Consider the following 115,343-nt stretch of genomic DNA (forward strand, 5'->3'; position numbering starts at 1 on the left):
CGTGGGACACGAAGGCCTCCTGGTGGTGAAGCGGTGAACTAGACAGCTCCACTTCACACCCGGGGGCCTTCTTCCGTCAGCCCGACTCACCGCCGCGAGGCGGGACAACCTCCCTGGACATCACATCTAGACCTTCACGCTCCCCTGGTCCATCGAGAAGGTGGACGCGGTGATGGTGCGCGCGTCGTCGCTGCACAGGTACATCACGAGCGAGGTCACCTCGTCGCGGGTGGAGAAGAACGGTTCGTTGAGGATCGGCGCGAAATGCGGCTGGTACTTCTCGATGGTGAAGGCGTGCTGGGCGGAGGTGTCCTCGAACGCCATCGGGGTGTCGACCGCGTAGGGGTGGATGGTGTTGACCCGGATCTTGTACTCCCCCACCTCTTTCGCCACCGTCTGCGCCATACCGGTGAGCGCGAACTTCGAGGCGGTGTACGAGGCCTGCAGCGGCATGGCCTTGAGGCCCGCCGACGAACTGACCACCACGATCGAGCCACCGTTGCCCGCGGCGATCATCGTCGGCAGGGTCGCCCGGAGGGTCTTCCACGTACCGCCGACGTTCACGTCCATCACGTCGGCGAACTGCGCCTCGGTGAGCTCCCACGACTGGCCCCAGGTGAGGATGCCGGCGTTCGCGATGACGAGATCGATGGACCCGAACTGCTCGACCCCGTCGGCCACCAGTTGCTCCTGGAAGGCGAGGTCGCGTGTGTCGCCCTGGCGCGCAAGGATCTTGCCGCCCACGCCCTCGACCGCGGCGATGGTCTCGGCGAGGTCGGAGGCGGTCGCGTGCGGGTAGGTCGTGTGATCGGCCACCGGCCCGGCGATGTCGAGGCCGATGACCGCGGCACCCTGCTCGGCGAAACGGATCGCATGGTTCCGACCCTGCCCACGGGCGATACCGGTGATGTAGACGACCTTGCCGTCGAAACGTCCCATCGCGTCAGACTACCCCAAACTGAAACGTGTTCTAGTTTCTTTCCGCGGAGACGTCGGCGGTCTCCCGGTCGGTGGTGTCACCGAAACGACGTTCGAATCCCTCGGGGATGATGATGTCGCCGCGGGTCAGCTCGTGGATGCTCTTGCGACCCAGCCCCATCAGGGCGGAGTCGATGCCGCCGCGCAGGATGTCGAGGACGTTCTCGACGCCGGTCTGACCGTTGGCGGCCAGACCCCACAGATAGGCCCGGCCGATCATCACCGCGTCGGCGCCCAGGGCGAGGGCCTTGACGACATCGCTGCCGCGACGGATGCCGCCGTCGAGCAGGACCTGCATGTCGCCGCCGACCGCGTCGGCGATGGGTCCCAGCATCCGGATGGTGGCCGGCGTGCCGTCGAGGTTGTTGCCACCGTGATTCGACACCGACAACGCCGTGGCACCGATGTCGCGCGCACGTTTCGCGTCGTCGAGACGGGTGATGCCCTTGACCATGAACGGCCCACCCCACTGCTCACGCAGCCACGCGAGGTCCTCCCACGACGGTGGCGCGGTCGCCATCCACTGTCCGTAGGCACCGAAAAACGTGGGGCCGGTCTGCCCCTTGTCGACAACGTTGGGAGCGGTGAGGTCCGGGATGATCGGCTTGCCCCTGTTGAACCAGTCCCACGCGTAGCGCGGACGCATCGCGATCTCGGGCGCCAACTTCAGCAGCGCCTTGAGGTCGACCTTCTCGGGGATCTCCGGCGAACCCCAGTCGCGGCCCATCGAGAACGACCAGTCTGTCGTCACGATCAGCCCCTTCGCGCCCGCCGCGCGAGCGCGTTCGGCGCGTTTGAGGATGTCCTCACGCGAGTTCAGCCAATAGGCCTGGAAGAAGATCTTGTCGTTGACCGCGGTCACGTCCTCGATGGGCTTGCTGGCGAAGCTCGACAGCCCCATCGCGGTGCCCCGGGCCGCCGCAGCACGGGCGACGGCCACCTCCCCCTCCTTGTCGACGGCCTGCACTCCCGTCGGCGAGATGAGGACGGGCATCGAGATCTCCTGGCCCATGATCGATGTCGCCTGCTCACGCTCGGCGTGCGCGCCGACGACGTGCGGGGCGAAACCGATCTCGCCGAACGCCTCGACGTTGTCGTGCAGCGTGATGCCCTTCTCGCTGCCGGCCACCAGCGATGAGTACACCGACTTCGGCAGCCGCTTCTTCGCGCGGCGCTGCGCCTCGAGGACGGTCTCGAACCAGGGATTGACCATGTGGATCAACTACTTTCGTGTACGGCGGAGTCAGACGGGCGCGAAACCGGCGAGCGGATTCTCGTCGCAGTCGCGGCTCGGGGGCCGAGTCATCCCGGCGCCGGGAACGGAGTGAGCGGGCCGAGTCATCAGCGTCAGGGGCACACCGCGGGAGTGGTCCTTGTTCGCCGTCGGGGCCGTGCGGTCGCCGGCGAGCAACTGCTCACCGAACCCCTGCACGCATTCCGGGTCCGGACCGGCGAGCGGCAGGCCGGTGAAGAACTTCGCCGCCATGCAGCCACCGCGGCAGGCATCGAAGTGCGCACACTTCGTGCACGCACCGGCGTTCTGCGGTTCGCGGAGCTCCAAGAACAGATCCGACTGCTGCCAGATGGTCCGGAAACCGCCGTCGGACAGGATGTTCCCCGCGAGGAAGTTCTCGTGGATCGCGAACGGGCAGGCGTAGACGTCGCCGATCGGGTCGATCAGACACACCACGCGACCGGCGCCGCACAGATTCAGACCGGGAAGTCCGCCCTGTCCCGGCTCGGCGAACGCCGCGAGGTGGAAGAACGAATCGCCGGTCAGCACACCATCGCCGTGCGCCACGAGCCAGGCGTAGAGCTCACGCTGCTGAGACGGCAACGGGTGCAGGTCATCCCACACATCGGCGCCACGACCCGACGGCCGCAGGCGCGTGATCCGCAGCGTTGCACCGAACTTGTCGGCCATCGCCTTGAACTCATCGAGCTGGGAGACGTTGTGGCGGGTGACGACCACACTGATCTTCGCGTCGGAGAAGCCGGCCTCGGCGAGGTTCTCCAACGCGCGGATGGCCATGTCGAACGACCCCGGCCCGCGCACGGCGTCGTTGACCTCGGCGGTCGCACCGTCGAGCGAGATCTGCACATCGACGTAGTCCGACGCCGCGAGCCGCGCGGCGACGGCCTTGTCGATCTTGAGACCGTTGGTGGAGAACTTCACCCCCACCTGGTGCGACGTCGCGTAGTCGACGAGCTCCCAGAAATCCGAACGGACCGTCGGCTCACCGCCGCCGATGTTCACGTAGAACACCTGCATCCGCTGTAACTCGTCGATGATCGCCTTGCACTGTTCGGTGCTCAGTTCGCGCGGATCACGCTTTCCCGACGACGACAGACAATGCACACACGACAGGTTGCAGGCGTAGGTGAGCTCCCACGTCAGGCAGATCGGGGCATCGAGCCCCTTCTCGAACTGATCGACGAGGCGGCCCACCGGTGCCGGTGCGGGGCGGTCGAGCGTGGCGGTCATGCGGACTCCCGGGAAAGGTCGGCGGGCACGATCGTCGCGGACGCCGCGAGCGAGGTGAGCGCCTGGAGGTAGAGGGGGCGATCGGCGTCGGCGATCGGCGCCGCGGCGAGCGCCGACTCGGCACTCGCGTGGTCGGCGAGCGACCGCACGAGGTCGACGACCGTCAGGTTCTTCAGGAACGACAGCTTGCGCGTCCCGAAGTGGTACAGCAACGCCCCGAACGGCTCCGGTCGCAGCGCCACACTGGGATTCAGCATCCAGGGGGCACTCAGATCGAACTTCTCGGTCGTGACGGCGGCCGTCATGTCAGTAGACGCCGCACATGCCGTCGATCGAGACCTCTTCGACAAGACTCTCGGTCACGAGTTCTGCGTCGTCGGTGACAGGCGCGGTGACGTCGGCGGACGGGACGGTGGTGTTCTCGCTCATGATGTCCTCTCGATGGTGACGTAGGTCACGTCGGACTATAATGGCACCGAGTGCAGAAAAGCTAGACCCGAGCGATCACTCGCACGGATTCGGACGCGGCGAAAGGTGTGGGCGTGGTGTCTCCGCAGCTCGGACGCCGTCCGAGTACCACGCGTGCGGTGATCAGCGAGGTCGCGATCGACCTCTTCACCCGCCGGGGATTCGACGAGACGAGCGTCGACGATGTCGCCGAGGCCGCGGGGATCGCCCGCCGTACCCTGTTCCGCTACTACCCGTCGAAGAACGCGATCCCCTGGGGTGACTTCGACGTGCACCTCGAGGCGATGCGCACCCACCTCGACGCGCTCGGCGACGACCTGCCCGTCGCCGTCGCCCTGCAGACGGCGCTGGTCGAGTTCAACCGCGTCGACGCAGATCATCTGGACAGCCATCGGCGTCGCATGCGGCTCCTGTTGGAGGTACCTGCGCTGCAGGCACATTCGATGCTGATGTACACCGGGTGGCGCGACGTGATCGCCGACTTCGTGGCGCGGCGCACCGGGGCGTCGCGCGACGACCACCTCCCGCAGACCGCCGGGTGGCTGATGCTGGGCGTGGCACTCGCTGCCTACGAGCAGTGGTTGACCGACCCCGCGGCCGACCTCGCAGCCCTGCTGACCGACGGCAGCCGTATTCTCGGTCGGGGTCTGCGGGCGCTGTAGTCGACGGCGCCGGCGGTGGTCGTCGGCGCTCGGGTCGATCGGGCCCGCGAACCGCCGGTGGCGGATGCCACCGCACGGTGGGTACCCTCAAAACTAGAACGTGTTCTCATTTTGCGAGAAAGGTGGCCGATGACGGCGATCACGCCCCACAGCACCAGGAGCGTCGTCCTCACGATCGCCGAGGTGATCGAGGAGACCGCCGACGCCCGGTCGCTCGTCTTCGACGTGCCCGCCGAGCACACCGACCGCTTCGGCTACAAGCCCGGCCAGTTCCTCACGCTGCGGATCCCCAGCGACCGGACCGGATCGGTGGCGCGGTGCTACTCGCTGGCGTCGTCGCCGACGACCGACGCCAAGCCGAAGGTGACCGTCAAACGCACCGCCGACGGATACGGGTCGAACTGGCTGTGCGACAACGCCTCCCCCGGCGACGAGGTCGAGGTGCTCCCACCGTCGGGTGTCTTCACCCCCGCCGACCTCGACACACCTCTGCTCCTGCTCGCCGCGGGCAGCGGCATCACGCCGATCGTGTCGATTCTCAAGGCCGCGCTCGCGACCGGATCGGGACCGGTGGTGCTGTTCTACGCCAACCGCAGCCAGGACGACGTGATCTTCGCCGAGGAGATCCGGACCCTGCACGCCGCGCACCCGGAGCGCCTCACCGTCATCCACTGGCTCGAGACCGTCCAGGGTCTGCCGGGAGTCGCCGCGCTGACCGCGCTGCTGCGTCCCTACGCCGCCCACCACGCGTACATGTGCGGACCCGGACCGTTCATGGACGCCGTGCACACCGCGCTGGCCGACGCCGGGTTCGGCCACAAGCAGGTCCACGCCGAGGTCTTCACCTCGCTGTCCGGAGACCCGTTCGACGATCCCGACGTCGCCGTCGTCAGTGCCGAGGAGACCGCTGACGCCGCGTCGGTGTCGGTCGCGCTCGACGGCACCGTCCACGAACTCTCGTGGCCCCGCAGCCAGACACTCGTCGACATCATGATGGCCGCAGGACTCGACGTGCCGTATTCGTGCCGTGAGGGCGAATGTGGTTCCTGCGCATGCACCGTCGTCGACGGCACCGTCGAGATGGCCCATGTCGGCGCCCTCGATCAGGAGGACATCGACGACGGCTACATCCTGGGCTGCCAGGCCCGCCCCACCTCAGACCACCTCACGATTGAATTCTGAGCCGGCCCGCCGGCGCGAATTCTGAGCCGGCCCGCCGGCGCGAATTCCGAGCCGACAGCTCAGCGGGTGGTGAGCCAGGTCAGCACGGACTGCGCGGCCTTCGGGTCGCCGTACTGCGTGCCGATCGCGCCGGCCACGGTCGCGCCGATCGCGGCACCGGCGGCGGCCGCGGGGATGATCAGGAGACAGGCACCGAGGACAGAACAGCCCACGACGAGCCCCACCGCGGCACCCACGACCGTGCCGACACCCGCTCCGGCGGCGGCCGACACGGTGCCCGCACGGTTGAGTCCGTTCGCGACGTGGAACAGCATGGCGTAGTAGGCGCGGTCCTTGCGCGCCGAGACCGGGTGGGCGCCCCGCTTGATCGCGGCGGTCACCGTCGGTGTGAGGTCCGGTGCGATCGTCGCGCTACGACCGTCCGCGGCGACCGTCGTCCGCATCGGGACATCGACCCCGTCGAGCGGGATCGACGCGGGGACGCGGTCGATGGCGCGACCGCGGCCGTCGGTGACGACGAGGCCATCGGGCGTGCGCGTGAACGCGGCGCCGGACAGCGTCGACGTCATCGCACCGCCCTGTCCGACCGTCACCCGGTAGCTCGGAACCGGGTCGGCGTTCGCCACCGCCGTCGCGCCACCGGACACCGCCACGACCGCGGTGACCACGAGCGCGGCGATCGAACCCGCCCGCCCGGTCACATGCACGAGTCCACCCCGCATGATTCCCCCTCAGACATACCCTCGGATCGGATGTTATCCGACGCGACGAGCGCCGGTGGGGACGCGGCGCGAACTATCGCATCGCCCGCAGCGCGGCACGGTGATCGGCATCGAGGTGCTCGGTCGCGTACGACAGTGCGGTGCGACCCATCGCGGCAGCATGGGTCTCGAGAAAACGCACCAGTTCGTCTCGATCGCACCGTTTCCCGGCCTCCCGCAGCATCCAGCCGAACGCCTTCTGGATGAGATCGCGGCGATCGGCGACGACCAGCGGCCCGATCTCGTACAGCGCCGAGGGGTCACCCCGCCGGATGAACGCGAACGTGGCGACGATGCCGACGCGTCGACACCACAGGTCGTCGTCGGAGGCGAACCGCCCCAGCAGGTCCCGCGGACGGTCGAGGAGCCACACGCCGAGGATCGGATCGGCGGAACTGTCCACGAGATCCCAGTTGTTCACCCGGCCGCGTGTGACGGCGTCGAGATAGAGCTCGACCCAGTCCCGCCGCGCGGCCTCGGTGTCGCTGCGCTCGAAGCCGTCGCGCAGCAGGAACAGGCCCATCAGTCGGTGTTCGTGCATCGGACTGTCGAGCAGGTCGACGACTCCGCGCGCATCGAGGCCGCGGAACGACGCCACCAGGGAGCGCAACCGTGGCACCGGTACCCCGACGAATCGGTCCCCCTCGCCGTACTGCCCGGGACCGGACTTGAAGAACCGCGCCGACCCGGCGGCCCGCTCGGGGTCGGCGAGGGCATCGACCGCGGCCATCACCGATGGCGCGTCCACCCGATCGGCGACCACCGCGCTGCGGTCCTAGGAGATGAGGTCGGCGATCGGGGTGTCGGCGGCGACGGTGGCGCGCATCTTCATGACCGCGCCCGCGCGGCCCGCACCCAGGACGCCGGTGAGCACGCCGTCGCGACTGAAATAGGCGAGGAACTTGTCGCCGTCGGAGTCGATCATGTGCACGTCGTCGTCGGCGGCGGGGGTACCGAGGCACTGGATCTTGATGTCGAACTGGTCGGTCCAGAAGTAGTGCACCACCGGGGTCGTCGAGGCCCGGTCGCCCCCGACGAGCGTGTCGGCGAGCACCTTCGCCTGCTCCACCACGTGATTCCAGTGCTCGACCCGGTGGCCGAACACGCCCGACTCGTCGGACCAGATGGCGACGTCGCCGAGCGCGTAGATCCCGTCGACCGACGTCGCCCCCCGTGCGTCGCAGGCGATCCCACCACCGTGCGCGCGATCGGCGAGATCGAGACCGATCGACTCCGCGAGTCCCGTCATCGGGGTGGACCCGATGCCCAGGACCACGATGTCGGTCTCGATCCGGGTGCCGTCGTCGAGCGCGACCGCGGTCACGCGACCGGACTCGGCGACGATCTCGTCGACACCGACCCCGGTGCGCACGGTGACGCCGCGGTCGGTGTGCAGCTTCTCCACCCGCTTGCCGATCACCGGTCCGAGCGCCGCGTTCAGCGCGGTCTCGGCGGGTTCGACGATGGTCACCGTCGCGCCGGCGGTCGACAGGCTCGCGGCGACCTCGCACCCGATGAAGCCGGCCCCGACGACCACCACGCGCGCGCCCTCGGTCGCCGCGGCGCGCAGGGCGACGGCGTCGTCGTAGGTGCGCAGCACGTGCACGCCGGTCAGATCCGCGGTCCCCGGGAGCATGCGCGGGTCGAGACCTGTTGCCAACACCAGGGAGTCGTAGTCGACGGTGACGCCGCCGCCGACCGACACCGTGCGGGCCTCGGGGTCCACGTCGGTCACCTCGACGCCCAGGGTGAGGGTGACGTGGTTGTCGGCGTACCACTGCTCGGGCTTGAGTTCCACGAGGTCACGGTCGCCGCGCAGCACGGCCTTCGACAGCGGCGGACGGTCGTACGGGATGTGCTCCTCGCGACCGATCAGCGTGATGGCGTCGGAGAATCCCGCCTGCCGAAGGTTTTCCGCGAGACGGGCACCCGCGAGTCCCGCACCGACAACGACCACTCCACCGCTCATGCGCGTCTCCTCGAATCGGGGGCGTGCGCACGGCTCACCCGACCATCGGCTCATCCATCGACACCGACGGGGTACAGATCGGCCATGCGCCACCCGTCTCCGACTCTACGCATCACGACCCACCGCGCGATCGGCACCGTGGCGCGTGACGGTGAGGCCGTGGGGATGTCGATCGTCTGGGTGGCGAACACCAACAGCCGCATGGTCTGGCCTCCGGTGGTGGCGGCCGGGGCGACCCCGACCCCGGTCACGGCGATCGACGACGAGGCGCCGGTCTCGACAGCCGAGGCCAGCGCGACATTCGGTCCCTGGCTGCGGTAGTCGGCGAGCAACCGGCCCGTCAGCAGCGGCGTGATCCGTGCGGCGCGGCGGGTGGCGGGGTCGGCGGCGAAATCGGCCGGGCCGAAGTCGAACAGCGCGGTCATCGTCGACCGCGCCGCTCCGAGCAGGGTCGGATCGGGTCCGGCGTCGTCGCGGGTGGGGCGCAACGACGCGCCCGCGAGGGTGGTCGCCAGAGCCACCAGCGCGACGGCCGCGACCACCGCATCGCGTCGGTGGACGGGGACCCGATCAATGGGGCCCTGATCTGACGGGTGCCGCCGCACGACACCGGTCCACAGGTGCGCGAGCACCCCGAGCGCGACGGCGACCGCGGGCGGCCACACCCAGGTCGGCGCACCGAGGACGACCAGCGCGGAGACGATGCCCGCGACCGCGGCCAGGCAGATCACGCCCCGGGCGGCGCGGGTCGGGGTCGACGCCGATGTGGCGGCGGTCATCGCAGCTGCGCCCGGTCGATGGTCCACCCGCGCGCGCCGTGGATCATGCGGACGTCGAGCACGAGTCGTCCGTCGGTCGCCGATCCACCGAGCAGCGCGGGGTTGGTGGCCTCGGCGACGACGAGCAGGTCGACCGGGGATCGAGCCGCATCGCCGACGACGCCGGCCGCGACGACCTGTCCGGTACCCGGTAGCCGTTGTGCCGCAACCGCTGCGGTGATCTCGGCGGCCGAACCGTCGATCCTGCGGAGGAAATCCCCGCTGCTCACCCGGCGGACCGACGCGAGATACCGCTCGGGGTCGGCGGGGTCGGCGGTGAGCACCGTGGCCACGGCCGCGCGCGTCGCGACGACCACGGCCTCGGCCCGGCCGCGTTCGTCGTCGGCCCGGACCGAGAAGACGCAGACGACGATCCCCGCGACGGTCGCGGCGACCACCACGACGATCGCGATCAGGACCGCGACGCGGCGTGTGCGCCGAGTGCCACCATCGTCGCTCGATCGCCCCGGCCCCGTGTCGACCTCCGTCGCCGCCACCGCGGCCTCGGCTCGTTCCAGGCGTTCGCGCGCGGCGGTGACCCGGGCCGATTCGGATGCGCTCACCGCAGCACCTCCAGCGTCGCGACCCGCCAGCGATCGTCCACGCGGCGCAGGTGCGCGGCGAGAACCCTTCCCACCGTGGACGTGTCGGTCCCCTGCCGCTCGGTGACGTTCACCGCGACCACCACATCCGCACCCTCGCCGGACACGGCGGTGACTCCGGTCTCGACGGGTACGCACCCGGCGGTGACGTCGGCACCGGACGGCTGCGGGCCGTCGAGGGCGCCCGCGCCCGACCGCAGTCGGTCGGCCAGATCGGCGGTGGCGGCATCGAGGGCCGCGGCACGGGCGGCATCGGTTCCGCGGTCGACGACCCGGCACACCAGCGGCCCGGCGTCGCGCGACGCGGTGTCGGCCGCGCGATCGACCGCACGTCGGTCGACAAGGTGCGTCGCGCTCACCGCGACCACCGCTGCGAGGGTCACCGCGAGCACGAGAGTCGTTGTCGCGAGCAGGTTCCGACGTCGGCGGGACACCGAACCGATGCCGACGACGACGGCCGCGACAGCGACGACCGTCACGACCGACGACACCCACCACGGGGCCCACCCGACCAACGCCCCGAGCCACACCGCAGCCGCACCCGCCGCGATCACCGCGCCGGGCAGCGACAGCCGGGACCCGACGGCGGTCACGGGGGTCACGGGGGTCACGGGAGGAACTCCACGCGCGACAGTTTCAGCTCGCCCGCGTTCGGTGTGCTCGAGTCGGGTTCGATGCGCACCATGAGTCGGAAGCGATTCGGCGCCGTCGCCGTGTCCGCCTCTCCTGGGGTGGATTCGCCTGTCCCGGAACGGGTGAGGACCACGGCGGTGACCAGGACCTCGGCGGTGTCGCCGTCACGACCGGCCAGCGCGACTCCGTCGACACTGCCGGTCGCAACGGTGCCGAGACGGGTCACGAGGGTGCGGTAGGCGCCGGTCGACTGCGCGAACTCGTCGCGGAACGACCCGGTCGAGGCGTCCAGGATCTGCCGCGCGCGATCGGGGTCCCGCGCGTCGGGCAGCAGGAGCGCCGACACGGTGGTCTGCGCGGCGGTGGTGAAGTCGGTGTCGCGGTACACGGTCTGTGTCCCCCGCACCACGAGGACGACGAACGTGGCGATCACGAGCGAGACCACGAGGACACCCGCGGCGAGAAACCATCGGGGGGTGCGGGCGTGCGGATCGCCGGTGCCGAGGAGTCGGTCGAGGTCCCGACGTGCCGCCGACAACTCGTGTCGAGCCTGTCGGCGGGCAGAACGAGACGAACGCGCCACGATCACCTCCACGCCCACCTGCGGTACCGACCCCGCGCCAAGAGTAGCGGCGCGGGGCGCACCCACTGTCGCATCCACACCGCGCCGACGTCCCCGCGATGCTTTGATGGTCTCTCGACCGTCGTCGAGCTTCCCGTCGGAGGAGTCGCAGTGGCCACACGATCACCCCACCCCGCACCCCTCACGCGCGCGACGTTGCTGCGCCGCAAACCGATCCCCACCGGATGGAAGGCCGAGGCCGACACCGGCCTCAAGCGGAACATCACCACCGTGCAGCTCGCGAGCTTCGGCATCGGCTCGACCATCGGCACCGGCATCTTCTTCGTCATGGCCGAGGCCGTGCCCGAGGCCGGACCGTCGGTCATCATCTCGTTCGTGTTCGCGGGTATCGCCGCCGGGCTCGCCGCGCTCTGCTACGCCGAGATGGCGTCGTCGGTGCCGGTCTCGGGGTCGACCTACTCCTACGCCTACGCGACCCTCGGCGAGTTCGCCGGCATGGCCGTCGCCGGCTGCCTCCTCCTCGAGTACGGGGTGTCGACGGCAGCGGTGTCGGTCGGCTGGAGTGGCTATCTCAACGAACTCCTCGGCGACCTGCACATACCGCAGATCCCGCACGCCCTCACCGCGGCACCCTTCGACGACGATCCCGGCGCGATCAACCTCCCGGCGATGATCCTCGTGGGGATGTGCGCGATCCTGCTGATCCGCGGGGCCAGCGAATCGGCCCGCGCCAACGCGATCATGGTGTTCATCAAGATCGGTGTCCTCGCGATGTTCGCGGTCATCGCCTTCACCGCGTTCAACGACGACAACCTGACGCCGTTCTTCGCCGACGGGGCGCACGGGGTGACCCTCGCGGCGGGCACCATCTTCTTCTCCTTCATCGGACTCGACACCATCTCGACCGCCGGCGAGGAGGTGAAGGATCCGCAGAGGACTATGCCGCGCGCGCTGATCGCGGCGCTGATCACCGTCGTCCTCGTCTACGTGCTGGTGTCACTGGCCGCCGTCGCGGCCCAGCCGTCGAGCGAGTTCGCCGCCCAGCAGGACGCCGGCCTCGCCCAGATCCTCAACAACGTCACCGGGGCGACCTGGCCGTCGCTGGTCCTCTCCGCGGGTGCGGTCATCTCGATCTTCTCGGTCACCCTCGTGACGCTGTACGGCCAGACCCGCATCCTGTTCGCGATGGGTCGCGACGGCATGCTGCCAGAGTTCTTCACCCGGGTGAACCCGCGGACCCTGACCCCGGTGAACAACACCATCGTCGTCGCGATCGTCGTGGCGATCCTCGCCGGCTTCATCCCGCTGGACTACCTCGCCGACATGGTGTCGATCGGCACCCTCGTCGCCTTCATCGTGGTGAGCCTCGGGGTGATCATCCTGCGTCGCCGCGAACCGGATCTGGACCGACCGTTCCGGGTGCCGCTCTACCCACTCACCCCGATACTCGCCATCGCCGCGTGCGGCTACATCCTCTACGGATTGCACTGGTACACCTTCGTGTTCTTCGGACTGTGGGTGTCGGCGGTGCTCGTGTTCTACCTGGTGTGGGGGCGTCACCACTCCGCACTCAACACCGGCCGTCCCGATCCCCTGCAGGCCGCGCCGTGACCGTCGTCGTCGGGTACCGACCGGGGGTCGGCGGCGAGGCCGGTCTCGCGCTGGCGACCGAGCTGTGCCGGTCGCTGCGGCGCGACCTGGCCGTCGTGATCGCGCTCCCCCGCCCCTGGTCGGTGCCGTCGATGGCCAAGGTCGACGCCGAGTTCGCCGCCTACGCACAACGTCTGGGCGACGATGCCGAATCGTCGGCACGCGCCGCCCTGGAACGGCACCCGGTCCCGACGGCGGTCACGGTGCACCGCGTCGCCGAACGGTCGGTGAGCGCGGCCCTGGCCACCGCCACCCGCCGACTCGGCGCGACGATGCTCGTGATGGGCACCCGACGCCAGACCGGCGGCCACATCACGCTCGGCTCGACGACGGGGCGGATGGTGCACTCCAGCGAGATCCCGCTCGCGCTCGCCCCGCCCGGACACGAGGTGGCGCCCGATCGACCGGGCATCGCCGGCATCACGTGCGCCTACTCGGCGACGTCGGAGGGCAACCAGGCCGTCGCCCGCGCCGCGGAGATGGCGGCCGACGCCGGGGTTCGCCTGCGGGTGGCCAGCTTCGGCGTCGCGCCGACCGACATGTATCCGCCCGAGGTCGGTCTCGGTGCCGAACGCGGCGTGCTCGCCGCATGGCGAGAACAGGCGGGTGTCGCTCTGACGCGGCTGGTCTCGTCCGGCGTCGTCGACGCCGACACCGAGACCGTCGTCGCCACCGGCACCGATTACGCGGCCGCCCTCGCCGCCGTCGACTGGCCCGCCGGGGAGGTGCTCGCGCTGGGCACCACCCCGCGCAGCGGCGTCAAGCGCGTCTTCCTCGGATCGACCGCGACCCGGATCCTCGGCGGCGCAACGGTTCCCACGATCGTGCTGCCCGGCTGACGAGCGGCTGGGCCCGTCAGCGACAGGTCGGTCGGTAGGTGTCGACCGGGAGGAACCGTGACCACTCGGCCTCGGTGATCGGCGCCGTGCCCGACGCGCAGACCTGTTCCACAATGGCGTCGGGGTCGACCAGCCACGATTGGACAACGCCGCGAGCACCCACCGCCAGAACCGTGCGGTCGTCAGGCCCGAACACCACGTCGTAGATGCGGCCCGGGTACGCCTGCAGCTGCGCCCTCACCTGCGCCTGGCCCGGCTTGCGCACATCCCAGATCCACACCTTGCCGTCGGCTCCGGCAGCGACGACCCGCGTGCCGTCGCGCGAGAACGCCCCACTGTAGAGAGAGCTTCCGGGGCCGGTGATGGTATCGGTCACCACCGGGGCCCGCGGGTTGCCTATGTCGAGGATCTTCACCTCCTTCGTCGACGAGGTGACGACCACATGGCGCTGATCCGGACTGAATCGAGCGGCGAGCGCGTACGAGGCGAACAACCGCGTCTTGGACAGGATGCCGGGCTTCGCCGGATCGGTCAGATCGACCAGAACCGCATCCCCGGTGAGGGTCGCGACGATCGCACGTCGTCCGTCCGACGACAACGTCGCCCACACCATTCCCGAGCCGACGTCCACCCCCGACACTCGACGGGGCCGCGAACGGTCGGCGATGTCGATGACGACCAGCGAGGTGGACGCCACCGTGCCGGCCACCGCGAGACGGGATCGATCGCTGACGTCGACGGTCTCAGTGAGTCCGGGAAGGCCCATGGGGGTCGAGCCGACAACCTGCGGGCGAGCCGGATCGGCGAAATCGACAACGTAGAGTTCGCCGTCGGCCGAACCGACCGCCGCGGTGGTGCCGTCGCCGGTGAGCGACAGGGTGCCGAAGGTCTGGCCCGGCGGAGGGGGAACCGACGGTCCGCGTCGGCTAATCACGGCACCTGGGCCGACCGCCCACTGACTGAGCGAACCGTCCTCCGCAGCGAAATGCGTGACGAAGTGGGTTCCGTTCGCGTCAGGTGCCAACTTGAAGGTCTCGGCGACGCTCGCCTGCACCGACGGATGCCCGGACGGCCACACCTTCAGCGTCCCGTCCTCCGACGCCGCGACCACGGTGTTCCCCACGAACACCGCGGAATCGACCACGGCCCCGCTGCGCAGCACCCGGGTGTCCTCACCGCCGGTCAGGTCGAAGACGCGGGTGGTGTTGTCCGAGCTCGCTCCGAGCAGGTATCGGCCGTCGGCACTGTACGCGACGCCGTTGACATAGCTCTCGAATGAATCGAAGTCGCGCTGCAGCAACGGCCGTGTGGGGTCAACCATCGAGTAGGTCTTGATGTCTCGACTGTTGATGCCCACGGCCAGGTCGCCGTTCGGGGAGAACGCCGTGTCGGTCGCGGCGACGTTCTTCGCGCCGGGTAGACCCACCGACGCGACGATGCCCGGGCTCGGAGTGTCGAGGGAATAGATGTCGAACCGGTTCTTGCCGCTGGCCGCGGCGAGGTGGCGCCCGTCCGGCGAGAACGCGACCGTTGTGCCGTCGCCGACCGCATCGGCGGGCATGCGCACCGGGTCCCAGCGTGTCCGCGAGACCAACGCAGCCGGCGACGAGCTCGCCGGGATGGCCGCCGAGAGCCGGAACAGGAGCACCCCCGCGCCGTCGACGGCGACCGCGAGGAGATTCCCCCGGCGGTTGACGGCCACGTCGCGGATGACACCGCTGACCGGCGGGGCATCGGTGGTGACCCGGGGGTTGGCCGGATTCGACAGGTCCCACAGAGTCAGGGTGTCGCCGCCCCCGACGAACAGCTGCCGGGAGTCGGCGCCGAAGGCGACGCCACTGAGTGGCGTGTCCTTCCGTCCGGCTCCGAAGGTCGCGATCTGTCGGTCGATCCCCCGGGAGCCGGTGCGGTAGAGCCGGATGCGGTCGTCGGAGCCGACGACCGCGACGAGCGATCCGTCGGGGGATGCCGCGACCTTGGCGGGCCCCTCGGCGGTGAGCAGTCGGGTCGGGATGGGCGCGGCGGTGTTGTCGATCAGTGCCGATCGCGCCTCGACCGTCGGCGAGATGCGGTAGGCGACCATGGCCAGCTGCATCGACAACGCGGGGTCGATGAGGCGCTGCTGGTCGGACTGCACCGCGAGGCGCGTCGACAACGCGTCCTGCCGTAGCGTCTCGGCGGTCTCCTTCTGGTCGACGGCGTCGGTGCGGGCGACGACGGCGACCACCGCGGCCAGCATCGCGACGACCGCGAACACCGTCGCGGCGGCGGCGTAGGTGCGGAGCTGTCGGATGCGTCGGCGATCGACCGACTGCAGGCGGACGCTGCGGGCGTTGGCGAGATCGAGGAAGCGCTGTTCGTCCGCACTGATCCGCGCACCGTTCTCCGGCGACCGCGCGAACTCGTTGAACAGGTCCAGGCGACCGCCGTACGGGAGCAGCTCGGGGGCCTCGTCGGCGTTGGACCACACCGCCAGCACCGCCTGCAGGCGTCGGTGCTCGAGCAGGTTGTCACGATCCTCGTAGATCCACTGGCGCAGGCGTGGCCACGCCGACAGCAGCGCCTCGTGGGTGACCTCGGCGTAGGTGTCGCCGACGGTGACCAGTCGGGCGGCGGCGAACCGGTCGAGAACAGCGGCCGCGCGTCGTTCTCGGACGTCTCGCCGCGTCTCGGGCAGTTCGACGTTCGGCGGGAACCCGAGTTCGGACAGTGGTGCCCGGCGGCGTGACGCGGAGTCCTCGTCGACGTGGGCCATGGCGAGCAGCTGACGTCGCGCGACGCCCTTCTCGGCGTAGTCGAGTTCGGCGTACACCCGCTCGGCGGTCTGCTCCACCGCGCCGCTGATCCGACCGGTGGCGAGATAGTCGCCGACGGTGAGGGTCCGTTTGTCCGACTGCGTCCAGGTCGACAGCAGCGCGTGCGACAGCAGCGGCAGCGACCCCGCACCGATCCCCGCGGCCCCGGGACGAACATCGCTCAGCAGGAGGTCGACGAGGTCGTCGGCGACCTGGAGTCCGGCCACCCGAGCCGGTTCGAGGATGACCTCACGAACCTGCCTCTCCGCGAGGGCTGGTACCAGGATGTGTGCGTTCTGCAGCGGGCGCGTGAACCGGGGCAGGGAGGCCAGGACGCCGTAGAAGTCGGCGCGCATCGTGGCGACCACCACCAGTACCTCGCACTGCGTGCTCAGCTCGACCAGACCCGCCTCGAACCGGCTGCGGCGGGCGACGTCGTCGGAGAGCGTCCACACCTCCTCGGCCTGGTCGACGGCGAGGAGCACCGGACCGTCGCCCGGCGGCAGCTCCGCAATCGCGGCCTCGAGGGATCCGACGGGGTCGGCGCCAGGGGTCATCAGCAGGTGCCGCCAGCCCGCGAAACCGCTCTCGGTCTCCATCTGGGCGAGCAGTCCGGCCCGCAGCACCGACGACTTGCCCGCGCCCGACGGACCCATCAGGGTGACGATCGGCATGCGGTCGGCGCCCGGCATCGTCGCCGTCGGGTGGTCGGCCTGCTCGAGGACGGTGCCGATCACGAGATCGGTGATGTCCTCACGCCCGAAGAACCAGTCGTGGTCCTCCACGCCGAAGGCGGCGAACCCGAGATACGGGGTGGGGGTGGACGCCGCCCGTCGTCCACCCGGTCGGCGGGCGCGTTCGGCGGCGGCGATCCACGGCGCCTGGTCCTCGGGCCCCTCGACACCGCAGACCTCCAGCACCTTGCGCAGGACGGGCTCGCTCGACGCCGTCGGGGCGTGCTGGCCGGAGAACCACCCGCCCACCGTGGGGGTCAGGGCCCCCGCCCGCGCCGCGGTCTCACGGATCGAGAGACCGGCCGCCGAGCGGATCTCGGTGAGGGCGCGGGCGAGGTCCTCACGTGTACGGACATCGTCTGGTCTCATGACCCACCCTCCCCTGACGTGCAGCGTTCCCGCAGGAGACGTATGGACCTTCGTATGGACTTGGCGTCAAACAAGCGTCCGGCTGGCGCCTCGAACGACCTCGAAGGATCATTTCCCCATCGCACATGTGTGCAGCAGAACAATCGGGAGGATCGTACCCATGTCCGTCGCTCACGACTTCGACGACCAGGATTCCAGCGCGGAGGCGCACCGGCCCCAGCGCACCCTGCGCGTCGTCACCGATGACCGCCCGGCGCTCTCGCGCCGCGAGATCGAGGTGCTCCTCGGCTGGCTGGCCGCGGACTCGAAGGCCGAGGCCGCCGAGCGCCTCTACATCACCGCATCGACGGTCAACACCCACCTGACGCGTATCCGCGCGAAGTACACCGCCGCCGGTCGTCCGGCGCGCTCGAAGGCCAACCTGTTCGCCCGAGCGATCCAGGACGGGTACACCACCCTCGATCAGTGGTGACGCTCCGGCGCTGACGCACACGCAGACGAGGCCCCCTCCCGATGTCCGGAAGGGGGCCTCGTCTGTCGCGATGGTGCCTGCGGTCAGGACTTGCCGGGGGCGGCGGGGACGCCGTTGACCCGCTTGAGGTACTCGGCACGCTCCACGTCGTCGTAGCTGAGGAACATGCGGTCCATCCCGGTCAGCTTGCTCGAGGAGCGCTTCATCGCCGGCGGCATCACCGCGTTCGCGTGGACCCATGCCATCGACCGCGGGACGGTGAGGTGGGTCTTGGTGCCCTCGATGCTGTTGACGACCTGTTCGGCGACCTGCTCGGGTCCCACGGTCTGCACGAAACGGTTCGTGGTGATCCCGGAGATGAGTGCGGTGCGGGTGAACGTCGGGTTGACGGTCTTCACCCGGACGCCCTGCGGCGACAGCTCGTTGTCGCACGCCTCGGAGAAGACGATGACGCCCGCCTTCGCGGCGTTGTAGATGGTGAGTCCGGGCACGGGCAGCCGGCCGGCCACCGATCCGATGTTGATGATCTGGCCGCCACCGCGCGCGATCATCCGCTTGGCCGCCTCCTGGGTGCCGATGACGACACCGAGCAGGTCGATGTCGAAGTTGCGCTTGACGACGTTGAGGTCGTAACTCAGGAGCGGACCGGTCGGCATGATGCCCGCGTTGTTGATGAGGACGTCGATGGGTCCCGCGGCGGCCTCGGCGGAGTCGAGGAACGCGGCGAACGAGGCCGGGTCGGTGACGTCGAGGGAGAAACCGTCGTGACCGAGATCGGCGGCCGCCTTGCCGACCGCGTCGGTGTCGATGTCGCCGATGACGACGGTCGCGCCGAGGTCGCGCAGCCAGGTCGCCGTCTCGAACCCGATGCCGCGGGCGGCGCCGGTGATCGCGATGACGAGGCCGCGTACGTCGGTCGTCTTCTTGTTCCTACGTGCCATGGGTGACTCCTTGTTCGGCGCGCGACGACGCGTCGCGCGCGGTGGGGTGGGTGAGGGTGCGGTCGTCCGGTGGGACCGGCGGGTCAGGTTCGGCAGGTCACCAGATCATCGGCGCGAGGTGCGTGGCCGCGAAGGCACGGACCCATTCGGGCTCCTGCTTCATCGGGTCCGACGCCGGGACCTCCAGTTGCGAGATCACCAACCGCACCACGATCTCGACCGCATCGCGCAGGTCGGGATCGGGACGCGTCGCACCGACGCTGCGCAACGCGCGGACGGTGCGGTCGGTGACCGCGTCGATGAACATCGACGTCACCGACGATGACGTGATGCCCTTCATGTCGGCGTCCTCGATCACGAGGCGATGCATCAGCGGATCCTTCTGGATCAGCTGCGCCCCGACCGAGAACGCCTCGGCGATGGCCTCTTTCGGCGACAGCCCGGTGATCGAGAGTTCCAGCGCGTGCATCCCGTCCTGATAGAGACGCGTCGCGACCGCGAGCAGCAGCGACTCCTTGTTCGGGAACCGTCGGTACAGCGTGCTGCGACTGACGCCCGCGCGCTTGGCGATCTCGTCGACCGAGGCGCGCCGCACACCGGTCTCGGTGAACTCCGCGGCCGCGGCGGAGAGGATCGCGTCCTCCTGGTCGCCCGGACTGTCGGTGTTGCGGGTCTTGCGACCGGACGCCGAGACGTCCGAGCTCACCGGCGGCGCAGGGTGACGGGGAGCCGATCCTTCGGGATCGGCAGCGAGCTGTAGTCCATCGGCATCTCGTAGTCGGCGGGGACCGACCACTCGAAGTCGCGGACCAGCTGATGCATGATCGTCTTGATCTCCATCTGCCCGAAGTAGAGGCCGATGCACTTGTGCACGCCACCGCCGAAGGGGCTCCACCCCATGCGGAACTTCTTGTCCTCCGCGCGGTCGGGTCCGAAGCGCTCCGGATCGAAGGTCCACGGGTCGGTGTAGATGCGCTCGTCGTAGTGGTTGAACAGCGACGGCACCGTCACCATCGACCCCTCGGGCACGAAGTAGCCCTGGATCTCGGTGTCGGCCACGGCCATCCGCGGATGTGCGGGCACCGGGGTGCACATGCGCAGCGACTCCTTGAACACCGCGTCGAGCACGGTCAGCGATCCGAGGTCGTCGTAGGTGAGTTCGGAGTCGAGGGTCATCGACTGCTCATGTGCCTTCGCCTGCCACTCCGGCGATTTCGCCATGCGGTAGCACATCTGGGTCATCGAGATCGTCGAGGTGTCGTGCGCGGCCATGAGGATGAAGATCATGTGGTTCACGATGTCCTCATCGGAGAACGTCGCGCCCTCTTCGCTTTCCGCGTGACACAGCACCGAGAACAGGTCGGGGGTCGCGGTGGCCCGCTTGGCGGGGATGTGGGAGTAGAAGAACTCCTCGAGGATCTTGCGCGAGCGGATCCCCTTCCACCACCGCGTGCCGGGGACCGGCTTGCGGATCACGGCGACACCGGCCTGCACGGTGTCGAGGAAGGCACCGTTGATGCGGTCGGCCTCGGCCTTGGGCAGTTCGAGTCCGAGGAACACCTCGAGCGCGACGTCGAGGGTGAGGGCCTTGAACTCCTTGAACAGCAGGATCTTCCCGGTCGGGAAGTCCTGCATCCGCTTGGCGATCATCGGCTGCATGAGATCCATGTACTGCCGGATCGCGACCGGGCTGAAACCCTGCTGCAGGATGAGCCGATGGCTGCGGTGCTCCTCGAAGTCCATCAGCATCACACCGCGGTTGAAGAACGGGCCGATGAGGTACGACCACGCCGGCGCATTGGCGAAGGAGCGCTTCTTGTTCATCAGCACCTCCTCGGCCGCCTCGGGACCGGACGCGACGACCCACTTGCGGCCGAACGCGCTCATGCCGGACACCTCGCCGAACTCGGCGACGCGCTTCTCGTGGAAACCGAAGGGGTCGCGGCGCATTCCGAGCACCGTCCCGATACCGCTGCGGGTCGAGAACGGCACCTTCTTCAGTTCGCTTCCGGCCGGGACGTCCGAGTCAACCGTTGTCATCGCTGTGCACCTCCATTGGAACAGATACCAGCAACTGTATCTTTGGGCCCGGCGAATGTCTACTGGGTCACATCACGACCGCGCGGCCGGATGGCCGTCGGCGAGCAGAGCGTGCACCCGGCGGACCCGGTCGATCCACCAGTCGCGACGGTGCTGCGCAGCCAACGGGGCGCGTCCGTCGGGCACGACGGTGGGGGTCGCGAGCACTCCCCCGACCGACGGCGGCGTCGCCGCGACGTCGACCTCGAACAGGCTCCCGGTGCCGAGACCGCACGCGGGCGGGGCGGTCGGCAGGGCGGCCGCGGTCGCGATCCCCGCCGAGATCCCGACGGCGGTGTCGAGCGCACTGGAGATCACGATGTCGAGGTCGATCTGTTCGGCGAGCGCCAGTACACGGCGCATGCCCCCGAGGGGCGCCACCTTGAGGACCGCGACATCGGCCGCCCCGGCACGCACCACACGCAGCGGATCCTCGGCACGACGGATGCTCTCGTCGGCCGCTATGCGGGTCGTGACCGCGGCGCGCACGGCGGCCAGTTCCTCGATCGACGCACACGGTTGCTCGACGTACTCGAGCTCACCCAGCGCACGGATCGCGGTGATCGCCTGCGACACCGACCATTTCCCGTTCGCGTCAACCCGGACGGTCGGCACGACCGCGCGCACGGCCTCGATGCGCGCCACCTCGTCGTCGAGGGTGTCACCGGGTTCGGCCACCTTGACCTTGGCCGTCGTCACGCCGGGGTGACGAGCCAGGATCGCCGCCACCTCGTCGGCCGCGACCGCCGGCACGGTCGCGTTGATCGCCACCTCGTCGCGCAATGCAGCGGGAGGACCCTGGTGTGCGGCCTCGATGCCGGCGGCGAGCCACCACGCCGCCTCGGCGTCGTCGTATTCGGTGAACGCACCGAACTCCCCCCAGCCCCGGGGGCCCTCGAACAGCAGGGCCTCGCGCACGGTGATGCCGCGGAACCGTTGCCGCATCGGGAGGGCCACGACGACCGCGGTGTCGAGGATCGCCTCGACCGGGGGGATGTTCACACCGCCCACGCTGCCACATGAGACGAATGCTAGGATTCGTCTCATGAGCGACGGTGTGGCCTCGGCACGCAGTGACTTCGACACACGGATCCGCGAGGCGGAACCGGTGCTCGCCGATGGGGGCGCGCAGTCACCCACTGCGACACGCCTCGGTCCGGACACCCTGATCTGGAAGTTCTACGGCGACATGCGCGGACTGCTGGGTATCCAGCGACTCGCCGGCACCGAGAACTGCATCGAACAGCTCGGACAGGGCGTCGCCGACCACTCGGTGATCTTCGACGACTTCCTCGGTCGGGCACGACGCACCGGACCGCCGATCATGCGCACGGTCTATGCCGCCGACGCACAGCACTGGGGTGCGACGGTGCGTGATTTCCACCGCGACATCAAGGGCACCATCAGCGACGGGTCGCGGTATCACGCGCTCAATCCCGAGTTGTTCTACTGGGCGCACGCGACATTCGTCGATCAGGTGCTCTACGTGACCGACACCTTCATCCGGCGCCTGTCGTACGAGGAGAAGTGCCGGATCTTCGACGAGAGCAAGACCTGGTACGCGCTCTACGGGATCAGCGCCCGCGACCAACCCCAGAATTACGACGAGTTCTGCGCCTACTGGGATCGCATGTGCAAACGATTCGTCCCGCACAAGACGATCGTGTACGCGACCGGCTATCTGCGACAGGGTCTTCCACGACCGCGTCGAGTACCGGCGCCGGTCTGGCGGGTGCTGTCGGTGCCGCTGAACTCCGCACTGCGCACGATCGTCATCGGGACACTGCCGCAGCAGATGCGGGCGGTCTGCCGTCTGGACTGGTCACCCCGTCAGGAACGTCGGTTCCAACGATTCGCCGCGTTCATGCGCGCGATCAACCCCGTCGTGAACCGACTGCCGCAGAAGTGGCTCTACACGCCCTGGGCCCACGAGGCCTGGACCGCGGCCGGTATCGACCCGCGCCCCCTGCACAACCGCGCCGACCACTGACCGACGCGCGCTCGCCGTTCACCCGCACGCCCGGCTCGGTGCGCGTCGGGACATTCGGCGCGCGTTCGCTCATCGGCGCGGTCGGCGCAGACTCATCCCTGCCGGAAGACCGCGAGCTCGTCGGCCCGCGGATCGGTCACGACGGCGTCGGCACCGAGTGACGCGTCGCCGAAGGTCCGCACCGGGCGCGTGTCGCCGACACGGTCCCACCCCGGATCGCCGGTGGTGGCGAACCGCACCCAGGTGGCGTGCATGTCGTCGGCGAGGTCCTGCGGCGGAGTGGGGCCGGTGAGCTGCGCCGATCCGCCGAGGTTGTCGAAGACGAAGGCCAATTCCAGTGCGTGACAGGCGCGCAGATCGCGGACCGGGGTGGGCCACGCGAACTCGTACTGCCAGGCCGACTGGTCTCGCGCCGCAATCGCGTCGACGAGATCGGCTGTGCCGGAACGGAACGAGTAGTCGGTGAACATCGCACACATCACGTCACCGGGCGATTCGTCGGGTCGGTTGCGAGTGTAGGTCGCCACCGCATCGGATCCCACGCCGAGTCGACCGACGATCCCCGGCAGCATCTCAGCGGTCACCACCGCGGCCAGGCCGCTGGGGACGAGGAAGAAGCGCATCTCCTCCCGTGTCGTGCCCGCGAGCACCTCGACACCGCGGCCGGCCCCCGCGCGGATCGCATCGATGGGGAGCGCGGGCAGGATGTCGCCGTCGACGGTCGGGAACATGCTCATCACCCCGAGTCCGCGAGCGACGGTGCTCGCGCCCCACCGGTTCGGGTTCGGGTCGCCGACGAGTGCGAGACCCACCGCGTCCTGCGCCCTCTGCAGGGCGTCGGTGGGCAGGTCGGCGACACCGACGACGGTGGGCGGCAGGCCCAGCGTCTCGGTGAACTCACTCGCGACGAGCCGCGCGTCGCCCAGATCCGACGCCGACACCGCGTTGCCGCTCTGCACGATCGCGCGACGGAACAACCCCTCGGCGTACGGCGACGACAGCAGCGCCGCGATGCTCATCGCGCCCGCCGATTCGCCGAACACGGTGACCTGGTCGGGGTCGCCACCGAAGGCGGCGACGTTGTCGCGCACCCATTCCAGGGCCTTGATCTGATCACGCAGTCCGCGGTTGTCGGGCGCCCCGGCGAGGCTCAGGAACCCCAGCGCCCCGAGCCGGTAGTTGATCCCGACCACCACGACACCGTCGCGGGCGAACGCGGCGCCGTCGTAGGTGGGCAACCGGTGCGTGCCGCGGGTGAACGCACCGCCGTGGATCCACACCATGACCGGCAGTCGACCGGTACCCGGTTCGGGTGTCCACACCGACAGGTTGAGCGATGCGTCGCCGTCGACGATCACGCTGGGCAGCAACTCCGAGGTGGGCGCCGGGTAGGGCCCCTGCGGCGGGGTCGGGCCGTGTTCTGTCGCGGGACGTTCGCCCTCCCAGGGCTCGACCGCGCTCGGCGCCGCGAATCGGGCGGCACCGACCAGCGGCCCCGCGTACGGGATGCCCAGGAAGGCATGCACCTCGGCGTCGCCGGTGCGGACGCGGCGACCCCGCACCACACCTGCCGTCGTGGACACGCGGACACCGGTCATCGTCTCGTCATCGCTCACACGGTCCAGCCTGCCATGCGAGAGTGACCCGATGATCGTCGAACACGCTCTGCTGCAGGTGACACCGGGCCGTGGCGAGGAGTTCCTCGCGGCGTTCGCGGAGGCGAAGTCCATCATCTCTGCCATGCCCGGGTTCTCCGGTCTGCGACTGTCGCGCGGCATCGAGAGCCCCGACACCTACCTGCTCCTCGTCGAGTGGGCCACGCTCGCCGACCACACCGAGGGGTTCCGCGGCTCACCCGAGTACGCGCGGTGGCGCGAACTGCTGCACCACTTCTACGACCCGTTCCCTGAGGTCACTCACTTCGACCCCGTCGTCGCGGTCTGATCGCGCGACTCGGTGAAGCGCCGGTCGACGCGAGCGAGACGGTAGTAGAGCAGCGCGCCGATCCACACGACGACGAACGTGCCGACGACGAGCTGTCCGATGCGCTCGAGATCGAACGACGCGACCACGTCGAAGACTCCGCCGGCGAGACCGAGTTCGTCGGCCAGCAGCGTGAGGATCTGCAGTGTCCCGACGACGAGGGCGAGGAAGACCGTGAGCCCGGTCATGGTGATGTTGTAGTAGATCTTGCGGGCCGGCGTCACGAACGCCCAGCCGTAGGCCTTCGACATGAACACGCCGTCGATGGTGTCCATCGTGGTCATCCCGGCGGCGAACAACACCGGTAGCGCGATGATCGCCAGCGGCGGGAGCCCGCCGGCGATGGCGGTGGTGCCGGCGATCGCGAGCAGCCCCACCTGGGTGGCGGTGTCGAAGCCCAGCCCGAACAGCAGTCCGAGCGGGTACATCTGCCACGAATGGTTGATCAGCCTGTCGTAGCGTCCCCGGAACAGGCGGTTCATCAGGCCGCGCCGGGCCAGCAGTTCGTCGAGCGACGACTCCGAGAACTGGCCGCGCCGCGCCCGTCGCCACACCCGCACGATGCCCACGAGCACGACGATGTTCAGCGCGGCCACGAGATAGAGGAACGTCCCCGACACCAGCGTCCCGATGATCCCGCCGGGACCGGCGAACGCCTCCCCGACAGCGGTGGCGCGGCTGGCGAGGAAGGCGATGGCCGTGACGAACACGAGGACCACCGTGGAGTGCCCGAGGGAGAAGAACATGCCCACGGCCAGGGGCCGCCTGCCCTTCTGGAGGAGGAAGCGGGTGGTGTCGTCGATGGCGGCGATGTGGTCGGCGTCGAAGGCGTGCCGCATGCCGAGCGTGTAGGCGAGGAGGCCGGCACCGGCGTAGACGAGCCCGCCGTCGGGGCCGGTGAGGTGATGGATCCGCGGGATCGCGTTGTAGTGGGCGAACAGCCCCCACCCGATGAGGTGCAGCACGACGAGCACGCCGAGAAGGGCGAGCAGACGCGGTACCTCGTCACGCGTGAAGCGGCCCACCGATGGCGTGATGACACCCACCTCGGGGCCGTCGACGTCGGAGAGGGTCACGGTTGTCGACACTATTCGACGTCGCCGTCGTCGGCGCGGCGTCGGCCCCGACGCACAAGAACGCCCGACCCCTCGGAAGGGATCGGGCGTTCTCGGTGGTGCGTTCCCGCGCCAGGCGCGGGAGGGTGTCACGTGTCGAGCTGTGTCACTTGTTGATCCGTGACTCAGGTCCGCGCCAGCGGACCTGCCGTCACTTGTTGATCTTGGTGACGCGGCCGGCACCGACGGTGCGGCCACCCTCACGGATCGCGAAGCGCAGGCCCTCGTCCATGGCGACCGGCTGGATCAGCTTGACGCTCATCTCGGTGTTGTCACCGGGCATGACCATCTCGGTGCCCTCGGGCAGGGTCACGACGCCCGTCACGTCGGTCGTACGGAAGTAGAACTGCGGACGGTAGTTGTTGAAGAACGGGGTGTGGCGACCGCCCTCGTCCTTCGACAGGATGTACGCCTGGCCCTCGAACTCGGTGTGCGGGGTGGTGGTACCCGGCTTGATGATGACCTGGCCACGCTCGACGTCCTCGCGCTTGAGGCCACGCAGCAGCAGACCGGCGTTGTCGCCCGCCTCGGCCGAATCGAGCAGCTTGTGGAACATCTCGATACCGGTGACGGTGGTCTTGGTCGACTTCTCGCGGATGCCGACGATCTCGACGTCCTCGTTCACGTTGACCGAGCCACGCTCGACACGACCGGTGACGACGGTGCCACGACCGGTGATCGTGAAGACGTCCTCGACGGGCATGAGGAAGGGCTTCTCGGTCTCGCGGACGGGGTCCGGCACCGAGTCGTCCACGGCCTGCATCAGCTCGGCGATCGACTCGCCCCACTTCTCGTCACCCTCGAGGGCCTTGAGAGCGGAGACCTTCACGACCGGAGCGTCCTCGTCGAAGTCCTGGGCGGCCAGCAGTTCGCGGACCTCCATCTCGACGAGCTCGATGATCTCCTCGTCGTCGACCATGTCGGCCTTGTTCAGCGCGACCAGGATGTAGGGCACGCCGACCTGGCGGGCGAGCAGCACGTGCTCACGCGTCTGGGGCATCGGGCCGTCGGTGGCCGCCACGACCAGGATCGCGCCGTCCATCTGGGCGGCACCGGTGATCATGTTCTTGATGTAGTCGGCGTGACCGGGGGCGTCGACGTGCGCGTAGTGACGCTTCTCGGTCTGGTACTCGACGTGGGAGATGTTGATCGTGATACCACGAGCCTTCTCCTCCGGCGCCTTGTCGATCTGGTCGAACGCGAACGCGGCGTTGAGGTCCGGGTACTTGTCGTGCAGAACCTTGGTGATGGCCGCGGTCAGCGTGGTCTTGCCGTGGTCGACGTGACCGATGGTGCCGATGTTGACGTGCGGCTTGGTCCGCTCGAACTTCGCCTTACCCACTTGATGTCCTCCTGGACTGTCATGCGCCTGAGGCTTTCTCAGCCGCAAAGTTTGTGTTTGATAACTGGTGCGCCGCGACGGGTGTCACGACACGGTGCGAGTGCTCGCGTGTCGCGAACTACTCGCCGGTCGCCTTCGCGATGATCTCCTTCGACACGTTCGCGGGAACCTCCGCGTACGAATCGAACACCATGGAGTAGTTCGCCCGGCCCTGGGTCTTCGACCGGAGGTCTCCGATGTAGCCGAACATCTCCGACAGCGGGACCTGCGCCTTGACGACACGGGCACCGCTGCGCTCCTCCATGGCCTGGATCTGGCCACGGCGCGAGTTGAGGTCGCCGATCACGTCACCCATGTAGTCCTCGGGTGTGATGACCTCGACGGCCATCAGCGGTTCGAGGATCACGGGGCCGGCCATGCGGGCGGCCTCCTTGAGTGCCTGCGAACCGGCGATCTTGAACGCCATCTCCGAGGAGTCGACGTCGTGGTACTGGCCGTCGAGAAGCGTGAACTTCAGGTTGACCAGCGGGTAGCCGGCCAGCACGCCGTACTGCATGGCGTCCTGGGCTCCGGCGTCGACCGACGGGATGTACTCGCGGGGCACGCGACCACCGGTGACGGCGTTGACGAACTCGTAGGTCGCACCGTCCTCGGCGTCGACCAGCGGCTCGAGCTTGACGATGACCTTCGCGAACTGGCCCGATCCACCCGTCTGCTTCTTGTGGGTGAAATCGTGCTTCTCGACGGTCTTGCGGATCGTCTCGCGGTAGGCCACCTGCGGCTTGCCGACATTGGCCTCGACCTTGAACTCCCGCTTCATGCGGTCGACCAGGATGTCGAGGTGGAGCTCGCCCATGCCGCCGATGACGGTCTGGCCGGTGTCCTCGTCGAGCTTGACCGAGAAGGTCGGGTCCTCTTCGGCGAGCTTCTGGATCGCGGTGCCCAGCTTCTCCTGGTCGGACTTGGTCTTGGGCTCGATCGAGACCTGGATGACCGGGTCCGGGAAGCTCATCGACTCCAGGATCACCTGATCCTGCGGATCGCACAGGGTGTCACCGGTGGTGGTGTCCTTCAGTCCGATCACGGCGTAGATGTGTCCGGCGGACGCGGTCGGGACCGCGTTCTCCTTGTTGGAGTGCATCTGGAAGAGCTTGCCCAGACGCTCCTTCTTGCCCTTGGTCGAGTTGATGACCTGGGCACCGGAGTCGACCTTGCCCGAGTACACCCGGACGTAGGTCAGCTTGCCGAAGAAGGGGTGCGTGGCGATCTTGAACGCCAGCGCCGCGAACGGCTCGTCCGACGACGGCTTGCGGGTGAGGAGCTTCTCCTCGTCGCCCACGGCGTGGCCGGTGACCGACTCGACGTCGAGAGGCGACGGGAGGTAGTCGATGACCGCGTCGAGCATGGGCTGCACGCCCTTGTTCTTGAACGCCGAGCCACACAGCACCGGGTAGATCTCGGAGTTGACCGTCATCTTGCGGATGGCGCCCTTGATCTCCTCGATCGTCAGCGGCTCGCCGCCGAAGTGCTTCTCGAGAAGCTCCTCGTCGGACTCGGCCACCGTCTCGAGCAGCTCCTCGCGGTACTGCTCGGCCCGCTCGACCAGGTCGGCCGGGATGTCCTGGGTGTCGTACTTCTCGCCCAGCTTGGTCTCGCCCGACCAGACCTTCGCCTTCATCTCGACCAGGTCGACGATGCCCTCGAAGTCGTTCTCGGCACCGATGGGCAGCTGGATGACCAGCGGCTTGGCGCCGAGGCGGTCCTTGATGGTCTGCACCGTGAAGTAGAAGTCGGCGCCGAGCTTGTCCATCTTGTTGACGAAGCAGATACGCGGCACGTCGTACTTGTCGGCCTGACGCCACACCTGCTCGGACTGCGGCTCGACACCCTCTTTGCCGTCGAACACCGCGACCGCGCCGTCGAGGACGCGCAGCGAGCGCTCGACCTCGACGGTGAAGTCGACGTGGCCCGGGGTGTCGATGATGTTGATCTGGTTGTCGTTCCAGAAGCAGGTGGTGGCAGCAGAGGTGATCGTGATGCCACGCTCCTGCTCCTGCTCCATCCAGTCCATGGTGGCTGCGCCGTCGTGGACCTCACCGATCTTGTACGAGATACCGGTGTAGAAGAGGATGCGCTCGGTGGTGGTGGTCTTGCCGGCATCGATGTGGGCCATGATGCCGATGTTGCGGACCTTGTTCAGGTCGGTCAGCACGTCCTGTGCCACTTATCTGCCTCGCTCTTTCGCGTAGAAGATGTTGATAGGGATTGTCACCAGCGGTAGTGCGCGAACGCCCGGTTGGCCTCGGCCATCTTGTGGGTGTCCTCGCGACGCTTGACTGCTGCGCCGAGACCGTTGCTGGCGTCGAGCAGCTCGTTGGCCAGACGCTCGACCATGGTCTTCTCGCGACGCTGCCGGCTGAAGGTGACCAGCCAGCGCAGGGCGAGGGTGTTCGCACGGTTGGGCTTGACCTCGATGGGCACCTGGTAGGTGGCACCACCGACGCGGCGGCTCTTGACCTCGAGCGCGGGCTTCACGTTGTCGAGAGCGCGCTTGAGGGTGATGACCGGATCGGTGCCGGTCTTCTCGCGAGCCTGCTCGAGTGCGCGGTAGACGATGCGCTCCGCGGTCGACTTCTTGCCGTCGAGGAGGATCTTGTTCACCAGCTGGGTGACCAGCGGCGACCCGTAGACCGGGTCGTTGATGAGGGGACGCTTCGGGGCGGGTCCTTTACGTGGCATCAGCCCTTCTCCTTCTTCGCGCCGTACTTGCTGCGTCCCTGCTTGCGGCCCTTGACACCCTGGGTGTCGAGCGAGCCGCGGATGACCTTGTACCGCACACCCGGGAGGTCCTTCACACGACCACCGCGGACGAGCACCATCGAGTGCTCCTGCAGGTTGTGACCCTCACCGGGGATGTAGGCGGTGACCTCGACCGAGCTCGTCAGGCGCACGCGGGCGACCTTGCGGAGCGCGGAGTTCGGCTTCTTGGGGGTGGTGGTGTACACGCGGGTGCACACGCCACGCCGCTGCGGGCTGCCCTTCAGCGCTGCCGTCTTCTGCTTGGCAGGCTTGTCGTGGCGGCCCTTGCGGACCAACTGATTGATTGTTGGCACTGGTTGTTCGTCCTTAGGTTCGGCGGTGTTCGTTGTCCACTGTGGTTGGTGCTCCGGGCAGGTGAACCGGAGATGAACTCCGACGCAACTCCACAGTTCGCCCCACCAGACTCGAAAGCGCTGGTCAGTACTAGTTTGTTCACCCCACTGTCGGGCGTGTCGAATCTGCCGACAGGTGGTGGTCGTGTCACCCGCACACTGCCCTCGCCGGCGGAAACAGACCGGCGATCGATGGCATACGGATCAGCCCGGCTGTTGCCAGGCACCAGCGGTCAACTGTACCGACCGCATCAGGTCAGGTCAAAAACGATCCCCCGACCCCTCCGCGCACGATTCCACCTCGGCGTATGCGCTGTTGGACGTATGTTTCGGACATGTCCGAGATCGTGCGCGCCGAGATCGCCAGCTCGTGGCAGCGGGCGCGTCGGGCGGGGTTGCGTCCCGCCGACTCGGCGACCCTGTTCAGTGTCTCCGAGGTCGACCGGCGCAGTCGACTCCTCGCGGCCGCGACGCCGGTGCTCGACCGGATGGAGAACATGCTCGCCGGCACCGGGTTCTGCGTGCTGCTCGCCGACCGGGACGCCCGCCTGGTCGACATGCGGTTCGGCTCCCACCAGGTCCACGATGTGGTCGCCGAGGTCGGTGTCCAGATCGGGCGGTCGTTCACCGAGGAGACCTCGGGGACCAACTCGATCGCCACGGTGCACGCGCTGCGGTCGCCGATCGCCGTGCGTGGCGGCGAGCACTACATCGACGAACTGAAACGCTTCGGCTGCTACGGCCACCCGCTGCACCACCCGGTGAGCCACCGCATCGAGGGCATCCTCGACATCACTTTCCTGCAGTCCGACGACAACCCGCTGCTGGCTCCCCTGCTCGCGCAGGCCGCCCGCGACATCACCGAGCGCCTGCTCGAGCAGACACAGACCGGCGAGCACCTGCTGCTCCGGCACTTCCAACGCGCCGGCGCACGGCGGCGGGGCGCACCGGTCGTCGCGATCGCCGACGAGATCGTCCTCGAGAACGCCTCGGCGGGCCAGCTGGTCGGTCCGGCGGACCACACCGCCCTGCGGGCCCTCACCGACGGCGCCATGAACCGCCGCGGACACGTCCCCCGCGTGATGCTGAGCTCGGGATATGCGGCGTCGTTGCGGTGGGAGCGTCCCGAGGGCGGTGGCTTCGTCATCGAGATCGACCTCCTCGACGACGGGACCGCGGTGCTCAACGCACTCGACCGCGCGACGCGCGACGCCATCGTCTCCGAACTCGACCGCCACGAGGGCAACAAGCGCGGCACCGCCGAGGCCCTGGGGATGAGTCGCACCACCCTCTACAAGCGGATGCACGAACTCGGCATCGACGGCTGAGCCGACCTGTCCAGAAGTTGGACACCTCACGACAGTGACGCGCGTCACCATGGGCTGCAGAGCGCGCACACGACACCGCCGGTGCGCCGATGAGGAGGGACTTCGACGATGAAGACCAAGGCAGCCGTTCTGTACGACGCGGGCAAACCGTTCGAGATCATCGAGCTCGACCTGGACAAGCCGAAGGAGGGCGAGGTCCTCATCAAGTTCGTCGCCGCGGGCCTGTGCCACTCCGATCTCCACCTCACCGACGGCGACCTCCCGCCGCGCTTCCCGATGGTCGGCGGCCACGAGGGCGCCGGGATCATCGAGGAGGTCGGCGCGGGCGTCACGAAGGTCAAGCCCGGCGACCACGTGGTGTGCAGCTTCATCCCGAACTGCGGGACGTGTCGCTACTGCTCGACCGGACGGCAGTCGCTGTGCGACGTCGGCGCGACCATCCTCGACGGCTGCCTGCCCGACGGCACCTACCGGTTCCACGCCGGCGACGACGATTTCGGCGGCATGTGCATGCTCGGGACGTTCTCCGAACGCGCGGTCATCTCGCAGTACTCGGTGGTGAAGGTCGACGACTGGCTGCCCCTGGACAAGGCCGTCCTCGTCGGATGCGGCGTGCCCACCGGCTGGGGGTCGGTCGTCTACGCGGGCAACGTGCGCGCCGGCGACACCGTCGTCATCTACGGCATCGGCGGCATCGGCATCAACTCGGTGCAGGGTGCCGTGCACGCCGGAGCCAAGTACGTCGTGGTGGTCGACCCCATCGCGTTCAAACGCGAGACGGCCACGAAATTCGGTGCGACGCACACCTTCGCCGATCCCGCCGAGGCGCAGGAGAAGATCACCGAACTCACCTGGGGTCAGGGTGCCGACTGCGCGATCGTCACCGTCGGCACCGTCGAGGAGGACGTCGTGTCGGCGGCCATCGGCGCGGTCGGCAAGGGCGGCACGGTCGTCCTGACCGGGTTGTCGAGTCCCGAGAAGTTCACGGTGCACTGGCCCGGGATCGACCTCACCCTCAACGAGAAGACGATCAAGGGGTCGCTGTTCGGGTCGGCCAACCCGCAGTACGACATCGTGCGGCTGCTGCGCCTCTACGACGCCGGTCAGCTCAAACTCGACGAGCTGGTGACCTCGACCTACACGCTGGAGCAGGTCAACGAGGGCTATCAGGATCTGCGCGACGGCAAGAACATCCGCGGGGTCATCCTGCACGACAGCTAGACCGCGACCACTCGATCCCCCCGCGGGGTTGTGTGCCCCGGGACCACCCACGGGTTCCGGGGCACATTCCTGACACCTGTCCAGACACCGTTATTGACACCTGTGCGGATCAGCGGTTCCATGGCGGTGTGACCTACGACACGATCATCCGCCGCGGCCGGTGGTTCGACGGGACCGGTGGCCCCTCCGGCGTCCGTGACATCGGCATCAGCGACGGTCGGGTCGCGGCGATCAGCACCGACCCGCTCGACGATCCGGGTTGTCCGCATGTCGTCGACGCCGAGGGGCGGTGGGTGTTGCCCGGGATGGTCGACATCCACACCCACTACGACGTGGAGATTCTCGACGGTCCGGCGCTGTCGGAGTCGCTGAGGCACGGTGTCACCACGATCATGGTCGGTTCGTGTTCGCTGTCGACGATCCACGTCGACGCGACCGATGCGGGCGACCTGTTCGGACGCGTCGAGGCGATACCCCGGGAGCACGTCATCGGCGCGGTCGACAGACACAAGACCTGGTCGACCTGCGAGGAGTACATCGCCGCGCTCGAGGCACGTCCGCTCGGGCCGAATGTCGCGGCGTTCATAGGCCACTCCGACATGCGTGCGGCGACGATGGGCCTCGACCGCGCGACCCGGAACCGTCAGCGGCCCACCGGCGCGGAACAACGCCAGATGGAACGGTGGCTGGAGGAGGCACTCGACGCCGGGTTCGTCGGCATGTCGTCGCAGCAACTGCTGTTCGACAAGCTCGACGGGGAGATCTGCCGGTCGCGAACGTTGCCGTCGACCTACGCCGGACCCCGCGAGCTGCGGCGGCTGAAGTCGGCACTGCGCAGGCGCGGCCGCGTGCTGCAGTCGGGCCCGGACCTGACCCACCCGCTCGATGTCGCCTCCCAGCTGGTGCAGTCCCTGGGCATCGGCCGCAGACCCCTCAAGACCAGCCTCCTCTCCGCTGCCGACATCAAGGCCAACCCGCAGGCGATCCGGATCATCGGCCCGCTCGCCCGGCTGATCAACCGCCTCGGCGGCAACTTCCGCTGGCAGCATCTGCCGGTACCGTTCGAGGTCTACGCCGACGGCATCGATCTCGTCATCTTCGAGGAATTCGGTTCCGGCGCAGCCGCTCTGCACCTCAGCGACGAGATGGCACGCAACGAGTTGTTGCGGGACGAGGGCTACCGCCGCCGGTTCCGCGAGGACTACGAGAGCAGGTTCGGCACCCGCGTGTGGCACCGCGACTTCTTCGACGCCGAGATCGTCGAGTGCCCGGATCCCGCGGTGATCGGGAAGTCGTTCGGACAGGTCGGACTCGACCGCGGCGGGATCCATCCCGTCGACGCGTTCCTCGACCTGGCCCTCGAACACGGGAAGGCGCTGCGCTGGCGGACGACGATCTCCAACCACCGTCCAGAACTGCTGAAGAAGATGGCCGCCGAACCTGGCATCCAGATGGGCTTCTCCGACGCCGGCGCGCATCTGCGCAACATGGCGTTCTACAACTTCGGACTCCGGCTGCTGCGCCACGTGCGTGACGCACAGGCCGCGGGGACACCGTTCCTGTCGATGGAGCAGGCGGTCCATCGACTCACCGGAGAGCTCGCCGACTGGTATCGCATCGACGCCGGGCACCTCCGGATCGGGGATCGCGCCGACCTGATGGTTCTCGACCCGACCCGACTCGACGAGTCCCTCGACTCCTACCACGAGGATCCCGTCGAGCAGTTCGGTGGACTGTCACGCATGGTCAACCGCAACGACCCGACTGTCGAGGCCGTGTTCGTGGCGGGCGAACCGGTCTTCGTCGACGGTGCAGCGACCGATGTCGTCGGTCGACGTCGGACCGGTCGCTTCCTCCGCGCCGACGCCACGCCGGCGCGCGCCTCCTCGACGAAAGTGGTGACGAATGTCGGTTGACGACACCGTGCTGGGTCTGTGGAACGCGCTGTCGCAGCGGGATTGGGACGGCGTGAAGACGTTCCTCTCCGATGACTGCATCTACATCGACATGCCCGTGGGCCCGACACTCGCCGCGCGCGGCCCCGACGACATCGTCAAGCGGCTCAAGGTCGGCCTCGAGTCGCTGGCGACGTACGAGAACCACCCCGGACTGCTCGTCAGCAATGGCGCGGACGTGATGTTCGAGCACTCGGAGTCGTGGGCGTGGACCACCGGCGAGACCGCCGAACTGCCGTTCGTGTCGGTGCACCGGGTCGTCGACGGCCGGGTGTCGCTGTGGAAGGACTACTGGGACTTCAACGCCATCCTCGGCAGCGCACCCTCGTCGTGGATGGACGACTTCGCCGACGCCGACGTCTCCTGGGTGTTCGATGCCACCGACCACATCCGCGCTTAGAGTCGGGTGATGGCACCCACCCCGCTCGTTCCCGGCCCCGATCACCCCATCACCGTCGAGCCCACCGGTCACCATGTGACCGTGAGTGTCGACGGGAGGCGGATCGCCGCGTCCGACAGCGCGCTCACATTGCGCGAGGCGAGCTACCCACCCGTGCAGTACATCCCGATCGCCGACGTGGATCCGGAGGTGCTGCGGGCATCGGACGCGCACACCCACTGCCCCTACAAGGGTGACGCCTCGTACTACGACATCGTCGTCGACGGCACCGAGCGATCCGACTCCGTCTGGGTCTACCGCGAGCCCTATCCGGCCGTGGCCGACATCGTCGACCACGTCGCGTTCTACGCCGATCGCGTGACCATCACCGTCGGCGTCTGAGCTCGACCCCGTCACCGCGCGGGAAGGTTCGACAGCGCCCCGACGTTCTCCCCACTGTCGCGTCCTCCAGGACGTGGTCTGTGCGTCCGTCGACCAACCGCGGGGGGACCTCCAGTGAGTCAGACGGTCATCGTCGCCGGCACCGACGGGTCGAGTCCGCGCGCCCACCGGGACGCGACATGGTTGGTCGCCGTCTCGGCAGCGCTGTGGGGTCTCGACGGACTGCTGCGCAAGCCCCTCGCCTCCGACCTCGCCGCCGGGACGATCGTGCTGTGGGAACACATCATCCCGATCGTGGTGCTCGCACCGTTCCTGCCGGCCGCGATCCGCGCGTTCGCTCGACTCGGTCTGCGGGACAAGGCCGCGGTGGTGGTCATCGGCATCGGGTCGTCGGCGGTCGCGACGGCGCTGTTCACGCGGGCGTTCACGATCGCCGGGAGCAGCGGCGACTTCATCACCCCGCTCGTCCTGCAGAAGTTGCAGCCCGTCCTCGCGATCGCCCTGGCGGTACTGCTCCTCGGTGAACGCCTGCGCCCGCGCTTCGCGCTCTACGCGGTGCCCGCCCTCGTCGGCGCCTGGCTGCTCTCGTTCGCCGACCCACTGCACCTGAGCGTGTCCGAGCTCGAGCCGGCACTCCTGGCGCTGGGCGCCGCCGCCCTGTGGGCGGTCGGGACGGTCCTCGGGCGGCTCGTGTCGCCGTCGGTGACACCGCGCGACCTCACCACCCTGCGACTCGGCTTCGGCACGGTCGGGGCGTTCGGCGTCGTCGGCGTCACCGGTGCGCCCGTGCTGCCTGCGTGGGGCGATGCGGTCGGTCTGGTCCTCCTGGCTCTCATCCCCGGTCTGCTCGCGCTCACGCTGTACTACCGGGCGTTGCGGTCGACCCCGGCGTCGCGAGCGACGCTCGGCGAGCTCGCCTTCCCGGCCACCGCCGCCGTGATCGGGGTGCTGGTGCTGGGCACCAGCCTGGCGTGGTCGCAGTGGCTGGGGCTGGCGATCGTCGCCGTGACGGTCACCGCGATGGGCGTCCGCGAGGCCCGCGCCCGACACCGCGGGCCCGCAACCGTCGACCGGTGAATCAGGTCGGATCCGGACCGGTGCGTGCGCGCCACACCGAGATCGAATTCCCCTCCGCGCGAACGATGTCACCGCCGGAACCCGAGACCGAGGTCAGGCTGATCGCGCCCGGGGACGGCGATCGCGACACCACCGACCACACGATCCGACCGCTGACCGCGTCGATCGAGTGCATCCCGGTGGTGTCGCCGAAGACGAAGAAACGCCCGTCGGTGATCCCGGACCGGACGGAGAAGGCAACCGGCAACGGAGTGGTCCACATCCGACGGCCGGTGCGGGTGTCGAGACCGATCAGGTTCCCGTCCAGCGACGCCGCGATCAGCGTGGAGCCGACGACGGCCGGGCTGATGCCGCCGTCCTGCTTGCCCCAGTCGAGCACCGGATCACGCCAGAGCAGGGCACCGGTGCGCGGGTCGAACACCCCGTTCCCCATCACCACAGGGGCGAAATCCGTTGCCGTCACCTGGGGTTGGAAGGAGCCGTCGGGAAGGCTCAGGCGCTGGGTCACGACGGGCGCGCCGGTGTCGCCGAGCAGCCGTTCGATCCCCTGGGGATAGGTCTCCGAGCGGAACAGTGTGTCGCCGAGCGCGGTGACGATGCCGTCGGCGGCAAAGCGCCGCACCCCGGTGTCGAGGGAGTACACCGCCGAGGCGAACCCGATGTCCTGACCGGCCGTGGCGCGGACGATGACGACGTCCCGGTCGGGCACCACGTCGCTGATCGACGCCCCCGGTGTGGCATCGGCGATGGTCCGGGTGCTCGCGACCGGCGCGCCGACAGTGCCCGTGGCCAGGACCATCGATGCCGCGAATCCGGTCCCCCGGGTGCCGCTCACATAGGTCGCGTCGCCGGCCACCGTCACACTCGCGACCGTGAAGTCCGTTGTCGCAGAGCCCCGTACGTCACCGGTCGCGGTGTCGACGATGGTCACCTTCGTCGGCGACCAGCAGGCGATCGACTCCGTGACGGGATCGTCGGTGCAGTTCGCCACCGGTCCGACGGGGCGCCTCCAGATCGGATGCCCGTCGGCGCGATCGATCCCCACGAGCGTGACGTCGGCGATCTCGTTGAACGCTCGCGGTCGACCCACCGCCGCGATCAGGTTGTCGTCCGTGTCGACGAGGACCCCGTACCCGTTGGTGTCGGTGCCCGGGTTCGCCACTGAGAGGAGAACCTCACCCGGCCCGGTCGCCACGCGCGCGGTGTCGAGCGTCCAGAGTGGGGTCGGTCGGACGCCGAGTCCGAGCGAGCGCATCGCCTTCGCCTCACGGCGCTCGTCATAGTGATGGCCGACCACGTAACTGGTCACGCCGGAGGCGACGGTGGCCAGTGCGACGAGGGAGATCACGAGGATGCGTTTCGTACGCACGGACAGTGTCGCCATGTCGGTGAACCTAGCCGGTGAAAATCGATTGCCCGCCCGCGGTCGGCATGTTCACACTGTTCGGCGATGACACTCGGTGAGCACGACCTCGAGACCTTCGCCCGCGACGGGTACGTCGCGATCCGCGGCGCGGTCGATACCGCGACGATCGACGACTGCCGCGCGCAGCTGTGGGATCTCCTCGACGAGTCCCCCGACGACCCGACGTCCTGGACGGAGCCGGTCCGTCGCGTCGACAGTCCGATGACGCCGTCGTTCGCGGCCGCGGCACGCGCGTCGGCGCTGACCGAGGCCTACGACCAACTCGTCGGCCGGGAGCGCTGGACGCAGCGGATCGAACTCGGCAACGTCGCGATCCGCTTCCCCTCCGACACCGACGCGAACGACACCGGGTGGCACATCGACGCGAGCTACCTACCACCTGGGGCGAGTCGGTACTTCGTCAACGTGTCGTCGCGCGACCGCGGTCTGCTGATGCTGTTCCTCCTCTCCGATGTCGGTGACGACGACGCGCCCACCCGGATCCGGGCCGGTTCCCACCTCGACGTGCCGCGCCACCTGCTCCCCTACGGCGACACCGGGATCGACATGTTCGACCTCGCCGGCGTCCTCGACACCATCGGCTCCCACGAAACACCCGAACGCCGCGAGGTCCTCGCCACCGGCACCGCGGGCGACGTGTTCCTCTGCCACCCGTTCCTCGTCCACGCGGCGCAACCCCATCGCGGCACGCGGCCACGCTTCATGTCGCAACCGGGTCTGATGCTCACCGAGCAGTTCGATCTCGACCACCCGCGGTCACCGGTCGAACGCACGATCGCCGCGGCGCTCGCACAGCACTGACGAAGCCGAACCACCTGTAGGCAAACAGGTTTCGCCAACATCGTTGTCCACAGACCTGCTCGAGCAGAGAGTGTTGTCGGAGTGATCCGCTAGAATCGTCCCTACGTTCGACGATGGGGGATCGTGTGGATGCGGGGGCGAGAAAGTCCGACACCGAGCTGGGTGCCGTTGCGTTGCAACTGATGCTGTCGTCAATCGGCGAGCTGACCCCCGCCTCCACCGAAGCCGACGCTGTCGATCAGATCGCGACCCTGGAGTCGATGAAAGCGGCATGTGCTGCAGCGCAGGCGAAGCAGACGATGCGACTCGAAGAACTACGCATCGAATCGGAGTCCGCAGCGGGTGTGCCGGTCGCCCGGCAGGGGCGCGGATTGGCCGCCGAGGTGGCGCTGGCCCGCAAGGCATCGGGGTCTACCGGTGGCAGGCACCTCGGGTTCGCTCGCGCGGTGATGCGCGAGATGCCGCACACGCGAGCCGCGTTGGCTTCCGGTGCGCTCACCGAATGGCGCGCCACCATCCTGGTCCGCGAGACCGCGCACCTCACGCCACGCGATCGCGGCGAGATCGACCGTCGCATCTGTGCTGATGTATCCGCACTGGAGGGCGTCGGGGACCGGGCGCTCGATGCTGAGGTCAAACGGCTGGCCTACGAACTCGACCCGCAGGCCGTGGTCGACCGGCACGCCCAGGCAGCGAAAGACCGTCGCGTGTCGACCCGACCCGCACCCGACGGGATGGTGCGCCTGTCCGCGCTCTTGCCGCTGGTGTCGGGTATCTCGGTCTATGCCGCGCTGAAGAGGCACGCCGACGCGACCGTCGGCGCCGACGACCGTACCCACGCGCAGGTGATGGCGGACGCTCTCGTCGAACGGGTGACTGGTACCGCGACGGTCGGCGCCCTACCGATCGCGGTGAACGTGGTTGTGCCCGATGACGTCCTCCTCGGAGACAGCACCGCCGCTGCCCACGTGAGCGGCTACGGCCCGATTCCTGCAGACACCGCTCGCGGCCTCATCGCCGATTCCCTCGACGCCGACGCGGCCACCACCCTGCGGCGCCTCTACAAGTCCCCGACGAGCGGCGCCCTGGTCGCGATGGACTCGACCGCACGCCTGTTCCCGACCGGACTCAAGCTCTTCCTCGATCTACGCGATGAGTCGTGCCGCATCCCCTATTGCGATGCACCGATCGCCGAATACGACCACGCCGACCCCTACTCACGAGGCGGTGACACCTCGGCTTCGAACGGCGGCGGTATGTGCCTTCACCACAACCGCGCCAAACAGAACCCCGGCTGGCAGATGACCACCGCCGACCACACCGACTCCACCCGGCACACCGCGACCGTGGTCACGCCCACCGGGCACAGTCACGTTTCACGCGCCCCCGCACCACCAGGCCACCACGACTCCCAGGCTGCATGATCACTTAGTGCCGCTAAGCTTTGACGTCATGCGGATCCTGTTCTCGTCACTCGAGGCCTACGGCCACACCTTTCCGCTCGTCCCGTTGGCGCTCGCCGCGCAGCGCGCGGGTCACACGGTGCACTGGGCGGTCGGCGAGCGAATGCATCCCGTGCTGGCCGAACAGGGCTTCACCCCGTGGGCGGCGGGGATGTCGATTCGCGCCGCTTTCGATCAGGCCGTCTCCGAGGACCCGTCGGTGTCCTCGACCGAGGCGGTCAAGGCCGACACGGTGGCGCACCGCGACCTGGTACGGCGGGCGTTCACCGAGCTCATCCCGCAGGCGTTCGAGACCGACCTGGTCCCCGTCATCGATCGGGTCGCACCCGATCTCGTCGTGTCGGAGGCCGCGTCGTTCGGCGCCCTCAAGGCTGCGCAGGTCGCCGGGATCGGCGTGGTCACGCACGGGTTCGGTCGTGGGATCGCCTTCGACCGCGACACCCCCGAGGTGACACTTCTCGACATCTGCCCACCCTCGCTGCAGGAACCCGAGGTGCTCACACGTCGCGGTCGTGTGCCACTGCGTCCCGTCGCCTTCGCCGCCGACGGTCCGCTACCGCCCATCGCCGCCGACGGTGACGACCACCGGCCGCTCGTCTACGTGACTCTCCGCACCGAATTCGGCAATGCGCGCGTCCTCGGCGAGGTGGCCACCGGGATCGCGTCGCTGGGCACCCGGGTCCTCGTCGCCGTCGGTCCGTCGGTACCTCTCGACGCTCTGGGCCCGCTCCCCGACGGAGTCGTCGTCGAGGCGTGGGTGCCGCAGGCCGAGGTGCTCCCCCACGCTTCGGCGATCGTCCACCATGGCGGGTCGGGCACCACGCTGGCCGCACTCGCCGCGGGACTCCCCCAGTTGCTCCTACCGCAGGGCGCCGACCAGTTCGACAACGCCGCCGCACTCGTCGCCGCCGGCCTGGCCACACAGCTGGTCGGGCCTGCGGCCCACCCGGAATCCATCCGAGCCGCCGTCGCGGAGCTCCTCGCACCGACGGCCGCGGCGGCGGGACGTCGCCGCGCCGTGGTCACCGAGATCGACGCGATGCCGTCGCCCGACGCGATCGTCGCCGATCTGCGCGACCTGGCGAGACCCGTCACCGACCTCAGTTCAGTGCCGCGGCAAGAACTTCCGACCACGTGGCGATGACCTGCTTGCGTCGCGCCGAATCGTCGGACAGCGTGTCCGCGAGGCCCAGGCCACGCGCCATGTCGAGGGTGGCCTGAACGAGTCGGTGCACGGCCGGGTCGGTGGAACCACCCGCCAGCGACTGCATGGTGAGTCGGTGTGCGGCGCGGGCGAACTTCCGTTCCATCGGCAGGATCGTCTCGCGCAGAGCGGGATCGGACGCCGCAGCACTCCACACCTGCAGGAGCGCCTTGAACTGCGTACCGGTGTAGACCTCCACGGCGCGGGTCACCACGGCCTCGACCCGCCCCGGACCCTCGGGCAGGGTCTCCTCGCCGTCGGCCGCACGCGTGGTCAGCTCGTCGAAGGTCTGCTCCAGGGTCGCGATCACCAGTGACTCGCGCGTCGGGAAGTGGTGCTGCGCCGCACCGCGCGACACCCCGGCACGTTCGGCGATCACCGACACCGTCGCCGCGGCCCATCCATCGGACGCGAGGACGTCGATCGTCGAGGCGATCAGTCGCTCCCGGGTCGCGCGCGACCGATCCTGCTGGGGAAGCCGGGTGTTCACGACACCGCCGGGTCGAGTGCCCATCGAGGCGAGCGCTTCTCGAGGAACGCCGACATGCCCTCGCGGGCCTCGTCGGAGGCGAACAACTCGGCCGATTCGGCGCGTCGCTGATCGGCGTACCGCTCGAACATCTCGGTCACCACGCTGTTGACGACCTTCTTCGACTCGCGCAGACCCTGGGGCGAGGCCTTCGCGATGTCGGCGGTCAATCGTTCGACCGTCGCCGCGACAGCAGAGGATTCGGATTCCGTGATAGTGACCAGACCGATGTCGGCGGCCTCGCGCGGCCCGAACTTCTCCCCGGTGAGGAAGTAGCGGCTCGCGGCTCGCGAGTCCATCTTCGTCAGCAGGGTCAGCGAGATCATCGACGGCGCGAGGCCCAACCGTGCCTCGGTCAGCGCGAACGTCGTCGCGGGACCGACGACGACGATGTCGCAGGCCCCCACGATCCCGAGGCCACCGGCGCGTACGTGGCCGTCGATGCGGGCGATCACGGGTTTGGTCGACGTGATGATCGCCCGGAGGATGGCGATCATCGCCTCGGTGCCGGCCGCCGACGCCTCCTGCGGCGAGAGACCCGACGAGATGGCCGCGGCGAGATCGGCTCCGGCACAGAAGGTCCCACCGCTGTGGGTGAGCACCACCGATCGCACCGACGGATCGGTGTCGACCGCCGCGAGGTGCTCGCGCAGCTGACCGGTCAGCGCCGGTGAGAGCGCGTTGCGGTTGGCCGGCGAGTCCAGGGTGATGGTCGCGACGCCGGACTCGTCGGAGCGAGTGACGACGACCTGGGTCTCGGCGGTGGTGGTCGAGGGTGTGGTCGACACGGCGCTCAGTACGACTTCGGCAGGCCCAGGCTGGTCTGCGCGACGAAGTTGAGGACCATCTCACGGCTCACCGGGGCCACCCGGGCGACGCGACAGAGGTTGAGCAGCGGAGCGATGCCGTACTCGGTGGACAACCCGTTGCCGCCCATCGACTGCACCGCCTGGTCGACGATCTTCACGCACGCCTCGGCCGCGGCGTACTTGCTCATGTTGGCCGGCTCCGCGGCACCCCAGTCGTCGCCCGCGTCGTACATGGTGGCGGCCTTCTGCATCATCAGCTTCGCCATCTCGAGCTCGATCTTGCCCTGTGCCAACGGATGTGCGATCGCCTGGTGCGCACCGATGGGGGTCTTCCACACCGTGCGGTTGTTCACGTAGTCGACGGCCTTGCCCAGCGCGAAGCGCGCCATGCCGATCGCCGACGCGGCCGCCATGATGCGTTCGGGGTTCAATCCGGCGAAGAGCTGGCCGAGCGCGGCGTCCTCCGACCCCACGAGCGCATCCGACGGCAGCCGCACGTCGTCGAGGAACAGCTGGAACTGCTTCTCGGGGTTGATCAGCTCCATGGCGATCTGCTTGTACTCGAAGTTCTCGGCGTCGGTCGGCACGATGAACAGCGCGGGCTTGAGCTTGCCGGTCTTCGCGTCCTCGGTGCGCGCGACGATGAGCACGGCGTCCGCCTGGTCGACCCCGGAGATCCACACCTTGCGGCCGGTCAGCAGCCAGTCGGACCCGTCGCGGCGGGCGGTGGTGGTGATCTGGTGCGAGTTCGATCCCGCCTCGGGTTCGGTGATGCCGAACGCCATGGTGATCGAGCCGTCGGACAGGCCGGGCAGCCAGCGCTGCTTCTGGTCGTCGGTGCCGAAACGGGCGATGATGTTGCCGCAGATGGCCGGTGAGACCACCATCATGAGCAGCCCCACACCCGACGCGGACATCTCCTCCATCACGATGGCGAGCTCGTACATGCCTGCGCCACCGCCGCCGTACTCCTCGGGCAGGTTCACCCCGAGGAACCCGAGCTGTCCTGCCTCACGCCACAGTTCGTCGGTCTTCTTGCCGGTCCGGGCGCACTCCATGAAGTACTCCTGGCCGTACCGCTTGGCCAGGGCGGCCACCGAGGCGCGCAGCGCGGCGCGCTCGGCGGTCTCGACGAACGGGTTCACCGGTGCGGCGTCGGTCGGGGTCTCGGCGAATGTGGTCATGGGGTCTCCTTCGGGTCGGACTGTTCGATACTGCCTGATGCCTGGTGTGCGCGGTCGCCGATCACGGCCAGGACGTCACCGACGGCGAGCTGTTGCCCGGCGGTCACGGCCAACTCGGTGACGACCCCGTCGGACGGGGCTGCCACGGTGTGTTCCATCTTCATCGCCTCCAGCCACAGCAGGGGCTGGCCCTGGGTCACCTCGTCACCGACGGCCACCGCGATCCGTATGACCGACCCCGGCATGGGGGCCAGCAGCGAACCCGGTGCGCCCACCCCCGACGGGTCGACGAACCGGGGGCGGGCGACGAGCGTGACCGATGACGTGTCGGAGTCGACGAACCACACCGTGCGGCGCTGGGCGTCGGTGTGGCGATCGGCGGTGAACCGTGTGCGCACACCGTCGATCTCGAGGGTCACCGCGGTCGGCTGCACGTCGACGACCGTCACGGTCGGGTCGTCGGGCAGCTCGACGCCGGATCGGGCGAACCGATACCGCACCTCGATGTCGGTGTCGGGGTCGGCGGGGTCGGCGAAGCGCTTCGACGCGTACTGGGAGAACAGGTTCCGCCACCCGGCGGGGACCCGCGGTTGCACCGACGCCTGCTCGCGGTTGGCCTGTGCGGCGGCCACGGTCGCCGCGACCGCGGCGAGGCGGACCGCGGCGGCATCGGCACGGGGACGTGCGAGCACGTCGAGACCGATCTGGTCGATGAAGCCGGTGTCGGTGTCGCCGCCGAGGAACTGCGGATGCCGCAGGATCGTCACCAGCAGATCGCGGTTCGTCCCCGGACCGTGCACGCGGGCGCGACCCAGCGCCCCGGCGAGCATGGCGCTCGCCCGCCGTCGATCGGGTGCCCAGCTGATGACCTTGGCCACCATGGGGTCGTAGAAGACCGAGATCTCGCTGCCCGACTCGATTCCGGAGTCGACGCGGACACCCGCGCGCGACAGCGGTCCGAAGCGGACGTCGGCCGGCAGGTCGAGATCGAACACGGTGCCCGACTGCGGAGCCCACCCGTTCGCCGGGTCCTCGGCGTAGAGACGCGCCTCGATGGCGTGGCCGGTGGTGGGCAGGGGCGTCTCGCCGAGCCGCTCACCGTCGGCGATCCGGATCTGCCATTCCACGAGGTCGAGCCCGGTGGTCGCCTCGGTCACCGGGTGCTCGACCTGCAGGCGGGTGTTGGTCTCGAGGAAGTAGAACCGTCCGGTGCCGTCGGCCAGGAACTCGACCGTGCCGGCACCGACATAACCGATGGCGGTCGCCGCCGCCCGCGCGGCGTCGTAGAGCCGCTCACGCAGGTCGCCGCCGAGTCGTTCGACCAGGGGCGCCGGCGCCTCCTCGATGATCTTCTGGTGTCGGCGCTGGATCGAGCACTCGCGCTCGCCGACCGCCCACACCCCGCCGTGCGTGTCGGCGAGGATCTGCACCTCGATGTGGTGGCCGCGTTCGACGTAGGGCTCGCAGAACACCGTGTCGTCGCCGAACGCCGAGGCCGCCTCGCGGGCGGCCGCGGTCAGTTCGCCGGTCAGCGCGCCGATCTCCCGGACGATGCGCATGCCGCGTCCACCGCCTCCGGCCGAGGCCTTGATGAGGACGGGCAGGTCCGAGGGTTCGAGGGTGTCGGGGTCGAGATCACCGAGGACGGGAACACCCGAGCCCGCCATGATCTCCTTGGCGTTCACCTTCGACCCCATGGCCGCGATCGACTCCGGCGGCGGCCCGATCCAGGTGAGTCCGGCGTCGATCACCGCCTGCGCGAAAGCGGAGTTCTCGGAGAGGAACCCGTATCCGGGGTGGATGGCGTCGGCTCCGGCCGCGATCGCGGCGACGATGATGGCCGAGCCGTCGAGGTAGGTCTGCGCCGAGGTCTCCCCGGGAAGGCGGACCGCGCGGTCGGCGGCGGTGACGTGCGGGGCGTGCGCGTCGGGGTCGGAGAAGACCGCGACGGTCGACAGACCCATCCGCGTGCATGTGGCGAAGACGCGTCGGGCGATCTCGCCTCGGTTGGCGACGAGCACGGAGGTGATCGCAGAGGAGTCCATCACGGCGCTCACATCCGGAAGACGCCGAAGTTCGACGTCCCCTCGACCGGCGCGGAGTCGATGGCGGACAACGCGATCCCCAGGATCGTGCGGGTGTCACGGGGGTCGATGACCCCGTCGTCGTAGAGCATGCCCGAGAGGAACGCGGGTACCGACTGCGCCTCGATCTGCGCCTCGATCATCGCCCGCATCCCCTTGTCGGCCTCCTCGTCGACCACGCCGCCCCGGGCCTCTGTCGCCGCCCGCGACACCATCGAGATGACACCGGAGAGCTGGGCGGCGCCCATGACCGCCGATTTCGCACTCGGCCAGGCGAACAGGAAGCGCGGGTTGAAGGCGCGCCCGCACATGCCGTAGTGGCCGGCGCCGTAACTGGCACCGACCAGCAGGGAGATGTGCGGCACGGTCGAGTTCGACACGGCGTTGATCATCATCGATCCGTGTTTGATGATGCCGCCCTGTTCGTACTCCTTGCCGACCATGTAGCCGGTGGTGTTGTGCAGGAACAGCAGCGGCGTGTTCGATCGGTTCGCCAGCTGGATGAACTGGGTGGCCTTCTGCGCCTCGGCGGAGAACAGCACGCCCTGGGCGTTGGCGAGGATGCCGACGGGATAGCCGTGCACGCGGGCCCATCCGGTGCACAGCGACGAGCCGTACTCGGCCTTGAACTCGTCGAAGTCGCTGTCGTCGACGACCCGGGCGATGACCTCGCGGGGATCGAACGGGATCTTCAGATCGCCCGGCACGATGCCGACGAGTTCCTCTGTGTCGAAACGGGGTTCGATCGGCTCGGCGACCGGTCCGGGTCCGGCCTTGCGCCAGTTGAGCCGTTCGACGATGCGGCGGCCGATGCGGATGGCGTCCTGTTCGTCGCGGGCGAAGTAGTCGGCCAGTCCGGACTGGCGGGCGTGCATGCCCGCGCCGCCGAGTGACTCGTCGTCGCTGTCCTCACCGGTCGCCATCTTCACCAGCGGCGGACCGCCGAGGAACACCTTCGACTGGTTCTCGATCATCACGACGTGATCGGACATGCCCGGAACGTAGGCGCCACCGGCGGTCGAGTTGCCGAAGACCAGCGCGATGGTGGGGATCCCGGCCGCCGACAGCTGGGTGAGATCGCGGAACATGCGTCCGCCGGGGATGAACACGTCCTTCTGCGTCGGGAGATCGGCGCCACCGGATTCCACCAGCGAGATGCACGGCAGACGGTTCTCCATGGCGATCTCGTTGGCGCGGAACCCCTTGCGCAGGGTCCAGGGGTTCGAGGTGCCGCCGCGCACCGTCGGGTCGTTGGCGACGATCATGCACTCCACACCGGCGACCACGCCGATGCCGGTGATGATCGATGCACCCACCTGGAAGTCCGAGCCGTACGCCGCGAGCGGGCACAGCTCGAGGAACGCCGAGTCGGGATCGATGAGCATCTCGATGCGTTCGCGGGCGAGCATCTTGCCGCGTTCGTGATGGCGGGCGACCTTCTTCGTGCCGCCGCCCTCGAGCGCCGTCGCGAACTCCGCCTCCAGTTCGGCGAGTTTGGTCTCCATCGTCGCCGCGGCGTCGATGTATCCGGGGTCGGCGGGGTCGAGCCCGGAACGCAGTGCGGTCATGCCTGATATCCGAGTCGTTTCGCGGCGAGGCCGGTGAGGATCTCGGTGGTGCCGCCGCCGATGCCGATGATGCGCATGTCGCGATACTGCCGTTCGATCTCCGACTCGGCCATGTAGCCCAGCCCGCCGAACAACTGGACCGCCTTGTTGGCCACCCATTCGCCCGCCTCCACGGCGGTGTTCTTGGCGAAGCAGACCTCGGCGATGAGATCGTCGGAACTGCTGACCTTCCGGTCGACGACGGCGCGGGTGTAGGTCCGGGCGATGTCGATGCGGCGTGCCATCTCGGTCACGCTGTCCTGCACCGACTGTCGGGCGATCAGCGGTTTGCCGAAGGTCTCGCGCGTGCGGACCCATTCGAGGGTGATGTCGAGGCACCGTTGCGCGCTGGCGTAGGCCTGGGTGGCGAGCCCCGCGCGTTCGGTGACGAACGCCGCGGCGATCTGGGTGAAGCCGCTGTTCTCGGTGCCGACCAGATTGGTCACCGGGACGCGGACATCGACGAAGCTGAGCTCGGCGGTGTCCGAGCAGCGCCAGCCCATCTTGTCGAGCTTCCGGCTGACCGAGAATCCCGGTGTGTCGGTGTCGATCACGAGCAGCGACACCCCGCCCGCACCGGGGCCGCCGGTGCGGACCGCGGTGACGATGAAGTCGGCGCGGACCGCGGAGGTGATGTAGGTCTTCGCGCCGTTCACCACGAAGTGGTCACCGTCGCGGACGGCCTTCGTGGTCAGGTGGCCCACGTCGCTGCCGCCGCCGGGCTCGGTGATGGCGAGGCTGCCGATCTTCTCACCGGCCAGCGTCGGCCGGACCCAGCGATCGATCTGGTCGGGGTCGCCGGCGGCGATGAGGTGCGGCAGCGCGATGCCGTGGGTGAACAGCGACGCGTAGATGCCGCCGGCCGCACCGCGCTCGTGCAGCACCTCGCCGGCGATGGTCGCGTCGACGAGGTCACCGCCCGAGCCGCCCACGGCCTCGGGGAACCCGACGCCGAGCAGTCCGAGCTTGGCCGCCTCGAGGTGCAGTTCGCGCGGGATGAGTCCGTCGCGCTCCCAGTCGTTCTGGAACGGCAGGATGTGCCGCTCGACGAATCCGGCGACGGTGCTGCGTAGTTCGCGGCGTTCCGGGGTGTCCCAGGCGGGTGTCGCAAGACTCATTCAGATGACCTCGAATCGTTGGGGGATGTCGACCACGCGGGAGCGCAGCCATTCGCCGAGACCCTTGCCCTGCGGGTCGAAGCGCACGTTGTCGGCGACGCCGCGGCCGAGGATCTCCTCGATCACGAAGTTCACCGCGAGCAGGTTCCGAAGGCGGTATCGGGCGATCCGCAGGTGCTCGGTCTCGGGGAGCAGTCGACGCAGTGCCTCGACGGTGAGGGTCTCCTCGAGCCACGCGAAGTGTTCCGGATCGCGCACCCACACACCGATGTTGGCGCTGCCGCCCTTGTCGCCGCTGCGGGCGCCGGCGATCAGGCCGAGCGGCGCGGGCGTGGTCGGGCCCCAGTCGCGGGCGGGCGACGCCGTCTCGGGCGCATCCGGGGTCGACGGGCCGCGCAGCGGACTCGGCTCGATCACCGTCACCGAGCCGTCGGGAAGCGTCACCCGGTGGTGCACGGCGTCGGCGGGGACGTATCCCGGCTCGAACACACCGTAGGGAGCGCCCTTGCCGGGCGGGGCGGTCATGGTGAACCCGGGGTAGCTCGCCAACGCCAGTTCGACTGCAGCGGCCGAGAAGTGGCGACCGACGACGTCGGCGTCGCGGCTCTTGCCGATGACCCGCAGGAGTGCACTCGACTGCGCCTCGGTGGTGCCGTCAGCGCGATCGGTGCGCGACAGCTCCCAGGTGAGGGTCTCGGGTTTCGTCGCCAGCGACGACTCGAACTGTTCGGTGACCAGGCGCGCCTTGGCGTCGATGTCGAGGCCGGTGAGCACCATGGTGACCTCGTTGCGGAATCCCGCGAGCATGTTCAGCGACACCTTGAGGTGCTCGGGCGGCGCCTCGCCCCGCACGCCGCTGATGCGGACGCGGTCGGTGCCGACCTGTTCGAGCGCGATCGAATCCATCCGCGTGGTGACGTCGGGCCCGAGGTATCGGGGGCCGGTGATCTCGTAGAGCAGCTGGGCGGTGACGGTTCCCACGGTGACCGCGCCCCCGGTGCCGGGGTGCTTGGTGATGACCGAGCTGCCGTCGGCGGCGATCTCGGCGATCGGGAACCCCGGTCGTGAGAGGTCGTCGATCTCGGTGAAGAAGGCGTAGTTGCCGCCGGTGGCCTGGGTTCCGCACTCGATGACGTGCCCGGCGGCAACAGCGCCGGCCAGTGCGTCGAGATCGTCGTGACGCCAACCGAAGTGGCTCGCCGCAGGGCCGACCGCGAGCGACGCGTCGGTGATGCGACCGGTGACCACGATGTCGGCGCCGGCGTCGAGCGCCGTGGCGATCCCGAAGGCTCCGAGGTAGGCGTTGGCGGTCAGCGGCGTCCCGAGGCCGAGTTCGTCGGCCCTGTCGACGAGGTCGTCGCCGTCGACGTGGGCGATGGCCACCGTCACGCCGAGGTCGGCGGCGAGTTCGCCGAGATCGGTGGCCAGGCCCTTCGGGTTGAGGCCGCCGGCGTTCGCGACGATGCGGACGCCGCGTTCCTGTGCGAGGGCGAGGCACTCCCGCATCTGCCGCAGAAAGGTCGAGGCGTATCCGCGGGACGGGTCGCGCAGCCGGTCGCGGCCGAGGATGAGCATGGTCAGCTCGGCGAGATAGTCGCCGGTGACGAAGTCGAGCTCACCGCCGTCGAGCATCTCGCGCATCGCCGAGAAGCGGTCGCCGTAGAAGCCCGACGCGTTGCCGATCCGTACCGGTGCGATGGTCGTGTCGTGGGTGGTCATCGCTGTCCTGCCGTCGAGTCGGCGCCCAGCGGTGCGCGGCCGGTGCCGGGTGCCCCGGCGAAACACTGTGCGATCTGCGACCATTCGACGGCGTCGGCGCCGCTGATGGCGAGATCGAGGTCGGCCGCGGCCCGGCGTTGGGTGACCAGGCGGCAGAAGTCCTCGGCGCTACCGATCACGCGGTTGTCGGCGTCGGCCGGACCCCACTCCCACGTGGCGCCGTCGGGTGCGGTCAGTTCGACGCGAAGCGGCGTGGTCGGCGGCGTGCGCCCGTGGAGGATGTAGGCGAAGTCCCGTGTGCGGACGCCGATGTGGGCGACATTGCGCAGTCGCGCCGTCGGCGGGCGTCGCACGCCGAGCGTGTCGGCGACATCGAGTCCGTGGGCCCAGGTCTCCATGATGCGGGCCGTCGCCATCGACGCCGCCGACATCGGTGGCCCGAACCACGCCAGTTTCGTGCCGTCGGGAACCGACACCAACGCCTCGGCGACGGCCGCACGGCCTTCTCGCCAGCGCGCCAGGAGGTCCTTCGGAGCGATCTGCGCGGCCTCGGCGGCGCCGTCGTCGACGAAGGTCGCCGGCTCGTTCGCGGCGACGAGGAGCATGTCGTCGAATCCGCTCGGATCGATTGCCGAGAGTGTCGCCATCCGGTCGGTCCACCAGAGGTGGCCGATCTGGTGGGCGATGGTCCAGCCCTCAGCGGGGGTCGGGGTCGCCCACCCGGCGGCATCGAGTCCGGCGACCAGGTCGTCCAGCGACGCGGCCTCTGCGGACATGTCGGCCACGAGGTCGTGCACAACGCTCATGGGTTGAGGGTCACAGGTGTCCCCATAAAAAGCAAGCACGCTTGCTTGTTTTGGCGCTGGGCCGGCTCGATCAGCCGAAACGCACGTTCGCGGTGGCGCTCGCGAGCAGCGTGCCATCGGCCTGGGTGAAGGTCGCCGAGACAGCGCCGAGACGTCGACCGATCCGCTCGGGGCGGGTGGTGACCAGCAGGTCGCCCGCGTCGAGAGGCGGCGATCGGAAGAAGTCGACCGCGAAGTCGGTGACGGTGTGGGTCTGGCCGGGCGCGGTGTGGGCCTGCCCGGCGAGCGAGCAGCCGTGGGCGACGACAGCGGCGATGACCCCGCCGTGCATGGTGCCCAGTGGGTTGGCCATCCATGGTACGGGCGTGCACACGACGCCGGGCCCGGCGCCTCGGGCGGCATCGCCCGGCGTGATCGACAGCGAGAGGAGTTCGGCGAGAGGACCGGCGGCGAGCCGACCGGCCGCGACGGCCTCGACGACCTGGGCGCCGGTGAGGGCGGGATCGATCCGCGGTGGCACATCCGACGGGCTGCCAAGGGTCTCGGGGATCGCCCGTCCGGCGTCTGCGCCGTGCGGGCTGCGACCGCGGGCGAGCAGATCCGGATCGAACACGCGCCCTGTGCGGGCGTTGCGGACGAGGACCGATCCGCGCAGGCGACCCGCCGGATCGGTCACATCGACCGTGGTGAGGCCGAACTGTCCGCCGTCGTCGCGAAGCGTCGCCTCGGCGGTGAGCAGCCCCTCGGGCTCGATCGGGTCACCGGCGGTCGCGAACGCCAGGCGCGCCTGCACCACGCCGCGGTCGGGGCCGGTGGCCACCACGAACGGACCGCCGCCGACGGTGTCGACCAGGACCGCGTAGGCGGCGAGCTCGATCCGTCCGCGGTGGTCGACCAGCGCCGGGCCGAGACGTTGGTGCATCGTCGCGACGTTCCCGGAGGGAGCATCCCCACCGACTCCGAAAGCGGCCAGGGCGTCCACGGGGGATGTCATGGCTACACTCGTATCCCACAGCGGTTCGGACCGACGATCGGGGAGGTGGCGAATGAGGGGGAGAACACATCCGCCCGCGCCCCGCACACCCGCCGCACTCCTGCCCGCCACGTCCGCGATCGCGACCGCGGTCCTCGCGAGCGCGTGGTGGCTGACCATGATCGGCCTCACGGCGCCGACACTCCCCCACATCGGTGTCGCGGTGACGTCGGCCGCGTTCGGAGCCGCCGTCGTCGCGGTCGCGTCGCACCCGCACGTGCGATCGTTGTTGTCGCGCTGGGTGTTCCGACAGATCACGCGAGGGAGAGAAGTCCTCCCGCCGGGCGTGAGCCAGAGGTGGGCCCGCGCGCACACCGCGGCCCGCACGCCGGCATCTCATGAGCTCGCACTCGTGCGGGTCGCCCGTCCCCGCGCGCCCGGTCAGGGTTCCGTCACCGCCTGACCACGACTCTCGCTGCGTCAGGCGGTCTCTCGCCCCCTGATCCCACGCACCGAAAGTCCTGCCGTGTTGCACATCGATCGTCTCTGCCTGTCCGCCGGTGACAGTGACCTGTTCACCGATCTCACCCTTCATCTCGAGGCAGGTCGCTGCCTCGCCGTCACCGGAGCCAACGGTTCCGGGAAATCGACGCTCCTGCGCGCCATCGCCGGTCTCCGGCATCCCGATTCGGGGACCGTCACCCTTCGCGCTTCCACCACCGACGACGTGGTCGCCGACGACACCGACAGCCGGTTCCGCGCCCTCGTGGCCGTCGAACTCGGGGACGACGCCACGTTCGCCGAACTCACGGTGGCCGAGCATCTCCGGTTGCTCACCTCGGCCCATGGGGCCGGCGGCGGCGCCGTGGCCGACATCCTGTCCGATGCAGGCATCGACCATCTCGCAGATCGCTTCCCGCACACGCTCTCGACCGGTCAACGACAGCGGTTCACCCTGTGCGCGGTGTGGATCCGTCCCGCACGGCTGATCGTGCTCGACGAGCCCGAGGCCGGCCTCGACGTGGCCGGACGTGACTGGGTGGCGCACCGGATCGAACGGACTGTCGCCGAGGGACGTTCGGTCGTCGTCGCCACCCACAGCGCCGAGCTCGTGGAGCGGTGCGCCGATTCGACGGTGACGGTGGGCCGATGAGCGTCACCCGCGACGACGCCCCCGGGATCGTGCTGACGGGCGCGGTCGTCGCCGGTCTCGGGTGGTACCTCCTGCAACCCGAGCGCGTCGCATCGGTGATCGGCGTCGCTCACGGCATCGGCCATCCGACGGCGGTGCTCGTCGGGTGGGCGATCGCGCTCTGCGCGTCGGTGGTCGGGACCGCGGTCTGGTGGTGGGGCCCGATCCGACTCTCCCGCGCCGAGGCGACGTGGCATCTGTCCGGGCCGGGCGAGCGCGGACCCGTCCTCGCGGGGCGCCGTCGTCGAGCCGCGATCGTCACCCTCGTGGGGTGCCTGGCCACCGCGACCGTTGTCGCTGTGCTGGACTGGTCGGCGACACCGACTGTTCTCGGCGCGGGTGTCGGTGCTGCCGTGGTGATAGTCACGATCGTCAGCGCACACCAACATCGTTCGAGCGATCGTCTGTCGGGTCGACGGCGACGGGGTCGTCAGCGGTGGTCGCCGGCCCTGCTGCACCGCGACGCGTTCGCACCCGACGACGGCTTCATCGCCGCGGCGCGCATGGCCGCGGTGACGCTCGATCTCGGGTGGATCGACACGGCGCGAGTCGTGCGGTGGCAGCTGGCGCATGCGTGGGCGCGCAGTCGACGCCTCGGCGGCGGCCGCATCCGCGTGATGATCCTCGCCGACGTGCTCCGATTGTCCCGCCGACGAGGCGATCTCGCGGTCGGTGTCGTCGTGCTCGCGGTGGCCGTGGCCCTGCCGGCGACGCTGTATCTGACCTCGATCGCACCGGTGGTTGCGACGGTCCTCGCCTATCGCGCCGGCTGCGCGTGGGCCTGCGGATTGCGGCGACTCACCGAGGTCCCGGCGTTGCGGCGGGCGCTCGGCGGGTCGGACCCGGAGGTCACCGCGATCCACGCCGTGGTCCCGGTGTCGGGCGTCGTACTGTGTTGTGCTGTCATCGCTCTCACCTGGCACCTGTCGCTACCGGCGGTGCTCGTCGTCGCCGTCGGATCGTCATTCGCGACGGTGCGTCGCGCCACCCGCCCCGACCTCCCGTTCGACGCCCCGGTGTACGTGATCGGGCAGGGAGGCGCGACGCAGCCACTCCTGCTGCTGGCAATGGTCCGCGGACTGGTCGCCGTGGTGGCCACAGGCCTCTTGGCCGCGCTCGTCGGGTGACCCGCCGGCGGATCGGTAGCAGTTCGTGTCTTTGCGCGGGACGAACTGCTACGCCTGGTCGGCGAAGGCGGCGTGGATCTCGTCCGGGGTGTACGGCGGGGTGTCGGTGTGGTCGCGGTAGGCGATCAGCGACATCGGCGAGGGCCCGTGGCGGCCGATGACGTTGCCTGCGGCGGTGAAGGTCTCCCCCGTCACGTCGGCGGCCGCATCGGAGACGAGATAGGCGTAGAGCGCTGCGACGTAGTCGGGCGGCGCGGGGTCGGCCGCCATGGCGTGGACGCCGGGATCGAGCACGCCGCGGGCCCGGAGATCGTCGATGTGCGCGTGGTAGTCGGGACCCGTCGACAACCGGGTGCGGGCCCCGGGCATCACGACGTTGACCCGCACACCGGTCGAGCGGAGATCGGCGGCCACCGCCGAGGCGAGCGCGGCCACACCACCTTTCGCGGCCGGGTAGCCGGTGCCGCCGAACATGCCCGACGCCGCGGCCGATCCCGACAGCACGATCGAGCCGTGGCGCTGGGCCACGAAGACCTCCGCGGCGGCGCGGGTCAGTTCGAAGGCGCTGACGAGGTGGGCGTCGATCTGTGCCGCGAACTCCTCGGAGTCGATCGTCAGGATGCTCGAGCCGAGCGGCTCGGCGACACCCGCGCAGTTGACAGCGCCGTCGACCCGTCCGAAATGCTCACGCGCCGCGTCGAGCATCGCGAAGGCCACACCGGGCCGGGCGAGTGACCCCACGACACCGACCGCACGACCCCCGCCGGCCGTCACCTCGGCGACCGCGGAATCGAGCACATCCTGTTCGCGTCCGTTCATCACCACCGAGGCGCCCTCGGCGATCAGCCGATGCGCCACCGCGAGGCCGATACCGCGGCTCGAACCACCGATCACGACGACGCGGTCGTCAGTCGCCACGATCGTCCCGCGCCGGGTTCTGTGATGTCGAGACCGACTGCGCCCAGCGATAATCGGGCTTGCCACTGGGAGTCCGGCGGATGTCGTCGACGAGCCACCACACGCGGGGAACCTTGTATCCGGCGAGTGTCGTGCGCAGGTGAGCGGCCACGACATCGAGGTCGATGGGGCCACGCGCGGCGACCACCGCGGCCACCCGGTGTCCGTAACGGTCGTCGGGCACACCGAGGACCGTGGCGTCCCCGACCGACGGGTGCGACTTCAGCACACCTTCGACCTCTTCGGCGAACACCTTCTCGCCGCCGGTGTTCACCACCTGCGAAACGCGTCCGAGCAGGGTGATGGCGCCGTCGGCCTCGAGGCGCGCACGGTCACCGCTGACGACCATGCGGACGCCCTCGTGTTCGCGGAAGATCGCGGCCGTCTTCACCGCATCGCCGTGGTACCCGATCGGTAGGTGACCGGTCTTGGCGAACCACCCCTCCCCCGGCCCGGTCAGGGGTGTGCCGTCGTCGTCGATCACCGTCGCGCCCCGACCCGCGGGCACCCGCGGACCACCCGCATGATCGGCGGTGACGAACCCCGTGTCGGCCGCCGAATAGACCCGAATGCCACCGAAACCCGTCTCCGACGAACCGATGGAGTCACTGATGGCCACAGTGGGCACGAGCTCCAGCAGGCGCGCCTTGAGTGCCGGAGAGAACAGTGCGGCACCGGAACTGACCGCCAACAGACTCGACGTGTCGACCGGATCGCCGGCGTCGGCGCGGGCCACGAGTTCATCGATCAGGGGCCGCCCCATCGCGTCACCGGTGATGACCAGGATGTTCGGCCGACACCGGTCCACCACCTGCCATACCCGCGACGCGTCGAATCGGGCCTGCAGGATCACGGTGTTCCCGGAGAACAACGCGCCCAACGTCGGCATCAGACCCGAGACGTGGATCAGCGGCGGCAACATGAGGAACCGCATGCCGTCGGCATTCTCGGCCGCACGCGCCGACTGCGCCCACTCGTCGGGCAACGGCTCCCCCGAGTAGAAGTCGATACCGCCTCCGAGGACCCGCCACATGTCCGACTGACGCCACATCACGCCCTTCGGGGCCCCCGTGGTCCCACCGGTGTAGAGCAGGAACAGGTCGTCGTCGCTACGATCGACGGGCTCCCGGTCGGCGGAGTACCCCTGCAGGTGCTCGTCGAGATCAGGCCCGGTGACGATCACCGTCGGTCGGATGTCGCCCGCGAGCGTGGCGGCCTCGTCGGCCACCTCGGCCCATGCGCGCTGGGTCGCCACCGCCACGAGTCCGGCGTCGGAGTAGATGTGGGCCGCCTCGTCGGGTCGGTACCGGTAGTTGACGTTCACCGGGACCGCACGGATCTTGTAGGCGGCGAGGAACACTGCGAGAGCATCGATGTCGTTGTGCATGTGCACGCCCACGTGATCGCCCCGACGGACGCCACGGTCGGCCAGCAGACGCCCCCAACGGTTGGCCCTGCTCTCGAGCTGCCCGTAGGTGTACCGGGTGTCGCCGTCGATGACCGCCAGCCGGTCGGCGACGGCATCGACGGCGTGCTCGAACAGATCGGCCAGGTTCTGCGCCATGGGAGACCTCTCCTAGACCGGGGTGATCGACAGGGGCGTGATCGATCCGGGCGCACCGCGATCGTCGAACCGGAAGCTCGCGCCACCGCTGAACCGGACCACGGCGACCTCCTTGCGTTCGCGTTGCTCGGCGCCCCACCCGATGTCGACGGTGAGGAAACCGTCGTCCACGCGGGCACCCTGCACGACCCAGTGCGGATCGACCGCGGTCGCGATCGCCTGCAGTGGCAACAGGTTGTCGGGGTCGAGATGGACCAGCCAGCTCCCGTCGGCGACGGCGGCGCTGCCCCGGGGGATGCGCACCGACACGATCGCTTCAGCGCCGTCACCCTCGGCGATCACTCCGAGACCCACGTACTGCTCCGGTCCCAGAGCCGGGTGCAGCGACAGGACCTGCGCCAGACCGGCTGCATCACTTGTGATCCCGAGGGCCGCCCGGATGCGCTCCGCAGTCAACCCGGCGATACCGGTCACCGCCTTCACCACGAGTTCGCGGGCGTGTTCGGCCGATGTGCGCCGCGACACTGCGCCGATGAAGCCCATGATCAGCAGCTGATGCTGCACCGCCACCTCCTCGGCCGTGCGCACGAGTGTGCTGTGCGCCCAGTCGCGGAACTGGAGATCGTCGAGCAGATCACCCGAGTAGTCGTTCCACCCCGTCTCCGAGTGGTCGATCTCCGACAGCTCGAGATCGGCGGCACGGGTGGCGAACATCGCGTGGGTGTAGTCCGGGAGATCGAGTTCCTCGCGGTCGGGTTCGATGGTGACGAGCCACTCGCAGTGCGGCGTCCGGTTCTCCGGACGGCGGGGCGGCCGATGCACCGGACGGATGCGGGCCCGACGGTTGGTGGCGATGGCCGTCGCGTCGAACGTCGGGTCCTCGATGTCGTGGCACATCGCGGTCACGTAGTCCTCGCCCATCGGTTCGACGTCCATCAGGGCGCCACAGTGGTCGAGGACGAAACTGCCGTGGTACTCGTCGACCACCGAGTAGCGGAAGTCCATGAACTGCGGTGGGGCACCGATGTCGAGCTGCAGGCACTTGAACATGTCGACGACGCCGTCGCCGTCGACCCCCATGGCGCGACGCATCCGCGCGGTGTACACGGGGCTCGCGGCCATCCACTCCTCGATGGCCACCTGCGCCATCACGTCCCGGCCGAAGTCGCCGATGACGTGTGCCATCGCGCTGCGGTCGATCAGCTGTCCCGCCAACAACAGTTCGGGGACGAGTGTCGCGAGTTCGTTCTGCGACAGTTCGGAATACGACACGTCAGGCGTTCCTCACCACATCGGGACGGGGGTCTTGCCGAGCGGGTACCAGCCCGGCAAGCGTTCGGTGGCGTTCGCGACGCGGTTCATCCGCGCGCTCATGCCCTCGGTGAGGACACCGTCACCGATCATCTCCATGAACAGCGCGACGACGTTGCCGTAGTCGAAGAAGTCGCGTTGCCAACGGAACTGGAAGTCTCCGCCGTACTTGAACCAGCTGCCCTGGATGCCCTCGAGCGCGTAGCGGGTACCGTCGGCGCGCTGCCCGTCGAACACCTGCTTCCACAAGCCCAGCATGTCACCGGTCTTCTCGTCGATCACCCACGACTGGTAGGGGTAGGTCCAGCCGTCGAGCCCGTCCATCTCGTAGCCGATGGCGAAATCGCGGATCTCGTCGCGACCGACGGCCATGAAGTCGTCCTTCGGTCCGTAGTTCCACCCGTAGGTCGCGTCCTCGGTGTAGAACTCGGCGAGATTGCGCCAGTCCCCGGCCTTCTCGCCGTCTCGGTTGGCCTGCAGCCAACGCTCCACCATCTCGTCGAGCTCTGCGCGTTCGAATGCCATGATCGTCAATCCTTCTCATCGTCGATGATGCGTAGGGCCTGGGTCGGGCAGTACTGGACCGCGCGCTCGACGGCGTCGCGGTGCGAGGCGTCCGGCGACGCGTCGAGGATGTCGACGGTGTCGACCTGTGCCCGGAAGATGTCGGGGGCTTCCATCTCGCACATGCCGTGCCCCTGACAGATGTCGCGATCGACCTCGATCCTCACCGTCGCCTCTCCCGTCACCTGGTGCGCCGCCGGTACCGGACCCGGCACGGCTGCTGGAGCTGGACCACCATCTTCGAGTGGTCGTTGCGGTAGGAGTCCGCGGGTTGCGCCATCTCGAACTCGTAGTTCTGCAGCAGCACCGAGAAGATCGCCTTGAGCTGCATGATGGCGAACTGCGCTCCGACACAACGGTGTCGGCCGGCGCCGAACGGGATCCAGGTCCAGCGGTTGGCGATGTCCTCCTGGCGAGGCTTCTGATAGCGGTCCGGGTCGAAGGCGTCGGGGTCCGGGAAGTCCTCGGGCAGGCGGTTGGAGATCGCGGGCGAGACCGCGATCGACTGCCCGGCCGCGATCTCCACGTCCTCGATGTGGATGTCGTTCTGCACCACCCGCATGAGGATGATTAGCGGCGGGTGCAGGCGCAGAGCCTCTTTCAACGCGGCCTCCACCTTCGGCATCTGCCGGGTGTGGGCGAACGTGTACTCCGGACGCTCGCCGGCGGGTGTGTCTCCGTAGATGTCGTCGAGCTCGGAGACCACCTGCGCCATGTAGTCGGGATGGCGGAGAAGCTCGATGAGCGTCCACGCAGCGGTGCCCGAGGTGGTGTGGTGCCCCGCGAACATCATCGAGATGAACATCCCGGTGATGGTGTTGGAGTCGAAACCCACCGACACCAACACGTCCATCAGGTCGCGATCCTCCTTGCTCTCCGGAGGGTTGGCGATCCGCTCGTTCATCACGCCCTGGATGAACTTCTGCAGCTCGGTGCGGGACTCGTCGCGCTTGCGGAAGCTCTCGATGTCGGCGTGGTAGTCGACGTAGGCGATGGGGTCGGTGCCCTTCTCCAGGTCGTGGAAGAGATGGGCGATGCGGCCGTTGAGCTCATCGCGGAACTTCCGTCCGATGAGGCAGGCCGACGACGTGTACAGCGTCAGTTCGGCGAAGAACTCCAGCAGGTCGACCTCGCCCTCGTCGCCCCACTCGGCGATGACGCGCTCCACCTCGTTGGGGATGGTGATCGCGTGCTGCTTCATGTGTTGCGCCTTGAGCGCCGAGTTGTGGATCGCCTGCGACCGTTCCTCGGGACTCGCGTCGAACACGACTCCCTCACCGAAGATCGGCGTCATGAACGGGTAGGCCGCCGCCTGATCGAGATCCTCCTCCGGGGCGCGGAAGAACTCCTCGTTGGCCGTCGCCCCGGTGACCAGGACGACCTCACGGTCGGCGAGCTGGAACTGCCCGACGTCGCCACACTCCTCGCGGATCCGCCAGAACAGGCCGATGGGATCCGAGGCGAGCTCGTCGAGGTGGCCGTGCTCACCCTCTCCGCCGGACACACGGGCGGGTTTGGTCAACGTCATCAGTTGTCTCCTTGCTGAGGGTCGCCCTGGCGGGCAGGAGCGACGATGGGCGCCTCGGCCTCGACCTCGACCAGGCGCATGTGCGAACCGCGGGGCATCGTCACGACGGTCGTGATCGCGGTCGCGAGGTGGACCGGCTTGAGGAAGAATCCGTGTCGCGCGAAACCGAACGCGACCCAGTCGTTGAGCATGGCCGCGGCGGTCTCGGCGTCGAAGTTGGTGCCCATCCCCGTCATCGTCTGACCGGGCCGGACCTGGCTGGCGCGAACCCCGGTGCCCTCGAGCTCCTGACGGGCCACCAGGGCGAACGCCTCCACCCCGGCCTTGGCAGCGGCATAGGCACCCATGTGCGGTCGCGGATCGGCGGCCACGTCGGAGCTGATGAACACGAAATCCCCACGGCGGCGGTCGATCATCTCCGGCACGATGCGGCGGTAGAGTTGCTGCGCCCCGAGCAGATGGATGGCGACCTGGTCGGCGAACGCGTCGTCGGACATCTCGTAGGTGCGGCCCGGCCACAGATCGCCGGCACCGGACACCACGATCTCCAGCGACCCCAACTCGGCCTCGGCCTTGGTCACGCACTCGTCGATCGAGGCGGCGTCGGTGATGTCGAGCGGGACCGCGATCGCCTCACCACCGGCGGCGATGATCTTCTCGACGAATTCCTGCGACTTCTCGACGCGGCGGGCGCCGAGGGCGACGGGATGTCCTGCGGCGGCCAGCATCACGCCGGTTGCCGCGCCGATACCCGACGAGCCTCCCGCGATGAGCACGGGACGACGCTCGGGGTGTCCTGGATAACGGGGCATCTACCGCGCCTTCACGGTCATGGGGAGGTTGGCGAAGCCGCGGACGTTCACCGAGTGCACGCGGACCGCCCGGTCGAGATCGAGATCGATCCTCGACGCGGACTTGACGATCTCGGCCAACGCGACGTTGGCCTCCAATCGAGCGAGATGGGCGCCGAGGCAGAAATGCGTCCCCAGACCGAAACTCGTCAGCGCCTGCGAGCTGTCCCGTCCGATCTGGTAGGAATCCGGGTCGTCGAAGACGTCGTCGTCCCGATTGGCCGAGCCCAGCAGCAGCAGGACACGTTGCCCGGCCGGGATCGTGTACCCGCCGTACTCGACATCGGACAGCACACGGCGCAACACGATCTGCGTCGAGTTGTCATAGCGCAGGGTCTCCTCGGTCCACGCCGGGGTCTCCTCCGGGTCGGCCAGCACCTTCGCGAACTCGTCGGGGTTGACGTAGCCCCAGTAGATCGCGTTCGCGAGCAGCTTCGTCGTCGTCTCGTTGCCCGCGACGATCATCAGGATGAGGAACCCGATGATCTCGTCGGCGGTCAACCGCGTCGGCTCACCGGTGGCCTCGTCGATGATCTCGGCGTCGATGAGGACCGAGACCATGTCGGCGCCCGGGTTCTTGCGCCGGTCCTCGATGAGGTCCGAGTAGTACTGGGCGAGGGCGAAATACGCCTCGACGGCGGCCGGCGGGACGTCGTAGACCCCTTCGTCACGGTGGATCAGGTCGTCGGAGAGTTGACGTAGCCGGGCCCGGTCAGCCTGCGGGACCACCAGCAGCTCCGAGACCACGTCCATCGGCAGCAGACCGGCGAAGTCCGACACGTAGTCGAAGTCGCCCTTCTCCAGGCACACATCCCAATGCTGGTGCGTCAGTGCGGTGATCCGCTCGGTCAGCTGGTTCACGCGGTTCGGCGTGAACCCCTTCGACACCAACTTGCGGATACGCATGTGCTTCGGGTCGTCGAGGGCCAGGAACGACATCGACATGTGCGCGTCCGGCCCGTAGGCCGCGGGATCCATCGACACACCCCAACTGTTCGACAACGCCGGGGTGTCGCGGAACGCCGCTCGGACGTCGGCGTGCTTCGACAACGCCCAGAAGTCCTTCTCCGCGTTGTAGTAGACCGGCGCCTCGCTCCGCAGCCGGGCGTAGGTCGGATACGGATCCTCGTGGAACGCATAGTCGTACGGATCGAACGGGACCCGGCTCTCCATCCCCGCGGTGTCGGTCCCGCCGGTGCCCACCGTCACGACAGGTCCTCCAGCAGCAGCTTGGCGGCGTCGCCCAACCGATCGGCCATGTCCGAGTAGGAGCCGTAGCCCATACCCGCCCGCACCAGCGCGCCGGAATAGAGCATCTCCAACAGTTCGATGCGCCGGTCGTCGGAGTCCATGGGTACACCGAGCGCGGTCGCGAGTCGCTCACGGATGAAGCCACCGACGCGCAGCCGCAGGTGTTCGACATCGGGATCGGTGCCCAGCAACGCCACCGTCACCGCGCCGGCGAGTTGATCCTCACCGGCGACCACGAGCGCGACGCGACGCAGCACGTCGGCCGCACGTGCCGCGGGCGGCGACGACGTGTCGGGTTCGGGCACGGAGGTGACCAACATGCGCCAGAACAGCTCGGCCACGATGTGGTTCTTCGAGCTGAAGTAGGTGTACGCGGTCGCCGGGGCGACGCCGGCGCGCTTGGCGACCGACCGGATCGTCATGCCCTCGAAACCGTCCTCGCCCAACACCTCCCGCGCCGCCTCGGTGAGCTTGGCGACGGTCTCGGCCTGCTGGTTCGTCAGCCGACGACGCGTGGACTCATGCGAACTGGGGCCGGATTCACCGAATACGGGGGTGGACATGTCGGCAACGCTACATTAGCTTTGAACGCGAGTCCAGACACGTGTCCAGATAGGAGTTCGGCCCATGGTGCAGCCCGACGTCGCCGTACGGAACCTCCGCCCGGCGGTGAGCTCGGACCTCCTCATCGACGGGGAACTCCGCCCCGGTTCGGGCGGGACGTTCGAGATCGTCAACCCGGCGACGGAAGAGGTCATCGGCCTCGCCGCCGACGGCACCGCCGACGACATGGACGCCGCGATCGCCGCCGCCCGCACCGCGTTCGACACCACCTCGTGGTCCCGCGACCACGCCTTCCGCGCCCGCTGCCTGCGTCAGCTGCGGGATGCGTTGCAGGGCCACATCGAGGAGCTGCGCGAGATCACCATCGCCGAGGTCGGCGCGCCGGCGTTCCTCACCTCCGGCCCCCAACTCGAGGGGCCCATCAACGACCTCGGGTACTGCGCCGACCTCGCCGAGAACTTCGCGTGGGAGACCGATCTCGGGCGCGCCGAACCGATGGGCATCCCCAACAGCCGGGTCATCAAACGTGAGGCCGTCGGCGTCGTCGGCGCGATCACGCCGTGGAACTTCCCGCACCAGATCAACTTCGCGAAGATCGGGCCCGCCCTGGCCGCGGGCTGCACGGTCGTGCTGAAACCCGCGCCCGACACCCCCTGGTGTGCGGCCTTGGTGGGTACGGTCATCGCGACCGAGACCGACATCCCCGCGGGCGTGATCAACATCCTCACCTCCAGCGACCACGAGGTCGGGGCGCAGCTGTCCACCGATCCCCGTGTCGACATCGTCTCGTTCACCGGCTCGACGGCCACCGGCAAGGCCGTGATGACCGCCGCCGCGGCCAGTTTGAAGAAGGTCTTCCTCGAGCTCGGCGGCAAGTCCGCGTTCATCGTGCTCGACGACGCCGACCTGAAGGCGGCGTGCTCGATGGCCGGGTTCAGCGTGGTCACCCACGCCGGGCAGGGCTGCGCCATCACCACGCGGCTACTGGTGCCGCGCGAGCGCCACGACGACGCCATCCGGTACACCCGCGAGGCCATGGCCGGCCTCGAGGCCGGTGACCCCACCGAACCGGGCACCATCTGCGGCCCGGTCATCTCGGCAGTGCAGCGCGATCGGGTGGAGTCCTACATCGCACTCGCGAAGGACGAGGGCGGCACCGTCGAGATCGGTGGCGGCCGACCGGAGAAGCAGCCGAAGGGGTTCTTCGTCGAACCCACCCTCATCTCCGGTCTGGACAACTCCGCGCGCGCGGCGCAGGAGGAGATCTTCGGTCCCGTGCTGGTGATCATCCCGCACGACGGCGACGAGGACGCGATCCGCATCGCCAACGACTCCCCCTACGGGCTGTCCGGCGCGGTGTGGGGAACCGACCCCGACCGGATCGCGCACGTCGTCGACGGCGTCCGCACCGGGACCATGAGCGTCAACGGCGGCATCTGGTACAGCGCCGACGTCCCCTTCGGCGGCTACAAGCAGTCCGGTATCGGACGGGAGATGGGTGCACTGGGCTTCGAGGAGTACCTCGAGACCAAGGCCGTCGCCACCCCCGCCTGACCGTCACCGGAGCATGACCATCCCCACGAGACAGGACATTTCATGAGGTTCGAAGGAAAGACCGCCATCGTCACCGGAGCCGCCGGCGGCATCGGTGAGGGCTACGCACGAGCACTCGCCGCCGAGGGAGCCCACGTCGTGATCGCCGATCTCTCCGACGAGGCGGGCGAGAAGGTCGCCGCCGACATCGGCGGGCACTACGTCCACACCGACGTCGCCGACGAGGCGTCGGCGCAGGCGCTGGCGCAGGCCACCCTCGACGAGTACGGCCAGATCGACTACCTGATCAACAACGCCGCCATCTACGGCGGCATGCAGCTCGACTTCCTCATCACCGTGCCGTGGGACTACTACAAGAAGTTCATGAGCGTGAACCTCGACGGCGCACTCAACGTGACCCGCGCGGTCTACGGCCACATGAAGCCCGGCAGCGCCATCGTCAACCAGTCCTCCACCGCCGCATGGCTCTACAGCGGCTTCTACGGTCTGGCGAAGGTCGGGATCAACGGCCTCACCCAGCAGCTCGCGACCGAGCTGGGTGGATCCGGGATCCGGGTCAACGCCATCGCACCCGGGCCCATCGACACCGAGGCCACCCGCTCCACCACGCCGGGCAAGATGGTCGCCGACATCGTGAAGAAGCTGCCGCTGTCGCGGATGGGCACCCCGAAGGACCTCGAGGGCACGTGCCTGTTCCTGCTCTCCGACGAGGCCTCCTGGATCACCGGGCAGATCTTCAATGTCGATGGCGGACAGATCATCCGGTCATGACCACACCCGACACCGCGTTCGGGGTCGGGTTCATCGGCCTGGGCAACATGGGCGCCCCCATCGCGCAGCGGTTCGTCGCGTGGCCCGGCGGGCTCACCGTCTGTGACGCACGCCCCGAGGCGACCGAGAAGGTCGTCGCGGCCGGGGCGAGCGCGGTCGCCACCGCCGCCGAGGTCGCCGAGCGAGCCCGCGTCATCTCCATCACCGTCCTCGACGACGCCCAGGTGCGGTCAGTCGTCACCGGCCCCGGCGGCATCCTGGAGACCGCGACACCGGGGACGGTCGTCGCGGTGCACTCGACGATCGCCCCCGACACCGCCGTCGAGCTCGGCGAGATCTGCGCCGCCCGCGGTGTCGATCTCGTCGACGCACCCGTCTCCGGTGGCGCCTCCGGAGCCGAGCAGGGGCGGCTGGCGATCATGGTCGGTGGTCCCCGCGCCGCCTACGAGAAGGTCAAGCCGGTGTTCGCACTCGCGTCCGACATGACCATCCACGCAGGTGATGTCGGTGCGGGTACGCGGATGAAGTTGGCGCGCAACCTGCTCCACTTCATCTCCTTCACCGCGGCCACGGAGGCCAGTCGGCTCGCCGAGGCCGCGGGTGTCGACATCGTCAAGCTCGGCAAGGTCGTCCGACACACCGATGCGATCACCGGTGGAGCCGGCGCCATCATGTTGCGTGACACCACCGCACCCATCGCCGACGACGACTTCTGGCATTCGGTCTTCACACACGTCCGCGGTCTCGGCGAGAAGGACGTCGCGCTCGCCCTCGAGCTCGCCGCCGACCTCGACGTCGACCTCCCCCTGGGGCGCATCGCCCTCGAGCGACTCGGCGACGGTCTCGGCGTCGGTCCCGGCGAGATCGCCGCCTCCCACCCGAACGGAGTCACCCGATGACCGAGATGAGCGAACAACGCCGCAAGGGCCTGGCCAAGATGGCGGAGGTGTACGGCTTCGATCTGTCCGACGGGCCCGGGGACTACTTCGCCCACACCGCCGACCACCTGTTCGGCGAGGTGTGGACGCGCGAGGGACTCACCGTCCGCGACCGGCGTCTGCTGCTGCTCGGCGCACTCGCCGCGTCGGGCCTCGACGACGTCGCCGAGATCCAGGCCGGGGCCGCGTTGGGCAACGGCGAACTCGAGCCCGATCAACTGCGCGAGATCGCCCTGTTCCTCTGCTACTACATCGGATGGCCGTTGGGCACGAAGCTCAACTTCACCTTCGGCAGGGTCATCGACAACTTCGAGAAGAATCGTTGAGGCAGTTCGTCTTCGAGGACATCACCGCCGACGAGGTCGCCCGGCGCGCAGAGCTGTACACGCCGCTCACGAACTCGGTGCGTGAGCTGGTCGACGCCACCATCCGCACCGAGGTCGATCCCGACACCATCGGTGCGGCGCGGGAGCTGATCGATCGGGCCACCGCTCTGCTCCGTGCACAGCAGTGCGACGGTCCGCACGGGGTGCGCTACACCGCCGACGGGACCGGGATGCCCTGGGGCAACCCGGCGATCGGGATCCGCAACGCCATGGCGCCCCCGATGGTGGTGAACCGCGACGGCGATCACCGGCGCGTCGCCGACGTCGTCCTGGGCGCGGCGTACGAGGGACCGCCCGGGCTCGTGCACGGCGGGATCTGCGCCCTGCTGCTCGACCACATCCTGGGCGAGGCCGCGAGCGCCATGACCGGCACCCTGACACTGCGGTTCGAGCGGGCGACCCCGCTGGGGCCGGTTCATCTCGAAGCGGCGGTCACCGGGACGGACGGCCGCAAGAAGACCGTTCACGGTTCGCTGTCGGACGCCGACGGCATCACCGTCACCGCCGAGGGCATCTTCATCATGCCCCGGACATTCGACGACCCGGAAGGATCTCCATGACCACCGATCTGCCCACCCGCTGTCCGTTCGGGGCCGGCTGGGACCTCACCGATCCCGCCCTGCTCGAGAACGGCATGCCCCATGCCGAATTCGCGCAGATGCGGCAGACGCGACGCATCTTCTGGATCGACCAGGATCCCGAGGTCGGGCCGTTCCGGGACAGCGGGTACTGGGTCGTCACCCGACACGCCGACATCCGCGCCATCTCGAAGAACTCGGTCGACTTCTCCAGCAACACCCAGGGTGCGGTCATGCGGCTGCCGGACATGATGACGCCCGAACTGCTCGAGTACACCAAGGCGATGTTGATCAACCACGATCCGCCGGAGCACACACGTCTGCGCAAGGTGGTGTCGCGGCTGTTCACCCCGCGCGCGGTCAACGCCCTGCACGAGGTGCTCGACGCCCGCGCCCGCGAGATCGTCTCCGCCGCGATCGCCGGTGGCACCGGCAATTTCGTGGACGATGTCGCCGTGGACCTCCCGCTCTCGGCCATCGCCGATCTCATCGGGGTACCCGCCGAGGACCGGGAGAAGTTGTTCACCTGGACCAACGCCGTGATGAACACCGACGACCCCGACTACGGCGACATGGACGCCGCCGAGGCCAACGCGCAGCTACTGGGCTACGCCTACGCGATGGCCGAGGACCGCCGGAAGAACCCGGCCGAGGACATCATCACCACGCTGGTCAACGCCGACGTCGACGGGGAGGCACTCGACGAGGCCGAGTTCGGCTTCTTCGTCATCCTCATCGCGGTGGCGGGCAACGAGACCACCCGCAACGCGATCACCCACGGCATGAACGCGTTCCTCGACCACCCCGAGCAGTGGGAACTGTTCAAGCGCGAGCGCCCCGCGACCGCCGCCGACGAGGTCATCCGCTGGGCCACACCGGTGCACTGCTTCCAACGCACCGCCATCAACGATGTGACGCTCGGCGACGTCACCGTCCGCGCCGGCGAACGGGTCGGGATGTTCTACAGCTCGGCGAATTTCGACCCCGAGGTCTTCGACGACCCGCGAACGTTCGACATCACCCGGAATCCCAATCCGCACCTGGCGTTCGGGGGCAGCGGCGCGCACTACTGCGTGGGCGCGAACCTGGCCCGGATGGAGGTCGACATCATGTTCAACGCCATCGCCGACCTCGCGCCCGACATCACCAAACTGGCCGACCCCACACGACTGCGTTCCGGGTGGATCAACGGTGTGAAGGCACTTCCGGTCGACTACCGCGGTTGACCGGCCGCGCGGGCCGCGATGCGCGCCTGCACCTCCGGCCGGCGCAGGGGCGGCACCGTGCGGGGCGGCTGGCGTCGGGCCGGCAGCGCGTCGAGAAGTGCGGTGGTCGCCGCGGTCACGGTCGCCACCGCCGTCTCGAAGGCCTCGGCGTTGGCCGGGGAGGTCTTGGCGATCCCGCTGACCTTGCGCACGTACTGCCGTGCCGCGGCCTCGATCTCGACCGACGTCGCCGGTGGCTCGAGCCCGCGGAGCTCGGTGATGTTGCGACACATGATGTCTCCTGCCCCACTGAGAGATGTGACTAGTCGGCGATGTGGATGACCGCCTTGCCGAGGATCTGCCCGTTCTCGAGGTCCGAGAGTGCCTGCGGCAGTTCGGCGAGCGGGTAGGTCCGGTTGACCGGCGGGCGCATACCGTCGGCGATCATGGTGGTCAGCTGCTCGTGCAGCTCGGTCGGCAGGTTCGGGTGGGTACGCAGGTACTCACCCCAGGCCGCGCCGACGACCGCGATGTTGCGGAACAGCACGCGGTTCAGCTTCACCTGCGGGATACCGCCGGCGGCGAACCCGATGACGACGAACCGGCCGTCGGTGGCCACCTGCCGCAACGCCTCGTCGAACACCTCGCCGCCCACGGGGTCGATCAGCACGTCGACCCCGGCACCACCGGTGAGCTCCTTGACGCGGTCACCCCACCCGTCGGTGAGGGACACGACCTCGTCGGCCCCGGTGGCCCGCAACATCTCCTCGGCACCGTTGCGGTGCACGATCGCGATGACCCGCGCACCGAGTGCCTTGGCGACGGCGATGGTCGCCACGCCCACGCCGCCGGCGCTGCCCAGAACACCGACGGTCTCACCGGGCTGCAGGTGCGCACGTGTCTGCAACGCGAACAGGGCGGTCTGGAAATTGATGCCGAGCGCTGCGCCCTCGTCGAACGTCAGCCCCTCGGGGATCGGCAGGAGTTGCGCGGGTGCCGCGGCGACCTTCTCGGCGAAGCCACCGACCACCGACATGACCAGCACCCGGTCACCCACCGCGTACCCCGATCCCTCGGGCGCCTCGGCGACGACGCCGGCCACCTCGGTACCGGGTGTGAACGGTGTGGGCAGGCGGAGCTGGTATTTGCCCTGCGACATCAGCAGGTCGGGGAAACACACCCCGCAGGATTTGATGTCGACGAGGACCTGCCCGTCGGCGGGTGTCGGATCGTCGACGTCGGTCATCGCCAGCCCGCCCGGGCCGGTCTCGGAGTTGAGCACCTGTGCCTTCATGCGGGTAACCCTACGCGGGCTCCGCCGATAGGATCAGCGCATGACCACACCCCGTGTCGACGCCGGCGTCGCACCCACCGAAGCCCAGATCACCGCCGCCGACGCCGCCCCCGGCTTCATGCCCGCCGACGAGGCGATGGCCCTGTACGACGTTGCACGACAGTATCTGTCGAACGATGACGCGGTGGGCATCGGCGTCGAGATCGGCACCTACTGCGGCAAGTCGACGGTGTACCTCGGCGCCGCGGCGCAACCCCTCGACGCCACCGTGGTCACCATCGATCACCATCGCGGATCCGAGGAGCACCAGCCAGGGTGGGAGTACCACGACACCGCGCTGGTCGACCCGCACACGGGCACACTCGACACCTCGGCGCGGTTCCGCCGCACCATGTTCGACGCCGGTCTCGAGGAGACGGTGATCGGCATGCTGACGCGGTCGACCACCGCCGCACGGGTGTGGGGTCGGCCTGCGGACTTCGTGTTCATCGACGGCGGCCACAGCAGCGAGGCCGCCCAGGGCGATCTCGCCGCGTGGTCACCCTGGGTACGCCTCGGTGGCGCCCTGCTCATCCACGACGTGTTCCCCGATCCCGCCGACGGCGGTCGACCGCCGTTCGAGATCTACGAGAAGGCCCTGGCCTCGGGCGATTTCACCGAGGTCGGTGTCCACGGCTCACTGCGCGTGCTCGAACGGATCCGCTGACATCGTCCGACCAGGGGCCCGCCGTGGTCGATATGTCCACGGCGGCCTGCTCCTCGGACGATGTCCGTCGAGATCAGCCGAGGCCGAGCTGACCCGCGCGCTTCGCCAGATATGCACGGGCGGTGTCGACGTCCTGGTCGGGGACGCCGTACAGCGCGAGGGTGACCCCGAGATCGTCCCAGCGGGCGAGCTTCTCGGGGTCGGGCCTGCCGTCGAGCGCGACGATCTGCGGCGTCCCGGTCCGCCCGTGATCGGCCCAGATCTTGTGGAGCAGGCGCACCGAGTCGTCGATGTCGGTGTCGGTGGGGGTGGTGAGCCAGCCGTCGGCGTTCTTGGCGATCCAGGTGAAGTTCTTCTCGGTGGCACCGGCGCCGACGATGACCGGGACACCGGGCTGTTGAGCGGTCTTGGGCCACGCCCAACTCGGCCCGAACTGCACGAACTCCCCGGAGTACTCGGCCTCCTCCTGCGACCACAGCGCACGCATCGCCTCGAGGTACTCGCGCAGCATCGTGCGGCGCCGACCGGCGGGCACATGGTGGTCGCCGAGCTCGTCGAGGTTCCACCCGAATCCGACACCGAGGGTGACCCGGCCGTCGGAGAGGTGGTCGAGGGTGGCGATCTGCTTGGCGAGGGTGAGCGGATCGGACTGCACGGGCAGCGCGACCGCGGTGCCGAGACGGATCCGCGTGGTCACCGCGGCGGCCGCGCCGAGCGACACCCACGGGTCGAGGGTGCGCATGTAGCGATCGTCGGGCAGCGAGGCGTCACCGGTCTGCGGGTGGGCCGCGTCGCGGCGCGTCGGGATGTGGCTGTGCTCGGGCACGAAATACGCGGCGAATCCCGCGTCCTCCACGAGCGGGGCCAGAACCGCGGGGCGCAGACCGCGATCGCTCGTGAACTGCACGATTCCGTATTCCATCGGTCCTCCGGAGTCCGCACCCGTCAGCTTGACGCGCGTCTGGACACCAGTCTAGGCAATTGTGCAGTCGCAGGAAAGCCCGGGCACGTCGCCGGCCGAAACGGTGACGTCGCGCAGTGGATCGGCGTCGCGGAAGATGCCGTTCGCCGCCGATGTACGGCTCAGCGCGTCGGCGGCGAGCACCACCGCCGCCGAGGTCCAGCAGCTCTTCTCCACCGGCCAGCGCTTGCCGTCGGAGAACACCAGACCCGTCCAATAGGAACCATCGGGGTCGCGCAGGTGCTGCATGTCAGCGAACAACCGGCAGGCGTCGGCGTCGTCGCCCAGACAGTTCATCGCCAACACCAGCTCGCACGTCTCCGCGCCGGTCACCCACGGACGGTGGTCGACGCACCGGATACCGAGACCGTCGACGACGAACTCGTCCCACCTCTGTGCGATCAGCTCCTGACCTGCCCGCCCGCGCACCGCGCCCCCGAGCACCGGGTAGTACCAGTCCATGGAGTGATCCGACGGCGGCAGGAAATGACCGGTGTGCCGGCGCAGCGCATGCCCGAGTCGCATCTGGGCATCGCGCCAGGCCGGGGCCGGCTGACCGACCGCCTCGGCGATGAGCGCCGCGCATCCGAGCGCCTGGTGGATGCTGGCGCTGCCGGTGAGCATCGCCGACTCGAACACGCCGTCGGCGAGACCGAACTGCCCGCCGGTGTGCGGCAGGGGATGCCCGCCACCCCAGTACATCTGGCCACTCGGCGCCTGGAATCGCAGCACCAGTTCGATCGCCGCCCACACCGTCGGCCACATGTGGTCGAGGAACGCCCGATCACCGGTGATGAGGTGGTGATGCCACACCCCGACGGCGATGTAGGCGCAGAAGTTCGCGTCGGTGTTGGGATCGGCGACGCGACCGTTCACGAACTTGATGGGCCACGACCCGTCAGGGCGCTGGGTGCGCCGCGACCACTCGTAGGCCTTCTCGGCCTCGGCGAGCATTCCCGTCACCGACAGCGCCATCGCCGACTCGATGTGATCCCAGGGGTCGGTCTGGCCGCCGGGAAACCACGGCAGTGCACCCGACGGCTCCTGCATCGCCGCGATCGCGGCGCCGGTCTCGAGGCACTGTTCGGAGGTCAGGACGCCCGGTACCGAAGGTGTCCGGGCCATACCTCAGGCGGGTTTCGTGAGGTACAGGACGACGGACTTGCCGACCAGGGGGTTGAGCGCACGCTCGGCGACCCGCGTGAGCGCCGGGGCACTCATCATGTCCCACACCAGCATCCGGTGATAACCCTTGACCAGCGGGTTGTCGTTGTTCTCCACCCCGACGGCACATTTGAGCCACCAGTACGGCGCGTGCAACGCGTGACGGTGGTCGGTGCCGGTCACCTGCAGGCCGGCGGCGCTGAGCTTGTCGGCGAGTTCGGAGGCGCGGTAGATGCGCACGTGCCCGCCCTCCACCTCGTGGTAGGCGTCGGAGAACGCCCAGCAGATCTTCTCCGGCCAGTACCGGGGCACGGTCACCGCGGCACGCCCGCCGGGCTTGAGGATGCGCACCATCTCGGCCACGGCCTCGGTGTCGGCGGGTACGTGCTCGAGGATCTCCGACATGAGCACGACGTCGAAGCTGTTGTCGGCGTACGGGAGATGCAGCGCGTCACCGACCTCGGTGCGCGCCTTGGCCGATGCCGGGACCTGCTTCTCGGCGATCATGGCGTCGAACATCTCCGACACCTCACCCATGTCCGACTCGGACTGGTCGAAGGCGATGACGTCGGCTCCGCGCCGGAACATCTCGTAGGAGTGCCGTCCCTGGCCGGCACCGATGTCGATCGCCGTGGTTCCCGACGTCACGCCGAGGCGATCGAAATCAACTGTCAGCACGAGCATCTCCTGTTGTCTTCGCGGCTATCGCACGCGTGTAGTGGGCGGCGGTCCGCGCGGCGACGGCGGACCAGCTGTAGCGCGACTGCACCCGGGCGCGCCCTCCGGCGCCGAGCCGGGTCCGCAGGGCGGGATCGTCGAGCAGTCGTCCGATCGCCGACGCGAGGGCGCCGGAGTCCATGGGCGGCACGTGCAGTGAGGCCTCGCCGTCGGCGCCGGCGACCTCGGGGATCGCGCCCGCGGTGGTGACCACCAACGGCGTGCCGCAGCTCATCGCCTCGATGACCGGCAGGGAGAACCCCTCGTAGAGCGACGGCACGCAGGCGACCTCGGCCGACGAGATCAGTTCGCCCAGTTCGGCGTCGGTCAGTCCCGACACCACCGACACGCGATCGGCGATCGCCAGATCGTTGATCATCCGCGCGCTCGGGCCCTCGGGATCGAGCTTGGAGACCAGCACCAGTTCGACGGGGCGCTCGGCCCCGAGCTTGGCGACCGCCTCGAGCAGGTACGACACCCCCTTGAGCGGGGCATCGGCGCTCGCGACACACACCACGCGACCGGCGACGCGCTCTCCGCGCGGCCGGAAGATCTCGGTGTCGACGCCGAGCGGGATCGTCTCGATGACACCGGGTTCGATGTCGAAGGCCTTGCGGATGTCGACCTCGCTGCTCTTCGACACCGTGAGCAACGCGGGGATCCTCCGCGAGACGCTGCCCTGCATGCGGGCGAAGGCATGCCAGCGGATCGCGGTCAGCTTCCGCCATCCGCGCGCGGCCTTCACCGCGAGCGTGCGGTCACGCGTGATCGGGTGGTGGATGGTCGCGACGACGGGCAGCCCGCGACGCTGGATGTCCAGCAGACCCCAACCGAGACACTGGTTGTCGTGCACGACGTCGAAATCGTCGCGGCGCGCCTTGAGGATTCGCGCCATCCGCAGGCTGAACGTGAGCGGCTCGGGGAAACCGGCGGTCCACATCGTCGCCACCTCGAGCACGTCGATCCAGTCGCGGATCTCGCGCGGGCGCGGGGTACGGAACGGGTTCGGCTCGCCGTAGAGGTCGAGGCTGGGCACCTTCGTCAGGCGCACACCGTGGTCGAGCGCGACCTCGTCGAGGTCGGGGTAGGGCTGACCGGAGAACACCTCCACGCTGTGGCCGAGGACGGCGAGTTCACGCGCGAGATGGCGGACGTAGACGCCCTGGCCACCGCAGTGGGGTTTGCTCCGGTAGGACAGCAGAGCGATGCGCACGCACGACCCTCTTTCTGGTGGAAGTCTTTCTCGGATGGGGGGCAGTGAGATCAGCCTGCCGCGGCGCCCTCGAGTTCGTGGACCCGGACCAGTTTCACCCGACGGCGACCCGCCTCACGGCCCGCGGACTTCTCCGCGGCGTCGATGCTCTTCCATCCACTGCCGTCGATGCGGTTCGCACCACGACCGGAGACCAGCTCGGCGATCTTCTCACGCGGCGACGACGGCTCGGCCAACACACCCTCGGTGAAATCGGCGAGCACCGCGAGCGCGGTCTGCTGACCGTCGAGGCGGTTCATGCCGATACCGCCGGTCGCGCCGCGCTTGATCCACCCGGTGACATACACCCCGGGCAACACGTCCCCGTCGACCTCGGCGAGCACGCGTCCCGCGGCGTTGGGCACCACACCATGCGCATCGTCGAACGGCAGATCGGTGACCGGGACCCCGCGATATCCGATGGCGCGCATCACGATCGATGTCTCGATGTCGAAGGTCTCCTCGGTCGGGGTGACCCCGACACGCTCGCCGTCCACCAGTGCGTTGCGCACGCAGACCAGCTTCGAGACCGCACCCGCCTCGCCCTCGGCGCCGTCGGCGCTGAGCTCGGTCGGCGACACCAGGTATCGGAACACCACCCGCTTGGCCGCACCGGTCTCACCACGCTGTGACACCGCATTCTCGCTTCGCTCGGAGAACTCCCGGGCGATGCGGATCTTGGCCGCGATGGTGGAGTCGAGCGACCCGTCGGACAGGCCCGCCTCCGACGCGGCGTCGAGGGTGAGCTCGGCCGGATCGATGACGACATCGACGCCGGGCAGGTCACCCATCGCCAGGAACTCGGCGTTGGTGTAGGCCGCCTGCGCGATGCCGCGGCGACCCAGCAGCACGACTTCGGTGACGTTGCTCGACCGCATACGCTCGATCGCGTGGTCGGCGATGTCGGTCGTCGCCAGGGTGTCGGGGTCGGTCAGCAGGATGCGTGCGACGTCGAGGGCGACGTTGCCGTTGCCGACGACCACCGCACGTTCACTCGACAGGTCGAAGTCGAGATCGGCGTAGTCGGGGTGGCCGTTGTACCAGGCCACGAACTCCGTCGCCGGGATCGACCCGGGCAGGTCCTCGCCGGGGACACCCAGCTTCTTGTCGGTGGAGGCGCCGACGGCGTAGATGACCGCCGAGTAGTGCGCGAGAAGCTCGTCGTGGGTGACGTGGGTACCGACCTCGACGTTGAGGAAGTACTCGAAGGTCTTCTTGTTGGCCGTCGCCGCGAACTGCTTCTCGACACCCTTGGTCGACGGGTGATCGGGCGCGACACCGGCGCGCACCAGTCCGTACGGGGTGGGAAGACGGTCGAACATGTCGACACGGACCGCGGAGTGACGCACCAGTTCCTCGGCGGCGTAGAACGCCGCGGGACCGGCGCCGATGATCGCGACGTGGAGCTCCTTGCCCTGCGGCAGCGGTGGCTGCTTGCGCGGGGGCACCAGGCCGCCGGACACGTCGTGATCGGTGTAGTAGTCCGCGTTGATCTGCAGGTAGCGCTCACCCTTGGTGTCGAGCTGGTCGTCGGGGAAGATCGCCTCCACCGGGCACTCGTCGATGCACGCACCGCAGTCGATGCAGGTGTCGGGATCGATGTAGAGCATCTCGGCGGTGACGAACTCCGGTTCGTCGGGTGTCGGGTGGATGCAGTTCACCGGACACACGGAGATGCAGCTCGCATCGTTGCAGCACGGCTGTGTGATCACATGCGCCATGAGAGTCTCGACCTCGGCTCGCTCGGACGCGCCCACACGAGGTGGAACGTGTTCTAGTTGTATGCGTTTTGTCCACTGTAACCGGGGCCTGCAAGCAGGCCTGAACACCGGTCCGTGTCCTCGCTGAGCCTATGCTCCGAAGGTCCAGTCGGGCGTGCCGAGGGTCACAAGACACTCGTGGCCACGCCCATCCCCCAGCGGTGAAGAAGGTGTTCTGCGTGACCGAGGCCCCCCACGTCCCCGCGAATGCCGCCACCGGATCGGGATATCCGTTCGATCCCGAACTGGCCGATCGACTGGCCAAGGCGCAGTACTTCGAGGCCTCCTACCGCGTCCGGACCGGCGACGTCGACCAGGAGATGCGTGTGCGTCTCGACGGCACCGCGCGCTACCTGCAGGACATCGCCAACGACAACATCGAGGCCACCGACTTCCACGACTCCGATCCGTTCTGGATCGTGCGTCGCACGGTGATCGACGTGATCGAGCCCGTCACCTGGCCCGCCACGGTGACGCTGCAGCGCTGGTGCGGCGCGTTGTCGACCCGGTGGACCAACATGCGGGTGCGGATCACCGCCGAGCACGAGACCAACCGGTTCAACCCCGAGATGCGTCCGCCGGGGCTGATCGAGACGCAGGCGTTCTGGATCAACGTCAACGATCAGGGGATGCCGTCCCGCATCACCGACGAGGCGTTCGAGAAGCTCGCCGAGATGACCGACGAGCACCGGCTGCGGTGGAAGACGATGCACCCGGCCCCGCTGCCCGACGACGACGGCACCGACCGCGTCCACGTGCTCCGCAGCACCGATTTCGATCCGTTCAAGCACCTGAACAACGCGGCCTACTGGGAGGCGGTGGAGGACGAGTTGATCGATCACCCCGACCTCGTCGGGCGACGCCACCGCGCGATCATCGAGTACCTGCGTCCGGTGACGCCGGGCGCGCAGATGACGCTGCGACGTCGTCGTGTCGGCGACGAGTTGCTGATGTGGCTCATCGTCGACGACCAGGTCGCGGCGACGGTGAGCGTCACCGCGGCGGTGTGAACTGTGTCAGGTGATCACTGACCGCCGGTGAGCACCAGCTCCATCAGCTTGGTCGGCGCAGCACAGGGGTCGGCGGCCGCGGCGGTCGTGCGCGGTTCCACCCACCACGTGTAGACCCCGCGCGCCGGCGAGTTCGCGGTCACGCCGCACGCGGCGGGGCGCCGGGGATCGCGCTGGGTGAACGCGGCGGTGCTCGCGATCCGCACGTTCTCGGTCTCGTAACCGAGCTTCTTCGCGGTCTCCTTCTCGACCGAGACGGTGCCGGTCTCGAACCAGTTGAACGTGACGCCGGTGACGACCGCGCCGGTGACGACCCATCGGCAGATCGCGCCGTTGAAGGTCGACTCCGCGGTGGTGCCGCCGACGGTGGTCGCGATCTGGTCGAGGCTCAACAACCGGGTGCACTCCAGGGTCAGCCCGTCGTACTTGTCGGTGTCGACCGATCCGGGATCGGTCCCCGACCCGCCGCCCAGCGGAACCGCCGTGCCGTCGACCGACCGGCTGCATCCGGTGAACACCAGCAGGCACACACCGAGCAGCGCGATCATCACCGCGACGGTCCGCCGCGTCACTTCGCACGCTCGATCGACATCGTGGACAGCTGCTTGGCCGCGCCGCACACCTGATCGGTGGAGCGCGAGGTCTCACCGGGTGCGGGCAGACCGTAGCTGACCGACCACTCGAAGAAGTCGCCGCCGAACTCCATGCCGATCTCGCAGATGCCGACGTCGGAGGCGATGAAACCCTTGGCGCCCTTGATGGTCAGGTCGGAGACGGATTCACGGGAGAGCTGTTCGGTGGCGCGTTCGCGACCGATCGGACTGCCGCGATACCAGTTGAACGAGAACTGAGGCCCGAGCTGATCGGCGCTGGTGACCCATTCACATCCCGAGGAGTTGTTCGTGGTGTTGGTGAGTCCTGCGATGCCCACGATCTGCGACACCTCCGCGGTGGTGACCCCACCGCACTCGCCGAAGAAGGGGCCCGTCCCGGCCGCGGTGGCCGCGCTCGCCGACGCCGGCGAGGAGCCTCCGTCGCCGGAGTCCGAACACCCGGCCAGCAGCGCCACCGCGGCGATCACCACGGCCACGATCGCGACGAGCGACCGCGGGTCTGCTGGGGGTCGGTGCACACCGCCGAGTGTAGGGCCGCCGCCTGCGATCACGGAGAGTTCTCGCGTCCGCGCAGACGGTCGGTGTCGCGGCGTTCGCGTTTGGTGGGACGACCCGCACCCCGCTCGCGCAACGGGATCGACGCCAGGACCTCCCGCGGCGGCGGCGGCGGGCTGCGGTCGATCATCGCCGCCGCGGCCACCGGGGGTCCCACGCGCTTGGACAGCACGGTCACGACCTCGACGATGCGGTCGCGGCCACCGACCCGCAGCCGCACCTCGTCGCCGGGGGCGACGTGCTGGGCGGGTTTCGCGGGCGTGCCGTTGACCTTCACGTGCCCGCCACGACAGGCCGATGCGGCCTGCGATCGCGTCTTGGTCAGCCGCACCGCCCAGATCCAGCTGTCGACACGCGTACTCGGGGGCGGGCCGGACATGACTCCCACGATAATGCTCGCGCGATCGGTCACCGTCGGTTACGGTTCACGGCAACTGGGTCACTTGACCCACTTGCTTGCGCGTCAGGAGCCGATCATCGCCCGCGTACCCGTCGACGAACGTCGCGACCGCCTCGTGGCGGCCGCGTTCCGGGTGGTCGCCGAGCACAGTGTCGACGCCGCGACGACCCGACGCATCTGCGCCGAGGCCGGGATGTCGCTGGCGAGCTTCCACTACGCGTTCGATTCGCGGGCGGCGTTGCTCGAGGCGTTGGTGGTCGCCGGGTTGTCGAGCGAGGACACCGCGGTCCACGCCGTGCTCACCACGCCCGACGGCGCGCCGAGCGCCGACCCGACCGACCGACCCGACATCGACGACCTCCTGCGCGGCGGCCTGACCGGATACCTCGACAGCCTCGTCGCCGACCCGGCACGCGAACAGGCCATGATGGCGCTGGCCCGGTACGCGCGGCGCACACCGGGCCTCGAGGCGTTGGCCGCGCGGACCTACGAGCGCTACTACCAGCTCGCCGCCCGCGCGCTGACCGCCGCGACCGAGGTGTCCGGGCGACGGTGGCGCACCCCGCCCGAGGAACTCGCCCCCATCGTGGTCGCGGCCACCGACGGCCTCACCGTCGCCTACCTCACCACCGGCGATCTCGTGAACGCCCGTCGGATCGTCGACGCCTGTGTGACGGTGCTGCTCACCCACCTGGAACCGGCGTGACCCGGCCCGACACAGCGACACCGACCCGTGTCGACGCGCGGTGGATCGGACTGTTCGCCGTCGCCTGGCTGGGGATCTGGATGGCGCAACTGACCCCGTTCCAGCTCACCCTGCCCGAGCAGATCAACGACCGACTCGGTATCGGCGACACGATCACCGACGACACCTGGCAGCACAGCGTCACCACCTTCGGTGTCGTGTCGGGTATCTCTGCGGTCTTCGCACTGATCGCGTTCCCGCTGACCGGCGCGCTGTCGGATCGCACCAGGAGCCGCTTCGGCCGCCGCCGTCCGTGGATCGTGGGCGGGGTGCTCCTGTTCGCCGGCGCCCTGGCGATCCTCGGCACACGACACGGCCTGGTGGGCATCACCGTCTGCTGGTGTGTGGCCATCGTGGGCTTCAGCACCGCGTCGGCGGCATTGACCGCCCTGATCGGCGATCGGGTGCCGGTGGCGCAGCGCGGGGTGGTCTCGAGCTGGGTGTCGGCACCGCAGGCGATCGGCGTCATCGTCGGCATCGGACTGATCTCCGCGCTCGGGCTATCCACCGGCGCAGGCTCTCTCGTGGTCGCCGCCCTGCTGGTCGTGTGCGTGCTCCCCTTCGTGATCACCGTCGACGATCCCCCGCACCCGGCCCGGGATCGCGAGCGCCTCACTGTCGCCGGTGTCGTCGCCGAACTGTGGGTGTCGCCGCGCGAGCACCCCGACTTCGGGTGGACACTGCTCGGTCGGATCCTCGTCAACGTCGGCAACGCGCTGGGCACCTCGCTGCTCCTCTACTACCTGCAGTTCGGGCTCCGGGTCGACGACGCGCAGGGTGATCTGTTGCTGCTCACCGCGATCTACATGGTGTTCGTGATCTCGGCCGCCATCGGGTCGGGCATCCTCAGCGACCGGATCGGACGCCGGAAGCCGTTCGTGCTGGCCGCGGGTGCGCTGCAGGGCCTCGCCGCCGCGGCCATTGCGATCTCGGCCGGCGTCCCCACCACGATGGTGGCCGCAGCCCTGCTCGGAGCGGGGTTCGGCAGCTTCCTGGGCGTCGACCAGGCGCTGGCCACCCAGGTACTCCCCTCCGCCGATCACACCGGAAAGGACCTCGGCATCATGAACATCGCCATGGCCGTACCCCAGGCGCTCGGCCCCCTCCTCGGCGCCGGGATCGTCGCCGCGACAGGCGGATTCGTCGCCCTGTTCACCGTGTCGGCGATCCTCGGCATCGCAGGCGGACTGTCGGTCCTGCGCGTCCGGTCGGACCGATGACCACCGCCGCCACCCACATCGATCAGTGGGACCGGATCGACCGCGCCACCGCACACCTCGACGGTCCGGTCGTCGCACTCGACCGCGCCGCGTTCGAGGCGAACCTCGTCGACCTGCGTCGCCGTGCCGGCGGTATGCCGATCCGGGTCGCGTCGAAGTCCCTGCGGGTGCGGTCGGTGATCGATGACATCCTCGCGCGCGACGGCTTCGCCGGGGTGTTGGCCTACGACATCGACGAGGCCATCTGGTTGGCGACACGATCCGGCGTGACCGATGTGCTCATGGGGTATCCGACCGCGCGGCGCGCCTCGATCGCGGCCCTGGCCGCCGACGAGGTCGCCGCGTCGCGGGTGACGTTGCTCGTCGACTCGACCGACCACCTCGACCTCATCGATGCCGCCGCACCCGTTCGTGCACATCCGATCCGGGTCGCCATCGACCTCGACGCCTCGCTGGATGCGCCCCTCGTCGGTCACATCGGTGTCCACCGCTCCCCCGTCCACAGCGTCGACGACGCGGTCGCGTTGGCCAGGGCGATCGTGGCCCGTCCCGGGGTGACCCTGGTCGGCGTGATGTCGTACGAGGCCCAGATCGCCGGGGTCGGCGATGCCGCGCCCGGTGGCCTGGGAAGCGGCGCACCTCTGCGCAATCGGTTGATCCGCACGATGCAGACGGCGTCGATGGCCGAACTGCGTCGCCGCCGCGGTGCCGCCGTCGCCGCGATCGGCGAACTCTGCGACCTCGAGTTCGTCAACGCAGGTGGCACGGGATCGCTCGAGGTGACCGCAGCCGACCCTTCGGTGACCGACATCGCCGCGGGCAGTGGGTTCTTCGGCGGGCACCTGTTCGACACCTACTCGCATTTCCGGCCCGCACCCGCACTCGGGTTCGGGCTGCAGGTGGTGCGCCGGCCGCGCCAGGACATGGTCACCTGTCACGGGGGTGGGTGGATCGCATCGGGTCCACCGGCGCCCGACCGACTCCCCCTGCCCGTGTGGCCGCCGGGTCTGGCCTACATCGACCGCGAGGCGGCCGGCGAGGTGCAGACCCCTCTGTGCGGCGACGCCGCCGACGCGCTCGCAATCGGTGACCGGGTCTGGTTCCGCCACACCAAGTCCGGCGAACCCGCCGAACACTGCGCAGCGATCGTGATCGTCGACGACGACGAGGTCGTCGACACCGTGCCGACCTACCGAGGTGAGGGGAAGTGTTTCCTGTGACGACGACGACTGTGCCGTGGACGAACTGGGGTCGCACGCAGGCGGTGACACCCCGCGAGGTGGTCCCCGTGACCGACGCCGACGAGGTCGCGGCGGTGGTGCGTCGCGCACGCTCGGAGGGGGCCACCGTGAAGGCGGTCGGATCCGGACACAGCTTCAGCGGTCTCGCCGTCGCGCGCGACATCCAGATCGACACGACCGCGATGAGCGGGATCGTCCACGCCGACCCCGCCACCCGCCGAGTCACCGTGCGCGCGGGCACTCGGTTGCACGACATGCCGGCTCTACTCGAACCGCTGGGCCTGGCGATGCCCAATCTCGGTGACATCGACGCACAGAGCATCTCCGGTGCGACCTCGACCGGAACACACGGCACCGGGAGGAACTTCGGTGGCCTCGCCACCCAGATCCTCGGACTGACGTTGGTCACCGGCACCGGCGAGACGGTCACCGTGACCGACGACGACCGGGCGACCCTGCAGGCCGCCGCCCTCGGCCTCGGCGCACTCGGCATCCTCACCGACATCACCCTCGCGTGCGTCCCCGCGTTCGCCCTCGAGGCGGTGGAACGACCCGTGCACGTCGACGACGCCATCGGCGGCTTCCTCGACGCCGTCGCGACCAACGACCACCACGAGTTCTACTGGTTCCCGCACACCGACGTCGCGCTCACCAAGACCAATCGACGGCTACCGGCCGACACCCCGGCGCACGGCCCCGGCAAGGTCCGCCGCTACCTCGACGACCAACTGCTCAGCAACGGGGTGTTCGGGGCGATGTGTTCGGCCGGGGCCCGCATGCCCTCGCTCACACCACGATTGGCGCGGATAGCCGGTAGGGCCCTGTCGGCGCGGCGGTTCGTCGACGCCTCGCACGAGGTGTTCGTCTCCGACCGGCGGGTGCGGTTCCGTGAGATGGAATACGCGATCCCCCTCGCCGAGATCCCCGAGGCCGTCGCCGAGATCCGGCACCTCATCGGGACACGGGGATGGAAGGTGTCGTTCCCGATCGAGGTGCGGGCCGCCGCGGCCGACGAGTTGATGCTGTCGACGGCGTCGGGCCGCACCACCGGGTACATCGCGATGCACCGGTTCCACGGCGACCGCCCCGACGACTACTTCACCGAGGTCGAGAAGATCCTCTTCGCCCGCGACGGGCGACCGCACTGGGGCAAGATGCACACACGCACCGCCGACGACCTGCGCACGGTGTACCCCCGTTTCGACGAATTCCTCGCCGTGCGTGACATGTTCGATCCCGACCGCGTCTTCGCCAACGATCACCTGACAGGAGTTCTGGGCCGATGACCCCCGAGATGAGCGCCGGCGAGACCTCGTCGACCGGGATCCGACGCAGGACCGTTCTGGGTGGCCTCGCCGCGGGCGCCGCGATCGGCGCCGCCGGCTCGGTGGCCGGCCGCGCTGCCGCGACGCCGGTGACCGGGCTGCTCGTCGGGGCCGGGAAGGCCGACGTCACCGGCGCCGTCGCCGGTCAGGGGATGATGGGGTACTCCGAGCAGGAGCAGGTGTCGACCGGGCTGCTGTCGCGGTGCTGGGCGCGGGCGTACATCGTGGTCGACCGCGCCACCGGTGAGCGGATCGCGTTCGTCAACGTCGACATCGCGTGCCTGTTCCAGTCGGTGCACATCGGCGTGATCGCCGCGCTGCGAACGCGTCTCGGCGGCGTCTACACCGAGCGCAACGTGAACCTCAACGCGACGCACAACCACAATTCGTGCGGCGGGACGGCCTGGGACTACGCCTACACGCTTGCCGCATACGGCTTCAAGCAGCGGTCGTACCGCGCCGAGGTCGACGGCATCGTCACCGCGATCGAGCGGGCCCACGCCGCCCTCGCGCCCGGCTCGATCACGCTGGGCCGCACCGAACTCGGCGATGCGAGCGCCAACCGGTCGCGGATCGCGTTCGACCGCAACCCCGCCTCCGATCGACGCGTCTTCCCCCGTGCCATCGACCCGGCCGTCACCTCGCTACGTCTGCGCCGCGACGACGGCACCGACATCGGGCACATCACCTGGTTCGCCACCCACGGCACCTCGCTGACCGACCGCAACACCCTCATCTCCGGCGACAACAAGGGATACGCCAGCTACCGCGCCGAGACCGAGAACCCCGGTGTGATCGCATCGTTCCCGCAGACCAACGCCGGTGACATGACACCCAACCTGTGGGTGCGTCCGTTGCGACCGGGCGGTCCGACGGCCGACAACCGCACGAACTGCCTCATCATCGGAGATCGGCAACACCGCGCCGGCGCGACGGCCCTCGGCGGCGCCCGCACGATGTCGCGCAGCGGTGTCGCCTCGGCCGTCACCTACGTCGATCTCGCCGCGGTCGCGATCGACGGTCGCTACACACCCGACGGCCGACCGGCGCGGACCGGTGCGGCGTGTATGGGTGCCGCCGCGTTCGGGACCAGTCGCGAGGACAACTGGAATCTGCCCGTGCCGCTGTTCGACGAGGGCCAGAGGACACCGATCCCGCCGTCGTTGCGCGACATCCAGGCCCCGAAGCTGATCGTGGCGCCGTTGGGGCTGCTGCCGCCGTGGCCGTGGATCCCGCAGATCCTGCCCATCCAGCTCATGCGCATCGGTGATCTCGTGCTGGCCTGCGCTGCAGCGGAGTTCACGATCGTCGCCGGGCTACGGGTGCGGCGCACCGTCGCGACCGCCCTGGGCGTCGACGTCGACGACGTGCTCCTGCAGGGCTACGCCAACGGCTACAGCCAGTACGTCACGACGCCCGAGGAGTACGACGCCCAGCAGTACGAGGGCGGCGAGACCCAGTTCGGCCGGTGGACGTTGTCGGCCTACCTGCAGGAGTTCGACCGCCTGGCGCGATCGATGGCCTCGGGGTCGGCGATCGGCCGGGGTCCGGCACCGCTGGACAAGTCCTCGATCCAACCCGATCTGCTGCCCGCCGTCCCACCGGACACCGCCGTCACGGGCCGTCGGTTCGGCGACGTGCTGACCGCGCCGCGGGCGTCGTACTCCCCCGGGTCGACGGTGGTGACCGACTTCGTCGGCGCGCACCCGACCAACGACTTCCGCACCGACGACACCTACCTCGCGATCGAGCGATCCGTCGACGGTCGGTGGACGCGGGTGTTCGACGACGACGACTGGTGCACCGAGTTCCACTGGCGGCGACCCGCCGGATCGGCGACGGCATCGGTGGTGAGTGTGCGATGGACGGTTCCCCAGGGCACGCGGGGACGGTTCCGCGTCCGCTACTTCGGGAACCGCAGGGCCGCGAGCGGCGCGGTCACACCGATCACCGGGACGAGCAGGGAGTTCACCGTTGCGTGACCTCCCGTTCGCTGACCGCCGCTAATGTTCGCCGGATGCGTATGCGTACCGCCCTCCTGGCCGCGCTCGTCGTCGCTCTCGGCACCGTGACGGCAACCCCGGCCGTGGCCGCACCCGGGTTCGGATCGTCCGGGGAGGCGTCCACGGTGCGCGTCGCGACGTACAACGCGAGCCTCAACCGCGGCTCGGCAGGCGCCCTGCTGACCGACCTCCGATCGGGGACCAACGCCCAGGCGAAGGTCATCGCGCAGATCGTCCAGATCAACCATCCGGACATCCTGCTGCTCAACGAGTTCGACTACTACCCGGGCCTCGAGGCCGCCAAGGCGTTCACCACGAACTACCTCCAGCGGTCGCAGAACGGGCACACACCCGTCGACTATCCCTTCATGTACACCGCGCCGGTCAACACCGGCGTGCCGACCGGCCGTGATCTCAACGGCGACGGTCGCACCGACGGCCCCGACGACGCCTACGGGTTCGGGGCCTTCCCCGGCCAGTACGGGATGCTCGTGCTCTCGAAATTCCCCATCGACACCGCGAAGGTGCGCACGTTCCGGAACTTCCTCTGGAAAGACCAGCCGGGCAACCTCATCCCACGCGATTACTACGGCGCAAATGCCGGCATCCTGCGGTTGTCGAGCAAGTCGCACTGGGATCTGCCCATCGACGTCCACGGTCGCCGGATACACCTGCTGGCGTCGCATCCCACTCCCCCGAGCTTCGACGGTCCCGAGGACCGCAACGGACGTCGCAACCACGACGAGGTGCGGTTCTCCGCCGACTACATCGCCGGAGGTGCACGCGCGCAGTACATCCGCGACGACGCCGGCCGCCGTGGCGGTCTCGAATCCGGCGCCTCGTTCGTGATGGTCGGCGACCAGAACAGTGACCCCGCCGACGGTGGGCCGCCCGGACCCGGTGTCGGGGCGATCGGCCAGGTGTTGTCGTTGCCGCGGGTGCACGACCCGTTGCCCACCTCGGCCGGTGCCGTGGTCGCCTCGGTCGGCGAGACCGGTCACCGCACGCCGCCCCAGCTGCGGACCGCGGACTTCTCCGACCCGGTTCCCGGCAACCTGCGGGTCGATTACGTCCTGCCGTCGAGGGATCTCCCGGTGGCCGGTGCCGCGGTCTTCTGGCCCGCTCCCGGGCAGCCCGGCGCAGAACTGATGCCGCCGACCGTCAGCAGCGATCACCGGTTGGTGTGGGTCGACCTACGGATCTAGATCGCAGGGTCGGCGTCGATGTCCGATGAGGCTGCCACGATGGCGCGATGACCACACCGGGACCCTCCACCGACCCGATCCTGGATCGGATCACCGCCGCGGTCGGAGCGCATCGCGTCGACGGCGACCCCCGCCACCGCGACACCCTCGTCGACCTGTGGGCGGAGATCACCTCCGGTGGTGACCCGTTCCACCGGTGCGTGCTCGCCCACTACATCGCGGACATGGTCGACGATCCGGCGCAGGCGCTCATGTGGGATGTACGTGCGCTCGACGCCGCCGACGTCCTCGACGACTCGCGCGCGCAGGCGCACCACGTGAGCCTGCAGGTGGCGGCGTTCTATCCGTCGCTGCACCTCAACATCGCCGACAATCTCCGGCGGCTCGGATCGTTCGATGCCGCGGCCGATCACCTCGACGCCGCGCGGGCGCGCGCCGGTGCGCTCGCCGGTGCGCTCGCCGATCTCGGGCCGGAGCAGTCCGGCTACGTCGAGATGATGACGACGCTCATCGACGACATCGGCGTGCTGATCCGGGACCGTTCCTCGGAGGCACGCTCGACGCACCCTGCCTGATCGGACCGGCGTCGGTCACTGCGTGCGTGTGTGGCGGATGGCACGGACGAAGGCGCCGGGGTCGGCGGCCGTCACGTCGAGGCGGTCGACACCCACGCCTGCGATCTCGAGGCTCCGTAGGTGCAGGCGCACCGTCGCGTCGCCGTGGCGCAGGGTCGCGGTCCGCGCGTCCTCGTCGACCTCGACGCCGGAGAACCCGGAGCCGTCGACACGGCACACCTCGACGGTCTCGATCGCCGACACCGGTATGTCGAGACCGGAGAAGACACTGTTGCGCAGCCTGATCCGTCCGTCACCGATCTCGTGGGGTCTGGTGCGCAACGAGGCGACGATGCCGAGCAACCAGCACAGTGCATACACGTGGATGGCCGCGGCGACGATGGTCGCTGTCACCGAGTCGGTGAACAGTCCGATCAGGAAGTCGATGACGACACCCTCCACGATCGCCAGGGCGGCGACGGCGTAGAGAAGCGGCCGCACCTGACGTCCGTATCCGAACGTCCGCACACCGTCAGGCCGATCCGCGCGCGCCCAACCGAACAGCGACCGCCACATCCGGCCCTCGGCGCGGAGAACGGTCACGCCGCGGTGCGTGCGCCTCGGCGGGTGGAGATCACATAGCCCACGGTGACCCCGGCGAACCAGATCGCGCCGACGACGACCGCGATACGGCCCGAGTCGCTGAAGAACAGCAGCACGACCACCATGGCGAAGAACGCCAGCGCGATGACGGTGCTGACGGGCGCCCAGGGCAGGCGGTAGTCCGACGCCTCGACCGTTCCCGCCGCCACCCGTGAGCGATAGACCATGTGGCTGATCAGGATCGAGCTCCACACGAAGATGATGCCGACGGTGGAGACCGACGTGATGTAGGCGAACGCGCGATCGGGGCTGATGACGTTCACGATCACGCCGATCACCATCACACCGGCCGACAGGACGATGCCGCCGATCGGTACCTGGCGGCTCGACATCACCGACAGCTTCTCCGGCGCCTCACCCCGTTGCGACAGGCTGCGCAGCATGCGTCCGGTCGAGTAGATGCCGGAGTTGCACGACGACAGGGCAGCGGTCAGCAGGATGAAGTTGACGATGCCCGCGGCGCCGGGGATGCCGATGTAGCCGAACACCTCGACGAACGGGCTGTTGCCGTCGGAGAACTCGCGCCATCCGCGCACCGACAAGATGACCACGAGCGCACCGACGTAGAACAGGCCGATGCGGAACGGCAGCGTGTTGATCGCCTTGCGCAGGGTGACCTTCGGGTTGGCGGCCTCGCCCGCGGTGACGCCGACGAGTTCGACTCCCACGTAGGCGAACACGACGATCTGCAGGCTCAGGAGCGCCGACCCGAACCCGGTCGCGAAGAAGCCGCCGTCGTTGTAGAGATTGGTCAGTGAGGGTCCCGTCTCGGGGCCGATCCCCGCGATGGGGAGCAGCACCAGCGTGCCGATGCCGATCATCGCGATGATGGCGGCGACCTTGATCATGGAGAACCAGAACTCGGCCTCGCCGAACACCTTGACCGAGATGAGGTTCGCCGCGAACAGCGCGATGAGCACGACGAGAGCGGTCACCCACACCGGGATCGACGGGAACCAGTAGTTGACGTACTTGCCCGCGACGGTGATCTCGGCCATGCAGGTGGTGGTCCACACCGCCCAGTAGGTCCACCCGTTGGTGAAACCCAGATACCGGCCGAGGAATTCGTGGGCGTATTCCGAGATGGACCCGGCGACCGGTCGGTAGATGAGGAGCTCACCGAGGCGCGCATGACGACGAAGATCGCGAGTCCGGCCACGAGGTAGGCCAGGATGAGCGCCGGGCCGGCGTCCTCGATCGCGCCGCCGGCGCCGTAGAACAGGCCCGTCCCGATGGCGCCACCGAGGGCGATCATCTGCACGGTGCGGGCCGAGAGGCCGCGCTGGTAGCCGTCGTCGATCTCGTCGACCGTGTTCGAGGTCATTTTGCAAGGGTAACGGCGCGGTGATGCGCGTCACGTCGCGGGTCGGACGCCCGTGTAGACACCTTCGGGCCGGAATCGCAGCCGCGGTGCGCGGTACTCCTCGATGGCGTGGGCGACCCAGCCCGCGATACGAGCGATGGCGAAGATCGTCTCGGCGGCGTCGGGCACCATGCGGTATCGCAGCGTGAACGCGGCCAGCGCGAGATCGGAGTTGACGAAGCCCCGGGGGCGCCCGGTGACGCCCGCGCGCACCGCATCGACGGCCGCCACCACGTCGCGGCGACCACCCTCGGCCTCCAGTGCTCGCAGTAGTGCGTCGGCGCGCGGATCGTGCGTGCGATAGACGATGTGTCCGCATCCGGGGGGCAAGTCGTGACCCCGCAGGTACTCCGCGACCCGATGCTCGGGCCCGTCGGCATCGGCGAGCACCGAGGCGAGGAAGTCGTAGGCCAGGGTGGTCGCTCCGCCGTGCAGGGGCCCGTCGAACGCACCCAGTCCGGCCGAGATGACCGCGTAGATGCTGCCGCGTGCACTGGCCGCGACACGGGCCGCGACCGTGCCCGCGGCGAGGTCGTGATCGGCGAGCAGGATCAGCGCGGCGTTGAGCAGCCGGATCCGTGGGGCCGTCGGCGCCATGGGCGACAGCCGACACCACAAGCGTTGTGCCACCGTCGAACCCCCAGCTGTCTCGGCCACCATCGGCAGGGTGTCCACGACGGCGTCGATGACGCCCCTTGCCTTGTGGGCCACGTCGTCGGCACCGATGCGGCCACGGGATCCGTCGGCGGCTCCCAGGAGGTCGACGGTGACCCGGATCCGGTCCAGTCGCCGACCGGCTCCGGGCAGGGTCGGAAGGGTGACGGCCTGCGCCGCCGGACGACCGAACCCGGTCGTCGTCGTGCCCCAGAGGAGGTCGACGACCTCGAGGAAGTCCGTGGTGAAGGCGAGTTCGGTGGCGTCGTGCCCGCGGTAGTAGAGGCGGTCGTCGGCGAGCAGGGTGATCTCGGTGCGGATCCGTTCCACGACCCCGGCCGGGGGCCGTTGCTGGGTGCGGCGGCGCAGGGCCTCGACCTCGCCGACAGCGAACAGGCTGCCGCGGATGCCCGCGATGCGGACACTCTCGAGCTGCCCGCGACTGACGTACGCGTACACCGACGCAGGTTTGATCCCCAGCGCGCGGGCCACCTGAGCGGTGGTCAGGTAGTCGCGGCCGTCATGTCGCATGGCCGTGGGCCACCGGTGTGGATGGCGTCGTGCCACGGTCGGACCTCCTTCGTCGATGTTGATCCGATCAACATTGACCGGCATGCCTCGTGCGTCGAATGTAGGGCCAGAATGCCTGAGCAGTCGAGGAGAAACGAGAGATCATGAGCGTCATCGTGGCCGAACCGGGTCTGTCCAATGTGTCGGTGGCACACACCGAGATCGGGGATGTGCGCGGCGAGGAGGGCTTCTACCAGTACCGGCAGTACAACGCCGTCTCCCTCGCGCGGTACCGCACGTTCGAGGAGGTGTGGTTCCTGTTCGTCCACGGTCGCCTCCCTGAGGCCTACGAGCTCGACCGTTTCGTGAACGAGGTGCGGTCCCTGCGCACGATCGGCGACGACCTGATGTCGGTGATCCGAGTGGTCGCCGCCACCGGTGGCGGTCGTCGGCCGCTGATCGGCCTGCGTACCGTGCTGTCGTCGCTCGCCGAGCTCGAGGGGATGGCACCGCTGTGGGACGCCGATCCGGACACGCGCGTCCGGCATGCCCTGCGGGTCTGCGCGGTGACACCGACCATTTTGGCTGCCCTGCACCGCATCTCGAACGGCGACGAACCGGTGCCGGCCCGCGACGATCTCGACACCGCCGCCCACTGGCTGCACACGATCACCGGCGAGGTGCCCACACCCGAACACGCCCGGGCCGTCGAGCAGTACCTGATCGCGACCATCGACCACGGTTTCAACGCGTCGACCTTCACCGCCCGCGTGATCGCCTCGACCGGTGCAGATCTGGTGTCCGCTGTCTGCGGCGCCGTTGGCGCGTTCTCCGGGCCGCTGCACGGCGGCGCACCCGACCGCGCACTCGACTCCCTCGACGAGATCGCGCTGACCGGTGGCGCCGAGGCGGCCACCGAATGGGCCCGTGGGCAGATGGCGGCGGGTGCACGGATCATGGGTTTCGGTCATGCGGTGTACCGCACCGTCGATCCCCGTTCGGAGTTGCTGCGGGACATCGCGATCGGCCTCGGCGGCGACACGGTCGACCTGGCCGTCGAGGTGGAGCGCGCGGTGGTGTCGGAGTTGGCCCGATCGCATCCCGACCGTCCGCTGTACGCCAACGTCGAGTTCTACGCGGGCGTGGTGATGGACCGCTGCGGGATACCGCGGACCATGTTCACACCGACCTTCACCATGAGCCGGGTGGTCGGTTGGTGCGCCAACATCCTCGAGCAGGCCCAGAGCCGCAAGATCATCCGACCCCGCGCGACGTACGTGGGACCGGAGGTGGTGGAGCTCGTGAGCTGACCGACATCGATACGATGCGGCCATGACGTTGCCACCGCGGGTGAGCGCGATCGTGTTCGACTGCGATGGTCTGCTTCTCGACACCGAGAGCTGCTGGTCACGTGCCGAGGCAGCCTTGTTCGCCGAGCACGGCCACGAATTCGGGCCGGCCGAGAAGGACATGCTCATCGGACGATCGGTCCCCGCCGCACCTCGACAGCTACGTCGAGGTCTCGATGACCGCCGACGACGTCGCCCACGCCAAACCTCATCCCGAGCCCTACCTTGTGGCGTTCGAGCGGCTCGGCGCTCGACCGTCGGACGGTGTGGCCCTCGAGGATTCGTCGACGGGTGTGGTTGCGGCGCAGACGGCGGGGGCCTTCGTGATCGCGGTGCCCTCACAGGCGGGGAAGGCACTGTCCGCGGACTTCGTCACCCACGCGCTGACCGACCCGGAGATCGTGGCGTGGGGAAGGACTGTGCGGGAACTCGAATGAGGTGGAAGTGGATCGGCGGCGTGACGCCTCCTTCCACTCTCAAGATATAGCGCAGTGGGGGTCTTGCCGCAAGACCCTGTGCTCGTTGCATACTCGCTGGCCACACCGCCGATCGAGTGAATCGAGACCCTCACGTGCCTTCGCCGACCCTGTCCGCGTTCGCCCTCCCCGACAGCCGCGCCGCGAAGGCCGATCCGTGTCTCATCCGCGGCGACGAGCAGCACTTCGCGGACATAGCGGCCACGCTGGACGCGTCGATCACCGAGCTCACAGGTCGGCTCGCGGTCCTGCGGTCGAGTCCGGGTGGTACCGGACGCGCGGCGATGGATCGCGACATGGAGATCCATCGCCTCACCGCGCGCGTGCGGACTCTGCGTCGCTACGGCATCGATCTGTGTCTCGGCCATATGGTTGCCGAGGACGATCCGCAGCCGGTCTACATCGGCCGACTCGGACTGACCGACGAGTCGGGGCGGACCCTGTTGCTCGATTGGCGCGCACCCGCCGCCGAACCGTTCTCCGGTGCCACCCATGCCCGGCCGATGGGGCTGGCGCGACGGCGTCGATTCCGATGGGAGTTGGGGCGGGTCACCGACTACTGGGACGAGGTGTTCCTCGCCGACGGTGCGGAGCGTGGTCACCCGGAGCCGACGCTCGACGATCAGTCCGCGTTCATCGCGAGTCTCGGCGCGGACCGATCACCGCGGATGCGCGACGTGCTGGGCACGATCGCTGCCGATCAGGACGCGATCATCCGCGCGGGGTCGCGCGGTGCACTCGTCGTCGACGGTGGGCCGGGCACCGGCAAGACCGTGGTGGCGCTGCATCGCACCGCGTATCTCCTCTACTCCGATCCACGGCTCGGCCACCACCGTGGCGGGGTGCTCTTCATCGGTCCCCACGATCCGTATCTCGCGTACATCGGTGATGTCCTGCCCAGCCTCGGCGAGGAAGGGGTGCAGACCGCGACGCTGCGCGATCTGGTCGCCGAGGGCGCCGAAGCCGAGGTCGAGGCCGATCCCGTTGCGGTCGGGGTGAAGTCGTCGCTGTCGATGCTCGACGCCGTCGAATCCGCGGTGGCGTTCTACGAGGATCCACCCACCGTGGGCATGACGGTCGAGACCGAGTGGGGCGATGTCCGATTGCGTCCGTCGGACTGGGCGGCCGCGTTCGACGCCGTGGAGCGGGGCACACCGCACAACGAGGCGCACGAGAGCATCTGGGATGCACTGGTCGACATCGTCGGGGCCACTGTCGACGACGTGCCGCCGGCGGAGCTACGGAAGTCGTTGCAGCGCAACCGTGACCTGACCTCGACGCTCGTGCGGGCGTGGCCGATGATCGAAGCGGCCGATCTCGTCGGCGATCTGTGGTCGGTGCCGGCATACCTCCGTGCGTGCGCTCCGTGGCTCGGCGCGCAGGAACTCGCCGCGGTGCGCCGAACGGCCGGCGGGCCGTGGACCGACGCCGATCTCCCCCTGCTGGACGCCGCGCGGCGTCGACTCGGCGATCCCGAGGCGTCACGGCGTCGGTCGTCACAACGCGGCGCGATCGAGGCCGAACGCGCGCGCAGGGCCGCCGTGGTCGACGACCTCATCGCCGCCGACAGCGCGGACACCAACGGCGGGGACTCCGACGGCGACGGTGACAGCACGAGTCTGGTGACGATGCTGCGCGGTGGTCATCTCCACGAGGTCCTCATCGACGAGGCCGCCCGCCCGACGGCCGACCCCGACCGGTTGGCGGGCCCGTTCGCGCACATCGTGGTCGACGAGGCGCAAGAACTGACCGACGCCCAGTGGCGGATGCTCGTCTCCCGCTGTCCGTCGAGGAGTTTCACGATCGTCGGGGATCGGGCACAGGCTCGCGGCGGGTTCGCCGAGAGCTGGCGGCAGCGCCTCGGACGGATAGGTCTCGATCGCGTCGAGTCGGCGTCGCTGCGCATCAACTACCGCACCCCGGGCGAGGTGATGGACCTCGCCGCGCCCGCGATCCGCGCAGCGCTGCCCGACGCGAACGTCCCGACCTCCATCCGCCGCAACGGCATCGCGGTGGATCACCGGCCGCGTCGAGAGCTGCACCTGATCGTCGAGGCATGGCTGGCCGAGCACGAGACGGGTGTCGCCTGCGTCATCGGCGACCCGGCGTTCCCAGGGACCGCGAGGGTCCGGTCGTTGCCGCCGGAGCTGGTCAAGGGTCTGGAGTTCGACCTGGTGGTGCTCGTCGAACCCGAGTCGTTCGGCGACGGCATCGGCGGCGCGGTCGACCGCTACGTGTCGATGACCCGGGCGACGCAGCGGTTGGTCATCCTGAGCGACGAACCCTGAGGGTGCTGCCGCGCGGCGTAGCGTCGGGGTGTGACTCGTTTCCGCGACCTCGCCGCCCTTGATGCGGCCGTCACGCAGTGTCGGGCGTGCCCGCGGTTGGTCGAATGGCGTGAGCGCGTCGCCCGCGAGAAGCGACGCGCTTTCGCCGACGAGACCTATTGGGGCCGGCCGGTACCCGGCATCGGACCAGCCGACGCCGCGTTCCTCATCATCGGGCTCGCACCGGCGGCGCACGGCGCCAATCGCACGGGTCGGATGTTCACCGGCGACCGCAGCGGGGATGTCCTGTTCGCGGCGCTGCACGCGGTGGGCCTCGCCAACCAACCGACGTCGGTCTCCGCCGACGACGGACTGACCCTGCGCGGCACCCGGATCACCGCGCCGGTGCACTGCGCTCCCCCGGCGAACAAGCCGACGCCCGCCGAACGCGACGAGTGTTCGCACTGGCTGCACTCGGAACTGACGTTGCTCGCCCCGACGGTGCGATCGGTGATGTCGCTCGGCGCCTTCGGATGGCGGGCCGCTCTCACCGTGCTGGGCGAGCACGGTTACGCGATACCCGTACCGCGGCCGGTGTTCGGTCACGGCGTGTCGGTCGACCTCGCCGGCGACGGCCTGCCCCCGCTCCGTCTGTTCGGCAGCTATCACGTGAGCCAGCAGAACACCTTCACCGGTCGGCTCACGCCGGCGATGCTCGAGGCCGTGTTACGCGAGGCAGCCGATTACGCCGGGTTGTGACGCCGGAGGGCGCCGTCGGGGAGAATGACGACATGTCCCCCGACGGCCCCACCTTCGACCCGATCGCGAAGGCGCGCGACAACTGGTCGAACGCCGGATGGGGCGACGTCGCCGACGGGATGGTCGCCGTCACGTCGGTGATGCGCGCCCACCAGATACTGCTCGCGCGCGTCGAGGCCGCGTTGCGCCCGTTCGATCTGAGCTTCTCCCGCTTCGAACTGCTGCGACTGCTCGCCTTCAGCCGCACCGGCGCACTGCCCATCACCAAAGCCAGTGTGCGGCTGCAGGTGCACGTCACCAGCGTCACGCACGCCATCCGGCGTCTCGAATCGGCAGGCCTCGTCGAGCGCATCCCCCACCCCACCGACGGCCGAACCACCCTCGTGCGCATCACCGACATCGGGCGCTCCACCGTCGAAGAGGCCACGAACACCCTCAACGACGACGTCTTCGCCGACATCGGGCTCCCCGCCGACCAGTCGCGCGCCCTGGTCGACGCCATCGAGACGCTCCGCCGCTCGGCCGGCGATTTCTGATCCCGTTGACCGACTGACTCGTTCGGCACCACCAGCACGGTCCGTCGAACGTGCACTCATCGGCATCGACCGGGCAGGTATTCGCATCGATCGGGCCGATGTCCTGCGCAGCCTGTGGATGACGCGGTACTGACTCCCGATTCGTGTCGGTGCCGTGCGGTAGCGTGATGATCAGGGGCGTCGACCACACTCAATCCGATTGTCTGTCAACCTGATTCGCTGACTCCACCCTTGCGCTCCTGTTCGAACGTATGTACGCTTGACGCATGACCGGGGGATCATTCATCGAATTCGCCGACCGATTGGTCGACGAGTTCGGTTCACAAGGAACAGTTGTCGCCGACGTCGACCGCGAGATCGTCGCCGCCATCCGTGGCGCCGTCGCTCTCCGGGCGGTGGTCGATGGGGTGTTGGCGCGGTTGACGTCACAGGCCGAGCGTGTCGGGGTTGCGACACACTGTGGGATGTCGTTGCGAGAACTGTTGGCCGCCAACGGTGTCGCGCCGGCCGTGGCGTCACGATTGATCCGCCTCGGACGGGCCGCGGAGGTCCTACCGGTGCTCGATCGACACTCGCGTGACGGTGGCCTGTCGGCCGAACATCTCGATGCGGTCGCCCGCGGGATCGATCATGTCGCGCGTCGCACCGGAGATACCGGTCGCCGAGAACCCAGAGTCGAACGAGTTGAGCTACAGCCAGGGCGACGACGGCAGGCTCCGCGGTGAGTTCGACCTCGACGTCGCCACCGGCGAACGGCTCATCACCGCCCTCGACAGAGCCTCACGACCCCGACCGAGCCCCGACGGAAGCCCCGACGTACGAACCGCCGCGCGGCGGCGAGCCGACAGCTTCGCTCAACTCGTGGAACTCGCGACCCGCAACCTCGCACCCGATGCGCTGTCCGGGGCGCCCGCGACCGAACTCGTCGTCACCGTCCCTCTCGACCGGCCCGACCCGGCACGACTGAACTGGCTCGGACCCATCAGCGACCTGACGACCAAACTCCTCGCCTGCGACGCGACACTCCTGGGCATCGGGGTCGACCTCAACGGTGCCCCGGTGTCCGTCGCCGCCGACAAACGACTGTTCACCGGCCACGCCCGAAAAGTCGTTCTCGCCCGCGACCGAGGCTGCGTGAAGTGTGGGGCACCCGCGGCGTGGTGCGACGTCCACCACATCGCTCACCACGCCGACGGCGGGAAGACGGTCGTGGACAACGGATGCCTGCTCTGCCGGTCGTGCCACACCGCCGTCCACACCGCCGGCTGGGACATCGTCATGGGCCACGACCGACACCCCTGGCTCATCCCACCGACCAGCGTCGACCCACGCCGAACCCCGCTACCCGCATACAACAGAAGAACTTTGACCATCATGGAACCGATGGCGGCCTAGCGGCGTCATAAGACCGACGCCCCGCCCACCCGCGGGAGCGCTACGAACATTGACAACTCCACAGTGTGAACCGCGGGCCCGCTCGTTGCGCAGCGGTCAGCGCAGGGTCTCGATGATGGCGCTGAAGTCCTTGCTGCCGTTGCTCTCCGCAAATGCGGCATAGATCTCGGCGGCATGGGTGCCCAGCGGTGCGGTGGCACCGGTGGAGCTGACTGCGTCCATGGCCAGACCGAGGTCCTTGTGCATGAGGGCGGTCGCGAAACCCGGGCGGAAGTCGTTGTTCGCGGGCGACGTCGGGACCGGGCCGGGTACCGGACAGTTGGTGTGCACCGACCAGCAGTTGCCGGTGGCGCCGGTGATCACGTCGAACAGCGATTCCGCCGACAGGCCGAGTTTCTCGGCCAGCACGAACGCCTCGCCGACGACGATCTGCTGCACGGCGAGCACCATGTTGTTGCACACCTTCGCCGCCTGGCCGCTTCCGGGGCCGCCGCAGTGGATCACCTTGCCCGCCATGGGTTCGAGCACGGGTGAGGCGGCCGCGAACGCGTCGTCGATGCCGCCGACCATGAACGCGAGGGTTCCGGCCACCGCGCCTTTCACGCCGCCGGAGACCGGGGCGTCGACCTGGGCGAAGCCGAATTCGGCGGCGAGGGTGTTCATGTCACGGGCGTCGTCGACGGAGATGGTGGAGCTGTCGATGAAGACCGCCCCGTCCTGGGCGACGGGGAGGATCTCCGCGTACGCCGATCGCACCAGTGCACCGCTGGGCAGCATCGTGATCACCACCGCCGCGCGTTCGACGGCCTGGACGGCGGTCTCGGCGAGCAGGACACCGTTCTCGGCGGCGGCGGCCGCCGCCGCGGGCACCGGGTCGTATCCGGCGACGGTGTGCCCTGCGGCGACGAGATTGGCGGCCATGGGTCCACCCATGTTGCCCAGTCCGAGGAACGCGATGGTGGTCATGGGTTCTCCTTGGCGATGGCACGGCCTATGACCATGCGCATGATCTCGTTGGTTCCCTCGAGGATTCGGTTGACCCGCAGATCGCGGACGATCTTCTCCAGCCCGTAGTCGTGCAGGTAGCCGTAGCCGCCGTGGAGCTGCAACGCCTGGTCGGCGACGGAGAAACACCGCTCGGTGACGAAGCGTTTCGCCATCGCGCAGCTCGTCACCTTGTCGGGGTGGTCGGCGTCGAGGGCTGCCGCGGCGTTCCACAGCATCAGCCGTGATGCCTCGAGGTCGATCGCCATGTCGGCCAGAGCGAAACGGATGGTGGGTTCGTCGATGAGACTGCCCCCGAACGCCTCCCGCTCACGCAGATACCGGCGCGTACGGGCCATCGCATCCTGCGCTCCGCCGAGCGAACACGCCGCGATGTTGATGCGGCCGCCGTTGAGACCGTTCATCGCGATACGGAAGCCCGTTCCCTCACCGGCATCGCCGCCGACCATGTTGGCCGCGGGGACGCGGACGTCGTCGAACACGACCGCAGCGGTCGGCTGGGCATGCCAGCCCATCTTCTTCTCCTGCGCGCCGAAGGACAGCCCGGGTGTGCCGTTCTCGACGATGAAGGTGGAGATGCCCTTCGGGCCGTCGCCACCGGTGCGGGCCATCACGATGTAGACATCGGATGTGCCTGCACCGGAGATGAACTGCTTGACACCGTTGAGGACGAAATCGTCGCCGTCACGGTCGGCGCGGGTCCGCAGGGCTGCCGCATCCGATCCCGCGGACGGCTCGGTGAGGCAGTAGCTGGCGATGCACTCCATGCTCGCCATCCGCGGAACCCACGTCGCCCGCTGCTCGGCCGTCCCGTAGCAGTCGACCATCCAGGTCGCCATGTTGTGGATCGACAGGAACGCCGCGGTGGTCGGGTCGGCGGCGGCGAGCTCGGTGAAGATCCGCACGCCGTCGAGGCGCGTCAACCCGCTGCCACCGAACTCCTCGGAGCAGTAGATCGCCGCCATCCCCAGTTCCGCCGCCTCGCGGAGTTCCTCGGCGGGAAAGTGTTTCTCGGCATCCCAGGCGAGCGCGTGCGGGGCGATCCGCTTCGCGGCGAACGCCGCAGCGGTGTCGGCGATCACGCGGTCGTCGGCCGACAGCGTCGCGTCGAGGACGCTCACTGCATCGTGGGGATGGAGAACTCGGCCCCGTCCTTGATGCCCGACGGCCACCTGGTCGTGATGGTCTTGACCTTGGTGTAGAACTGGATCGCCGCCGGCCCGTGCTGGTTCAGGTCACCGAATCCGGAACGCTTCCAGCCACCGAAGGTGTGGTACGCCACCGGAACCGGGATCGGGACGTTCACGCCCACCATGCCGACCTGGACCCGCGCGCAGAAGTCGCGGGCGGCGTCGCCGTCCTGGGTGAAGATCGCGACACCGTTGCCGTACTGGTGATCCGACGCCAGCGCGAGCGCCTCCTCGTAGTCACCGGCCCGCACGATGCACAGCACCGGGCCGAAGATCTCGTCGGTGTAGATCGACATCTCCTTGGTGACGTGGTCGAACAGGGTGGGTCCGATGAAGTAACCGGCCTCGAGCTGCTCGTCTCCGAAGGTGAGGTCGTCGCTGGCGCGGTCGCGTCCGTCGACGACGAGGTCGGCGCCGGCGTCGACGCCCTGACCGATGTAGTCGCGCACGCGCTCGAGCGCGGCGCCGCTGACCAGCGGGCCGTAGTCGGCCTTCGGGTCGTGGCTGTGACCGACGCGCAGCGCGGTCACCCGGTCGATCAGCCTGTCGCGCAGGCGGTTCGCGGTCTCCTCGCCGACGGGGACGGCGACACTGATCGCCATGCACCGTTCGCCGGCGCTGCCGTAACCGGCGCCGATCAACGCGTCGACGGCCTGATCGAGGTCGGCGTCGGGAAGGATGATCATGTGGTTCTTGGCACCGCCGAAGCACTGCGACCGCTTGCCGTTCGCCGCGGCGGTCTCGTAGATGTACTGCGCGATGTCCGACGACCCGACGAAGCCCAGCGCCTGGACATCGGGGTGGGTCAGCAACGCGTCGACGGCGACCTTGTCACCGTGCACCACCTGGAAGACCCCGGCGGGCAGACCGGCCTCGAGAAACAGCTCGGCCAGCCGCAGCGGGACCGACGGGTCGCGCTCGCTCGGCTTGAGGATGAAGGCGTTGCCACACGCCAACGCCGGGCCGGCCTTCCACAGCGGGATCATCGCGGGGAAGTTGAACGGCGTGATGCCGGCGACCACGCCGAGCGGCTGGCGGACCGAGTGCACGTCGATGCCCGTGCCGGCCCCCTCGGTGAACTCGCCCTTGAGCAGGTGCGGGATCCCGATGGCGAATTCGATGACCTCGACACCACGCTGGATGTCGCCGTGGGCGTCGGCGATGGTCTTGCCGTGCTCGATCGACAGCAGCTCGGCGAGCTCGTCGGCGTTCTGGTTGACCAGGTCGACGAAACGCATCATCACTCGCGCCCGCTTCTGCGGGTTCCATGCGGCCCACACCCGCTGGGCGGCGACCGACGACGCGACGACCTCGTTGACCTCCTCGACCGAGGCGAGCGGGACCGTGGCCTGCACCGCCCCGGTGGACGGGTTCATCACGTCGGCGCTTCGTCCGGACGTACCCGGCCGGCGCGCACCGTCGACGAAATGCGGGATCTCTGAGGTCATGGTGTGTCTCCGACTCGATGTGGTGAGAGTGGGCGGGGTGTGTCCCCGATCACGGTATACTTGCATATCCTAGTGTTTGCCCGCCAGGTGTCCAACCCGGCCGGGAATCCGACTCCAGAGGTGGCCCGTGTCCCATTCGCAGGAATCCAGAACCGAGACCTTCCGTTCGGCGCGCGACCTCCTGGTGCGCCACGCCGACGACTACGAGACCGCGGTCGCCGAGTTCCGGTGGCCGCAGTTCGACGAGTGGAACTGGGCGCTCGACTGGTTCGACGCGATTGCCCGCAACGCCGACGGGTCGCCGAACGACGCACCGGCGCTGTGGATCGTCGAGGAGGACGGTAGCGAATCGATCCACAGCTTCGCCGACATGAGTGCCCGCTCGACGCGGGTCGCGGGGTGGCTCGACGGACTCGGCGTCGCGGCCGGTGACCGCATCCTGCTGATGCTGGCCAACCAGGTCGAACTCTGGCAGGTGATGCTCGCCGCGATGAAGATCGGCGCCGTCGTCATCCCCGCGACCACGTTGCTCTCCGAGGCCGACATCGCCGACCGCATCGACCGCGGCGGCGTCGCCCACGTGATCGCGCGCAGCGAACTCGCCCCCACCTTCGACGCGGTCGGTGCGCGGCACACCCGGATCGCGGTCGGCGACGTCGTCGACGGCTGGACCTCCTACGCCGACTCCGCCGACGCCCCGCTCGAGTTCACGCCGAGCCACACCACCCGCGCCGACGACACGCTGCTGCTGTACTTCACCTCCGGCACCACCTCGAAGCCGAAGCTGGTGGAGCACACCCACGTCTCGTATCCGGTGGGCCACCTGTCGACGATGTACTGGATCGGTCTGCGGCCCGGCGACATCCACCTCAACGTCAGCTCCCCGGGTTGGGCGAAGCACGCGTGGTCGAACGTCTTCGCGCCGTGGAACGCGCAGGCGTGCGTGTTCATCTACAACTACGCCCGCTTCGACGCGAAGGCGCTGATGGATCAGATGCAGCGCTGCGGCGTGACCAGCTTCTGCGCCCCACCGACGGTGTGGCGCATGCTGATCCAGTCCGACCTGTCGCGCCTCACGACCCCGCCGCGGGTGGCGGTCGGCGCCGGTGAGCCGCTCAACCCCGAGGTCATCGACCGCGTGCGCCGGGCGTGGGGGGTCACGATCCGCGACGGCTTCGGACAGACCGAGACCACGGTGCAGATCGCGAACTCGCCGGGACAACCGCTCAAGGACGGGTCGATGGGCCGCCCGTGCCCCGGCTACCGGATCACCCTCGTCGACCCCGCCACCGGGACGCCGGGCGTCGACGAGGGTGAGATCTGCATAGACCTTGCGCACCGGCCGCTCGGACTCATGGTCGGCTACCACGGCGACCCCGAACGGACCGCGACGGCGATGGCCGGCGGCTACTACCACTCCGGTGACGTCGGCAGTCGCGACGCCGACGGCTACATCACCTACGTCGGCCGCACCGACGACGTCTTCAAGTCCAGCGACTACCGGATCAGTCCGTTCGAGCTGGAATCGGTTCTGCTCGAACACGATGCCGTCGCCGAGGCCGCCGTCGTCCCCGCCCCCGACGAACTCCGCCTGTCGGTGCCGAAGGCGTACATCGTGCTGGCCCCGGGCCACGGACCCACCGAGGAGACGGCCAATGCGATCTTCGCCCACAGTCGCGCCCAGCTCGCCGGCTACAAGAGGGTCCGCCGAATCACCTTCGCCGAGCTGCCCAAGACCATCAGCGGCAAGATCCGTCGCGTCGAACTGCGTGGGCTCGAGACGGGAGGCGGCGACAATGCACTCGTCGAATTCCGCGAACCCTCGTCGGCGACGATCGATAGCGTGGGGTCATGACGCGCACACTCGCCCTCGACGATCTCATCGCGGCGCTCCCCGAGGGGATGGTCGTCACCGATCCGGACATCTGCGGCGGGTACCGACAGGACCGCGCACTCGACCCCGACGCGGCGATCCCATTGGCCGTGGTGCGCGCGGAGTCGACCGATCACGTCGTCGCGGCCGTGCGATGGTGCGCGGCGAACCGTGTCGCGATCGTGCCCCGCGGCGCGGGCACCGGACTCTCGGGTGGGTCGGGCGGCGTCAACGGGGCGATCACCATCTCCACCGAACGGATGCGCGCCATCGAGATCGACACCGTGATGCGGGTGGCCGTCGTCCAGCCCGGGCTCCTGAACGGCGAGGTGAAAGCCGCTGCCGCACAGCACGGCCTGTGGTATCCGCCCGATCCGTCGTCGTTCGAGATCTGCTCGATCGGCGGCAACGCGGCAACGAACGCCGGTGGGTTGTGCTGCGTGAAGTACGGCGTGACGACCGATTACGTGCTGGGCATGCAGGTCGTGCTCGCCGACGGTCGCGCCGTACGGCTCGGCGGTCCGCGCCTGAAGGACTCCGCCGGGTTGTCGTTGACGAAACTGTTCGTCGGCAGCGAGGGCACCCTCGGCATCATCACCGAGGTCACGCTGCGACTGCTGCCGCCGCAGCCGGCCGCGTCGACGGTGGTCGGCAGCTTCGCCAGCGTCCACGACGCCACCGAGGCGGTGCTGGCGATCACCGATCGGATCCGTCCGGCGATGCTCGAGTTCATGGACTCCGTCGCCATCAACGCCGTCGAGGATCACCTCAAGATGGGCCTCGACCGCTCGGCAGGCGCGATGCTCGTCGCCCAGAGCGACTCCCCCGGTGCTGCGGCCGCCGAGGAGATCGCCGTCATCACAGCGGCATTCGAGGCGAACAACGCCACCGAGGTGTTCGCCACCGACGATGTCGCCGAGGGTGAGGCGTTCACCGTGGCCCGACGCATGGCCATCCCCGCGGTGGAGAAGCTCGGTTCACTGTTACTCGAGGACGTCGGGGTGCCGCTGCCGACACTGCCCGACCTCGTCGACGGGATCGCGGCGATCGCCGCCCAACGCGAGGTGATGATCTCGGTCATCGCCCACGCCGGCGACGGGAACACCCACCCGCTCATCGTGTTCGACCCCGACGACACCGACCAGGCCGCCCGCGCGCAACTCGCGTTCGGCGAGGTCATGGATCTCGCGATCGGGCTCGGCGGCACCATCACCGGCGAGCACGGCGTGGGTCGACTGAAGAAGCCGTGGCTGCCCGATCAGGTCGGCGCCGACGTCATGGACATCAGTCGTCGCATCAAGGACGCCCTCGACCCTGACCACCTGATGAACCCCGGCACCATGTTCTGACCGGCCGGGTCGGTCGTTCACACCTAGTAGCCGAAGTACTTCTCCAGCAGTCGAAGCCAGATCTCACTGCCCGTCGGGTACGACGGGACGGCGTGCCAGAGATCGTCGACGGTGACCTTCCCGACGATGGCGATGGTGGCCGCGTGGATGAGCTCGCCGACCTCGGGGCCGACGAACGTGGCGCCCACCAGCGTGCGTGTCTTGTCGTCGACGACGATCTGCGCGGTGCCGGTCGCGTCGTCGCGCAGCAGTCCGATGCCCGATGCGGCCGTGATCGGCTGGCTCACCACGGTCACCGGCCGTCCACGCTCGCGCGCGTCGCGGGCGGTGAGCCCGGTGCTGCCGACCTGCGGATCGGTGAACACCGCCTGCGGCACCGGCACGTCGCCGCGGACCGGCGGCGGCGTGCGGCCCTCGGCGCGGGCGGCGATACGCGCACCGACGACACGCGCCTGGTACTTGCCCCAGTGGGTCAGCATCGGCCCGAACGACACGTCGCCCACGGCGTACAGCCAGTCGTGGCCGCCCGGGTCGACCGCGGACAGATCGGACGGATCGTCGATGCCGACCGAGTCGAGACCCAGTCCGTCGGTGGCGGGCGTGCGGCCCGCGGCGACGAGGATCTCGGCGGCGGTGAGGTCCTCACCGTCGACGGCCACGGTGACCGGACCGCCGTGGGAGACACCCACCGACGAGCCGTCACCGGCATCGGGGGTCACGTCGTCGCGCCGGGGGTCGGAGATGCTGACACCGGTGCGCACCTCGACGCCCGCCGCGCGCAGCCCTTCGATCACCGCCTCACCGACGAAGTCGTCGAGGGCGCCGAGCACCTGCCCGCGGACGAGCATCGTCACCGCGGTGCCCAGTGCGCTCATCCACGTCGCCGCCTCGCAGGCCACCACGCCGCCGCCGATCACGATGAGCGACTCCGGTACCTCGCGAACGCCGGTCGCGTCGCGCGACGTCCACGGGTGCAGGTCGGCGAACACGCCGGGGACGCTCGCGGTGCTCCCCGTTCCGAGGACCACCGCCTGCCGCGCGGTCAGGGTGCGTTCGCCGTCGTCGGTGGTGACGCGGACGGTGCGGTCGCCGACGAGTGCTCCGCGGCCGGAGATGACGTCGATGCCGGCACCCTGGGCCCAGGACCGCTGCCCGGAGTCGTCGTAGCCGCTGACCCAGGTGTCGCGCCGTGCGAGCAGGGCGGCGGTGTCGAGATCACCGACCGACACACCGTCGAGGTGTCGACCCGCGGCGACCACCTCCACCGGCCGTAAGAGCGCCTTGCTCGGCATACACGCCCAGTAGGAGCACTCACCGCCCAGGAGATCGGCCTCCACGATGGCGGCGGTGCGATCGGATCCGGCGATGGCGAACTGGGCGGCCACCTCACCGGCGGGCCCACCGCCGATGACGATGACGTCGTAGGTGTCGTTCATCGACCCAGCCTGCTACGCGATGAGCTCGCTGTCACGGGGGGCCGTCGACGCGGGCGTGTCGACACCCCGCACCGCCGAGAGGGTGGCGAGGGTGATGACCGCGCGGACCATCACGACGAGCACGATCACCATCACGGTGGTCTGCCACCAGCCGACGACGACCGCCTCGCCCAGCAGTGTCACGCCGAGCGCCATCGACACCGCGGGTTCCATCACCGTCATCGCCGGGAACGAGGTCTGCAGTTCACCGGCGACGAAGCTGCGCTGCTGGGCGACGACGCCGCCGATCGCCACGACGACGAACAGATAGACCTCGGGGCGCGCGTAGAGGTTGAGCGGATCGTGCAGCGCCACGTAGACGACGGTCTTGATGAGCAGTGCGCCGATACCGAACAGTGTGCCGGCGACCAGGCCGTAGAACAGGGCGCGGTTGTGGTCGCTGGATCGTTCGGCGATCACGACCAACACGATCAGCAGCGCGATGATGGCGGCGATCGTGGCGACGATCAGGGCGTGGTCGGGTCGGCGATCGACCTCGCGCGGGTCGGCGATGAGCAGGAAGATGCCGACGCAGGCGACGAGCGCGCCACCCCATGCCCACTCGTAGCGGCTGGGGTGCCGGTGATCGAGCCACGCCTCGAGCGGCAACGCGAACAACACCGCGAGGACCACCAGCGGCTGCACGAGCAGGATCGATCCGAGGCCCAGCGCCGCCGCGTGCAGGCCGAACCCGCCGAGCGCGATGCCCGCGCCGAGACACCACACGAGCGTGATCGCGCCGCCCTCGCACGAGGCGCGTTGACGCAGCACGGTTCCCGCCGCGATCAGCGCTGCCGCGCCGACCGCCAGCAGCGCGGGGAGCCAGGTGTGCACGTGTTCGAGGTTAGTGGCCGGCCCGGGATGTGCCACCCAGGGAAACGCCCGTGGCGTTCGCGGACACGAGTTCCGGAGGCGCCTCGAACTCCGTTTCGCGAGCTGCGGCGTGCTTGGCCAGCACCACCACCGCGTAGAACATGAGGATCAACACACCACCGGCGAACACGCCCTCGACGACGTCGACGTCGGCGCGCTCACCGAGCAGCAGCACGCCCAGCGCCATGGCGACCGCGGGTTCCATGACGGTCATGGCCGGGAACGACGTCTGCAGGTCGTGGGCGGCGAAGGCGAGCTGTTGCGCCCACACCGACCCGCCAGCGACGACGATGATCAGGTAGAGCTCGGGGTGGACGAAGATGTGCGCGATCCCGTCCCCCATCTGGTTCGTGACGCCCTTGACGAGGAACGACTGCACGCCGGTCAACAGCCCCGACGCCGAACCGAAGAGCAGCGCCCGGTAGTGCAGCGACACGAACTTCGCGCCCACCACCAGTCCGGCGAGGACGACGAGGACCGCGACGACGGTGCCGACGAACACCCACGGGCCCGGGGAGGACTCCGACGGTGTCGGCATGGCGATCAGCACGAACGCGGCGATGCACAGGGTGAGGACGATGCCCCACTTCCACTCCTGGAACGTGAGCCGCCGATGGTCGAGGTAGGCCTCCATCGGCAACGCGAACAACACCGACAGCACGATGAGCGGCTGCACCAACAGCAGGGTGCCCAGCCCCAGGGCGACGGCCTGCAGCGCGAACCCGCCCGCGGCGATGAGCACGCCCAGCCACCAGCGCCGGGTGATGCCACCGGTCGGCGTCGACGACCGCTGCCGCACCAGAGTTCCCGTCGCGACCAGCAACGCCGACAGCACGGCGAGCGTCGCGGGCAGGAACAGGTGCATCGCGCCCACGCTACTGGCCCACACGGGGCGCCGCGCCGTCCTCGGGGGCCTGGGAGCGGATTCTCAACGAAGTCTTATCGAGCACCCCGGACAGGTGTGCGACCGATCACCCGACGATCGGCAGGACCGGCAGGCACGGCACGGATCGCGGGTGTGCGGGATCGAGTGCGTTGAGGACGTAGGTCGCCGCCCGGCGCGAGGCGGCGACGGCGACATGGTCACTGTGGTCGGCCGAACACCCGTTCTGCACAACGAAGTTGGTGACGTCGTCGCCGGGCCGCCCCGCCACCTGACCGGAGGTGTACGGGATGACCGCTTCGTCGTACATGGTGGAGATGTTCGTGTACGCGATTCCCGGGACGTAGGGACCGCCGCCGGCGTTGACCTCCGCCAGCAGCGCCGACCCGGTCTGCATCTGGCCGCACGCCGCGCACACGGGCAATCCGGTCTCGGTGATGCCGAGACGCCGCGCCACCACGCCCGCCTGCGCTCCCACCGCACCGCCGGTGCCGTTCCACAGCGGCGCGAGCGACACGTACCGACCGACCGAGGACGCACCGTCGAGGTATCGGACGAACCAGGTCGGCATCAGGGTGCCCTGCGAGTGGCCGACGATGTCGACCTTGGCCGCTCCGGTGGCCTGACGGACGCGGTCGACGAAGGTGCGCAGCTGCGCGGCGCTGGTCTCGATGCGCCCCATGCCCCCGACCTGGTCGAACGGCGCGATCGACGTCACCGTGCCGTAGGTGAGGGCGAACACGCAGTAGCCCTCGTTGCGGAGCAGCGGGACGTAGGTGCCCCAGTTGGTCATGCTGCCGCCGCCGGTGCCGTGGACCAGGACCACCGGATTTGGGTGTTCGGCCGTCGGTCGGCACCGGAAGTCGTTCGATCCGGGCAGCGATCCACCGGGGTGGCCCAGCGCGTAGGGGATGCCGGAGAAGAAGTTGTACGACACCGGGAGCGGGGCCGCGCTCGCCGGCACGACCGACGCGGTGACCGCGCCCGCCGCGAGCAGCAGACCGACGAGCGTCCGCACCACCACCGAAGTAGAACGTGTTCTCATGAGCGGAACGTAACACCTCGTCAGCCGGGGATGGCGTCGTTCGAGCGAGCGACATCGCGACGACTTCGCCACGCCGCAGGAGGTGTTTCGCCGATGTCGGTCATCGGATCTACCGTCATCGGGTGGCATCACGCAGGACGGGGACTCCCAGGACGGGGACTCGCGGGATCTCCGACGAGTTGGAGCAACTCCTCACCCTGTCGCGCGCGCAGATCGACAGCGCGTTGACCGACGACGGTGCCCGTGACGACCTGATCGAACTCAGTCTCGACGAGGATCTCGAACTCCGTGAGGCCGCGGCCGCGGCGCTCGATCGCGGCGACGACGAGCACGCCCGGGCCTACGAGCAGGAGGCGTCGGCGTGGCGACACACCGCGCGGCTGCTGCGTGGGGAAACCGGTTCGGATCGTTCGGCGCGGTCGCGCAGCGCATGACGCGCACGCTGATCCTCATGCGCCACGGCAAGTCGGGATACCCCAAGGGCGTCGGCGACCACGAACGTCCGCTCGCCGAACGCGGCATCGCGCAGGCGACACTCGCGGGCGAATGGTTCGCGCGTGACGGCCTCACCGTCGACGCCGTCGTCTGCTCGACCGCGACCCGCACCCGCCAGACGCTGCAGTGCACGGGCGTCGACGCCGCCTCGGTCGATTTCGTCGACGACGTGTACGGCGGCATGCCCGAACACATCCTCGCCGCCATCCGCGACCACGTGCCCGCCGACGCCGAGACGGTGTTGGTGGTCGGCCACGAACCGGGGATGCCCGCGACCGCCATCACGCTCGACCCGTCGGCCGACATCGACGGGTTCCCGACCTCGGCCTACGCGGTGCTGCGGATCGCGGTCCCGTGGGATCAGATCGGTGCGGCCGCCGGATCCGACACCGCGACACTGGTGTCGATGAACATCCCCCGCTAGGTCAACTCAGGCGTCGCGGCGCGCGATGATCGCGGCCGCGAGATCGGTACCCGACCGCCACGCACTCTCGACCCGCGGCGACCCCTCCGGGCACCACTGGTCTCCCGCGAGACCGACGAGCCGACCGTCGATCTGCTGCAGGGAGTGGGTGGCGTCGTGGGCGCCGGTCGGCTTGGCGAAGGTCCAGCGGTGCGCGTGGGTCCACTCGATCGCCGACCGGCCGATCCCGAGCAGCTCGGTCACCGCGTCCTCCACCTCTCCGATCACCTCGGCGGGATCGTCGAGGTGGGCGGCCGCGAGGTCGGGCGTGGTGTGGGCGACGAGCACGGCGGCACCGTCGCCGCGGCGCGAGCCGTCGTCGGCGATGAACGACACCGACGGGTGGTCGTTGACGAACGCGGCGTGGGTGAACGGCAGGTCCCGCATCGACTCCGGCTCGAATCCGACGGCGACCGCGATGACCGGGTCGTAGCCGACCGACTCGTCGATCTCGGTCAACCGCGCGGCCTGCGGATCGGGCATCGCGATCACGACGTCACCGTCGGGCAGCGCGTCGAGGTCGGCGGTGGTGACCTCGATGTCGCCGAGGACGTCGCGGACGAGTGATCGCAGGCCGCCGGGGGTCGCCCACCGCATCGGGCCGGTCGAGGTCGAGGGCGGCGCGTCGGCGGCCAGCACCCCGAAGGTGTCGGTCCACTCGCGGGCCAGGCCGCGACCACGCCACTCCCCGACCACCGCCTGGAAACCGTTGTCGCGCACGGTGAAATACCCGGCCCCGACATCGACCCGGCGGCCGTGCAGCTCAGGTGAGGCCATCCGTCCCCCGGGGGCGCGCCCGCGGTCGAGCACGCGCACCGGCACGCCCGCGGCGACCAGCGCGGCGGCACACGCCGCGCCCGCCATCCCCGCCCCGACGACGGTCACCGGCGTGCCCACGGTGTGTTCGGTGCTCATTAATTCACCGTACGTGCTCGGGCCAGGGGTTCTCGCCGTCGACCAGCCAGCGCACCGAGTCGGCCCAGAAGTCGTCGCGATGGCGGCTGTGGAACAGCCCGAAATGGCCGATGGAGCTGTGGCCGAGCGCATCCGGTGACAGCTGGACGAACTCGTGTGACGTGGCGGGCAGGTAGGCGAGCACCCGCCGGACGGCCGCGGGCGTGGCGTACTCGTCGTCGGTGGTCGCGACGGCGAGGACGGGTGCGGTCAGGGCTGCGGCGACGGCCACGACGTCGGCGCGTTCGGCGCGGGGGTAGTTGTCCTCCATGCGCGGGCGACGGCGCGCGCACTCCATCGCGACGCCGCGCGGCAGATCCTCCATCCAGCCGAGACGCCGCGCCGGGAAATACCCGCACACGAGGGTCAGCAGCGGACCCACCACGCGCCAACGCCAGATCAGCCGACGCCGTGCCCATGGCGCGAAGTCACCGCGCCACGCGTACTGGCCACCGACGCTGAGCACGCGCACGATCTCGGTGTTGCGCGGCGCCCACAGCGGGACCACCCCACCGACGCTGTGTCCGACGACGGAGACCGGCGCGCCGGGCCATCGGCGCCCGGCCTCACCGAGCACGGCGTCGAGGTCCTTCCGGCCCCAGTCCTGCCAGCGACATCGCATGCCGCGCAGGCGGCTCGGCCGCGAGTCCCCGATACCGCGGTAGTCGAAGGTGACCACGTCGAACCCGGCGTCGGCGAGGAACGCCGCATAGCGGTGGTAGTAGCGGGCGAGCACGCCCGTCGCGGCGGTGATGACGGCGACCCCGGGGCGTCGCGGGGCGGTCGCGGAGGCGGGCCAGTGGTGCCCGTGCAGCACGAACCCGTCGGCGCAGGTGATCTCGATGGGGACGGCGGTCATGCGCGCGAGGACGCCGGTCGGTCTCTCGCGGTGGTCACCGGTTCAGCGTATCCGCGGCCGGTGTCGCGTCGGGCTCCCTAGGATCGCGGCATGACGATCACCCCCTCCGCCGTTGACACCGTGACGAAGAAGCTGTCCCGGAAGTCCCGATCCACCGACCGCGCCAAGACGGCGCTCCCCCTGGTCCTCGGCGGTGGCCGTGCCGCGCTGGGGCTGTCGATGCTGCTGGCACCGGCCAAGACCAACGCACTGCTCGCCGGCGCCGACGCGAAGCTGCCGATGATGAAGGTGACCACGAGGCTGTTCGCCGCGCGCGAGGTCTTCGTCGGCGGCGGCGTGGTGGCGGCGACGTCGGCGAGTCCGGCGGTGCTCACCTCCACGATCGAGGCCGGCGTCGCGCTCGACGCCGTCGACGCCGTGTCGTTCGCCGTCACCAAGGGGGTGCCGCTGACCACCCGTCTGCTGACCGTCACCGCGGCGGTCGGTTACGCCGCACTCGGGATCTACACGCTGCTGGTCCTCGAGGACTGAACCCTGCCCGTCGCGGGTGGTGCTGCGAGGATGGGGCGGTGACCACCGCACTGTTCCTCGCCCACGAAGACGACCGTGAACGCGGACGCGTCGAGGCCGGATCACTGGCCGACAACACCCGCGCCCGCGGCTACGACGTCGTCGTGGCCCATCCCGGCGACGACCTCCCCGACCCGACGAGCATCGATTTCGTGACGGTGCTCGGATCCGCGCACGCCGCCGACGACGACTCCCTGCCGTGGCTGGCGCCCGAACGCGCCTACGTGGCCGCCGTCCTCGACGCCGGCACCCCGGTGCTCGGGGTGTGTTTCGGCGGTCAGCTGCTCAGCCGCGTGCTCGGTGGTGTCGTCACGCGGTCACCGCACCCGGAGGTCGGGTTCGCGACGGTCGAATCGACCCGCGACTTCATCGATTCCGGGCCGTGGATGCAGTGGCACTTCGATCACTTCACCGTGCCGCCGGGCGCCGAACTGATCGCCCACAACCCCAACGGCGCACAGGCATTCGTCTCCGGCCGCAACCTGGGCCTGCAATTCCACCCCGAGATCTCCGCGGGGTCGTTCGCGGCGTGGCGCCTGGGCTGGACCCGCGAGTCCGAGATCGAGGTCGAACGCGACTTCGGCATCGACGTCGACGACCTCGCCGACCGCATCGCCCGCGACGCGGCGAACCTCAGCTCCCGGTGCGGGCGACTGCTCGACGGGTTCCTCGCGCTGTAGATCGGGGCCTCAGGCGAACAGCGCGATGCTGATCCCGCCCGCGACGAGGCAGTAGGCGACGAACGGGTAGAGCGTGCGCGTGCGGAAGAACCGCGCGAGGAACGCGACGGCGGCGAGGGCGGCGACGAACGCGCACACCGACCCGACCATCACCTGCCCGCCGATGCCGTCGCCGGCCGGCCCGAACAGCTCCGGGATCTTCAGCACGCCGGCGGCCAGGATGACCGGCGTGGCGAGCAGGAAGGCGAACCGCGCGGAGTCCTCGTGGTCGAGTCCGCGCAGGATGCCGCCGGAGATCGTGGCGCCCGACCGCGAGATGCCCGGCAGCAGTGCGAGGATCTGGAACGCGCCGATCAGCGCGCCGTCGGGATAGGTCAGATCGGTGACGTCGTCCTTCGCATGTCCGGACCGGCCGGCGCCCGAGGTGGCGTGTCTGCCCGAGCTCGCCGATGTCCGGCGGCGCAGCACCTCGGCGGCGAGCAGCACCAGGCCGTTGAGGAAGAGGAAGACCGCAGCGATCAACGGCGTCGCGAACACCTCGCGCAGCGGCTTCTCGGCGACGAGTCCCACGACGCCGACCGGGATCGTCGCGATCACGATCAGCCATCCGAGCTTCGCCTCGGGAGTGTCCACCGAGCGGGTTCGCAGCGAGCCGATGAGTCCACCGATGATCGCGACCCAGTCGCGACGGTAGAACACGATCAGCGCGAGCGCGGTCGCCACGTGCAACGCGACGAGGAACGCGAGGAACGGGGTGTGCCCCGGGCTGTTCGACTCGGTGACGAGCTTCTCCCAGCTACCGCCGATCCAGGCCGGGACGATCAGCGAGTGCCCCAGGCTCGACACCGGGAACAGCTCGGTGACGCCCTGGAGGAGCCCCATGACGACGGACTGGGTGTAGGTCAGCGTGCTCACGGGAGTCATCGTGGACTCCGGCCCGCGTCGATGTCATATCGCCGGGGCGACTTGTCGCGAAGGTCGCGATCAGGTGTCCGGATCGGTCAGTTCGAGTCGCACACCGAGCAGTCGGACGGGTCGGTCGAGATCGAATTTGTCGAGCAGGACGTGCACGGCGGGAGAGATGTCGGCGAGCGACGTCGTCGGCGCGGGGAGCTTGCGCGACTTCGTGCGCGTGAAGAAGGTCGTGGTGCGCACGGTGACGGCGACGCGGAACACGACGCGCCCCTCGCCGACGATCTCGGCGAGCAGGCTCTCGGTGAGCTCGGCGAGCCGGTCGTGCATCTGCGCGACATCGGTCAGGTCCGTCGGGAACGTCTGCACCTTCGAGTGCGACCGTGCCGGTTCGGGTTCGGTGGTGATCGTGGCGTCGCCGCCACCGCGCGCGAGCACGTGGAGCCAGGTGCCCTGGTGCGGACCGAACATGTCGATCAACGTCTGCCGAGGTGTGGCCGCGAGGTCGTCGACGGTGTCGACGCCCGCGGCGGCGAGCTTCGCCGCGGTCTTCGGTCCGACGCTGTGGAGGTCGCGGGTGGGGCGCTCACCCATCTCGGCCCTCCAGTTCTCGCCGGTCAGCACGAACACCCTCGCCGCGGGGTCGCCGTCGACGGGGCGCTTCTTCGCGATGTTGGTGGCCATCTTCGCGCGCTGCTTGTTGTCGCTGATCCCCACCGCGCTGCGCAGCCCGGTGACCGCGGCGACCGTCTCGCGGATCGCCGCGGCGACCGGCACCGGATCGTCGGCGTCGACACCGACATAGGCCTCGTCCCATCCCCAGACCTCCACCGGGTGCCCGAGGGACGCGATCGCCTCCATCACCCTCGCCGACGCGGCGTCGTAGGTGGCGTGGTCGGTGGGCAGGAACACCGCGTCGGGTGATCGCTTCAGCGCCGCCCGCATCGGCATCCCTGCGCGCACCCCCTGCTCACGGGCCTCGTACGACGCGCAGGTCACCACCGTCCGGGGTTGTTCCGGGTCGCCCGAGCCGCCCACGATCACCGCGACCCCCACGAGTTCGGGGTCGCGGATGCGCTCCACGGACACCTGGAACTGGTCGAGATCGACGTGCAGGATCCAGCGGTGACGTGACGCGGCGGGGGACGACGGACTCCCTGTGACATCGGGGACCTGCACGGCCCGATTGTCCCCCGTATGCGACCCTTCACGGGGAAGTCCGTACGGGTGGAGATGCACGAACGCGGACGCATCGTGGAAAAATCGACCTGCGAATCGAACAGGAGTGGTGTGTGTGATGACGTCTGAGGGTGGTCGAACGATGAAGCCAACCGGTGTGATGACCCGACCGCGGCCGGTCGTCGGCCTGATCGTGTCGCTGCTGCTGGCCGTCGGCATGCTCGTCGTCGGAACCGGCACCGCCTCGGCGTGGGGCCCGAACCCCGCTCCCACCTTCCGCGCCGCGAAGATCAACGGCTACGGCATGGGCGACCCGGTCATCCGCACCTGGGCCTCGACCACCACGAAGCCGTCGGCCGCACCG

Annotated in this window: 112 protein-coding genes and 1 pseudogene (1 of these 113 running past the window's edge); 47 read left to right on the plus strand and 66 right to left on the minus strand. The window is 69.2% G+C overall.

Annotated features, from left to right (window positions below):
- Positions 1-126: 126 nt before the first annotated feature.
- Genes TU34_RS15050 through mftA form a run of 5 tightly spaced genes read right to left on the minus strand, consistent with a single transcriptional unit; the run spans position 127 to position 3,826 of the window.
- Positions 127-939, minus strand: a complete 813-nt coding sequence (locus TU34_RS15050; protein ID WP_045823728.1) for a mycofactocin-coupled SDR family oxidoreductase — start codon at positions 937-939, stop codon at positions 127-129.
- A 31-nt stretch (positions 940-970) separates the two neighbouring features.
- Positions 971-2,191 carry a pre-mycofactocin synthase MftD gene (gene mftD, locus TU34_RS15055; RefSeq protein ID WP_045823729.1) on the minus strand — a complete coding sequence of 407 codons (1,221 nt, stop codon included), beginning with the start codon at positions 2,189-2,191 and terminating at the stop codon, positions 971-973.
- Positions 2,192-2,221: 30 nt separating this feature from the next.
- On the minus strand, positions 2,222-3,463 hold the full coding sequence (gene mftC / locus TU34_RS15060) for a mycofactocin radical SAM maturase (protein ID WP_045823730.1): 1,242 nt from the start codon (positions 3,461-3,463) through the stop codon (positions 2,222-2,224).
- Positions 3,460-3,768 (minus strand): mycofactocin biosynthesis chaperone MftB, encoded by a 309-nt coding sequence (mftB, locus tag TU34_RS15065; protein WP_045823731.1) that lies wholly within the window; start codon positions 3,766-3,768, stop codon positions 3,460-3,462. The genes mftC and mftB overlap by 4 nt, the downstream gene beginning before the upstream one ends.
- Position 3,769: 1 nt before the next feature.
- Positions 3,770-3,826 (minus strand): mycofactocin precursor MftA, encoded by a 57-nt coding sequence (mftA, locus tag TU34_RS24650; protein WP_408068809.1) that lies wholly within the window; start codon positions 3,824-3,826, stop codon positions 3,770-3,772.
- 179 nt (positions 3,827-4,005) lie between these two features.
- On the opposite strand from mftA, the gene mftR reads away from it, so the two are divergent.
- Together mftR and TU34_RS15075 are read left to right on the plus strand one after the other, a co-directional pair.
- Positions 4,006-4,593: a mycofactocin system transcriptional regulator gene (gene mftR, locus TU34_RS15070; protein ID WP_420835189.1), complete on the plus strand. Its 588-nt coding sequence runs from the start codon at positions 4,006-4,008 to the stop codon at positions 4,591-4,593.
- 129 nt (positions 4,594-4,722) lie between these two features.
- Entirely contained in the window at positions 4,723-5,775 is a 1,053-nt protein-coding gene (locus TU34_RS15075; RefSeq protein WP_045823733.1) for a ferredoxin--NADP reductase, read from the plus strand.
- 59 nt (positions 5,776-5,834) lie between these two features.
- Here the strand turns inward: TU34_RS15075 and TU34_RS23925 are convergent, their stop codons facing one another.
- From TU34_RS23925 to TU34_RS15110, 7 genes are all read right to left on the minus strand, one after another.
- A complete protein-coding gene (locus TU34_RS23925; protein ID WP_045823734.1) occupies positions 5,835-6,497 on the minus strand; it encodes a DUF8020 domain-containing protein in 663 nt (220 codons plus the stop codon).
- Between the two features lie 73 nt (positions 6,498-6,570).
- Positions 6,571-7,266, minus strand: a complete 696-nt coding sequence (locus tag TU34_RS15085) for a DNA alkylation repair protein (RefSeq protein WP_045823817.1) — start codon at positions 7,264-7,266, stop codon at positions 6,571-6,573.
- 45 nt (positions 7,267-7,311) lie between these two features.
- A complete protein-coding gene (locus tag TU34_RS15090; protein WP_045823818.1) occupies positions 7,312-8,505 on the minus strand; it encodes an NAD(P)/FAD-dependent oxidoreductase in 1,194 nt (397 codons plus the stop codon).
- Positions 8,506-8,555: 50 nt separating this feature from the next.
- Complete coding sequence (locus TU34_RS15095) at positions 8,556-9,284, minus strand: hypothetical protein (protein ID WP_045823735.1); 729 nt, start codon at positions 9,282-9,284, stop codon at positions 8,556-8,558.
- Positions 9,281-9,886, minus strand: a complete 606-nt coding sequence (locus tag TU34_RS23930) for a hypothetical protein (protein ID WP_052688960.1) — start codon at positions 9,884-9,886, stop codon at positions 9,281-9,283. The genes TU34_RS15095 and TU34_RS23930 overlap by 4 nt, the downstream gene beginning before the upstream one ends.
- On the minus strand, positions 9,883-10,536 hold the full coding sequence (locus tag TU34_RS15105) for a hypothetical protein (protein WP_045823736.1): 654 nt from the start codon (positions 10,534-10,536) through the stop codon (positions 9,883-9,885). Before TU34_RS15105 ends, TU34_RS23930 begins: the two co-directional genes overlap by 4 nt.
- Positions 10,533-11,141 (minus strand): hypothetical protein, encoded by a 609-nt coding sequence (locus TU34_RS15110; RefSeq protein ID WP_045823820.1) that lies wholly within the window; start codon positions 11,139-11,141, stop codon positions 10,533-10,535. Before TU34_RS15110 ends, TU34_RS15105 begins: the two co-directional genes overlap by 4 nt.
- Before the next feature lie 195 nt (positions 11,142-11,336).
- Here TU34_RS15110 and TU34_RS15115 point away from each other — a divergent pair, with 195 nt between their 5' ends.
- Positions 11,337-12,752: an amino acid permease gene (locus tag TU34_RS15115; RefSeq protein ID WP_045823821.1), complete on the plus strand. Its 1,416-nt coding sequence runs from the start codon at positions 11,337-11,339 to the stop codon at positions 12,750-12,752.
- Positions 12,749-13,630 (plus strand): universal stress protein, encoded by an 882-nt coding sequence (locus TU34_RS15120; protein WP_045823737.1) that lies wholly within the window; start codon positions 12,749-12,751, stop codon positions 13,628-13,630. The genes TU34_RS15115 and TU34_RS15120 overlap by 4 nt, the downstream gene beginning before the upstream one ends.
- A gap of 16 nt (positions 13,631-13,646) precedes the next feature.
- On the opposite strand, the gene TU34_RS15125 is transcribed toward TU34_RS15120, so the two are convergent.
- The gene (locus TU34_RS15125) at positions 13,647-17,528 is read right to left on the minus strand and encodes an nSTAND1 domain-containing NTPase (protein ID WP_045823738.1); all 3,882 of its coding nucleotides are present in this window, start codon (positions 17,526-17,528) and stop codon (positions 13,647-13,649) included.
- A 160-nt stretch (positions 17,529-17,688) separates the two neighbouring features.
- Here TU34_RS15125 and TU34_RS15130 point away from each other — a divergent pair, with 160 nt between their 5' ends.
- The gene (locus TU34_RS15130) at positions 17,689-18,000 is read left to right on the plus strand and encodes a LuxR C-terminal-related transcriptional regulator (protein ID WP_082080324.1); all 312 of its coding nucleotides are present in this window, start codon (positions 17,689-17,691) and stop codon (positions 17,998-18,000) included.
- Between the two features lie 83 nt (positions 18,001-18,083).
- Here TU34_RS15130 and TU34_RS15135 read toward each other — a convergent pair whose 3' ends face one another.
- The 4 genes from TU34_RS15135 to TU34_RS15150 form a co-directional block, all read right to left on the minus strand.
- On the minus strand, positions 18,084-18,941 hold the full coding sequence (locus TU34_RS15135; protein ID WP_045823739.1) for an SDR family oxidoreductase: 858 nt from the start codon (positions 18,939-18,941) through the stop codon (positions 18,084-18,086).
- Between the two features lie 97 nt (positions 18,942-19,038).
- The gene (locus TU34_RS15140) at positions 19,039-19,647 is read right to left on the minus strand and encodes a TetR/AcrR family transcriptional regulator (protein WP_045823740.1); all 609 of its coding nucleotides are present in this window, start codon (positions 19,645-19,647) and stop codon (positions 19,039-19,041) included.
- A complete protein-coding gene (locus TU34_RS15145) occupies positions 19,644-20,981 on the minus strand; it encodes a cytochrome P450 (protein WP_045823741.1) in 1,338 nt (445 codons plus the stop codon). Before TU34_RS15145 ends, TU34_RS15140 begins: the two co-directional genes overlap by 4 nt.
- 72 nt (positions 20,982-21,053) lie before the next feature.
- Positions 21,054-21,965 (minus strand): o-succinylbenzoate synthase, encoded by a 912-nt coding sequence (locus TU34_RS15150; protein WP_420835191.1) that lies wholly within the window; start codon positions 21,963-21,965, stop codon positions 21,054-21,056.
- Positions 21,966-22,065: 100 nt separating this feature from the next.
- Between TU34_RS15150 and TU34_RS15155 the strand changes: the two genes are divergently transcribed.
- Positions 22,066-23,010, plus strand: coding sequence for an oxygenase MpaB family protein (locus TU34_RS15155; RefSeq protein WP_045823743.1), 945 nt, complete (start codon positions 22,066-22,068; stop codon positions 23,008-23,010).
- A 92-nt stretch (positions 23,011-23,102) separates the two neighbouring features.
- Here the strand turns inward: TU34_RS15155 and TU34_RS15160 are convergent, their stop codons facing one another.
- Entirely contained in the window at positions 23,103-24,608 is a 1,506-nt protein-coding gene (locus TU34_RS15160; protein WP_045823823.1) for a carboxylesterase/lipase family protein, read from the minus strand.
- A gap of 49 nt (positions 24,609-24,657) precedes the next feature.
- Here TU34_RS15160 and TU34_RS15165 point away from each other — a divergent pair, with 49 nt between their 5' ends.
- Positions 24,658-24,954 carry an antibiotic biosynthesis monooxygenase family protein gene (locus TU34_RS15165; protein WP_045823744.1) on the plus strand — a complete coding sequence of 99 codons (297 nt, stop codon included), beginning with the start codon at positions 24,658-24,660 and terminating at the stop codon, positions 24,952-24,954.
- On the opposite strand, the gene nicT is transcribed toward TU34_RS15165, so the two are convergent.
- From nicT to rpsL, 5 genes are all read right to left on the minus strand, one after another.
- Complete coding sequence (gene nicT, locus TU34_RS15170) at positions 24,927-26,069, minus strand: Nickel transporter NicT (RefSeq protein WP_238981334.1); 1,143 nt, start codon at positions 26,067-26,069, stop codon at positions 24,927-24,929. The genes TU34_RS15165 and nicT overlap by 28 nt on opposite strands.
- Before the next feature lie 190 nt (positions 26,070-26,259).
- The gene (tuf, locus tag TU34_RS15175) at positions 26,260-27,450 is read right to left on the minus strand and encodes an elongation factor Tu (RefSeq protein WP_045823745.1); all 1,191 of its coding nucleotides are present in this window, start codon (positions 27,448-27,450) and stop codon (positions 26,260-26,262) included.
- 118 nt (positions 27,451-27,568) lie between these two features.
- Entirely contained in the window at positions 27,569-29,674 is a 2,106-nt protein-coding gene (gene fusA, locus TU34_RS15180; RefSeq protein WP_045823746.1) for an elongation factor G, read from the minus strand.
- Between the two features lie 44 nt (positions 29,675-29,718).
- A complete protein-coding gene (rpsG, locus tag TU34_RS15185; protein ID WP_045823747.1) occupies positions 29,719-30,189 on the minus strand; it encodes a 30S ribosomal protein S7 in 471 nt (156 codons plus the stop codon).
- Positions 30,189-30,563: a 30S ribosomal protein S12 gene (gene rpsL, locus TU34_RS15190; protein ID WP_045823748.1), complete on the minus strand. Its 375-nt coding sequence runs from the start codon at positions 30,561-30,563 to the stop codon at positions 30,189-30,191. The genes rpsG and rpsL overlap by 1 nt, the downstream gene beginning before the upstream one ends.
- A gap of 374 nt (positions 30,564-30,937) precedes the next feature.
- On the opposite strand from rpsL, the gene TU34_RS15195 reads away from it, so the two are divergent.
- The 6 genes from TU34_RS15195 to TU34_RS15220 all read left to right on the plus strand — a co-directional run bounded on the left by TU34_RS15195 (position 30,938) and on the right by TU34_RS15220 (position 36,964).
- On the plus strand, positions 30,938-31,930 hold the full coding sequence (locus TU34_RS15195; RefSeq protein ID WP_052688962.1) for a helix-turn-helix domain-containing protein: 993 nt from the start codon (positions 30,938-30,940) through the stop codon (positions 31,928-31,930).
- A 108-nt stretch (positions 31,931-32,038) separates the two neighbouring features.
- Positions 32,039-33,151: an NDMA-dependent alcohol dehydrogenase gene (locus tag TU34_RS15200; protein WP_045823749.1), complete on the plus strand. Its 1,113-nt coding sequence runs from the start codon at positions 32,039-32,041 to the stop codon at positions 33,149-33,151.
- A 128-nt stretch (positions 33,152-33,279) separates the two neighbouring features.
- A complete protein-coding gene (locus TU34_RS15205) occupies positions 33,280-35,067 on the plus strand; it encodes an N-acyl-D-amino-acid deacylase family protein (protein ID WP_045823750.1) in 1,788 nt (595 codons plus the stop codon).
- A complete protein-coding gene (locus TU34_RS15210) occupies positions 35,057-35,506 on the plus strand; it encodes a nuclear transport factor 2 family protein (protein WP_045823751.1) in 450 nt (149 codons plus the stop codon). Before TU34_RS15205 ends, TU34_RS15210 begins: the two co-directional genes overlap by 11 nt.
- A gap of 9 nt (positions 35,507-35,515) precedes the next feature.
- Positions 35,516-35,887 (plus strand): DUF427 domain-containing protein, encoded by a 372-nt coding sequence (locus TU34_RS15215; protein ID WP_045823752.1) that lies wholly within the window; start codon positions 35,516-35,518, stop codon positions 35,885-35,887.
- A 114-nt stretch (positions 35,888-36,001) separates the two neighbouring features.
- Entirely contained in the window at positions 36,002-36,964 is a 963-nt protein-coding gene (locus tag TU34_RS15220; RefSeq protein WP_203225472.1) for a DMT family transporter, read from the plus strand.
- Position 36,965: 1 nt separating this feature from the next.
- On the opposite strand, the gene TU34_RS15225 is transcribed toward TU34_RS15220, so the two are convergent.
- Positions 36,966-38,348 (minus strand): outer membrane protein assembly factor BamB family protein, encoded by a 1,383-nt coding sequence (locus TU34_RS15225; protein WP_045823753.1) that lies wholly within the window; start codon positions 38,346-38,348, stop codon positions 36,966-36,968.
- Between the two features lie 66 nt (positions 38,349-38,414).
- On the opposite strand from TU34_RS15225, the gene TU34_RS15230 reads away from it, so the two are divergent.
- From TU34_RS15230 to TU34_RS15240, 3 genes are all read left to right on the plus strand, one after another.
- Positions 38,415-39,191 (plus strand): phytanoyl-CoA dioxygenase family protein, encoded by a 777-nt coding sequence (locus TU34_RS15230; protein ID WP_045823754.1) that lies wholly within the window; start codon positions 38,415-38,417, stop codon positions 39,189-39,191.
- Positions 39,192-39,373: 182 nt separating this feature from the next.
- A complete protein-coding gene (locus TU34_RS15235) occupies positions 39,374-40,615 on the plus strand; it encodes an HNH endonuclease (protein WP_045823826.1) in 1,242 nt (413 codons plus the stop codon).
- Between the two features lie 28 nt (positions 40,616-40,643).
- Positions 40,644-41,798, plus strand: a complete 1,155-nt coding sequence (locus tag TU34_RS15240) for a glycosyltransferase (RefSeq protein WP_045823755.1) — start codon at positions 40,644-40,646, stop codon at positions 41,796-41,798.
- Here TU34_RS15240 and TU34_RS15245 read toward each other — a convergent pair.
- The 9 genes from TU34_RS15245 to TU34_RS15285 form a co-directional block, all read right to left on the minus strand.
- Positions 41,755-42,372, minus strand: coding sequence for a TetR/AcrR family transcriptional regulator (locus TU34_RS15245; RefSeq protein WP_045823756.1), 618 nt, complete (start codon positions 42,370-42,372; stop codon positions 41,755-41,757). The genes TU34_RS15240 and TU34_RS15245 overlap by 44 nt on opposite strands.
- Entirely contained in the window at positions 42,345-43,175 is an 831-nt protein-coding gene (locus TU34_RS15250; protein WP_045823757.1) for an enoyl-CoA hydratase family protein, read from the minus strand. Before TU34_RS15250 ends, TU34_RS15245 begins: the two co-directional genes overlap by 28 nt.
- A 5-nt stretch (positions 43,176-43,180) precedes the next feature.
- Entirely contained in the window at positions 43,181-44,380 is a 1,200-nt protein-coding gene (locus TU34_RS15255) for an acyl-CoA dehydrogenase family protein (RefSeq protein ID WP_045823758.1), read from the minus strand.
- A complete protein-coding gene (locus TU34_RS15260; protein WP_045823827.1) occupies positions 44,377-46,425 on the minus strand; it encodes an ATP-binding protein in 2,049 nt (682 codons plus the stop codon). Before TU34_RS15260 ends, TU34_RS15255 begins: the two co-directional genes overlap by 4 nt.
- Before the next feature lie 8 nt (positions 46,426-46,433).
- Positions 46,434-48,032 carry an acyl-CoA carboxylase subunit beta gene (locus TU34_RS15265; protein ID WP_045823759.1) on the minus strand — a complete coding sequence of 533 codons (1,599 nt, stop codon included), beginning with the start codon at positions 48,030-48,032 and terminating at the stop codon, positions 46,434-46,436.
- Positions 48,029-49,189: an acyl-CoA dehydrogenase family protein gene (locus tag TU34_RS15270; protein ID WP_045823760.1), complete on the minus strand. Its 1,161-nt coding sequence runs from the start codon at positions 49,187-49,189 to the stop codon at positions 48,029-48,031. Before TU34_RS15270 ends, TU34_RS15265 begins: the two co-directional genes overlap by 4 nt.
- Positions 49,190-50,908 carry an acyclic terpene utilization AtuA family protein gene (locus tag TU34_RS15275; protein WP_045823761.1) on the minus strand — a complete coding sequence of 573 codons (1,719 nt, stop codon included), beginning with the start codon at positions 50,906-50,908 and terminating at the stop codon, positions 49,190-49,192.
- On the minus strand, positions 50,905-51,714 hold the full coding sequence (locus tag TU34_RS15280) for a TIGR03084 family metal-binding protein (protein ID WP_045823762.1): 810 nt from the start codon (positions 51,712-51,714) through the stop codon (positions 50,905-50,907). The genes TU34_RS15275 and TU34_RS15280 overlap by 4 nt, the downstream gene beginning before the upstream one ends.
- A 70-nt stretch (positions 51,715-51,784) precedes the next feature.
- Positions 51,785-52,708: a PaaI family thioesterase gene (locus tag TU34_RS15285; protein ID WP_150116556.1), complete on the minus strand. Its 924-nt coding sequence runs from the start codon at positions 52,706-52,708 to the stop codon at positions 51,785-51,787.
- Between the two features lie 52 nt (positions 52,709-52,760).
- Between TU34_RS15285 and TU34_RS23630 the strand changes: the two genes are divergently transcribed.
- From TU34_RS23630 to TU34_RS15300, 3 genes are all read left to right on the plus strand, one after another.
- The gene (locus tag TU34_RS23630; RefSeq protein ID WP_045823763.1) at positions 52,761-53,150 is read left to right on the plus strand and encodes a hypothetical protein; all 390 of its coding nucleotides are present in this window, start codon (positions 52,761-52,763) and stop codon (positions 53,148-53,150) included.
- A 63-nt stretch (positions 53,151-53,213) separates the two neighbouring features.
- On the plus strand, positions 53,214-53,840 hold the full coding sequence (locus TU34_RS15295; RefSeq protein WP_045823764.1) for an ABC transporter ATP-binding protein: 627 nt from the start codon (positions 53,214-53,216) through the stop codon (positions 53,838-53,840).
- Positions 53,837-55,006 carry a DUF6297 family protein gene (locus TU34_RS15300; RefSeq protein WP_045823765.1) on the plus strand — a complete coding sequence of 390 codons (1,170 nt, stop codon included), beginning with the start codon at positions 53,837-53,839 and terminating at the stop codon, positions 55,004-55,006. Before TU34_RS15295 ends, TU34_RS15300 begins: the two co-directional genes overlap by 4 nt.
- A 48-nt stretch (positions 55,007-55,054) precedes the next feature.
- Here the strand turns inward: TU34_RS15300 and TU34_RS15305 are convergent, their stop codons facing one another.
- Genes TU34_RS15305 through TU34_RS15345 form a run of 9 tightly spaced genes read right to left on the minus strand, consistent with a single transcriptional unit; the run spans position 55,055 to position 63,595 of the window.
- Positions 55,055-55,924: an SDR family NAD(P)-dependent oxidoreductase gene (locus TU34_RS15305; RefSeq protein WP_238981335.1), complete on the minus strand. Its 870-nt coding sequence runs from the start codon at positions 55,922-55,924 to the stop codon at positions 55,055-55,057.
- Complete coding sequence (locus TU34_RS15310; RefSeq protein ID WP_045823766.1) at positions 55,914-57,527, minus strand: acyl-CoA synthetase; 1,614 nt, start codon at positions 57,525-57,527, stop codon at positions 55,914-55,916. The genes TU34_RS15305 and TU34_RS15310 overlap by 11 nt, the downstream gene beginning before the upstream one ends.
- Before the next feature lie 12 nt (positions 57,528-57,539).
- Complete coding sequence (locus tag TU34_RS15315) at positions 57,540-58,799, minus strand: hypothetical protein (RefSeq protein WP_045823767.1); 1,260 nt, start codon at positions 58,797-58,799, stop codon at positions 57,540-57,542.
- 12 nt (positions 58,800-58,811) lie between these two features.
- A complete protein-coding gene (locus TU34_RS15320; protein ID WP_045823768.1) occupies positions 58,812-59,363 on the minus strand; it encodes a hypothetical protein in 552 nt (183 codons plus the stop codon).
- A gap of 5 nt (positions 59,364-59,368) precedes the next feature.
- Entirely contained in the window at positions 59,369-59,569 is a 201-nt protein-coding gene (locus TU34_RS15325; RefSeq protein ID WP_045823830.1) for a ferredoxin, read from the minus strand.
- Positions 59,570-59,583: 14 nt separating this feature from the next.
- Entirely contained in the window at positions 59,584-60,930 is a 1,347-nt protein-coding gene (locus tag TU34_RS15330) for a cytochrome P450 (RefSeq protein WP_045823769.1), read from the minus strand.
- On the minus strand, positions 60,930-61,742 hold the full coding sequence (locus TU34_RS15335) for an SDR family oxidoreductase (RefSeq protein ID WP_045823770.1): 813 nt from the start codon (positions 61,740-61,742) through the stop codon (positions 60,930-60,932). Before TU34_RS15335 ends, TU34_RS15330 begins: the two co-directional genes overlap by 1 nt.
- Positions 61,743-62,954, minus strand: coding sequence for a cytochrome P450 (locus TU34_RS15340; RefSeq protein WP_045823831.1), 1,212 nt, complete (start codon positions 62,952-62,954; stop codon positions 61,743-61,745).
- 32 nt (positions 62,955-62,986) lie between these two features.
- Entirely contained in the window at positions 62,987-63,595 is a 609-nt protein-coding gene (locus TU34_RS15345) for a TetR/AcrR family transcriptional regulator (protein ID WP_045823771.1), read from the minus strand.
- Positions 63,596-63,659: 64 nt separating this feature from the next.
- Between TU34_RS15345 and TU34_RS15350 the strand changes: the two genes are divergently transcribed.
- The 6 genes from TU34_RS15350 to TU34_RS15375 are packed head-to-tail and all read left to right on the plus strand — an operon-like array spanning position 63,660 to position 69,049.
- Entirely contained in the window at positions 63,660-65,150 is a 1,491-nt protein-coding gene (locus tag TU34_RS15350; protein WP_045823772.1) for an aldehyde dehydrogenase, read from the plus strand.
- Between the two features lie 42 nt (positions 65,151-65,192).
- Positions 65,193-65,921, plus strand: a complete 729-nt coding sequence (locus tag TU34_RS15355; RefSeq protein ID WP_045823773.1) for an SDR family oxidoreductase — start codon at positions 65,193-65,195, stop codon at positions 65,919-65,921.
- Entirely contained in the window at positions 65,918-66,820 is a 903-nt protein-coding gene (locus TU34_RS15360) for an NAD(P)-dependent oxidoreductase (protein ID WP_045823774.1), read from the plus strand. Before TU34_RS15355 ends, TU34_RS15360 begins: the two co-directional genes overlap by 4 nt.
- Positions 66,817-67,185 (plus strand): carboxymuconolactone decarboxylase family protein, encoded by a 369-nt coding sequence (locus TU34_RS15365; protein ID WP_045823775.1) that lies wholly within the window; start codon positions 66,817-66,819, stop codon positions 67,183-67,185. The genes TU34_RS15360 and TU34_RS15365 overlap by 4 nt, the downstream gene beginning before the upstream one ends.
- A complete protein-coding gene (locus tag TU34_RS15370) occupies positions 67,182-67,805 on the plus strand; it encodes a PaaI family thioesterase (RefSeq protein ID WP_052688964.1) in 624 nt (207 codons plus the stop codon). Before TU34_RS15365 ends, TU34_RS15370 begins: the two co-directional genes overlap by 4 nt.
- Positions 67,802-69,049 carry a cytochrome P450 gene (locus tag TU34_RS15375; RefSeq protein ID WP_052688965.1) on the plus strand — a complete coding sequence of 416 codons (1,248 nt, stop codon included), beginning with the start codon at positions 67,802-67,804 and terminating at the stop codon, positions 69,047-69,049. Before TU34_RS15370 ends, TU34_RS15375 begins: the two co-directional genes overlap by 4 nt.
- Here TU34_RS15375 and TU34_RS15380 read toward each other — a convergent pair.
- Both TU34_RS15380 and TU34_RS15385 read right to left on the minus strand, forming a co-directional pair.
- Positions 69,037-69,321: a DUF2277 domain-containing protein gene (locus tag TU34_RS15380; RefSeq protein WP_045823776.1), complete on the minus strand. Its 285-nt coding sequence runs from the start codon at positions 69,319-69,321 to the stop codon at positions 69,037-69,039. The genes TU34_RS15375 and TU34_RS15380 overlap by 13 nt on opposite strands.
- A 29-nt stretch (positions 69,322-69,350) precedes the next feature.
- Entirely contained in the window at positions 69,351-70,322 is a 972-nt protein-coding gene (locus tag TU34_RS15385; protein WP_045823777.1) for an NADPH:quinone oxidoreductase family protein, read from the minus strand.
- A 40-nt stretch (positions 70,323-70,362) separates the two neighbouring features.
- On the opposite strand from TU34_RS15385, the gene TU34_RS15390 reads away from it, so the two are divergent.
- The gene (locus TU34_RS15390) at positions 70,363-71,028 is read left to right on the plus strand and encodes a class I SAM-dependent methyltransferase (protein WP_045823778.1); all 666 of its coding nucleotides are present in this window, start codon (positions 70,363-70,365) and stop codon (positions 71,026-71,028) included.
- 73 nt (positions 71,029-71,101) lie between these two features.
- On the opposite strand, the gene TU34_RS15395 is transcribed toward TU34_RS15390, so the two are convergent.
- The 5 genes from TU34_RS15395 to TU34_RS15415 are packed head-to-tail and all read right to left on the minus strand — an operon-like array spanning position 71,102 to position 76,843.
- Complete coding sequence (locus TU34_RS15395; protein WP_045823779.1) at positions 71,102-71,950, minus strand: LLM class F420-dependent oxidoreductase; 849 nt, start codon at positions 71,948-71,950, stop codon at positions 71,102-71,104.
- A gap of 51 nt (positions 71,951-72,001) precedes the next feature.
- Positions 72,002-73,114 (minus strand): prenyltransferase, encoded by a 1,113-nt coding sequence (locus tag TU34_RS15400; protein ID WP_045823780.1) that lies wholly within the window; start codon positions 73,112-73,114, stop codon positions 72,002-72,004.
- A gap of 3 nt (positions 73,115-73,117) precedes the next feature.
- Positions 73,118-73,831, minus strand: a complete 714-nt coding sequence (locus TU34_RS15405; protein WP_045823833.1) for a class I SAM-dependent methyltransferase — start codon at positions 73,829-73,831, stop codon at positions 73,118-73,120.
- Positions 73,818-75,083: a glycosyltransferase family 4 protein gene (locus tag TU34_RS15410; RefSeq protein ID WP_045823781.1), complete on the minus strand. Its 1,266-nt coding sequence runs from the start codon at positions 75,081-75,083 to the stop codon at positions 73,818-73,820. Before TU34_RS15410 ends, TU34_RS15405 begins: the two co-directional genes overlap by 14 nt.
- Positions 75,084-75,133: 50 nt before the next feature.
- Entirely contained in the window at positions 75,134-76,843 is a 1,710-nt protein-coding gene (locus tag TU34_RS15415) for an FAD-dependent oxidoreductase (protein WP_045823834.1), read from the minus strand.
- Positions 76,844-77,127: 284 nt separating this feature from the next.
- Here TU34_RS15415 and TU34_RS15420 point away from each other — a divergent pair, with 284 nt between their 5' ends.
- Positions 77,128-77,892: an acyl-[acyl-carrier-protein] thioesterase gene (locus TU34_RS15420; RefSeq protein WP_045823835.1), complete on the plus strand. Its 765-nt coding sequence runs from the start codon at positions 77,128-77,130 to the stop codon at positions 77,890-77,892.
- Positions 77,893-77,906: 14 nt separating this feature from the next.
- Here the strand turns inward: TU34_RS15420 and TU34_RS15425 are convergent, their stop codons facing one another.
- The 3 genes from TU34_RS15425 to TU34_RS24110 are packed head-to-tail and all read right to left on the minus strand — an operon-like array spanning position 77,907 to position 79,440.
- Positions 77,907-78,440: a DUF3558 domain-containing protein gene (locus TU34_RS15425; protein ID WP_045823836.1), complete on the minus strand. Its 534-nt coding sequence runs from the start codon at positions 78,438-78,440 to the stop codon at positions 77,907-77,909.
- A gap of 20 nt (positions 78,441-78,460) precedes the next feature.
- Positions 78,461-79,024 (minus strand): DUF3558 domain-containing protein, encoded by a 564-nt coding sequence (locus TU34_RS24105; RefSeq protein WP_238981336.1) that lies wholly within the window; start codon positions 79,022-79,024, stop codon positions 78,461-78,463.
- A gap of 29 nt (positions 79,025-79,053) precedes the next feature.
- Positions 79,054-79,440, minus strand: a complete 387-nt coding sequence (locus TU34_RS24110; RefSeq protein WP_203225473.1) for an RNA-binding S4 domain-containing protein — start codon at positions 79,438-79,440, stop codon at positions 79,054-79,056.
- On the opposite strand from TU34_RS24110, the gene TU34_RS15435 reads away from it, so the two are divergent.
- From TU34_RS15435 to TU34_RS15465, 7 genes are read left to right on the plus strand one after another with little or no spacing between them, the layout of a single operon-like run.
- Positions 79,439-80,167 carry a TetR/AcrR family transcriptional regulator gene (locus tag TU34_RS15435; protein WP_238981337.1) on the plus strand — a complete coding sequence of 243 codons (729 nt, stop codon included), beginning with the start codon at positions 79,439-79,441 and terminating at the stop codon, positions 80,165-80,167. The genes TU34_RS24110 and TU34_RS15435 overlap by 2 nt on opposite strands.
- Entirely contained in the window at positions 80,164-81,426 is a 1,263-nt protein-coding gene (locus TU34_RS15440) for an MFS transporter (protein ID WP_045823782.1), read from the plus strand. Before TU34_RS15435 ends, TU34_RS15440 begins: the two co-directional genes overlap by 4 nt.
- A complete protein-coding gene (locus TU34_RS15445) occupies positions 81,423-82,646 on the plus strand; it encodes an alanine racemase (protein WP_045823783.1) in 1,224 nt (407 codons plus the stop codon). Before TU34_RS15440 ends, TU34_RS15445 begins: the two co-directional genes overlap by 4 nt.
- Positions 82,643-83,953 carry a D-arabinono-1,4-lactone oxidase gene (locus tag TU34_RS15450; protein WP_052688966.1) on the plus strand — a complete coding sequence of 437 codons (1,311 nt, stop codon included), beginning with the start codon at positions 82,643-82,645 and terminating at the stop codon, positions 83,951-83,953. The genes TU34_RS15445 and TU34_RS15450 overlap by 4 nt, the downstream gene beginning before the upstream one ends.
- Positions 83,950-85,974, plus strand: coding sequence for a neutral/alkaline ceramidase (locus TU34_RS15455; protein WP_238981338.1), 2,025 nt, complete (start codon positions 83,950-83,952; stop codon positions 85,972-85,974). Before TU34_RS15450 ends, TU34_RS15455 begins: the two co-directional genes overlap by 4 nt.
- A gap of 35 nt (positions 85,975-86,009) precedes the next feature.
- Complete coding sequence (locus tag TU34_RS15460) at positions 86,010-87,200, plus strand: endonuclease/exonuclease/phosphatase family protein (protein WP_045823784.1); 1,191 nt, start codon at positions 86,010-86,012, stop codon at positions 87,198-87,200.
- A gap of 47 nt (positions 87,201-87,247) precedes the next feature.
- A complete protein-coding gene (locus TU34_RS15465; RefSeq protein WP_045823785.1) occupies positions 87,248-87,775 on the plus strand; it encodes a hypothetical protein in 528 nt (175 codons plus the stop codon).
- Between the two features lie 15 nt (positions 87,776-87,790).
- Here TU34_RS15465 and TU34_RS15470 read toward each other — a convergent pair whose 3' ends face one another.
- The 3 genes and pseudogenes from TU34_RS15470 to TU34_RS15480 all read right to left on the minus strand — a co-directional run bounded on the left by TU34_RS15470 (position 87,791) and on the right by TU34_RS15480 (position 91,001).
- Positions 87,791-88,357, minus strand: a complete 567-nt coding sequence (locus tag TU34_RS15470) for a hypothetical protein (protein WP_045823786.1) — start codon at positions 88,355-88,357, stop codon at positions 87,791-87,793.
- Positions 88,354-89,741 (minus strand): annotated as a pseudogene (locus tag TU34_RS15475) (amino acid permease). The gene TU34_RS15470 and the pseudogene TU34_RS15475 overlap by 4 nt, the downstream one beginning before the upstream one ends.
- A gap of 30 nt (positions 89,742-89,771) precedes the next feature.
- Positions 89,772-91,001, minus strand: coding sequence for a citrate/2-methylcitrate synthase (locus TU34_RS15480; protein WP_045823840.1), 1,230 nt, complete (start codon positions 90,999-91,001; stop codon positions 89,772-89,774).
- 107 nt (positions 91,002-91,108) lie between these two features.
- Between TU34_RS15480 and TU34_RS15485 the strand changes: the two genes are divergently transcribed.
- The 6 genes from TU34_RS15485 to TU34_RS15510 all read left to right on the plus strand — a co-directional run bounded on the left by TU34_RS15485 (position 91,109) and on the right by TU34_RS15510 (position 97,726).
- Complete coding sequence (locus TU34_RS15485; RefSeq protein ID WP_045823787.1) at positions 91,109-92,254, plus strand: citrate/2-methylcitrate synthase; 1,146 nt, start codon at positions 91,109-91,111, stop codon at positions 92,252-92,254.
- A 215-nt stretch (positions 92,255-92,469) separates the two neighbouring features.
- Positions 92,470-92,730, plus strand: a complete 261-nt coding sequence (locus tag TU34_RS24350; RefSeq protein WP_045823788.1) for an HAD-IA family hydrolase — start codon at positions 92,470-92,472, stop codon at positions 92,728-92,730.
- A 134-nt stretch (positions 92,731-92,864) separates the two neighbouring features.
- Positions 92,865-95,057, plus strand: a complete 2,193-nt coding sequence (gene helR / locus TU34_RS15495; RefSeq protein ID WP_045823789.1) for an RNA polymerase recycling motor ATPase HelR — start codon at positions 92,865-92,867, stop codon at positions 95,055-95,057.
- A 30-nt stretch (positions 95,058-95,087) separates the two neighbouring features.
- The gene (locus tag TU34_RS15500) at positions 95,088-95,795 is read left to right on the plus strand and encodes a uracil-DNA glycosylase (protein WP_045823790.1); all 708 of its coding nucleotides are present in this window, start codon (positions 95,088-95,090) and stop codon (positions 95,793-95,795) included.
- 32 nt (positions 95,796-95,827) lie between these two features.
- The gene (locus TU34_RS15505; protein WP_045823841.1) at positions 95,828-96,331 is read left to right on the plus strand and encodes a MarR family winged helix-turn-helix transcriptional regulator; all 504 of its coding nucleotides are present in this window, start codon (positions 95,828-95,830) and stop codon (positions 96,329-96,331) included.
- A 630-nt stretch (positions 96,332-96,961) separates the two neighbouring features.
- Entirely contained in the window at positions 96,962-97,726 is a 765-nt protein-coding gene (locus tag TU34_RS15510; protein WP_052688967.1) for an HNH endonuclease, read from the plus strand.
- A gap of 96 nt (positions 97,727-97,822) precedes the next feature.
- On the opposite strand, the gene mmsB is transcribed toward TU34_RS15510, so the two are convergent.
- Genes mmsB through TU34_RS15525 form a run of 3 tightly spaced genes read right to left on the minus strand, consistent with a single transcriptional unit; the run spans position 97,823 to position 101,369 of the window.
- Positions 97,823-98,692, minus strand: coding sequence for a 3-hydroxyisobutyrate dehydrogenase (mmsB, locus tag TU34_RS15515; protein WP_045823791.1), 870 nt, complete (start codon positions 98,690-98,692; stop codon positions 97,823-97,825).
- Complete coding sequence (locus tag TU34_RS15520) at positions 98,689-99,852, minus strand: acyl-CoA dehydrogenase family protein (RefSeq protein WP_082080332.1); 1,164 nt, start codon at positions 99,850-99,852, stop codon at positions 98,689-98,691. The genes mmsB and TU34_RS15520 overlap by 4 nt, the downstream gene beginning before the upstream one ends.
- On the minus strand, positions 99,849-101,369 hold the full coding sequence (locus TU34_RS15525) for a CoA-acylating methylmalonate-semialdehyde dehydrogenase (RefSeq protein ID WP_045823792.1): 1,521 nt from the start codon (positions 101,367-101,369) through the stop codon (positions 99,849-99,851). Before TU34_RS15525 ends, TU34_RS15520 begins: the two co-directional genes overlap by 4 nt.
- A gap of 127 nt (positions 101,370-101,496) precedes the next feature.
- Here TU34_RS15525 and TU34_RS15530 point away from each other — a divergent pair, with 127 nt between their 5' ends.
- Both TU34_RS15530 and TU34_RS15535 read left to right on the plus strand, forming a co-directional pair.
- On the plus strand, positions 101,497-103,224 hold the full coding sequence (locus TU34_RS15530) for an AMP-binding protein (RefSeq protein ID WP_045823793.1): 1,728 nt from the start codon (positions 101,497-101,499) through the stop codon (positions 103,222-103,224).
- Positions 103,221-104,591, plus strand: a complete 1,371-nt coding sequence (locus TU34_RS15535; protein ID WP_045823794.1) for an FAD-binding oxidoreductase — start codon at positions 103,221-103,223, stop codon at positions 104,589-104,591. The genes TU34_RS15530 and TU34_RS15535 overlap by 4 nt, the downstream gene beginning before the upstream one ends.
- A 23-nt stretch (positions 104,592-104,614) precedes the next feature.
- Here the strand turns inward: TU34_RS15535 and TU34_RS23635 are convergent, their stop codons facing one another.
- From TU34_RS23635 to TU34_RS15555, 4 genes are all read right to left on the minus strand, one after another.
- On the minus strand, positions 104,615-106,027 hold the full coding sequence (locus tag TU34_RS23635) for a dihydrolipoyl dehydrogenase family protein (RefSeq protein ID WP_045823795.1): 1,413 nt from the start codon (positions 106,025-106,027) through the stop codon (positions 104,615-104,617).
- 12 nt (positions 106,028-106,039) lie between these two features.
- Positions 106,040-106,900, minus strand: a complete 861-nt coding sequence (locus tag TU34_RS23640; protein WP_045823796.1) for a DMT family transporter — start codon at positions 106,898-106,900, stop codon at positions 106,040-106,042.
- Positions 106,901-106,910: 10 nt separating this feature from the next.
- Positions 106,911-107,804: a DMT family transporter gene (locus TU34_RS15550; RefSeq protein WP_045823843.1), complete on the minus strand. Its 894-nt coding sequence runs from the start codon at positions 107,802-107,804 to the stop codon at positions 106,911-106,913.
- A 106-nt stretch (positions 107,805-107,910) separates the two neighbouring features.
- Positions 107,911-108,867 carry an esterase/lipase family protein gene (locus TU34_RS15555; protein ID WP_045823797.1) on the minus strand — a complete coding sequence of 319 codons (957 nt, stop codon included), beginning with the start codon at positions 108,865-108,867 and terminating at the stop codon, positions 107,911-107,913.
- Between the two features lie 122 nt (positions 108,868-108,989).
- Between TU34_RS15555 and TU34_RS15560 the strand changes: the two genes are divergently transcribed.
- Both TU34_RS15560 and TU34_RS15565 read left to right on the plus strand, forming a co-directional pair.
- A complete protein-coding gene (locus TU34_RS15560; protein ID WP_150116558.1) occupies positions 108,990-109,301 on the plus strand; it encodes a hypothetical protein in 312 nt (103 codons plus the stop codon).
- Positions 109,298-109,786 (plus strand): SixA phosphatase family protein, encoded by a 489-nt coding sequence (locus TU34_RS15565; RefSeq protein WP_045823798.1) that lies wholly within the window; start codon positions 109,298-109,300, stop codon positions 109,784-109,786. Before TU34_RS15560 ends, TU34_RS15565 begins: the two co-directional genes overlap by 4 nt.
- Positions 109,787-109,792: 6 nt before the next feature.
- Here the strand turns inward: TU34_RS15565 and TU34_RS15570 are convergent, their stop codons facing one another.
- Both TU34_RS15570 and TU34_RS15575 read right to left on the minus strand, forming a co-directional pair.
- Positions 109,793-110,740: an NAD(P)/FAD-dependent oxidoreductase gene (locus TU34_RS15570; RefSeq protein WP_045823799.1), complete on the minus strand. Its 948-nt coding sequence runs from the start codon at positions 110,738-110,740 to the stop codon at positions 109,793-109,795.
- A gap of 4 nt (positions 110,741-110,744) precedes the next feature.
- On the minus strand, positions 110,745-111,638 hold the full coding sequence (locus TU34_RS15575; protein ID WP_045823800.1) for an alpha/beta hydrolase family protein: 894 nt from the start codon (positions 111,636-111,638) through the stop codon (positions 110,745-110,747).
- Positions 111,639-111,728: 90 nt separating this feature from the next.
- Between TU34_RS15575 and TU34_RS23645 the strand changes: the two genes are divergently transcribed.
- Positions 111,729-112,169 carry a hypothetical protein gene (locus tag TU34_RS23645; protein ID WP_052688969.1) on the plus strand — a complete coding sequence of 147 codons (441 nt, stop codon included), beginning with the start codon at positions 111,729-111,731 and terminating at the stop codon, positions 112,167-112,169.
- Positions 112,170-112,207: 38 nt separating this feature from the next.
- Positions 112,208-112,888, plus strand: coding sequence for a type 1 glutamine amidotransferase (locus tag TU34_RS23650; RefSeq protein WP_045823801.1), 681 nt, complete (start codon positions 112,208-112,210; stop codon positions 112,886-112,888).
- Between the two features lie 9 nt (positions 112,889-112,897).
- On the opposite strand, the gene TU34_RS15590 is transcribed toward TU34_RS23650, so the two are convergent.
- Both TU34_RS15590 and TU34_RS15595 read right to left on the minus strand, forming a co-directional pair.
- Positions 112,898-113,803 carry an undecaprenyl-diphosphate phosphatase gene (locus TU34_RS15590; protein ID WP_045823802.1) on the minus strand — a complete coding sequence of 302 codons (906 nt, stop codon included), beginning with the start codon at positions 113,801-113,803 and terminating at the stop codon, positions 112,898-112,900.
- Between the two features lie 69 nt (positions 113,804-113,872).
- Entirely contained in the window at positions 113,873-114,979 is a 1,107-nt protein-coding gene (locus tag TU34_RS15595) for a DNA polymerase IV (protein WP_045823803.1), read from the minus strand.
- A gap of 142 nt (positions 114,980-115,121) precedes the next feature.
- Between TU34_RS15595 and TU34_RS15600 the strand changes: the two genes are divergently transcribed.
- On the plus strand, positions 115,122-115,343 hold the beginning of the coding sequence (locus TU34_RS15600) for an alpha/beta hydrolase-fold protein (protein ID WP_238981339.1). 750 nt of this gene lie beyond the right edge of the window; 222 of the gene's 972 nt are visible here — the first part of the coding sequence; the start codon lies at positions 115,122-115,124; its stop codon lies beyond the right edge, outside the window.

It is taken from the genome of Williamsia herbipolensis (assembly GCF_000964005.1).
GTDB lineage: Bacteria > Actinomycetota > Actinomycetes > Mycobacteriales > Mycobacteriaceae > Williamsia_A > Williamsia_A herbipolensis.

Excerpts from the sequence above, each read along its gene's own strand:
- TU34_RS15050 (WP_045823728.1), bottom strand. The coding sequence starts at position 939 with ATGGGACGTTTCGACGGCAAGGTCGTCTACATCACCGGTATCGCCCGT.
- mftD (WP_045823729.1), bottom strand. The coding sequence starts at position 2,191 with ATGGTCAATCCCTGGTTCGAGACCGTCCTCGAGGCGCAGCGCCGCGCG.
- mftC (WP_045823730.1), bottom strand. The coding sequence starts at position 3,463 with ATGACCGCCACGCTCGACCGCCCCGCACCGGCACCGGTGGGCCGCCTC.
- mftB (WP_045823731.1), bottom strand. The coding sequence starts at position 3,768 with ATGACGGCCGCCGTCACGACCGAGAAGTTCGATCTGAGTGCCCCCTGG.
- TU34_RS15075 (WP_045823733.1), top strand. The coding sequence starts at position 4,723 with ATGACGGCGATCACGCCCCACAGCACCAGGAGCGTCGTCCTCACGATC.
- TU34_RS23925 (WP_045823734.1), bottom strand. The coding sequence starts at position 6,497 with ATGCGGGGTGGACTCGTGCATGTGACCGGGCGGGCGGGTTCGATCGCC.
- TU34_RS15085 (WP_045823817.1), bottom strand. The coding sequence starts at position 7,266 with ATGGCCGCGGTCGATGCCCTCGCCGACCCCGAGCGGGCCGCCGGGTCG.
- TU34_RS15090 (WP_045823818.1), bottom strand. The coding sequence starts at position 8,505 with ATGAGCGGTGGAGTGGTCGTTGTCGGTGCGGGACTCGCGGGTGCCCGT.
- TU34_RS15095 (WP_045823735.1), bottom strand. The coding sequence starts at position 9,284 with ATGACCGCCGCCACATCGGCGTCGACCCCGACCCGCGCCGCCCGGGGC.
- TU34_RS15125 (WP_045823738.1), bottom strand. The coding sequence starts at position 17,528 with ATGAGACCAGACGATGTCCGTACACGTGAGGACCTCGCCCGCGCCCTC.
- TU34_RS15130 (WP_082080324.1), top strand. The coding sequence starts at position 17,689 with ATGTCCGTCGCTCACGACTTCGACGACCAGGATTCCAGCGCGGAGGCG.
- TU34_RS15135 (WP_045823739.1), bottom strand. The coding sequence starts at position 18,941 with ATGGCACGTAGGAACAAGAAGACGACCGACGTACGCGGCCTCGTCATC.
- TU34_RS15145 (WP_045823741.1), bottom strand. The coding sequence starts at position 20,981 with ATGACAACGGTTGACTCGGACGTCCCGGCCGGAAGCGAACTGAAGAAG.
- TU34_RS15150 (WP_420835191.1), bottom strand. The coding sequence starts at position 21,965 with ATGCGGCAACGGTTCCGCGGCATCACCGTGCGCGAGGCCCTGCTGTTC.
- TU34_RS15155 (WP_045823743.1), top strand. The coding sequence starts at position 22,066 with ATGAGCGACGGTGTGGCCTCGGCACGCAGTGACTTCGACACACGGATC.
- TU34_RS15160 (WP_045823823.1), bottom strand. The coding sequence starts at position 24,608 with ATGACCGGTGTCCGCGTGTCCACGACGGCAGGTGTGGTGCGGGGTCGC.
- TU34_RS15165 (WP_045823744.1), top strand. The coding sequence starts at position 24,658 with ATGATCGTCGAACACGCTCTGCTGCAGGTGACACCGGGCCGTGGCGAG.
- rpsG (WP_045823747.1), bottom strand. The coding sequence starts at position 30,189 with ATGCCACGTAAAGGACCCGCCCCGAAGCGTCCCCTCATCAACGACCCG.
- TU34_RS15195 (WP_052688962.1), top strand. The coding sequence starts at position 30,938 with ATGTCCGAGATCGTGCGCGCCGAGATCGCCAGCTCGTGGCAGCGGGCG.
- TU34_RS15200 (WP_045823749.1), top strand. The coding sequence starts at position 32,039 with ATGAAGACCAAGGCAGCCGTTCTGTACGACGCGGGCAAACCGTTCGAG.
- TU34_RS15210 (WP_045823751.1), top strand. The coding sequence starts at position 35,057 with ATGTCGGTTGACGACACCGTGCTGGGTCTGTGGAACGCGCTGTCGCAG.
- TU34_RS15215 (WP_045823752.1), top strand. The coding sequence starts at position 35,516 with ATGGCACCCACCCCGCTCGTTCCCGGCCCCGATCACCCCATCACCGTC.
- TU34_RS15225 (WP_045823753.1), bottom strand. The coding sequence starts at position 38,348 with ATGGCGACACTGTCCGTGCGTACGAAACGCATCCTCGTGATCTCCCTC.
- TU34_RS15230 (WP_045823754.1), top strand. The coding sequence starts at position 38,415 with ATGACACTCGGTGAGCACGACCTCGAGACCTTCGCCCGCGACGGGTAC.
- TU34_RS15235 (WP_045823826.1), top strand. The coding sequence starts at position 39,374 with ATGCTGTCGTCAATCGGCGAGCTGACCCCCGCCTCCACCGAAGCCGAC.
- TU34_RS15240 (WP_045823755.1), top strand. The coding sequence starts at position 40,644 with ATGCGGATCCTGTTCTCGTCACTCGAGGCCTACGGCCACACCTTTCCG.
- TU34_RS15245 (WP_045823756.1), bottom strand. The coding sequence starts at position 42,372 with ATGGGCACTCGACCCGGCGGTGTCGTGAACACCCGGCTTCCCCAGCAG.
- TU34_RS15255 (WP_045823758.1), bottom strand. The coding sequence starts at position 44,380 with ATGACCACATTCGCCGAGACCCCGACCGACGCCGCACCGGTGAACCCG.
- TU34_RS15260 (WP_045823827.1), bottom strand. The coding sequence starts at position 46,425 with ATGGACTCCTCTGCGATCACCTCCGTGCTCGTCGCCAACCGAGGCGAG.
- TU34_RS15265 (WP_045823759.1), bottom strand. The coding sequence starts at position 48,032 with ATGACCGCACTGCGTTCCGGGCTCGACCCCGCCGACCCCGGATACATC.
- TU34_RS15270 (WP_045823760.1), bottom strand. The coding sequence starts at position 49,189 with ATGAGTCTTGCGACACCCGCCTGGGACACCCCGGAACGCCGCGAACTA.
- TU34_RS15275 (WP_045823761.1), bottom strand. The coding sequence starts at position 50,908 with ATGACCACCCACGACACGACCATCGCACCGGTACGGATCGGCAACGCG.
- TU34_RS15280 (WP_045823762.1), bottom strand. The coding sequence starts at position 51,714 with ATGAGCGTTGTGCACGACCTCGTGGCCGACATGTCCGCAGAGGCCGCG.
- TU34_RS15285 (WP_150116556.1), bottom strand. The coding sequence starts at position 52,708 with ATGACATCCCCCGTGGACGCCCTGGCCGCTTTCGGAGTCGGTGGGGAT.
- TU34_RS23630 (WP_045823763.1), top strand. The coding sequence starts at position 52,761 with ATGAGGGGGAGAACACATCCGCCCGCGCCCCGCACACCCGCCGCACTC.
- TU34_RS15300 (WP_045823765.1), top strand. The coding sequence starts at position 53,837 with ATGAGCGTCACCCGCGACGACGCCCCCGGGATCGTGCTGACGGGCGCG.
- TU34_RS15310 (WP_045823766.1), bottom strand. The coding sequence starts at position 57,527 with ATGGCGCAGAACCTGGCCGATCTGTTCGAGCACGCCGTCGATGCCGTC.
- TU34_RS15320 (WP_045823768.1), bottom strand. The coding sequence starts at position 59,363 with ATGGCATTCGAACGCGCAGAGCTCGACGAGATGGTGGAGCGTTGGCTG.
- TU34_RS15330 (WP_045823769.1), bottom strand. The coding sequence starts at position 60,930 with ATGACGTTGACCAAACCCGCCCGTGTGTCCGGCGGAGAGGGTGAGCAC.
- TU34_RS15335 (WP_045823770.1), bottom strand. The coding sequence starts at position 61,742 with ATGCCCCGTTATCCAGGACACCCCGAGCGTCGTCCCGTGCTCATCGCG.
- TU34_RS15340 (WP_045823831.1), bottom strand. The coding sequence starts at position 62,954 with ATGGAGAGCCGGGTCCCGTTCGATCCGTACGACTATGCGTTCCACGAG.
- TU34_RS15345 (WP_045823771.1), bottom strand. The coding sequence starts at position 63,595 with ATGTCCACCCCCGTATTCGGTGAATCCGGCCCCAGTTCGCATGAGTCC.
- TU34_RS15350 (WP_045823772.1), top strand. The coding sequence starts at position 63,660 with ATGGTGCAGCCCGACGTCGCCGTACGGAACCTCCGCCCGGCGGTGAGC.
- TU34_RS15355 (WP_045823773.1), top strand. The coding sequence starts at position 65,193 with ATGAGGTTCGAAGGAAAGACCGCCATCGTCACCGGAGCCGCCGGCGGC.
- TU34_RS15360 (WP_045823774.1), top strand. The coding sequence starts at position 65,918 with ATGACCACACCCGACACCGCGTTCGGGGTCGGGTTCATCGGCCTGGGC.
- TU34_RS15365 (WP_045823775.1), top strand. The coding sequence starts at position 66,817 with ATGACCGAGATGAGCGAACAACGCCGCAAGGGCCTGGCCAAGATGGCG.
- TU34_RS15375 (WP_052688965.1), top strand. The coding sequence starts at position 67,802 with ATGACCACCGATCTGCCCACCCGCTGTCCGTTCGGGGCCGGCTGGGAC.
- TU34_RS15380 (WP_045823776.1), bottom strand. The coding sequence starts at position 69,321 with ATGTGTCGCAACATCACCGAGCTCCGCGGGCTCGAGCCACCGGCGACG.
- TU34_RS15385 (WP_045823777.1), bottom strand. The coding sequence starts at position 70,322 with ATGAAGGCACAGGTGCTCAACTCCGAGACCGGCCCGGGCGGGCTGGCG.
- TU34_RS15390 (WP_045823778.1), top strand. The coding sequence starts at position 70,363 with ATGACCACACCCCGTGTCGACGCCGGCGTCGCACCCACCGAAGCCCAG.
- TU34_RS15395 (WP_045823779.1), bottom strand. The coding sequence starts at position 71,950 with ATGGAATACGGAATCGTGCAGTTCACGAGCGATCGCGGTCTGCGCCCC.
- TU34_RS15400 (WP_045823780.1), bottom strand. The coding sequence starts at position 73,114 with ATGGCCCGGACACCTTCGGTACCGGGCGTCCTGACCTCCGAACAGTGC.
- TU34_RS15415 (WP_045823834.1), bottom strand. The coding sequence starts at position 76,843 with ATGGCGCATGTGATCACACAGCCGTGCTGCAACGATGCGAGCTGCATC.
- TU34_RS15425 (WP_045823836.1), bottom strand. The coding sequence starts at position 78,440 with ATGATCGCGCTGCTCGGTGTGTGCCTGCTGGTGTTCACCGGATGCAGC.
- TU34_RS15435 (WP_238981337.1), top strand. The coding sequence starts at position 79,439 with ATGACTCCCACGATAATGCTCGCGCGATCGGTCACCGTCGGTTACGGT.
- TU34_RS24110 (WP_203225473.1), bottom strand. The coding sequence starts at position 79,440 with ATGTCCGGCCCGCCCCCGAGTACGCGTGTCGACAGCTGGATCTGGGCG.
- TU34_RS15445 (WP_045823783.1), top strand. The coding sequence starts at position 81,423 with ATGACCACCGCCGCCACCCACATCGATCAGTGGGACCGGATCGACCGC.
- TU34_RS15455 (WP_238981338.1), top strand. The coding sequence starts at position 83,950 with ATGACCCCCGAGATGAGCGCCGGCGAGACCTCGTCGACCGGGATCCGA.
- TU34_RS15460 (WP_045823784.1), top strand. The coding sequence starts at position 86,010 with ATGCGTATGCGTACCGCCCTCCTGGCCGCGCTCGTCGTCGCTCTCGGC.
- TU34_RS15465 (WP_045823785.1), top strand. The coding sequence starts at position 87,248 with ATGACCACACCGGGACCCTCCACCGACCCGATCCTGGATCGGATCACC.
- TU34_RS15485 (WP_045823787.1), top strand. The coding sequence starts at position 91,109 with ATGAGCGTCATCGTGGCCGAACCGGGTCTGTCCAATGTGTCGGTGGCA.
- TU34_RS24350 (WP_045823788.1), top strand. The coding sequence starts at position 92,470 with ATGACCGCCGACGACGTCGCCCACGCCAAACCTCATCCCGAGCCCTAC.
- TU34_RS15505 (WP_045823841.1), top strand. The coding sequence starts at position 95,828 with ATGTCCCCCGACGGCCCCACCTTCGACCCGATCGCGAAGGCGCGCGAC.
- TU34_RS15510 (WP_052688967.1), top strand. The coding sequence starts at position 96,962 with ATGTCGCGCGTCGCACCGGAGATACCGGTCGCCGAGAACCCAGAGTCG.
- mmsB (WP_045823791.1), bottom strand. The coding sequence starts at position 98,692 with ATGACCACCATCGCGTTCCTCGGACTGGGCAACATGGGTGGACCCATG.
- TU34_RS15525 (WP_045823792.1), bottom strand. The coding sequence starts at position 101,369 with ATGACCTCAGAGATCCCGCATTTCGTCGACGGTGCGCGCCGGCCGGGT.
- TU34_RS15535 (WP_045823794.1), top strand. The coding sequence starts at position 103,221 with ATGACGCGCACACTCGCCCTCGACGATCTCATCGCGGCGCTCCCCGAG.
- TU34_RS23635 (WP_045823795.1), bottom strand. The coding sequence starts at position 106,027 with ATGAACGACACCTACGACGTCATCGTCATCGGCGGTGGGCCCGCCGGT.
- TU34_RS15550 (WP_045823843.1), bottom strand. The coding sequence starts at position 107,804 with ATGCACCTGTTCCTGCCCGCGACGCTCGCCGTGCTGTCGGCGTTGCTG.
- TU34_RS15555 (WP_045823797.1), bottom strand. The coding sequence starts at position 108,867 with ATGAGAACACGTTCTACTTCGGTGGTGGTGCGGACGCTCGTCGGTCTG.
- TU34_RS15565 (WP_045823798.1), top strand. The coding sequence starts at position 109,298 with ATGACGCGCACGCTGATCCTCATGCGCCACGGCAAGTCGGGATACCCC.
- TU34_RS15570 (WP_045823799.1), bottom strand. The coding sequence starts at position 110,740 with ATGAGCACCGAACACACCGTGGGCACGCCGGTGACCGTCGTCGGGGCG.
- TU34_RS15575 (WP_045823800.1), bottom strand. The coding sequence starts at position 111,638 with ATGACCGCCGTCCCCATCGAGATCACCTGCGCCGACGGGTTCGTGCTG.
- TU34_RS23645 (WP_052688969.1), top strand. The coding sequence starts at position 111,729 with ATGACGATCACCCCCTCCGCCGTTGACACCGTGACGAAGAAGCTGTCC.